This is a genomic window from Nostoc commune NIES-4072 (assembly GCF_003113895.1).
In the GTDB taxonomy this organism is placed as follows: Bacteria; Cyanobacteriota; Cyanobacteriia; order Cyanobacteriales; family Nostocaceae; genus Nostoc; species Nostoc commune.
Genome location: NZ_BDUD01000001.1, coordinates 3,861,155 through 3,976,497, shown reverse-complemented (window position 1 = coordinate 3,976,497; position 115,343 = coordinate 3,861,155). Strand labels below are relative to the sequence as shown.

Sequence of the window (115,343 nt, the reverse complement as noted above, 5' to 3'; positions counted from 1 at the left end):
TATTTTTTTTAAATTATTAGGAAATTAAAGAATGGATCGTCGTACTTTTTTAATTTATGCAAGTTTTGGGTCAGTAGTAAGTACACTAAATGCACTACTTACCAATACATCATCAGGAGTAGGGCAAGAAAGCAAAAGAAATAATAAGATTTTACTTAGCCAGACACTACCAAATCGCTTTGTGAATGTTTATTCATTTGGAAAACTTGTAAGTGGTAATAATCAACAAGATTACATCATTGCAGCTAACACAAAAATAATTCAAAAAGCCATTGATACGGTTGGTCGGCAAGGTGGAGGAACTATCTATATTCCGAAGGGCTATTACCAAATAGCACCAGCAAATTTAACAGTTAATTATCCATCTTCAATTGTCATAAATTATGACAATATTACCCTAGCTGGTGATGGGATTGGCAAAACTATTATTGAAAGTAGAGGTTCTTGGTCTGTTATTAAAGGGCAAGTTGTGAGAGGGCATGGAATTATGGTTCAGGGAACCAATAATTCTAGTCAGCCTCGGAAAAATGTTACAATTAAAAATCTCGAACTACACGGTGGTCTGACTGGATTTACTGGCGATCGCGGATGGCCAGCTAACCCAAAAACTGGGGATGGGTGGGATATTTCCCACAAGGGTATAGTCTTAGATTTTGATAAATATTTGGATAATATTACTATTGATTCTGTTTACGTACATGATTTCAGGGGAGAAGTAATTTATGGAGGAGGTTCAGGAATTGGAAAAGTTACTATATCAAATACAAAAATAGCAAATTCTAATGGCTCAATGCTCAGTCTTGATGCAAATCTAACTGTCACTAAGTGTGAATTTTCTCAAACTGCAAATGCTTGGGTCGAAAATGCACCCGTGTCACCCAACAAATATTATTATTTTGAGCAATGTAAATTCCAAGATTCTATCGCATCTGGTTTAGTTGTAGCTCAAGGTAACTTTTACCCTGGTCGGAAAATAACAATTACTAACTGTAGTTTTTATAACTCTCCCTCTGGTATTTGTCCTTTTGGGGGCGCAAGTGACTTCGTAATCACAAAAAACAAATTTTTTGATGTTAACAATGTTTTATTCACTAGTGGCGTCAATAGAAATATTCAATTTAATCAAAATGAAATATATGGACAAACACAGCCAGTAAGTATGGCTCACATTTTTGGTGAATTATCTAACGTAGTAATCAAAGACAATTTCCATAAGGCAGCAACTAATGTTACAAAAGTTAGTTGTATATTATATTATGATAATTTGAAAAATATAGTAATAGAAAACAATTTTTTTGAAAATTGTCGTACACCTGAGCAGTTGGGTGATCTTACTAATGAGCGTCCTTTATTCAGAAATAATCAATACATTAACGTAGAAAGACGTGATACTCAAGGATCTTGTGTTTTATCGTGGGAACAAGAAACACCGTATATGGTTACTCCCAAATGTGAAGAAGTAGTGTTACATAATATGACTAGCACTACAATTACAACAATGAGCATGAATATTAGTCGTTATGTTGACGGACAAGAAGTATTAGTGATAGGTGGAACTATCAAGAGGAAAGTCAAACTACCTCAAAACTCTGCTACTATTGAATGCCAAAGCGATAGATTTATCAGTGCAAAAGGTGAGAAAGTAAGGCTGAAATTTAACAAATATAACCAGAAGTGGTATGAAGTATTGTAACTTACTAATAAGTATAAAGATAAAATATGTTTTTGCTCTTTGTTAATATGTATTTATCCTAATAAAACAGTAGTTTGGGCATAATAATGACGTTGAATATCACTTTATTAAGTCATATTTAGGCTTTGTCTTAGCGGGTGAAATTTCTAAAAAATGGTGAAATAATAATGATATTGGCAAAGTAACTATTACCACTAATAACAATAGTAATAAAAATGTGCTAAATGTATTAAATCTTGAATGAGATAAGACCGAGCTAATGTAAGGAATAAAAATCTGATGCAATAAGTAAACGGGATAGCTGACTCTTCCTAAAACTAATATAGGATACCAGCGTTTGCTGTAACTGATATATGTTTCTTTAATAACTAAGCTCCATATCATCAAACCAATTAAGCAGCCTAAAACAGGCTCGTAAACTAAATTGACTGAGGAACCTAATCGTAACCAAATCAAGATAAGCAAACAATATAGTGAGATAGAATTAAGCGGGAAGTGAGTTTTTTGAACTACTTGTTGAGCAACCCAGGCTCCCATACACCACTCAAACCAGCGTTGAGGAGAATTGAACCACAATACAGATCCTAATTCGTAGCCTATTGGCTCAAAACTAAGATATTGACTGATTAGACGACTAATTAATGTGAATAAGATTACGGCTAATAAGGCTCGACTGATACCCCAAACTTTAGCTAACTTATAAAAAATAGGGTAGAGCAGATATAGTTGTACTAATGTTCCCACAAACCATAACGCAGGAATAACGCCAAAAAATGTTTTCGGGTTGAGGGTGTGGAGAAATAATAAGTGAGCAATGAGATCCCAAATTTGAGGTAAATAGGCAAATATGTTCTGTTGACGAATTAAACCCCAAATACTGTTAATAATTATAGAAAGAAGAATTGCTCCTAAGTAGGCGGGATAGAGTCGTCGCACTCGACGGATAAGAAACTTATTCCATATAGGTTGAAACTTTGGGTCGCCAATTTGTTGTTTTGCTTGGGAATAATGAATGCCAAAACCACTCAAAACAAAAAATATACTTACGCCTAATGTTCCTCCATATCTGAGCCAGTTAATCCAGAGGATTGATGAATCAGTCAAATTGCTCTCAGACTTAACATCTGGCAGTACGTGGAAAATAATAACAGCTAAAACTGATATTCCTTTAATAATATCAAGAGTCCAAAAGCGGGATGTCTGAGGAACATCAGTTTTGAGATTAGGATTCATATTGTGCCAAGCATTTTACTAAGGTTGTAGCTCGTGCTTGCCAGGTTTGCTTAACTGCAAATTTTAATTGTTGAGTGCTTTTATAATATGCGTCTTGAGTTGCGATCAAACTTAGTTGTTGCCTAATTATAGTAATTGCCTCTTCTGGTGAATGAAACACATTAATCCACTCTGGATAAAGCTTGCACTCTGGAATGTCTGTACTGAGCATAGGACGACCACTGGCAATACCATCCATCACTTTTGTCGGACAAGCCGCCTGATTAAAGGGATGGGTAATATCATAAGGCATCCAGTTTATTGCAAATGACCAGTAATACTGAGCAACTTGTTCTTGAGGGATTTCATTAATATGACGAACATTGGGTAGTGATAGTACGGCTTGACGATTTGCCCTCCAACCCTTTTCATTCACATCCCCAGCAAATCCATCTAAACCGCCGATAAAAATAAATGTAACTTCTGGGCAAGTTTTAGCCACCTGTAGCACTAGCTGCCAATCTACCCGTTCAATCAAATTGCCTATATAACCAACTGTCATTGGTTCAGGTAATTTATCTGGCTCAGGGTTTAAGTAAGATTCCACTACTCCTAAAGGAAAGTGATGAATGGATTCGGCCCGATGAGGATATCGTTGTCGTAAAGCTTCGACTTGGAATTGAGCAATACAGAGGATAATTTTTGCTCTGTTAACTAATTCCGCTTCTTGGTGCAAAATTTGCTCTTTACGCGAGGGTTGATAATAGATATATTCGTCAAGGTTGTAATAAATTAACCTTTCTGATGAAATTTGGCGTACCCACGGTGCTGAAAATGGGTACGGTACAATGACCCAGGGTGTGGTTCCAGATTCTTTCTCTAAACTACGACACCAGTGTTTGACTTTCGCGTTCAGGTAGGGCCGGAATACAGTCCCCAAACTGCCAGCATAGCCTGGAGGAAGTAATTGCATTGTTCGCTGTAAATAGAGAGGTGTATTTGAACTTGGCCATTTTGGTTTTAGACGACGGTAATTGAGCCAATCATAGGAACGAATGGTATGGGTTGGAAAATCTCTAGCAAGGGATTCTGCTAAGGCATATACCCAAGGAGTATTGGCAACAAGGAATAGAAAGCTAAGATTAGTCATGCTGTAAATTAAGCAATTAAAAGCCCCGAAAGTCACGAAAAAAATAACCAAGCTGAGGCGATCGCCCCACAACATCTCTGATTATTGAACGTAGAGGGCTTGGGAGGAGTTGAAAACGACGAACTGGAGATTGATAATTAGTGGGTTGCTGACCCTCATTACTCCTGCTAATGGCTGGAAGTGAAGAGATGTGTTGTATAAGAGACTCGTAATGCTTCCACATGACGGTTGCATCAAAATTTGATCTTGCTTGCTCAATCACATTATTTGCGAAAGCCTCATACTCTTCACAGGCTCGAAGAACTTGCTTTGCCAGAATCTCGATATTTCCTAATGGTGCAAAAAGAGCGGTTCTATTAGCTGAAACTATCTCCTTGGTACCTGTCTCAATATCCCAAGCAACCGGAATACACCCCATGCTCATTGCTTCAATTGTTGCCATACCAAATGGTTCAACACGACTGACCATCAATAAAACTTTGGAAGATGCCGCTATCCTAAAAATTACATCACGTTGAACCTGACCATAAATACAAATTTGTTCAGAATTAGGTAGTTGCTTAATCTTGGTTTTAAAACTAGGAGATATGTAACCAAACCAGTGTAATTTACCTATAAATCCATGATTTGAAAGTTTTTTCCACAACTTAATTCCATCAAATGCACCTTTTACAGGCTTATCACCTCCTAAAAAGATAATGTCATCTTTTCGGAATGTAGGTTGTTGAAGTTCAGGAAATATACAGCCGTTTAAAATAACAGAAAGTTTTTTGGAATTTTTTAGATAGTGTCTAAATTGACGAGCTACAGTTTCGGAAACAGCAACAATTGCATCCAAATTATCTTCTTCTTTAACTGATACTTTCCAGTATCGAGAAGCGGTATCATGAACAACATAGACACACTTGACTGTAGAAGGTAGATAAGGAATTACAGCATCTGACTGTTCACAGGCGTTCAAAAACAGCACATCTTGAGGGTGATTAGATAACCACTTAATTAACTCTACAGGAGTTTCTTCTGCTGCCCCTTCTAGCCCCAACGAAGCAACACGGAAAGGAAAATTATTGGCTAACAGCCTCGCTGTAGGTTGAAGTACAAGTAGTAATGTGGTTTCGTAACCAGCTTTTGCAGCTTGCTCGCAGCACGATATAGCTACTGAAGCCACTCCACCACCGCGGTTATCAGGAATAAGCCAGCATATTTTCATATCAGGTTTTAGGAAGTATTATTTACGAAGTATTATTTACGAAGTATCACTATGTCATGTCCTGCTGTAATCTGCTTCCATACTGTTGAATGAGATATACATTCATAACCTCGGCTTTGATAGAAAAGAATAGCTTCATGCGAGTCAATACTAGCTACTGCATCAGAATCTCCACCACTCCATAGCTCTCCATGATAGGGAATGAGTTTTTTCCAACTCAAAGGATTATTTCTAGAACAATTAACTCGTCGCCATAAACGCCAAGGTATTTTGGTGAAAAACTTATATAGTTTTGAGGTTAATACAGACAGGAGAAATTTGACCAATTTTTGTCGGAAATTGAGATCGCTATAAGGTAGAACAGGAATCAACTCAGTATTATAGCTAGTACAGTGCCAGGCTGGTTTCAAAACTAGTAAGCCACCAGATTTTAATATTCGTTCCATTTCTGAAAAAGCTAAATCAACATTTGGAACGTGTTCAAGAGTATTAAAACTAAAAATACATTCAACAGAAGAATCAGCCATTGGAATTAGTCTGGCATCTGCACATATCCGATTAAAGGACTCGAACCCGTCGGCGAAAAGTGACTCTAAAGAATATTCTAGACCAATAAATTTGGGGGAAATATCAGCGAATAGACCGACCCCACATCCAATTTCTAGGCATGGCCCTTGGATATTAAACTGTCGCACAAACTGCACCATGAATTCTCTTTCATGTTGAAGATAGTTACTGGCAAGTTCTAAAGTACGACTGCGGTTAGCATACATTTGCTCAAACCAAGTATCAGAAGATTCAAGAGATTCAGATTTGAGGATTGGAATACCTTGTACTCGTCGATACTGATAATTACAAATATCACAAGTTAATTTATCGTCACTCAGCTTTAAAGTACCTTTGCATACTTTATTTTCTGGGGACTTCTGAACACAATGTAGAATATCTACAAAAAATGCTGTTTTCATTTATATTAGGTTAGTTAATAAGAATATTCCTGCTAAAAGTTTTCAATCAATTACAGAAGTCCAAGTTTGATGAGCAGATTGCATATCAAAGCCAGAAAAGTATCTAGCACGAATTTTTTCACCATCTATAGAACTATTTGCTATTTTCTCTAGAGCAATGGCAAGTGCTTGATTCAATTCTTCTGGATTATCAGGTGAAACCAGTGAACCAACTTCTGGATATCCCTCATATAAGTCAGGAATTCCCCCTACTCTTGCTGCTACACAAAAGCGTCCGGCTTGCATCAATTCTAATAGTGTAAAGCAGGGGCCACCTTCAAACCTGGAAGGATACACAAATAAATGGCAATTTGCCATGATATCAGGCAAGTCTTGGCGATGATCATAAGCACCGTGAAAAATAACTTGCTGCTTAATACCCAGTTCCAGTGCTAATGCTTCCAGTTTCGGCTGATCCGGCCCGCGTCCGTAGAGGTGTAGTTCTACTAGCTTTCCATTTTTAACTAACGTTGCGATCGCCTTTAGTAGAGTATCAAGATTCTTTTGTTTTATTTCTAATCTTCCCAAAAATCCTATTTTCCAAGGTGGACTTGACGATAAAGGAACTATTTGTGGAAACAGTAATAAATTGTGATATGGCACGACATGAACTTTACCTGTGTAACCATATACCTGTTTAAATTGATCAACAGTACATCTGGATACAGAAATAACAGCATCTGTTTCAGCTACAGCCTGACAGAATTTTTGTCCGTAGGGTGGAAGTGGAGGGATAAACTCTGGAGCAAACATCCAACTAGCAGCAATTCTCGCACCGCACTGATGAACCAGACGTACTATAGTTAAATATAATTCTGGCATAGGTTGGCGTACACAAAATACCCAGTCTCCAGGCTTTAACTGAGTACTGAGCCAAGCCAACATCAGGCGTTGTCTCACTAACCAGCGATCGCCCCATACTCTAGGTTGACGGTAAATATTGATACCTTTATTGACTAACTCATCGACTAAGGGGCAAGATTCTAACTCAGCTACTACCACACGAAAGGGAATTTTTTCTTGGTGTAGATGAGTTGCCAAAGCGTGCAAATAAGTTTCTATTCCACCAGCACGATACAATACATCGGAGTAAAGGAAAATCATCAGTTTTCTATCCTCGTAACGAGGTTGTTTCCCAAACATCTACCTGATTAGGATTAACCTTTGGTTGAGTCGCTTTCAAATAAAGCTGTTTTTGTTCTCCAGCCCAGGCGGGGGAGTAAATAGCTAAATCTGAACCAATAATGTGAGCAATGGGTAAGCGCTCAGAGAGTTCTTTCAAATACTCTGGGACACCATTTTTACCATCAAAGTAACCCCAGTTGGCATAATCATGCCATAGGAAAAAGCCGTTAGGTGAAAGCAATGGCAAAAGTAGTTCAGTATCATGCTTTACGCTTGCATAGGAGTGATCTGCATCGAGAAAGATGAAATCATAAGACCCAGGTAAATCTTGCTGAAAAATTTCCTCGTTAGTTTTGCCAACTCTTCTTTCAATCATGAAGGAGTAAGGTGTATTTCTGTAAGCTTCACCATGATCTGGATATTGGTCTACAGTAATAATTTTGGCATCTGAGGCAATATGTTGGGCTAAATATAGAGCTGTATAGCCTCTAAAACTACCTACTTCCATTAGTCTTTTAGGTTGACTGCAAACTATTACCTTTAGTAAAGAGGCGACATCTGCTAAAGGAGTAGACCAAGCTCCACGAGGAAATTGATGGAACGTGACAGGTTGAGACTCAAAGTTGTCAAATAGTTCTGAAAGCAAAATATTAGGTAAAGTCAGCCTCTTTTTTAGAAAGTGGCAAAGTGCCAAGTCCGCAAAAGGCCGATAGTAGAAAAAATTCTTTACAGGATTCATAATGGTGTTTATATGACAGTACAAGGAATGCAGAAATTCTCTAAGTTCAAGAGGCTTTAGGTAAAATTTGCAGAGATTTTAAGTAAGAAAACAGATAAGCCCAAAAAAACCGATAGTTCCAAATGTGTGGTAATAAAGAAAAAGACTGTTGTATAAATTCGGTTAAAGGAATCTTATGACTGTAGTGACTACTTAGTTGATCTAGAACTAGATGAAATTGAAATCTGCTTCTAGACGAACGCCAGCCTTTAGGCATAATTGCTGGATGCTGATTAGCAAATTTATCAAAAACTTGAGCAATTTCAGACTTGAAAGCAATCTGCTGACTAACTGTTTTAGAGTCTGAATGCAATCTAAATTTAGCTAGCGTATTATCTATAAGCTTGACTTTAAAATTTGGCAATAGAGCTAATCTTAAATACAACTCATAGTCCATCGTATACTTTAATGAAACATCAAGTCCGCCAACTAGATGGCAGGCAGAACATGACATATATGTAACTGGTTGCGGGTTTCCCCATTTTTCCCAGACACAAATTAAATCAGATATTTTTTGAAACCGTTCGATATGCAAATATGTAAGCGATGGATTTGAATTATCAAATATATTTAACTTTCCACTATAAACTGTTGATAAGGGTTCTTGTAAATTTGCTTTAGCAATTGCCTGTAAGGCATTCACCTCTAACAAATCATCTGAATTAAGCCAGTTCCAAATCACACCAGTACAACGCTCAAAACCCTTTTGAATAGCATCTGTTTGCCCCCGATCTGGCTCACTAACCCAATAGGAAATCCACTGTTCATATTTACGAATTATATCAATTGTGTTATCTACACTGCCTCCATCGATAATAATGTATTCTAGATTGGGATATCCTTGCAGAAGAACTGAACGTATTGTTTCCTCAATAAATTGCCCTTGGTTATAACTAGGTGTCACAATACTAATACGTGGCCATTCACAACCGTTTAGCATTATCTTTGACAATGGTTCTGTCTGTTCTGTCCAAGGCCAGCCTGTTTTGCTTTCCGGTGGTGAGGGTAAATCTTTTAATGTCAAAGTAGTATTAATATTCATCGGAAGGCATTTTGATGTGAAAGCTATACGGATAAAGTGCTTGCAGTTCTCTTTGATGGCTCGTCAGTTCTGACTAATGCGATCGCAAATATTCACTTGAGGAGCGTAGGCGTAGCCCATCGAAAGCATCGCCCTAATTCCAACATTTCTGTGACAAAACCTGTTGGTATAATTCAATGTATCGTTGTGCTTGCAGTTCCAAGGAATATTCCTTGAGGACAATCGTTCGACAATTTTCACTCATGCGATCGCGTAATTCTTTATCCTCTAATAATTTGACAATACCACTGCAAAAATCTAACGCATCTTCAGGTTCAGCCAAATAACCTGTAATACCAGGTCTTACCAAGTCAGGAACACCACCAATTTTAAAAGAAACCATTGGTGTACCACAAGCCATGCTCTCTTGTAAAACTAAAGGTAGGTTATCAGTACGAGTAGGAAAAACAAATAAATCCGCAGCAGAAAAGGCAATAGATTTTAAGCGATCGCTGCTAATATAACCTAAGTTTAGAGTTTGTATTCCCAAGGTTTTTGTGATTGTTTCGCCACCTTCTCCTAATGTCAGCAGTACTGTCTCAGCTTTGAGATACTCAGGTAGATGGTGTAACGCTTTCAGCAACAGATCGCTACCCTTACGAGAGTCTTGCAAACTTTGCGCCCCAAATAAGAGAACTCTTTTGTTAATTGGAATACCTAGTAAGGAACGACACTGCTCGCTATCAAGAGGTTGATAAGCTTCTGTATCAATTCCATAAGGAATATGCTGAATTGGAAAGCGATTAAGCATACTCTGTTTGGCTTGTTCTGTTAGCCACTTGCTAGGAGTGACGATAGCCAGATGAGAGCGGCTATAAACCCAGTTTTTTAGTTTCCACTCCAGACTAGTACTATCCCTGTTGATAGTTGGATAGGTATCCAGATAAGGACATTTACCACAACCAATTTTCCAGCGTTCACAGTCATAACTATAACTACAATGACCAGTAAAGCTCCACATATCATGAAGCGTAAATACAGCAGGTTTACTTTTCATTAATGAGGGAATTGCTAAGTAGTTAAAGTAATTATTATGAAGGTTGTGAAAGTTAAGGATATCCGCCTCTTTATAGAAGTGATGCTTGGGAATATCAAAGCTACTAAACAGGTTAATATAGTTAAATCCTAAACGCACGGTGAAGCGATACAGTTGATTTTCAAGACGGTATCCACGAGAAATAGCCGCTACGCGATCGCTATCTGTTTTAACAACTCCCACCAACAATCGGGAATTTATACCTTTAGCTAGCAAACCTTCATGTAGGCGATAACCTGCTATAGCTGCTCCACCTTCAATATCTGAATAATTGATCTGTAGAACATTCATGATTATTGTTACTTAGTTCCTATTGATTATTTTTGTAGTAGAGTTCAAGCCTGGAAAGTTAGCTTTCTTTTAATTGAAGACAAGCGCCGACGGATTTTTACAAACGGTTTATCCTGCTCTCGCATTTCTTGACCTCCAAAAATTTGGTCAAAGCTGTGCATATCTGCCTCTTTATGTCTGACTATAAATGGAGGATGCTTGATTTCCCAGATATCATTTATTGGTAATTTAGATCGTGGATCGTCATTTACTGTATGGGCAGCATCTAAACGATTAAAGCCAAGATTAGAAATCAAGTTTTTGTTTGGTTCAATGACTAATCCCCCTTGCGACCAACAAGCATACGTCCATTGATAATCCCATGTATCTATTATTTGTGGGTCATCATACATTTGATCGAATATGCTTGTCCAATATTTTTGCTCATATAAATTTTCAAAAATGAGTTTAACTAAGCCTTGTTTTTTAAACTCGGGCCAAGTTTTCATTCTGTAATCATAATGTTGCCATGCTCTTCGCCAAGAAGCCCAGCCCCACCCATGCATATATTTTGAAAAGTAGTAGCTATATTCGGTTCTATCCTGATTAACAGAATTATCACCATTAATATGCATTATTCTTTCATCATGTCGATAACGCTCCAGCATTGCTTCACAAAAACTAAAAAAAGATGGTACTGGTAATGTATCGTCCTCTAAAAATATTGCTTCTTCCACTTGAGAAAAAACCCAATCAAATCCAGTAGCTTCCCGACGACCACATCCTAAGTTTACATCAGAAAAATCAGTTATAAGATCGCATTTCCAATCTATTTTATTAATAATTGACCTAGCCTGCTGACACTTTTCTTCTTCTTCAGGAAAGCGTGGCCCATCAGCTATGACAAATAGCTTCTGAGGTTTAGCTTGGGCAATAGCTGCAAATACTTGTTCGGTTAAATCGGGTCGGTTAAATATGAGGAAGCCTACAGGAGTTGATAGTGACATAATTTAGTTGTTAATTAATCTCAGCTTTTAGTCTTTAATCTAAAAAGTTTAAATTTTTAGATATTATTTTTTTATATGTGTAGTTAATTAGAAAATTCACTTTATTCAACGAGTACGTGTATTATGACAAACATTTAGCAATAAACTATTTAGCATTGGCAATGATTGTTTTTTATTTTAATCATCAAAATCCAAAATAAAATTTTTCTTCTGGCTAGATATAAAGGAAGTTTAGCTCTCAATGAGCGTGTTAACTGGCTTTAAAATTTGACGTACTGTCTTTTTCAGAAAAAGTTTAACAGCAAGCTTTATGATTGTGAAAGAGTGGCTACATTTAAGCGCTTCTTGAATTTGATTAGTGACAGTTTCTACGTCACCAATAGAAAGCATTTGTTGTGCAGTATTCAGAGCGCAAAGTGCAGAATGCTCTCTATTTTGATTTAATAGCTTGTTTACAATAGCATGAGATAGATAATTAGGAAGGTAAGATTGAACAATCTCAATTCCTTTACGTACATCTTGCATATTTTCACCAGTACGTATACTGTGTCCACTATTGGAAGCTGAACGTAATCGATATGCTGCTAGTGGTTCAACTTCATACCACACTGCATATTGAGTAGCTATTCTTACCCACATTTCCCAATCTTCATAATAAAACTTGAAACGAGAATCAAATCCTCCTAAACTTTCGTATACTTCACGTCGTACTACAATTGAAGGTGTTTGGATGTATTGTTTGACAATAATATCCTCTAACCAATTATTCAATAGTCCACTTTTAGGCTGCAATAATTCAGAGATAAATTGCCAATGACTCTGTTCATTTATAAAAATATGACGACAGAAGGCAGCACCTACTTCTGGTTTGTCATTAAATGCCTGCTGCATTTTGACGTAGAACCATTGTCGCACGCAATCATCGCCGTGTAGTATATGGATCAATTTTCCACGTGATCGCTGCAAACAAGTATTAAAATTTTTTGTATGACCTACATTTTGAGGCTGTCGATAAAAACTAACCCGATTGCCTGCTAGTTCTCTAACAACAGCTTCAGGATCATCTTTAGTAGAGTGATCATCAACTACCTCTATCTGCATGACATCTGCCCCTGGATCTTGCGCTAATACACTACTCAGGGTTTCACGCAGATAATTTGCACAGTTATATGTGGGAATCATAACTGACCACAAAGGTTGTAGAGTATTTTTTGGCACCGATGAAATACTAGCTCTATACTGGTGTTGCTTACTCATGACTAGTTTTTAGGCATAACGTGGGTATAAAACACTGCAAATTCAGCAATAGCACGTAGTCTATTTAACTGTTTTATGTATTTTAATGCACTATTATTTTTGGATATAGACATCAGAATTTTCATGAAATTTTTTTTCAAATGAGGTAAAAGCTATCACAGAACACAACACCCATCTCTGAATTCTGCTTGAAAGATTGTCGGGGCTTACCAGAGAAACAGAAAGTATTTGATTATTTGTCAGCTTCGTTTTTAAAAATAAAATTACGCATTTGCTTGCCGATCGCTTCAAATGAAAAAGCTTGTTCTGCTCTGTGGCGACCCCGTTTTCCTAATTCATGTCCAAGAGATGTATCATCTAAAATCCGACCTAATGCAGCAGCTAAAGCAGTGGCATCTTCACATGGTACTATTATTCCGCCTGAAGCTTCACCTTCGTTAAAAATATCCCGTATGCCATTAACATCAGTTGCGACTACAGGTAATTTGCAAGTCATCGCCTCAATAGGTGCCACAGGAAAGCCCTCATATCGAGATGAGAGAACATAAACATCTGCCGCCGAGATATATTGCCAAAGCAGAGTGCGATCGCGAATATATTCATTTACCCACAAAATATTTGTTATTTGCATAGAGGCTATACATTGATCTAATTCCTGTACATCACTACCTGAACCTACTAAAAGCAAACATAATTCTTGATTCGGAAGCTCACTACAAATTTGTTTCCAGGCCTCCAGTAAAATATCTAAGCCTTTGTGGATAATGTCTATACGACCATGAGAGATAGCTACACGAGCATGATCTGAAATACCTAACATTTTTCGTGCTTGCTTTCGATCCATAGGATGCCATGTTGTTACATCCATTGGATTAAAGATTTGCATTAACTTCTGGGATGGTAACTGATAGCGATCACTTACGCGTTGTATTTCTGTTTTTGATCCGATGATCAATCCTGTACTTGCTCTTAATGTAAATGGACGTATTGGACGTTCAAAACGACTACGCTGACTACAACCTCCTTGGAAACTTGCAAAAACAGGCATCTGCATTAATTTTCCAAACAGAACGCAAACATCGAAGCTAGGGTTTTCATAATCTTGAAATAATATAGCATCAACACCTTGTTGCTTTAGTTCACTAGCAAGTAATACTAACGGCAAAACTAGGTAAGAATCTAGACTTTTAATTACTCCTTTCTTTGCTACTCCCATCCTATAAGTACTGTAGCGAAAAGCACGGTGAAGTATTGAATCTGGTAATATACATACGGTCGCACCCGTGGGTTCATGGCGAAAACGCCATGTTTCAGAAACGTGAGATGAAATAAATATTAATACTACCTGAACGCCTACAAGTTGCAGAGCTTCGATATAGTTAAACATCCAACCGCCCGTTAGCTCTGTACGAAAGATGTCAAAAGAAACCCCAACTGTATCAAAAAAGTCTTCAAATAGCCCATCACAAGGCATCAGAGCGATTGTTAATTGTGAATGAGTACTTTTCAAAGTCTGACTTTCATCACTACTAGGGCTAGTTAATAATATGTTCATAAATTTTAATTTTTTGCCCTAGCTCATAATAGTTTTTATTTTTTTCAAAAATGTTTGTCTTTTATAATTATTTATATCTAACGAAATGGTCATTGATTTGAGCATATCAATTTTTATGGAGAAAATTTCTGGATGCACAATAGATAGTAAAGAAAAATCTGTAACTTCATATGGCTTGAGTATTTCCTGTAGGAATGGTTGTTTTTCATAGTAACTTTGCTTGATAAACAATAATAGGTTTTGTCTGTACCAAGCAGCTACTTTTTCGTTATTCCACACTTTTTTTCTAAGGTAATCAAAAACTATATAACCTTTGCTACTAAATTCTTTCGACCAGTATTCTGGCCATTGTTCATTAATATGGTTCTCACCACCTTGACCAGGTATAGCCGCAGAAAATACAATTACATCACTAAGAGATGTTAAATAATCAATAAATAAGCTAGCACATTGAATTGGTAAATGTTCTGCTACTTCTAAAGATATAGCTATATCAAACTTATTTTCTAATTTCCCAGGATTTTCTAAATCGCAAGAAATAAAATTAGATTTAGGAATTACCAAAATGTTTTCATCTACATAGCTACCATCAATACCTAATATATCTTTTACACCATTGTCATGGAATACCTTTAACCAAGTACCGTCTCCACAACCAATATCAACTATACTTCTACAAAGTATGATATCTAAAATTAAAGGAACAATTACTTCAGCAGATTCAAGAGAATAGGATTTAATTGCATCATAAAATTCTTTTTTATAAAAATCATTTTTAAGATTATGGGATTTACTCATATATATTATCTCCAACTTTTTCTAGATTATTTTAATAATTAATAGTGCAAATATTCCAAACAGGATCAAGAAAAATAACTCCCATATTAGCAAACGGAGTACGACCAGTTCCATAAACGTCTGTCTCCTCAATACGAAAGCTTAAATAACCTGTTAAAGTATCAACATCAGTAGAACCATCGCCTAACCAAACATCTACATAATAATTTCCTTGTAGCAAGCAACTTTCTTTTAGAATACATTGCATTGTTGCAGCAGTACCTGCTGTCTCATCAGTCTCAAATCCTGTCATCCTAGTGTTGACTCCCCCAACCGTTCCAAAGGTTGCATGATTTATCACAACACCCATTACAGGAGCCTTGAGTTTAGTCAAAACATACGTATTGAAGGTCATTTCAATAATTAACCCTGCTCCTAAAGGAAAAGTTGTCTGTTCGTGACCATTCAAATCTAAAATTCGTGCAGAAGTAATTAAAGGTTTCGCCCAAGAAGGGCGGAAGGCTTGTAAATTAATTTTAACTTCCTGCTGATGTTGATTACCAGTGTCTAAATATCGCCTAATAGCGGATTCAGTTTTTCCATAAAAAGCTAACTCACCACTTTGCAGAATTATGCAAGAAGAACACAAATTACTAATCGTAGCCATTTGATGACTGACGAAAATCACTGTCCTTCCTTCAGATGCAACATTTTGCATTTTACCCAGGCATTTTTTCTGAAACAGAGCATCTCCAACTGCTAATACTTCATCTACAATCAAAATTTCTGGTTCTAAATGCGCCGCCACTGCAAACGCTAACCGCACGTACATCCCCGATGAATACCGCTTAACGGGCGTATCTAAAAATTTTTCTACCTCTGCAAAGGCTACAATTTCATCAAACTTACGCTTAATATCTACTTTGCTCAACCCTAGAATTGCACCATTAAGGTAGATATTTTCTCTACCTGTTAACTCTGGATGAAATCCCGTACCCACCTCCAACAAACTAGCAACCCTCCCCTTAATTTTGATGCTTCCTTTGGTGGGTTCAGTAATCCGGCTAAGAATTTTCAAAAGCGTAGATTTACCTGCACCATTTCGCCCAATAATCCCAACTCTGTCACCCTGCTTAATCTCAAATGAAACATCTTTTAACGCCCAAAACTCTTCTTGGGAATTTTGGATGTGGGATTTTCTATTTAGGAACGGTTTAAGTAAACCTTTAGCACCATTGGCAATTACATCGCGTAGTACAGTGTAGCCTTCTTGCTGCTGATGCCCAATAATGTATTTTTTGCCTAGATTATCAACTGTAATAAAACTTTCAGACATTGGCTTTTTATTTTGTCACTATGGTGTTGTTATATTCTATTTTTAATGCAAGAAAGTTTGAGCAATCGCCTTTTTAAATTTAGCTTTAGCTCATCCCTTTAAATTACATCTGCAAATGTCCGTTCTGTCTTGCGAAAATACCAAATACCACTGAACAATAATAAAAACACTACTGTAAAAGATAGTAAAAAACCCGGCAAAGATAACTTTGAATCGCCTCCCAAAATTGCCCATCGGAAGCCATCAATCACTCCTACTATTGGGTTTAAAGAGTATAGCAATTGCCATTTTGCTGGAACAACGCTACTGCTAAATCCCACAGGCGAGATATAGAGACCGAACTGCACAATAAACGGCACAATATAACGGAAGTCACGATATTTGACATTTAAAGAAGCAAACCACAACCCCGCCCCCAATGAAGCAGCGCAGGCAATAGCAATAAACACTGGTAGTGTCAAAATTCGCCAACTGGGGACAAAGTTATACCAAGCCATCAGCCCTAGTAAAATCATCCCCGAAACCAGGAAATCTACAAAGCTGACTACTACTGCGCTTGTGGGTACAATCAAGCGAGGAAAATATACCTTTGAGATTAAATTGGCATTGCCAATCAAACTATTACTGCACTCAGAAAGTGAATTTGCAAAGAATTGCCAAGGTAACATTGCTGAGAACACCAGAATCGGATAAGGCGCACCTTGTGAAGGCAACTTTGCCAATTGTCCAAATACAACTGTAAAAACCACCATCGTCAAAAACGGACGAATCAGTGCCCAAGCAATACCAATCGCTGTTTGCTTATACCGCACCAGAATATCACGCCAAGCAAGAAAATAAAATAATTCTCTATATTTCCATAAGTCTTTCCAGTACTGCTTTTCAGTACGACCTGCTTCAATGATTAGTTCTTGTTTATTCATTATTAAATTTATTTTCAAGCTGCGTGACTATTTTAGTTACAACTAAAAATGTGGCTTTAAGCATTTGTATTTTGGCGCAAAAGATAAAGGTTTTCCTTACTCCAAAGTAGCCATTTTCTATAAGAATATGTTTTTTCTACTTTATATCCAATTTGAGGTACTAAAGAAATAGTATATTTGTAATTATTACCACCCCAAAGGCAAGTGAAGTCAGCCCAGTTGCCACTGCTGTCTCTTGGACTTTTTTGATATTTAGGGTTGCATTTTTCCAGCCTGTTCCCGAAATACCAGCCGTTAAATTCAAACCCACCGTTGATTTGATTGGGAGATACTTGAAATTCTTGCATTAAATCATGGACGGCTTGCCACCTAACCCGATTCCACGAAAGATAGTCATGAGTTGCACTAATAGTAAACCCTCCATACAACAAAAGCATAATTAAGGATGTAGATACTGCCCAAGAAGCAATCCTCTTTTTACTACCGTTTTTCGTTGTAATTGAGACAAGCATCATTAACAAGGGTAATAAAAAAATGAGATAGCGATCAAACCAATAGATTTTTTTTAACACTCCAATTGGTAAGAAATACATAAAAATAGTAAAAAGAGTTAATACGAGCAACCACTTTTTCTCTACCTCTATATTTTGTTTCTGATTAACTAGCTTAAAAAAAGCAATTGAAAAATACTGAAATAATAAAGCAGAACCAATCAAGCCTACTATTGTAATATTTTTCCAAATTATATTAATAATAGTTATAGAAATAGGTTTTAATAAAAATGCTTCTTCATAAACTAAACCAAAAGGATTTATGACATTACCTACTAAAGGCATTTGCTTCTTTGCAGCTAAACAATATACTATTCCTGCTGCCACTATTATAAAAATAGTAAATAAGCTAATCCTTTTTTTAGTAAAAGATAATTTGTGGTATTGAATAGGAAACTTAACTATCAATAAAGGGAACAAAAATAATCCTAAATATATTGAAAATATAAGTAGGTTTTCAGAGTATATCGAAATTATCTCCAGAAAACCACTTGAAAAAGATTTTAGTAATTGTTTAGCCTGAAAATTATATAGGATAGGTATGCGTTCAGTAAGCTGTAACCATTTAGAGTAAGATAGATACAAAGCTATACCTACTAAAGTTGGAAAAAAAGCCTTAACAATGTTTCGGCTATTTAAACCTTTTTTTAGCAAGTATGCAAAACCAAATGCTGGAAGAATTATTAGATTAGACTGGCGATTAAGGATAGATACAAAAGCAACTACTATACCAATTAAAATTTCAAAGTGAGAATTTCGTTTAAGACCTCGTATTAAAAAATACAAAGCTAAAATAGCAAATGTAAAAGAAGGCACATCACTCATGAATGAGTTAGAAAGTACAAAATATAAAGGATTAAGTGCGACTATAAGCGCTCCAACCAGAGAATATTTAGGGCTAGAATTAGCCTCTCTCAATAAATCATAAGTTGTAATGACACCAATTAATCCTAAAGTCAAAGTTGAAAATCGAAGTGCAGTGAATGAGAAGCCAAAAGGTAGACAAAAAAGCGCTCCCCAAAACACCTGGGGTAAAAGATTTGTAGCAGTCCAGTCTGAAAGTTGAAAATTTCCTGTTTCTAATAATGTTTTGACGCTCCACCCATAAGCCCAATCATCATTTAAGGGAAAATTTCCTAGAGGATTTACCAGAATTACTGTGGCACTCCATATAAAAATTATTACTAAAATATTCTTTAGATCGAGGATTGAAAGTTTGAACTTTTTGCTACTTAAATTATTAGTAATACTCATAGCTGAGATGCCTTATTATCGATAATAAACAACTGTTTTTTAAACCATTGAGGCAGAGTTAAAATTAAAGTATAAATAAAGTAAAACAATATAACCCAATTCATAATCTGATCAACATAAAATAATAATCCTGCGACTGCTTTTATTTTTATCCAAACTGTTAATATTATTGCAAGTATTGAAAACATAGACAAAAAACGTAGACAACTTTCTTTTTTCATCCAAGATAAAATCTGAGGAAGAGTGAAGATTAAAAAAATTAAGCGATAAGCCCAACTATTAGTTATTAAAAAACTACCAATATAAATACTAGCTCCTAATCTAAAAGCATCTATAAAATTTATGTTAATGTTTTCATTTATTTGATAATTGAGTTTATACAATATGTATATTAAACACGATACAAAGATCACAATAGCTAGCAACAATATTATTTTTTGAGAAAAAGAATCAGGCAAGACTCTATAAATAGACTGTTTATTTATACCTAGAGTTTTTATTATGGCTTTAATATGATTAAATAAAGAACTAAGCAAAATTTTGGAACCATAAGACCAATAATTTACTTGTGGTGTTGCTAAATAAACTTGTTTAAAATTATTAAATTCTGCAATTAAATAGGAAACAAAGACTCCAGTTAAAAATGTGGTAATAATAAAAAACTTTCTTCTGCTTTCTCTCAAAATTAAAGACAAGGCAAAAATTGGGTATATTTTTAATATTGCTGCAAATAATAATAATAAATAAGAAGTAAGCCGCCAAATGATTTGGCTACTGTTTATCAATAAAAGAGAAATAGACAAAATGATAAAGATAATTAGATCGTTATTTGCTCGTTCGATCCCTAACATTACTGCTGGAGAACACAATACAAGGCTATAAATTAGTCCCTCTGCAAAATTTAGATTCTTAATACTTATCAAAACCATAACTAAAAATATTATTATGATTGATGTTCCGAGTAATATAGTATGGCTACTACTTAACCCTAAATTAGTAAGCGATAACCATATTCGGGGATAGTTAAATTCTGCAAAATAAGGCCAAGGATTACAGGGATTTTCCTTATAAATGTTGTAGCCTAGACGATGGCATTCAATCCCTGATGTAATTACCCATAAATCACCAAAAGGATAGGGTCTAGCTGGAACCCCTAGTAAATTCCAAAAATCATAGTAGTTTGTAAATAAAGTCGAAGAATATATCATCAAGAAATATATTGACAAACATGTTATAACTATAATCCGTCCATCAAAACTACTTGTTTTCTTTATTTGATATATTATGTAATTATATATACCTAAAATAAATTTCATATATATTTTATTATAAAGTCACGAATTAAACTAATTTAAATATTGCTATTTTTTAGTAAGATAAATTTTATCTTTTTAGAAGGCAAAATAAGCTAAATTGAGTTTGATTCAAAATTGCAATTATTAAATATTATAATTAAACTCTATAATTTATAGAAAGCAGAATAATATAGGCGATAATAATTATCTGCTCTCTACATTTTATAAGGTAATTATAAACATGATTGATGAAGCAATCATTTTTTAAAACCTAATATGTTTTTCAACCAAAGGTTGAGTATAACTTGCCAATACCCTCCACCAACTTTTATTAAACGGAATGAAGATACTCCCATGTCTGGAGTACGATTAATCCAAGAAATGGGAACTTCTTTAATTGAATAACCCATTGATAGGGGTATTAAACCTGTTTCAGCATTAATAGCAAAGCCTGGTTGTGTAAATTCCATTTTCTCAACTGCTTCTCGCCGCATGATTTTAAGGTTGTTTGTTAAATCGCGGATATTGCGAAGAAACAAAATTCTAACTAAAAAATGAAAGCCACGATTAACAAATATTTTTTGAAATGGGTAATTTAGCAGAACGCTATGACGAGAAAAACGGCTACCTACTACAACATCATATCCCTGAGCTGCTGCATCAAATAAATCACGTATTTCTGGCAAAACATGTTGAAAATCACAATCCATTGTTAAAATATAGCGACCTGTAGCTACTTTATAGCCATCTTGAAGCGCTCTGCCTACACCATTAGGTGGTGTACGAAATACGGGTTTAATAATTTGATCCTCATTAGCCAGCTTTTTAATTACTTCACGGGTATTGTCCCGACTGTTATCATCAACCGGAATAATTTCATGAAGATAGTCGCCAAATAATACTTTTAACCCGGTAATGAGCGGCCCAATATTCATTTCCTCATTATGACAAGGAATAACCACAGAGACAGCTTTTTTTAACTGCTCATGCTCACATAAGGAGATTTGAGGGCGCTCAACTATACGAGGAGGCTTTTGTGCATGAATCAGAATGTTTCCAGCTAAAGTTTTAATACCTGAGAGGTTTTCTAAGAGAATTGAGAGGTTACGCAGTAGCCATATTAGTTGTCGTGTCAATGGTGCGTAGACAAAATCGTTGTAAATCGCAAATACTCTAATAAAACCAATTTCAGAAATTAATTCGTAGAGTTCAGGACGGCTTAATAATCGTCTAGGATCATTGTTGCCAAAAAATTGGGAAATAAAACGACGGAATTTCAGAACTACATTCCAGGGATTACTTTCATAAAAAATTACCTGACCGCCGGGTTTAAGCAGTTCATAAACGTTTTGTAGAAGCCAGGGACAATTACGCTGATCTAAAATATCCATTGCAACTATAAAATCGAAGCGTTTTCCTTGTAATTCGCCTGGAATAGAGTAAGCATTGATGAATTCAACAGATTGAGATAAGTTATCTGGTCTAGCAATGTCAGTGAAAGTTACAGCAGTGATTGGGTTTTCTTCACGAGAAACTTTTAATAGTTCTTTAGTAAAGAGGCATTGACCACAACCAATTTCTAAGATAGTTTGCTCTGGTAGTAAATGTACCATGTGACGGAATGATTGCGCTCGCCAGAGAAGCCTATCTTGATAAATTGGATCACGTTTTAACCAATACTGATCTCGATACTGTTCACGTATGCTAAGAATTTTTGCAGATTGGCTATGCTTTTCGGTAATTAAAAGGCTTTTACTCATGATATTTTTTGATGGTTTATTGAAACAAGAGCTATTTTAGTAATCCGCTCTTATATTTGTAGTTTTAATTAAAATACCAATTTCGCACTAAACATATAGTTAACAACAGAACCTATAATTATTCCAATTAACGTATTTAATGTGTAACTAATACCTAACCAATCTAATACGGGAAATAGAATTAAACTCCTAATTGCTATCACTAATCCACAAGAAACATGATACAAAGGAATTTGTTTTAAGCAAATATATCTAAAATTCCATTTACCTTCTGGCCAAACCCAGGTGCGATAAACAAAGAAACTAAATAGCAGAGATATTTCAATTGAGACAATATTTGCTATATTCCGATGTAAAGGTTGTTCAATTTTTAATACCTCAATAATAGTCATCATGAGTAAAACATTGAAGGCTGCGGTAATTATTCCGCAAATGAGGAACCTAATTATTCGGTTCCTCATAAGTTTTTTTAGCATTATTTTCAATTTCGTAGGAAATATTCAATACTTATCAAAATTTAACTTTCAAAGCCAACGATTTACATTCTGGGAAAAAATCTCTTTTAAAATATCTGGAACAGTATAAGTTAACTGCCATTCTGGATAGTGATTTTGAAATTTACTGACATCACTAACCCACCAAATATGGTCTCCAATTCGATTGGATTCAATATAACTCCAGTCTAGTTTTTTCTCTGTAATCGCTTCACAATGTTGAATAGCCTCTAACATTGAACAATTACTGTAACGGCTACCCCCAATGTTATATATTTCTGCAACTCGTGGGTTTTGATAAAAATGGTAGAACGCATTCACCAAATCATAGCTATGAATATTATCTCTAACTTGCTTTCCTTTATAGCCATATACTTGATACGCATGCCCAGCCATTGTACATTTCATCAGATAGGATAAGAAGCCATGCAACTTTGTTCCAGAGTGGCTTGGCCCTGTTAAACACCCACCCCGAAAACTTGCAGTTTTCATATCAAAATAGCGTCCGTATTCCTGCACTAATACATCTGCGGCTACTTTAGAAGTCCCAAATAATGAGTGTTTGGTGTTATCAATACTCATGTTTTCATCAATACCCTGGTTATAGGGGTGAGTTTCTTCAATTTCCCAGCGTAGTTCTTGTTCAATTAGTGGTAAGCGATTAGGTGTGTCTCCATAAACTTTATTAGTAGAGCAAAAAATGAAGACCGCATTTGGACATATTTGACGGGTATTCTCTAATAAAACTAAGGTGCCGTTGGCATTAACGGTAAAATCAGTGTAAGGCTCATTGGCAGCCCAATCATGAGAGGGCTGGGCAGCTGTATGAATAATTAGGCTAATATCTTTACTATAAGTCTGGAAAATTCTAGAGATAGCTTCATGATTGCGAATATCTACATTATGGTGAATATAACGATCGCCATATTTATGTATGAGGCGATCGCGATTCCATTCTGTAGAAGCATCTTGACCAAAAAATGCCTGACGCATATTGTTGTCAATACCGACAACAACAAAGCCTCGTTCACAGAAAAAACTTACAGCTTCAGAACCAATTAGTCCTGCTGAACCAGTTATTAAAACAATATTCATGAGTAAATGCTCTATTAATTTCAAAATTAAAAAATCAGATATTAGGTGTTTAAATCAACCTGAAATCTTAAAGAGATTAATGTATAAAAATTGCAAAGCCTATTTACAATTTCCAAATATATTTAAGACTAAGTGTACTGACCGACACAGTTAAAATATCTGATGCTGTTGTGAGTAAGCATCTTTGCTTGTCTGCGGGTAAACTCTCCAACGGAGGGATTACCGTGTGGATCTATTACTCCTGCGACTTGTTGCCAAAGCTCTGCTGGTGCAAGTGAAATTTGATATGTGCGATCGCCACCTTGCCGAACGTAATACCATTTTGTCTGTTGACACTCTTGACACCAAAAAGCTTCTAACCATTCCCCTTCTATAGGTACTGCGGTTTGGTTCGCTATTAACATCAATGCATTTCGTCGGCTCATCCCTCGTTGCTGTAATTGACCTGCTTTGTCAGCAAACATTTTATATTTTTGACTGACACTATCGATATAACAGCCATGAATGGGGCAATAAATAGCCCGTCGTTTGGAACGTTTCCGATTTCGATCACACCTTCTCTGCAATTTAACCTCCTGTATAGACAAAAACTATGAGCAAGGAAGGCTATATTGGAGGGACTGAGATCAATAAGACCATCGAAGTCCAACTCCTAAAAAATACAGCAAAAATATTCAATTAACTCCTACATGTCTACTTACTTCACATCACTTTGAGACATAATTTTTATCTCATTAGAGAATAATGCCTGCTGTAAAACATGCAAGTATTGTTGAGAGATAACCTTAGGCGTGAAGTGCGATCGCAAATACTGGCGACCTGCTTTGCCCATCTGCTCTCCTATCTGTCGATCTCGATTCAGAAAGCGAATAAATTGTGCTAAACCTTGCCCATCTCCATTGTCAAATGTTCCACCACAATTTGCTTCAGCCATCAGTTGTCTAAGATATGAAGTCTGGGAGCATATTACTGCTACTGGTCGCCCAGAGGCTAAAGCTGAATATAGTTTGCTGGGAACAACTAAACCCTCTGTAGCTGAATCTACACTTACTAGTGATAGATCGCAAGCTGTTAAGGAATAAGGTAGCACTTGCTTATCTTGATAAGGTAGAAACGTAAAATTGTTCAGCCCTAACCGCTCTACTTCCATGATTAATTCATCGCGTTTGGCACCAGCACCAATGCAAACAAATTGAATTGGCTCATCTTGCAGTTCTTTTGCAGCTTCCAGCATTGTGTTGATATCATGACAGCGACCCATATTGCCAGAATAAAGTACGGTAAATTTGTTAACTAAGTTGTACTTCCAAGCAAACCAGTTTTCTCGCTTGGCAATCGGTACGATCGCTTCTGGGTTAGCCCAACTGTGAATTATCGAAATTTTATCAGCTACTTCGGGGCAATGCGCTACTATCTTTTGTTTCATCGCTGGACTAAGTACTACAATCCCCTTAGAATTTAACCAAACCTGTTTGTTGATCCTACGCCACAAGCGGACTAGCCAATTACGCCTTGGAATTACCCCTAATGCGATCGCAATATCAGGGTATAAATCATATAGAACGCAGACATAGGGCAATCGGAATAAGATATAAGCCAGATATCCAATCACTGGTAAAAATGGCGGAGCTGTAGTTAGTAACAAGATATTGTTACGACGCCAAGCTTTGAGGAGATAGAGAGTAGCACGTAATGTATATAAAACACCATTAACAGCTTTCCCACGAATTCTTCCCGGCCAAAGTTGGGCAGTGCGCGATCGCTGAATTCGGATTTGGTCAGTGCATTCAACTGCTGGGGCCGTATGAGAGCTAAATGCATATCCTGGCTGACTTGTAAAGACTTCAATATCTACCCCTTGCTTCCCTAACTGTTTCACTAATTCTTCAATCAACTGCCCTGTTGCAGCATAATCTGGAGGAAAAAATTGGGTAACTACAGACAATTTAATTGATTTTTGAGCTTTTGCCGAAGATTGATTATTGGCATCTAATTGAGTAGAAATGGATTGCAAAAATTTTTGATTAATCCATTCATTAAGTCTCATAAGCTATGTCCTAAGTCTGTAATAAATAAAGTTTTTTTAAATACGTCACGAAAAATAAAGCGAACCATTCATTTTGAATATTAAATTAATTTAACCAACTTTAAACCCGTTGAAACTATAGCCAATCCCGCACTAATCCAAATTAACTGTAGTATGAAATTCATTTTTTCTCGAATCACAACTCTCTATTCAAATATACCAATTTAGTAAATATCCAAAGATTTACTTTATTGATAGTAAATTCATAATAAACTAAATTTAATATTACGCATATTACACTATGAATGTTCATTAAATTTAAGATTCGATTTTCACAATACCATGTTTCAACATTAAACGAAGTTGTTCATTAAAAATTTATATTCTCAAAATACATCTAAGTTAAATCTTTATAAACTAAATATTTTATCGGTTATTAAGTTCTCAAATATCAAGTTATTAGCTATCAAATTATTGCCATTTAGTAGCCGAATAACTAAGTAAGTGGATATAAATATTTGTCGATAAAAAGTTTATTTTATTGGCTATCAAGTTATTGAATAACTAAGTTAAGTGTAAGTGTGACTAAGTAAGTGGGCATAAATATTTATTTGTCGTTGGTATAAGACAGCAAATAGCAATGCTGAAGGTAAGTAGTGCCATTTTGTTTTCTCCCTACATCCCTTCAGCCAGCGCTGTAGATGGGTAACTGGCGTTAAGACGCTGAGAGCGATAATATAGCGTTAACATCAAAGCATTTAGTCATCAGCAATTGCACCAAGCCGAAGCGCAGAAGGGAAGAGGATTTTAGCGTACTTTATCAAATAAATATCTTATTTAGAATAGATTAATGCTTATATCAAAGCTACCTCACTAAAGCTTTTAATACCCTTTCTACTTAATCCTGATCAGTATATTACCGAATATTAAGCACATGATGGAGAACTCTTCTTCTCAATCCTCCAGTTCCAATCACAGTAATAATTCTGTGCCTCCATATCCTCAAAATCAACTTGTTCCGTGGACTGAGGAACAAAAAGACGACAGGAGCTTTCAAGAATTTCTAAGTGTTTTACAGCGACGAGCGCTAGTCATGACAGGTGTAACAATTGCTATGATGACAATTGTAGTGATTAACTTGGTGATCAACCGGAAGCCTCCAGAATATGAAGGCAGTTTTCAACTATTAGTGGAACCTGTAAATGATGACACCAAAGCTGTTGATGTCGTAAAAGACTCTAACTCACAGGTGTCTAGTTTAGATTATGAAAGTCAAATTCAGGTTCTTAAGAGTCCTGAAGTGATGAGAAGCACCCTTAAAAAGTTACAAGCTTCCTATCCAGGAATCAGCTATGATTCTCTTCTCGAATCTTTGAAGATTACTCGGTTAGGTGAGACAAAGATAATACAAGTCCGCTATGGAAGTAGTAATCAAAAGCAGACTCAATTTGTACTAGAGCAAATTGCTGAGAATTATTTGGACTACAGTCAAGTCAGGAGGCAAACTAAGTTACGCCAAGGGCTTAAGTTTGTTGAAAATCAACTAATATTTACACAAAACCGCGTAGATCAACTCCAAAAAGAGTTACAATTTTTCCGGCAAAAGTACAATTTTAACGATCCCGAAACCGAAGAAACACAAATTAGTTCACAAACCGTTGAATTATCTCAGAAAAGACAAGCAATTGATCTACAGTTAGCTCAAGCTCGTGCTAATTTGGCTATCCTACAAGGAAAAGATGGAGCAACGACAATGCTTAATAGTGCTCCATTATATCAACAGTTGATTACTCAAATACGCGAATTTGATGTTCAGATTGCTACAGAATCAACCCGTTTGCAGGACAGGAATCCAACCATCCAAACATTGAAAGAGAAACGAGCGAGTCTTTTACCTTTGTTACGTCAAGAGGCGCAGCGTTTATTGGGTGTAAAGTTTGCAGAAGTAACAACGCAACTTCAGACCTTAGAAGTACAAAGCCAAGAGCTGGCTAAAACAGAACGGGAACTTGCACAACGCCGCAACCAACTGCCAATTTTAAATCGACAGTACACTGACTTACAGCGCAAATTAAAAATTGCAAATGAGAGTTTAAATCGGTTTTTATCAACCCGCGAAAATATCCAAATTCAAAAATCCCAGACAGAGCTTGGTTGGCAATTACTTCAAGCACCGACTACGCCAAATACTCCTGTTTCTTCTTTTAATATCCAACGTAATTTTATCCTGGGATTAGTTGCAAGCGTACTCTCAGCAATTGGTATTGTCATATTGATTGATAAGTTAGACAATACTTACCATACTATTGAGGAACTGAAAACAAAACTCAAACAGCCAGTGTTAGGGAATATTCCTTTTGAAAAGCAAGTTAAAAATAACCAAAACCGCAGTTTTAATAAAAAGAGTCCCTTAGTAAATATACCCAACTATTTTTATCAAGGAATTGCTGAGTTGAGTGTTTTACCAGATCAAGAATATGGTGATTCTTCAACTAACTTTTTAGAAGCCCTACGGGTACTTTATACCAATATTCAACTACTCAATTCCGATCGCCCAATTCGCTCCATAGTTATTAGTTCAGCTATGAATGGTGATGGAAAGTCTACGGTTGCTCTTCATCTAGCTCAAATAGCCACAGCAATGGGGCAACGAGTCCTACTTGTAGATGCTGATTTTCGTAAACCCACAATTCACGATTTATCAGGTTTAAATAATCTATGGGGATTAAGTAATTTAATTTCTACAAACTTGCCAGTGCCAGAAGTAATACGACAACTACCTTCCATGAACCAATTATCTGTCATCACTGCTGGGCCAATACCACCAGATCCTACAAAGTTGCTCTCATCTCAAAAAATGAAGCAACTAATAGCAGATTTTCATAACAGCTTTGACTTAGTGATTTATGATGTCCCTTCCTTGGTAGGATTAGCCGATGCTAGCCTGATAGCACCCCATACTGATGGACTTTTAATAGTAGTTAGGATTAATAAAACAAATTCCTCAATGCTACAAGTAGCTTTAGATAACTTAAAAATTTCTCGATTGAATATATTAGGCATAGTTGGTAATGCTCAGAAAAGTACCAACAATAGTTTTCTTAGCAAGTAAATAGTCGCGTCAGCACGACGACTAGCTAACTATAAATCCTAAATCATTTATGAAAAATGAAAAATCACGATTGTTGATTTCATACTGCCCTACTCCTCCTGCATCCTAAAACTTCCAGCCTTTTTTTGTGCTTTTTTCAAATCGAACTCACGTAAAAACTAAATTGGCAGAGTAATAATAAACTTTGTTCCCTGACCAGAGGTTGACAAGCAGTTGATTTGTCCATTGTGTTTATCGACAATAATTTGGCGACTAATAGCTAATCCTAGCCCAGTTCCTTTACCCACAGGTTTAGTTGTAAAAGATGGCTCAAAAATTTTAGCTTGCACCTCGGTAGTCATACCAAGAGCATTATCTTCAATGCAAATTGTCACAGTTTTTTGCTGATGATCGACCGATGTAGTAATCGTAATGGTGTTATGGGAAGCGGCTATCTTCTCATCTGAGTACATTTGATGAAGACCATCAAATGCATCAATTGCATTGGCAATAATATTCATAAGCACTTGATTCAATTGTCCGGGATAGCAAATAATTGGAGGCAACTCACCATATTGTGTGAAAACCTCGATTTTAGGGCGGTCTACTTGGTCTTTTAGTCGGTGTTTTAATAACATTAAGGTGCTATTGATTCCTTCGTGAATTTGAAACTCTACCTTAGATGAAATATCAGATCGAGCAAAGGTTCTTAAAGAAAGGCTTATGTCTTTAAGACGACCAATTCCCTGGTGCATTGATAAGAGAACTTTTGGTAAATCTTCAGTGATATATTCTAAGTCAATTTCTTCAATAAGTTCTTCAATTTCCAAATCTGGGTGTGCTAGCTTTTGCTGTTGTAGATTCACCAAATGAAATAGATCCTTTACATATTCCTCAATATGAAAGCAATTTCCACTAATAAAACCAATTGGGTTATTAATCTCATGACCTATGCCTGCAACAAGTTGTCCAAGTGTGGACATTTTCTCACTCTGGATTAGTTGTAGTTGGGTTTGTTGTAATTGTTGTAGAGATTGGGATAATTCTGCGGTACGTTCTTGCACTCTTTCTTCTAAGGTACGGGTGAGATGGGAGATTTTCAGGTGTAATTTTAATCGAGCAATTACTTCTTCGTGTTGGAAGGGTTTGGTAATGTAGTCAACTGCACCAATTTCCAACCCTTTCACTTTGTCTGTGGCATCCGTCAAGGCAGTCATAAAAATGACCGGAATATTCTGAGTGATGGCATTGGCTTTCAGCCTGCGGCAAGTTTCAAATCCATCCAAACCTGGCATCATTACATCCAGGAGAATCAGATCGGGATGGGCATATTCTGTTTGTTCGATCGCTGACTCTCCATCGGTTGCCATGAGTGCTTTCCAACCACATCCCTGAATCGCTTCAGATAGAACCTTAAGATTATTTGGATTATCGTCCACCAACAGGATATGCATTGGTTGCAAAAAAGATTCGGTCATCATGGATGTGACTCCGTTGCTACAAATGATTTTAGGAACTTACGGATTTTTGCGGTTTGAAAGTTGGCAGTGAGTTTGCTCAACTCAGTTGTGAAGGCAGTTAACTGAGTGTCTTGCTTGATTAGCTCTTCTATAATTCCCTCGATCGCTGGAATATCTCCCATCATTGCTAAATGATAGAGTTGTTGCAAAATATCCTGAGATGGCAAAACCAATTTACTATTATCTATTTGCTCATTCTTGGGAGATAATTGCTGAGGTTTAGATTGAGTATAGATCCAGTCAAATTCTAGTAGCGATCGCTTTGCTACTGCCTCAAAGGCAGAATGCAGCGCATTAAATAGTTCATCAATTTGCAGGGGTTTAGGCAAGAATGCTGTAGCTCCTGCCTGTAAACTTTGTTGCCGATTTTCTTCAAATACGCTGGCACTAGAGACAATAATCGGAATAATCCGAGTTTGGGGATTCTGTTGTAACTGAAGCATTAGCTCAAAGCCATCCATATTGGGCATGGCTAAATCAAGCACAATCACATCTGGTTGATGTTCAGTTACCATCTGTAGCCCATGTTTGCCGTCGCTTGCTTCCAAGGTTCGACAGCCGATTTCTTGTAGCATACTGGTCAACATAGAACGGTGGTTGCGATCGTCATCGACAATCAAAATTTGAGGTGCAATACCTCGAATACCGACGATTTTCTGCTGGGATGAGGGGATGTTTACTGGCTGCCAGTCATGGGAAACTGGTACTATTACTGTCAAATCCAACCAAAATAGACTACCTTCACCTTGGCAACTCTGCACTTGAATTTGGCTGTCCATCAATGCTGCAATTCTTTGACTGATTGCTAATCCCAAGCCAGTACCTTCAGATTTCCGTCCAGCCTCACCTACTTGCTCAAAGGCTAAAAATATTTTCTCTAGTTGGTCTGGTGACATCCCAATACCTGTATCTTCAATTTGAAAGCGAATCTTAGTGATTGGGGATTGGGGATTGTCCTTGTCCCCAGTCTCCAGTACATCTACTTTGAATGTCACGCTCCCATTGTCTGTAAACTTGATAGCGTTGCCTAATAAGTTGATCAACACTTGTCGGAGCCGCTTTTCATCTACTTGAATAACAAGTGGGAGGCGATCGCCCATGAAAATGTTAAATGCAATTCCTTTCTGCTTGGCTCGAATACTGCAAATCTCGGTGACACCATGTAAGAAAGTGGGCAGATGTACATTAGTCGCAACTAATTCTAATTTACGAGCTTCAATTTTTGAAAGGTCGAGAATGTCATTGATTAGCATTAAAAGGTGTGTGCCACATTGGTAGATAATGCTGACTCCTTCTAGGTTTTTCTCTGTCATGTTTGGCGATACCTCAAGCACCTGAGCAAAACCAAGGATGCCATTAAGCGGTGTGCGTAGCTCATGGCTCATATTGGCCAGAAACTCGCTCTTTGCTTCGTTAGCAGCATCAGCAGCTTGCTTTGCTTCTAGCAGTTGATGAGTTCGTTCTTCAACTTTGAACTCTAAGGTTTTGGAATAATCTAATAGTTGACTATTAGCAATTTCTAGTTGCCGATTCGCTTCTTCTAACTTCTGCTGTTTATAGGCATTGGTTGTGGCAACTACGCTGCTGATGAAGGCAGCTAAGGCGGGTGTTATGGGAATCAGAACACCGTGCAAAAACATCCCGTAACCACCACCCATGAATGCGCCACTGATGCCTACGGTTGCCCAAAGAATTTTGCCGCCTGGAATCTGTCGCCGGGTACGGGCACTAGCTAAATACCAACTACCACCAGAACCGATAAAAGAGCATAAAAGAATCCAGAGCGACACAGCCATTCCAGAAATGCCATGCAGGTTTGCTTTCCCTGTTTTTGCTCCTTCTACTAGTTGATGGGCAATATTGGCATGGATAATAACACCTGGTGTAGGTTTTTGGGCAGAAACCAAGGAGGAACTGAAGGGTGTGCTAAAAAAGTCATTGGTACTGGCAGCAGTTGACCCAATAAATACCATGCGATCGCGCATCAGGTTTGCTGGAATTTTTCCTGCCAACACATCCCGCATCGTAACTGTGCGAAACGCCGCATCTGTTCCGTACCAGTTGAGCAAAATTTGATAGCCGCCGACATCAGCATCAGAATAACCTGCTTCTTGATTGTGTAATGGTAGGTAGATTTGATTACCTAAGCGAAACTTCTGCTGCTTTTCGTCAACGGATTCTAAAGTTATTTTTTCGGCTTCAAGGTACTTGAGGGCTACAAGAGTTCCCAGTCCTGCTTTAATTGTTCCCTCTTCCTTGGCATCTACTGCTGTAAGTAAGGCACGACGCACATGGCGATCGCCATCCAACACCAAATCTGCTAATCCGACTTGACCGAGTTTTTTCAATTCTGGTGGCGGATTGACATGCTCTCCGGTAATTTTCTCAACGCCTATTAAATTGGCACTGTTGCGGAAGACTTTTACAAGTTGATCGTATCCACTGCCTTCGGGTAAATCCCGATAGAGATCCAAACCGATGGCGCGGGGTTGTTGCGCCTGGATTTTTTCTAGTAATTGTGCTAGTGACCAGTCTGGAATTGGCCATTTACCAACTGATTGGATATCTTGTTCATCAACTGTGACAATTATAATTTTGTCAGCTATTGTATTTTGCGTAGACGCAAAGCGGCTTGCCGGAAGGCATCGCTGTCGTATCCATTCATCACGAAGTTTCCACTCAGGCAAATTAAAAAGTCCCAAAGACTGCCCAACAATAACTGTCAGAGCAACGCTGGGACTAATAATCAAAACACTGCGAGAGCGTTGGATGAAAGCTTGGAATTTACGCCACATAATTTCGCCAGAGGCTTAAATAATATTGATTAGTATTCGTCAGTTTTACTCCAGTAACACTTGTCTGAAATTGGGGATTGGGCATTGGGCATTGGGCATTGGGCATTGGGAAGAGGGGAAAACTCTTCTCCCTTGCTCCCTGCCCCCTGCCCCCTGCCTCCCCTGCTCCCACTGCCCAGTCCTTAATTCCCAGATGTTACAAAGGGAACTGTTGCAATATCCTTTAAGCTTACTGAGGAAAGAAGTTCCTCCCATTGCTTGAGAATAGCCGCATTTTTGGGTTGGGCGGTATGCAGCACAGCCATTGTTGCTACACAGTCATACCAGACCCCGTTTTTACCGAAAGCTGCTGCTTGCTTTAAAGCATCTTTCTGCTGCATCGCTGTTGCCAGTTCAGCAGTAGGCTGGATACGCTGAATCCAACCATCAACGTAAGGTGTACTTGGGCCAAGTGTTCCGTTCACTTTCAGTGCCAAAAACCACTGATAGTTTTTACCAACTGCTAAAGCGGGTGCATCAGCTGGTAATTTGACTGCGATCACCCCAGCTTTAAGAGCAACGGGAATGGTCATTTGATAATGTATATTGCCAGCTTCATCTTTGAGGCTGAACACAGCTTCTTCTGCATTAGAAGTAGGTAAGTATACCAAAATTGTAGGGCGTTCAGACACTGTTGTGCCATAAAAGCTTTGGGGCAGAAGTGCGATTAGCGCTGCGGGCCCTCCTACTGCTACAGTCGAAGGATTCAAGTAGTAAGTACCAACGCGGGAAGCGCCTCCAGATGCTTGGTTTGGAGCGCTATTACCTTTGGTTGGGGTAAACAGGTTGCCACGAGACGCTCCTCCTGTTGCTTGTCTAGGGGCGCTGTTACCTTTGGTTGGGGTAAACAGGTTGCCACGGGACGCTCCTCCTGTTGCTTGGCTTGGAGCGCCATTTTTGACAGGTGGGGTAAATGTTACAGCATAGGCACTAGCCCATGTACTGCTAGCTATCAGAGCAATGATGCTCAATGCACTAGTTAAATATCGACGTTTCATTGTGTTTGACCTCATTTCATTAAACAGTGATAGAAAATACATGAAATCACTGCGCTAAAAAGTTAGGGAATATTTCTAAACACTAGCCAGGGCAGGGAAGCTTACTAGCATTTATATACCAATGTAGGCTGAAGTTCCATAAAGTAGATGTTTTTTTTGTGTATATACAGCCAGGAATATTACGTAATTACAGCCAGTTTCCAACTAAAACAAAGGCAGACCAAAAGAACGGATCATGGAAATCAGTTTGGCGAATCAGGTTAATTTGTGCTTGCCGTAGTGCTTCAGCTTTGGTTATTCTGGGTAGCCGTAGTTGGTCATAGAAGCGAGTCATGAGCATTTGGGCTGCCTTATCTTTGACTGGCCAAAGTGTGGCAATGGTGGAACGCGCACCGGATTTAACAGCCAAGCCTGCTAGTCCAAGAACAGCGTGATTGTCTCCTGTTGCAGTATCGCAGGCACTCAATACTAATAATTCGATCGCTTTTGATGAATCACCACTACGATTTTTGAGAAGTTCGGATAGCTCCTTCACATTAAGTTCTCCATCCCACGTAAGTAAAAAGGTATTTTCGAGACGAGAGCTAAATTGCCCGTGGGTTGCTAGATGAATAACATTGGCCTTACTTGATTTGACATGAGCCGCCAGGGCAAGACTTGTAAATTTTTCGTTCAGTAACATCGAAGATGGCACCGTTTGGGAAATTTCCTTTACTTCTGATTCCACAGATGGCAAGGCACTAAAACCAGCACGAGATTGGCTAATACCACCGATAATCGCATCAATGTGGTTTGAAGAGAGCGATCGCGCCGCCATTAGTTGCAATCCTGGTGAGAGCGCCACAGCATACTTCTCAATTAGATATCGATTACCGTCATACAGGGCTGCCATTGGAATGTTCCGCAATCGACCATCCAAAACAAATACTAGTGTCTTAGTATCAATGAATGCTTGATCTACTTCTGCTTTTTGAATCAGCCAGTCATAAATCTGCTGGGACAATTGATCCCGAACTTTTGAGTCTGAAACTGGGTTGAGAGCAACTAGAAATTTATCTAAAGTTTGCTCAATTTCAGCTTGAGATTTTTGAGTGACATAATAACGCAGTGGTTGTCCAGCGTGAGCGAGAATTACTCCTAAGCGATCGCTTAAGATAATCGGATAAATAACTGTTGCTGTGGGGTCAACTTCGTCAATCTGCTGGGCTTTATCTAAACAAGCTTCGCGGAAAAAGTTATCAAGTTCGGCGATTTGGAGTGACTCAATCAATTCACGCGCTTGCATCAATGCGGCCTGGGTTGGTTGCTCATCGAGAAGTAAACCCACCAGTTCCCGATACACAGGCTCCACACTTTCGCGGAAAGAAAATTGGACATCGGGGTTAACAGCAACCATATCGCCTCGCAGTGCCTTTAATGACTTAACTGCTTCTGTATAGGCTGTAATTGCTTTGGAGCGATCGCCTTGTTGCTTATACAACTTTCCGACCTGCCATGCTGATTGAGCAATCAGATCGTCAGCTTGGAGTTGACGAGCAATATTGAGGGATTTCTCGGCTAATTCCTTTGCCTCAGACCACTGTTTTTTGCGACCATAGAGTTGTGCCCACTGATACAGTGCATAGGCTTGAGCGGTTGCATCCTGAATTTTTTGGGCAGACTTAACTGTGTCTGCCATGAGTTGTGCCAAATCTTTACTTGGTAAAACTTGATCGGGGTTTTCTAAGCGATTCAAGGTTGCTACAAAATTAATCGCTGCATTAAGGGAACTATGACTGGGTGCTAGTTCTGACAACTGTTGTCGTAATTGAGGCGCGAGGGGAATTGCATATTCTAGTTTGTTATAATCTACCAATAATTTGAAACGAGCTAAACGCGCTTGTAAAGCTTCATTCGGGTTCGTAGCTGCTGTTTGGGCATCTTCAAAATAATTTAATGCTGCTTCTGGATCGAGTAAGTCAGAGGCAACTTTCCCTAGACTCGAAAGAATAGAACTTAACTGAGTTTTAGCGACAATTTTGTTCGCTGTGGCTAAACTTTGTTCTAAAACTTGCTGGCTTTTATTATCACCGATCGCCTGCAAAGCTAAACCTAGCGATCGCAACCCACTAACTTTGATTTCCGAATCTGGCATTGCTGCTAAGTTTTGCGTTAACACCTCCAATTGTTGTTTCGAGCGGCGATAAAATCCTAAAGTTTGTAAAGCTTGTGCCTGGTTAATTTGACTGCCTATGCTGCCCATTTTATCGCCTGCTTGCTCATAATATTTTTGAGCTTGTTGCCAAGTTTCTAAGGCGGCTTCAGTTTTGTCTGTATGTAGTTGTAAATTTCCTTGAGTATTCAGTATTTGCGCCCAGATAATCGTATCGGCAGACGGTCTAACCGTTTGCAAAATTTTTATACTTTCTTCGATAGATTGTTTAGCTACTTCCCATTGGTTTAGTTCTTGTTGTGCCAATGAGAGGTAACTTAAACTTAGAGCTTCGTTGGTGCGATCGCCTTGATTATGATACTGTTGTGCTGCCGTTTGCCAAACCTTGATAGCTTCTGCAAAACTTCCCAATTGGTAAAAGTTTCGTCCTTGTTCTAGGCTGTTAACAGGTTGGGCAGAAGCGAGAACAGAGGTTGTTATTGGTGAAGATGCTTTTACAGGTGTAATGGTAAATGCTAAACACAAACTTAAAATGCTCAGGCTGGCATATAGCCAACGAGTTTGTTTAATTCGGAAAGCCATAAATAATTATTTATTATTGAGCAGTTAGTTTGAAAATTAGTCACAGCACAAGTGTTTAGAAAATGACTATATGTATAATGCCCAACTTATAATGCCAGCTATCAGTTGAGGGAGGATTCACATACAATATAAGTAGTGGTATGAAAACAACATTGCACCACAAGTGGTATATAAAATCCTCTCACCCAGCAACAATGTATTTAGCATGGCTGTTCCCAAAGAAGATAATTCTTAATGACAGCAGCATGACACTTGCCAATATGTGATTAACCAAATCTAACCAAAGAGAAATTACTTTCATAAACTAGTTTCTATTTATGGTGCAAACTTAGTATTCCCTCAATGGCATCGATTTTAAAAGGTAGAAAGCTGATTGCAATCTGTTTAAAACGGTGAATAGCTGAGTGAGAAGTATAGCCCATTCTCTTGGAGCGATCGCTTTTCACCGTCTACCGATATCAGGGGAATGCCCCAATCCAGCCTAGCTGAGAATTTATCGCTCTGTTGCCATAGCAGTCCTAGCCCAGTACCTACCAACGTACTAGATGATGGATTGTCGCCCTTGCTATTCCAGCCTTTGCCCACGTCAATAAATGGTGTCAGTTGTAGCACTCCTCCAAGCTTAGAAGCACGCACAATCGGCAATCGAAATTCAGCCGAAAACAACATACCATTGTCTGTTAGTAATGCATCCTGGCGATAACCCCGGACACTTAGCTGTCCACCAAGACCAAATTGCTCTAAAGGTACGAGGGAATCTGCTGCTAGTTGTAAATCACCTCTAACTAATAACAGAGTGTCTGGTGCGAATTGCCGCACCCACTGCGCCTGTCCTCGCCAAGCAAAAAAGCGGCTATCTGGGGCATCTTTATTGACATTGGCATCGAACCAATCTACCCCGATGCTAAATTGCGATCGCGCTGCAAAAACTTGTTTATTGCTGCGTTGGGTATACTCTTGGATAAAACGTAGGGCGGAAATCTTAGTTTTTCCGTTGGTATCTGCACCGGGCGATAAAGGAAACCCACCAATATTATCAAGACCTAACTCTGTTTGGCTTTCTTGGCGTGAGAAGGATAGCCCCACTGCTAATTCCTGAGTTGACTTTTGCACTAATGGTTGCCGATAACCGAATTCGTAAGACCTACTGTTTGACTGAATATCAAGGACGCTGAATGGTTTTTCAATTACGCGGTTCCACCCTTGGTTAAAACCAAAGGATACAGTGCCATTGCGAGCATTAATTGGCAGTGTATAATTCAGATTGATTGTATTACTGCCATCGGTATTGGCGTATCCTACACTGAGAGTATCACCAAAGCCCAGTAGATTGGCTTCTTGCAGATTCACACCCCGGCGAAAACTGCCAACACTAGGCGATCGCCCATTATCTAAAGTTGTTGTCAGCGAAAAAGTATCGGCTTCTTTAACCTCGACTTGCAATATATTGGTTCCGGGACGTACACCCATCTGCAACTCAGCTGATAGGTTTTGAATGCGCGGATCAAGGCGAAGCAGTTGCAGTTTTTCTATTAAGTGCGGTACATTCAGGGGTTGACCAGCACCGAGCCGGATGCGATCGCGAATATATTGACTACGCAATCGCCGATTGCCAACGATTTTAATTTCTTGCAAACTGCCTTCGACTACCTGAATTTTAATGACTCCAGCTTCTAATGTCTGCGGTGTAATTAGAGCGCCAGTAGTTACATAGCCGTTATCAGTGTAAAGCTTGCTAATGGCATCTTTGACTTGCAACAATTCTGCAAACGATACTTCCCGTCCCACAAAGGGAGCCGTAATCGCGGCAAAATCTTTTGGTTGAAAAACTGTACTGCCAACAACTTCAATGCGATCAACTCGGAATTTGGCATTAGAATCATCCTCTCCTATAGTTGGCTGATCGGGTAGTTGTGGCGAAGGAAGTAATTGATTCTGATCTGATGGCTGTGGTAGTATATCCGGAGGTAAGGGAATAACAGGGCTATCTTCTATCCGGCCAGGCGGTAACCTTTGAGGATTAGAAGTTTGGGCGTAGGCGCAGCCCTTTGTAGACATCATCCGATCATAGTTGCACAATACTGCTGCTACAACAAAGCCGAATGTTAAAGGTTTTAGTGTTGCTATGCGAAGTTTACGAATCAGTTGCTGTTTTTGCGTATACTTAATTATTGATTCTTTCTTCATATTTAAATATATACGCATAAACACTTAGCCACTTTTTAAGACATTTCACTATTAATAATTCCCTTACCTAATTAGATAATTTATGTTGCATGACTAGTTATCTAATTAAGCCCCGATACTTGAATGTAACGGGTGTTATATCATTTCATATAAATATTCGCTGTATTTTTTACAACTGCCGTCAGGAGAAATACTGGTTTTTTCCAGAAGTAACCCCAATACCGTCCCGCAGAGTAACCCAACATTTAATTTTGTCTAAGTCCCGCGATGGAATACTGGTCAGAAAACTTTTTATGAATTTCTGCGAAAAACTTGAACTTGAGTTTGATAACTAGATAATAAGCTTTAATAATCTAGGTATTAAACATCAAGTTATGGATTCGGGTATTAGAAATTTAAACAGTCAGAGGCATCTCTAGACTACTTCTGCAAGTATTTCATCAGGAGATTTTCTATGACAAATGTCCACACGGTAAGCAATCTAAACCTACAACTCCAACATCTCGTTGCTCAAGCTTGTTCGCATCCAGCAAAAAGTTTGATGCGGCGGCAAAAACTTAGTGAGATAGTTAGAGTTGTAATGAAATCGGGCAAACTCTGGAAAGAGAACACACCTTACTATAATGATGCTTTGCAACAAACTTGGTTATATTTTTGCCGGAACCCAGAGCAGTATAACCCGGAGAGTTGTAGTGTGATCACCTGGCTCGACAATTGTCTCAAGTGGCGACTGCAAGATTTTCGCTCTAGAGAAGCCCAAATTCAAGCTAAGACTATTCCCCTATTTAGCTTGGAAATTGAAAATACAACCGGAGTAATCGAAAACTTGCCAGCAGCAGCTGATATTCCACCAATTTTGGAAGAGACTTACCAATGGGCTTTTACAGATCCAGACAATGACTTAGTTAGCACCCATGTTAAAGGACGCCCTGAGGTAACTTGCCAAATATTAATCCTGCGACGCCTACCTCCAGAAACTCCCTGGAAAAACATTGCAGAGGAATTCAATTTACCTCTATCAACTGCGCCCAACTTCTATAAACGTGAATGCTTACCTCGCTTACGGAATTTTGCTCTTAGGCAAGGGTATCACGAAATTTGGAATTAAGGCAGAGATATCTAAAGTAGAAGGTTATCTATAAAATGGAAGGAAACTTATGATTCATAGCACTAAAAACTTAGTAGAAAAATCTATTCCGGTAGCTATTACCCAAGCAGCACTAAAGATAGCAGGCTTTTTTGCTGATGAACAGGTAACACCAGAAAAGAAAAAGCAGGTATATCTTAATACATTGGCTGTATGTGCGGTAAATGATTACATGGAAATGATGAACATTGCCACAGACCCAAAGGCTAGCGATAGTTGGAATTCTGCCATGCGCTATTATGCAGATGTAGCAGACCTCAAGTTGAGTGGATTGGGTTACTTAGAATGCCGCCCTGCAAGCCCTGGTAATCTCTGCTATATTCCACCAGAAGTCCCGGATGATAGAATCGGCGTAGTTGTAGTTGAGCTAGACATAGAACATCAACAAGCAACTTTAATCGGGTTTACTAAAACAGTAAAAGCTGGTGAACTTTTATTTAATGAGTTACAGACTATTGAGGATTTACTTGCATATATTGACTCACTTGAAAGCAAGACCACGGAAGTCAAGTTGAGTTACTGGTTACAAAATGTAATTGATGCAGGTTGGCAGCCGATAGAAAAAATTTTAGCATCAAAAACACCACAATTAGCTTTTCGTTATCGAAACGGAGTGACGCGGGGTAAGCTGATTGACATGGGGATAGAACTTCCGGGGCGATCGCTGGCATTAGTTGTTACACTCACGCCAAAAGATTCTATAGAAATCCAACTGAAATTGCAGGTGCATCCATCCAATCAGCAAGACTACTTACCTAACAATCTTATCATTAAAGTGTTAGATGAGAAAGGTACTAATGTTATGGAAGCACAGGCTAGAAGTGGCAGTACTCATGTAACACTAGAGTTTAATGCTCAAAGAGGAGAACGTTTTAGCGTTAACTTAGAATTGGGAAATACTAATATTATTGAAAATTTTGTTGTTTAAACACATACATTGGTTGATTCCTACCCATGCAGAAGTTGGTTGTGTTGAAGCTAGATGGTGATTTGAGCCAGGGAGTAAAAGTCACACTCGAAATTGGGGCAGAAGGCGATCGCGCCAGTATAGAAGTTCAAGGCTATCTGACCCCAAACCCAGAGATTATTGCAGATTATGAGCTTTGGCGAATAACCTATCGCAGTTTATCAAATTTTCGCCTTACACCTGTGAACATTCATGTCGGAAGTTCTCTTAGTGAGCATCTTAAAAAATGCCGCGAGTTAAACGAAAAGTTAGGTCAGCAAATGAATAGTTGGCTCAACTGTAACTCGTTTCGCCTACTTAAAGAGAAATTACTCAAACAGCTAACATTAGATGATACAGTTCGCGTACTAATCAAAACGAGTGACATTTGGCTACGTCGTCTCCCGTGGAATTTATGGGATTTGTTTGAGGATTACTCTCAAGCAGAAGTTGCCTTAAGCGCACCAGAGTATGAATATCTGGCAAAATCAAAGACAAGTATTATTAGAGGGAAGGTAAAAATCTTAGCAATTCTGGGTAATAGTGAAGGAATCTTAATTGATAAAGATCGAGAGCTATTGGAGATGTTACCAGATGCAGAAACAACTTTTCTGGTAGAACCACAGCGCAGCCAGTTAAATGAACAAATTTGGGAACAAGACTGGGACATTTTATTTTTTGCAGGTCATAGTGAGAGCCTTGAGGATGGTAAGAGTGGCAATATTTATATTAATAAAACAGATTGCTTGACAATTGATGAACTAAAGTATGGTCTTTTAAAAGCTGTCAGCAAAGGGTTGCAGTTAGCGATTTTTAATTCTTGTGATGGACTAGGACTAGCACATCAATTAGAAGACTTGCACATACCACAAATTATCGTTATGCGGGAGGCAGTGCAAGACTTAGTAGCACAAGAATTTTTAAAGAATTTCCTCAAAAAATTTTCCAGTGGTGAGTCTATGTACTTAGCAGTACGAGAATCAAGGGAAAAATTACATGGTATTGAAGATAAATATCCTTGTGCGGTTTCCTTACCTGTAATTTGTCAGAATCCAGCAGCAGTGCCACCGACTTGGAAAGATTTTCTGAGAAATCCCCAAACAGAAATTAGCAAGCCTCAAGTAAATAAATATAGAACTAAAGCGCAGTTACGGTGGCGTAGAATTAAAGTAATACTGTTATCAAGTTTAGTTATTACTGGTTTGGTAATGGGAGTGCGATCGCTTGGGTTATTGCAAGCATCAGAATTAAAAGCTTTCGACCACATGATGGGATTACGGCCAGAGGAAAAACCAGATTCGCGTTTTCTAATTGTCACTATTGATGAAGCGGATATCCAGTATCAAAACCGCATGAATATGAATATGCGATGGTCACTCTCAGACCAAGCACTTGCACAATTATTAAAAAAACTAGATCAGTATCAACCAAACACTATTGGCTTAGACATCTATCGTGATTTCCCTGTAGACTCTAATAGTGCAGATTTAGCAACTAGACTACAACAAGATAAACGCCTTTTTACCGTATGCAAAGTTTCTGCGGCTTCTGACGGTGCGCCAGAAGGCACTCCTCCACCGCCAGAAGTTCCAGAAGAACGCCAAAGCTTTAGTGATTTTGTTGCAGATGATAATGATATAGCTCGCCGTCAGCTTTTGCATTTAACACCTCCTTTAACATCTCCCTGTGCAGCAGAATATGCTTTTAGTCTCCAGATTGCGCTTCATTATTTAGAGGCTAAAGGTATTAAGTCATATATCAACTCACAAAATCACTTGCAGATAGGCAATGTCGTATTTAAGCAATTAAAATCTCATACTAGCGGCTACCAAAGAATCGATGCCTTGGGTTATCAAGTACTAGCAAATTACCGTTCGCTTTCTTCTCCTCAAAACATTGCTCAACAAGTATCCCTCAGAGATGTTCTTAACAATAAAATTAATTCAGAATTAGTCGAGTTATTAAAGGGGCGGATTATTTTGATTGGTGTTACTGCTCCAACAACTACTGATTACTGGCAAACTCCTTATAGTGCTAAAGCAGGGTCAAATCAAAAGCTGATACCAGGGGTATTTGTTCAAGCTCACATGAGCAGCCAGATCCTTAGTGCTGTTTTAGATCATCGACCTCTGCTTTGGTGGTGGCCGACTTGGGTTGAAGCACTCTGGGTATGGGCATGGTCATTATTAGGAGGAATTTTAGCATGGTATATTCGGCATCCTATACGCCTGGGAGCAGCTGGGATAATAATGCTATTTTCATTATTTACTATATGTTTTGGGATTTTTACTCAAGCAGGGTGGATACCACTTATCCCACCAGCATTGGCATTAATATCTACACAAGTAGCAGTTGTGTCTAGGGATATTCGTAATCAATAACTTTTGCAAGAAACTTTTTATATATTTACATTGATAATGTTATTATATTCAGTATTAACACGCTAAAAAGCTCAAAATAACACTATGTAAAATTGCAAACATTGTAAACAAATATATAATTTGTGATTTTTAATCTAGTTATATTAATACAAAGAATATTTACAATTCTTTGCTTCACTCAAAATTATATATTTGAGTGGAAATTACATCAAGCATTTTATAGGTTATATCCACCTACTAGTGGATCAAGTTTAAATTGATGGATAAGCAAGTTCCTCGTAAGGACTTTAGTCCTGATGTTAAACCTACACTTTGTGCTTACTACAAACCCTCAAAACTAACTTAGACATTGTACTACCTCTGATCAAGATGAACACCTCAGTATCAAGAAAGCTGAAAATAATATCAATAAGTAAGCATTATTGATATTATTTTAGGCTTAATTATTTATTGTAAGGCGTTTATCTAAGTGTGATAAATGTATCTTTTTGCTAGTCAAGTGCTTAAGTATCGCTTTAATCATTGGGAAACCAACCAAACGATAAACTTTTTTTATTCATTTAACCACAAATCATTTATTTTGTCAACACTAATTTAGATAAACTTACTTTCCGCAATCTTATATCTTTCTAGTGTAGTTAAGATTAGTAAATTACTGCAATGTCTTTCATAATCACGGTAAACGCATCTCAAGAATAAAACCCCTTTATGGGCATTTCATGGTTTCGGCTAGTTTAAATCAATATCCCTACATATTAAGGGTATCCAAAATTATGTGTGTTTGTCCTGCTTTCATAGCTGTTTATTTTCTATTCCTGACGTTTATATTACTTTTGTCAAAGGAGTATATTGTTGATGAAACTTACTTGCATTATGACATTAGTACTTTTTGGATTGGTAAGTTACCCCATAAGAGTTTTGGCACAGGTAGATCAATTATTTAACCAATCCCTTGCTAATACATCTAGCCAATCTAAACGTCCAAAATTTCCAGATAACGGCGCACCTACTGGACGTCGTAAAGGAGGTACAAGCCGTGATGGTTGTACTCCGTTGAACACGCCAATTACTGCTTTAGTTCCTGGTGAAGAAATTGCAGATGAATCAAAATCTTTTTTGACATTCACAATTTCTGAATATCCAACTTTTTGGGTTTTTGTACCGGAACTACCAAAAAATGCGGTTCTTGGAGAATTTCTACTTCAAGATGAAAATGACAAAAACATCTACAAGACATCTTTATCATTACCACAAAGGGCTAGTATTGTTGGTATTAAGTTACCACATAATTCACAATCTGGTTTAAAAATAAACCAAAAGTATCAGTGGTATTTTAAAGTTTTCTGCGGCAATTCCCAGCAAATACCAGACTATTTTTATGTGAAAGCATGGATACAGCGTGTGCCGTTAAATTCTGATCTTGAAAGTCAATTGAAAAGGACGCAATCAAGAAAGTATACTACTTATGCTCTTAACCAAATTTGGCAAGATGCTTTAACTAACTTAGCTACTCTGCGTCGTTCTGATCCAAACTCAAACCTTTTTACAGAGGATTGGACGCTTTTGTTAAAAGATGTTGGTTTGGCAGAATTTGCAACAGCACCGATTGTAGAACTTGAGAGTGACGAAAAAGCCATCACTCAATCAAATTAGTATAATAAATATGGCTAAATTGCCAGTATTATTGCGTATGCTACAATCCTATTTAAGATTCTTGAAATTTTTCTTGCTGCTAGTAGGAACAGCCATACTGTGCATTTTTAGTTCACCTACTTTAGCAACTTTTTCTCACATCAGCCTAAATATTCCACAAACTAAGATTCAAAACTCACCTGTCTTAGATAAAAGCTTTGTAGAACAGGGTAAAGCTTTGTATGAGGCAGGTTTATTTACTGAAGCACTTCAAGTTTTGGAACAAGCTGCTATTGGCTTCCATAACACAGGAGACAAACTCAACCAAGCTATAGTCTTAAGCAATCTTGCCTTGATTTATCAACAGCTTGGCAAACAGACACAAGCAGAACTTGCAATTAGCCAAAGTCTCAATCTCTTAAAAAATTTAGATAGCTCAAAAGAGCGTGCTGCAATTATAGCGCAATCTTTAGATGTACAAGGAAAATTACAATTAGCGCAAGGACAAACTGAAATTGCGTTGTCCACTTGGCAAAAAGCTGCTGATATATATGAGCAAATAGGCGATAAGGCGACACTAACTCGTAATCGGATTAACTCTGCTCAAGCTATGCAAGCTTTAGGGCTTTATCGCCAAGCACAAAAAACTTTAACTGAAGTTCAACAAAACCTTACTACTCTTCCAGATTCATCGCTCAAAGTTGCTGGACTAGATAGCCTTGGCAATGTCCTACGAGTTATTGGTGATTTTAATGAATCACGAAAAGTTTTAAAGCAAAGTTTAACTCTAGCAACAGCTCTAAATTCTTCAATAGCTATAGGTGATAGCTTCCTCAGTTTAGGTAATACAGCTTTTGCCGAAGCAAAAACTCAACATGAGGTAGGGAATACAGACCTTGCTCAACAAGAAGTTCAAGCTGCTTTAAACTTTTATCAGCAAGCGGCTAGAAATACACTAGGTACTACACGTATTCAAGCACAGCTAAATCAACTTAACCTACTTTTAGAATTTTTCTCTAAAAAAGAAGCCGCAAATACGTTTAAACAAGCTTTATCCTTGTCTGAGCAAATTTTGGCTGAAATTAATAAATTAGTTCCTAGCCGAAACTCAATATACGCTCGGATTCAATTCGCCTCTATTTTAATGGATTTAACACAGAAAACCGATGCACCTATTTTATCAAATTTAAATATTGCCCAACTCTTGTCTACCGCAATACAGGAGGCCCAAAGCCTAAAAGACCAGCAAGCTCAATCTTATGCTCTTGGAACTTTGGGTCGTCTGTATGAAAAGAATAAGCAGTTAGGTGATGCTCTAGAACTAACAACAAAAGCTTTATTTATTGCTCAAAGTATTGATGCATCAGACATTCTCTATCAGTGGCAATGGCAGCAAGGACGTTTACTCAAGCAACAAGGAAATCTCAATGCTGCACTCAAGGCTTATGATACAGCTTATAAAACTTTAGAATCTCTTCGCGGTGATTTAGTTGCTACTAATTTAGATGTTCAGTTTTCTTTCCGAGAAAGTGTAGAACCTATCTATCGAGAGTTAGTTGAATTACAGTTGTTAACAGAGAATACTCAAGGGAATCAACAGAGTAGTCAATATAATCTTAAACAGGCACGTAAAGTCATTGAGTCACTTCAGGTTGCAGAACTGAATAACTTTTTTCGTTCACCTTGTTTAGAACCAGTTGTAGAGATTGACAAAGTGGTGGAGCAGGATAAAAAGGCAGCAGTTATTTATTCAGTTATTTTGCCCGATCGCTTCGATGTTATCCTTACCTTGCCTAATCAACAATTACAGCACTATACCACTAAGATACCTCAAGAAAAGGTAGAGAGTACTGTTACTTCATTACGTAAATCTTTAACAGATGTCGCAGGTACTTATGAAGTGAAAGAACAGTCCCAAAAAATATATGACTGGTTAATTAGACCAGCCGAAACTGAATTAGTTAAAAGTGGCATCACTACTTTAGTTTTTGTATTGGATGGAGAATTAAGAAATATTCCGATGGGGGTTCTTTACGACCCGCAGCAAAATAAATATCTCATAGAGAAATATGCGATCGCTTTAACTCCTGGTTTACAATTGTTTAATCCTAAACCCTTGCAAAAAGTACAGTTAAATGCTTTAACTGCCGGAGTGGGAGAAGCGCGTTCTATAGGAGGTCAGAAATTTTCGGCACTAAAAAATGTAGCACGGGAACTCAAAGAAATTCAAACTGAGGTTCCTAGAAGTGAAGAGCTGTTAAATCAGCAATTTGTCGATAGCAACTTGCAAAAACAATTGCTTGCAACTCCATTTTCTATAATTCATTTAGCAACTCACGGTGAGTTTAGTTCAGATCCCGAAAAAACTTTTCTTCTCACCTGGAATAAATTACTGAAAGTTAAGGAATTTGATAGTTTATTACGAGTTAGCGATAGAAATAGGTCTGGTAAGATCGAGTTACTTGTCTTGAGTGCTTGCAAAACTGCTCTTGGCGATCAGCGAGCTGCTTTAGGATTAGCTGGCATAGCTGTACGAGCAGGCGCACGCAGTACACTAGCAAGTTTATGGTCAGTGGATGACCAATGGACTGCTAAACTTATGAGTGAGTTTTATCGAAACCTAAATACTGGGATCAGCAAAGCCCAAGCACTCCAGCGTGCTCAATTAAGTGTATTTGCTAAACAAAAAAGCCCTTATTTCTGGGCACCTTATGTTCTAGTAGGAAATTGGCTTTGATAAACACAATTAACCCTATTTACTTCTGAGCTTGATAATCACTGCAAGCTACATCCTTGTGCCACGAACTACGACTCTCGGCAGGTACATTAGCTGTAAGTACCACCTCTCCCTTTGCATTTACCACCCATCCATTTGCTTCTACAATCCGTTCTGGTGTGGTAATAACTGGATTAGTAGTAACAGGTGGATTGCTGCTATCACTGCTAGGTTTGAGCGCCACCCAACCGACTTCTACAGTGCCATTCGGGAGAACATCTTTAGTGGGATTAGGAGGTAAGCCGCCTCTTCCGGTGATAGTAAAGCTGCTTTGGGCATAACCTGGGCGATCGCAGACTTGTGCTACTTCAGTTTCTACAGCTATTGCGGGTAGCTCAACTAAGCCACTATTGGGGTCAATACCAGGTGTATTAAGTTCTACTGAACCGTTGAATTGAGGACTTGCCCCTGTAGCAGTGATGTCGCTTTCTGGTGTTGGTGTATTCCGACGCTCAATCCCAAAGATTCCTTGAGCGCTGATTTCAACTTTTCCACCACGAAAGTCAACAGAATTGGCGCTAATATCACTATTTTCTTCAGGAACAGCAACGATAAAGCCATTTGGTGCATCAAGATCAATGTTGCCGCCAGGAATACCAAGACCTTTGGCATTTGTGGTGATAGAACTTTGATTGCGTAGTAAGAATAAAGGCGATCGCGCAAAGATATTTCCGCCGCCTCCTGTAGTGTCAGCAGTGATTTTGGCAGCGTTGTTGAGATATATCGAGTTAGCGTTAAGTTTTAAATCACCCGCAGGCCCTGAGCCTGTACTACTTACAGTTATTTTCCCTCCATCTTGAACTGCCAAGTTTCCTGTTGTCAGTGTCAAGTCACCGCCTGCTCCTTGTCCTGTCGTCTCAGCCGAAATCACTGAGCCTTTACCAGTAATATTAATAGATTCAGGAGCATTGATACTCAGGGTTCCTCCCTCACCACTACCAGAGCTAGCAGCCGATACCGTTGATCCTCCGGTAACATTTACAGCTAAGGTTTGCCCATTGTCATTGGGTTGGATTGTCAAGTTCCCGCCTGGTGCAGTTCCTGTCGTCCCAGCTTCTAAACTGCTACCGTTTGTCAAGTCCAATTGTGCAGCTTTTACGGTCAGATTACCACCATTAGCTGCGGGGTTAGTAGAATTAGTAGCGGCTGAAACGCGCATTCCATTGGTGATGGTGAGTTTTTCAGTGTTAAGAAGCACATCTCCGGCTCGTCCACTAGCAGCACCTTCCGATGTCGCCGCCAAGATACCATTACCATTGAGGCTAATTGACTCAGGGGCAATAAGTGTGAGGTTTCCTCCGTTACCACTACCAGAGGTAGATGCTGATATCTGCGCTTGATCAGAGAAATTAACCCTTAAGGTTTGTGCGTTCAAAGGTTGAAGCGTCAGTTTTCCAGCTGCGCCAGTGCTGCTTGTCTGAGCAAAAACACCACTAGTGGAACCAGATAACTGTATTTCTGGAATATTTAGTGTGATGTCACCTGCTTGTCCACTACCAAAGGTAGATGTACGCAGTTGCCCATTATTCAAAACACTTAAGGTATTAGCGCTAAGAGCAATATCACCTGCATCTCCCTGCCCAGATGTACTGGCTGTTAGTGCAGCACCATCAGTGATAGTTACAGAGTTAGTGTTAACTGTTATATCGCCACCCTTTCCAGTTGAGCCTTCACCGACAGCAGTTGTCAACAGGCTTCGACCTTCAATGTCGCTGGGTTTAGGGCTTTCTAGCGAAGTTCCACTCAGTTCTATAGAAGAGGCGCGAACATTTAACTCACCCGCATTTCCGCCATTAATTGTAGAAACCGATGCTTGCGCTCCACCCTGAATTAATAACCGTCCAGTGTCAATAGTCAAGTTTCCAGCATCTCCTGTACTTGCAGTCCCAGAAATTACACCGCTCGGAAATGGACGATTTTCTACTAAGTCAGAAACGAAAGTTCCACCAAATCCAATAAAATCTTGTATTTGAGAGGCGGATAACCCTTGTTTTGAAGTGCCAACAAGTTCTACTGAATCAGTGGCGTTAATGAGCAAGTCGCCTCCCCGTCCAGAGCTAGAAGTACCAGCCGAGATAATTCCTCCATTGCTGACCATCAGCTTCTTAGTATTAATAACCAATTTGCTTGCATTTCCAGGCCCCTGTGTTCCAGAAGCCAAAACGCTAGGAATATTATCTAATGAGGTGCCACTAAGTTCTACTGAATCAGTGGCGTTAATCAGCAATTCGCCTCCTGTTACAGCTAATTCCCCTCCTGGTTTCTTGTTACCAGTACCAGTTATCACCCATGCACCATCCCGGACAATTAAGCGTCTAGTATCAATAGTTAAGTTGCCCCCAGATCCCCGACCGTCAGTATCATTACGCAATGCACTAGGAAGCTTCTTGGTGATACTGAACAGAGATAATGGAGAATCATTTGCTGAAGTACCAATGAGTTCTACCAAATCTGCCTTCACGGTTAAATCTCCTCCCTTTCCTCTGGTTGCTGTAGCTGCCGATACAACTGCCCCATTCGAGACAGTTAAGCGCCCAGTATTAATAGTTAAATTTCCAGCATTTCCATCTCCAAGAGAAAAACTAGGAACCTGGGTAATATTACTGGGATAAAGGGAAGCGGAAAATAACCCAATAGGAACAAGAAAATTATCAGAAGAGCCGGAGATATTTCCAGGAATATTAATAGCAACCGTGGCATTTGATGAGGGATTGCCAGTTAATTCTACTGAGTCAGAAGCGTTCACAATCAAATCCCCAGCATCACCACCAGAAAAAGTCGCAGTCCCTATTACTCCATCTTCAACAATCAACTTCCCTGTATCCACGAGCAAGTCTCCACCATTTCCGGAACCAAAAACGACATTGTACATCCAGCTATTATTGAGTTCTATGTCATTTGCTTTCACAGTCAAATTTCCAGTACTTCCTGTGGTATTACTACCAACTGATACCCCTGCCCCATTAGAGACAAGTAATCGCCCAGTTTCAATGGTCAGGTTTCCGGCATTTCCACCTGCAATAGGTAGTAAAGGAGTTATAAAAGGAGAAACATTAGGAAGATTCTGGGCATCAAGGGAAGCGGAAAACAAGCCAATAGGAACAGGAACAGAAACAGGAATATTTACAGTAAAAAAGCCTAAAAAATTAAAAGGAACATCTAAGTCAATGTCAATTGTACCGTTTGATGAGGAACTGCCAGTTAGTTCTATTGAGTCAGAGGCTTTTACAACAAGATCCCCAGCTTTCCCACTAGAAATAGTAGCAGTTGCTAGTACTCCATCTTGAATAATTAATTTACCTGTATCCACAAGTAAAGAACCACCATTTCCAGAACCAAAAACGGCGTTGTAGATAGAACTATTTTCGATTCTCAGTGTTCCTTTGGCGCTGAGGGTGACATCTCCAGCTTGGGCGTCATCGGCTCCTGCAAGTGGGCTAATACCCGCACGTAGGCTACTATTTCCTAAAACGTCTATATTCTGGGCATTGATGGCAATACTACCGCCACCACTAGAAGCAACATTAATTTCAGCGCCATTGGTAAGCGACACATTTGCTCGTGCTATATTCTCTGGAAATTTTAACCTAAAATTGTCGCTATTGGTATTAAGAACAACTGTCCCTTCTCCGGCTAAACCTCCTAACTCCACTCGTCCACCAGAAGCATTGAATGAGCCACCATCCACGTTGACATCGCCTCCAACTGCCAGCAAACTACGATTATTATTAACACTTAAAGCTGAGTTGTTTTGAATTGGCGCAGCAGCAATTTGATTGAATAAAAGAGCCGAAGGATTGACTACGAGTAGTTCAGGATTATTCGGAGTAGAAGCACTAAAAAAACCTTGATTGTCAAACCTAATTGCATTAGCTGTAGTTGCTACAAAAGAACCACCTATATCCAGTGAAGCGTTGCGTCCAAAAATAATCCCGTTGGGATTGATCAGAAACAGGTTAGCTATACCATTAGCTTGTATTAACCCTTCAATGTTAGACCTTGAACTACCTGTTACTCTGCTAATAATGTTCTGAATGTCAGTACCGTTGTTGAAGAAAGCAGTATTCCCAGCAGGGACAGAGAATTCCTTAAAGCTGTGGAATAAGTTAGTCCCTGCTTGTGTGCCACCAGTGATGTTGAAGGTGTTACCGTCTGATGATACGTTGGAATTAATCGGTAGAGTGGTATCCGGGGTTATTTGAGCGATCGCACATTTTCCAGACAAAGCGCTGACACTCATCGCAATACCCAGCACTCTACCCCAATAACCTAAATGCCAACTAGCAGACATTACAAGCCTCCACAGGTATTACCAACACTAATGTTTAGTTAAGCACGTATCAAGTTAATCGATGTCTATTACTTAACAATAAGATATAGCTGAACCATGCTGTTTAGGGCTGTTAAGGTTTGAGTAAGCAGTCTCTGGATGAAAAATTGTTTTATTCCCCAATTGTTAGCCGTACTTCATTGGGTTTCTTTAGTAATACTATCGCACAGATGGCGATCGCTCTCTTCTACCTGTTGGCTATTAAGAAGATAATCTTTAGCCGAATTGCAAGCACTTACCATCAAGCTATCTAAAAGCTCATCCATATTTAAATGGTTGATATCCCATAGGATAACCTTATTGTCTGCGCTACCAGACGCGAGAGTGTAGCCATCGGGGCTAAAAGCTATAGTTTTAACCCCAGCCTCATGTCCTATCAGAGTTCTGAGTAGATTACCATGCAAATCCCGGAGTTTGAAGCTATCGGCGTCGCAGATCAAACTTAGTTTTTTGAAAATACTTTAGTTTCGGAGTTAGTGTGTGAAAAAATTTATAAGTATGCAACTAAAAATTATAAGACGATCGCAACCATGTAAATTTAGTTATTTAGTCAATGACAGACTTCAATACAACATTTGTCTTTTAACAAGAGCATGGCCAGATTGAACATCAAACCAGTGAATATCCTCAGGGGGCAATGCTAGTGTAATATCTTCGCCACTCCAATTTTGGTCTGTTGGCAACAAAGCCCGTACCGTAATCGCTCCGGTTTGTGAATCTTCAATCTTGACACTAACCAAATAGTGCATACCCAAGTTTTCCACTAAAAACACTTTCCCTTGGATAGTCTGGGTATCACCTGGTTGAGCAATGCGAACATCTTCTGGGCGGATTCCCAAAACAATCTGCGGTGGTACTGTTGGGATATCGGGGAGAAGTATTTGGAAGTTACCTGCGATCGCATATTGTCCCCTACAAGGTAAAGTCAGCAAATTCATTTGTGGACTACCAACAAATCCAGCCACAAATAGATTAGCGGGATGGTTATAGATGCGGTCAGGTGGATCAAGTTGCTGAACATAGCCATCGTTGAGCAATGCAACTTTTGTAGAGAGTGTCATCGCTTCGGTTTGGTCGTGGGTAACGTAGACAACTGGCACTTTTTGTGCTGCAAAAATTTGCTTGATATCGGCTCGGACTCTTTCGCGCAGTAGTGCATCCAGGTTACTTAAAGGTTCATCTAGCAGGTACACATCAGCATTACGCACCAAAGCACGACCGACAGCAACCCTCTGGCGTTGACCTCCAGACATTTGGCCAGGCTTGCGGTTCATTAACTCTGCTAATCCTAAAACTTCTGCCACTTCTGCGACTCGCTGTTTAATTTCTGTAGGTGGTACTTTTTTCAGCTTGAGTCCAGAAGCGAGGTTTTCGTACACCGTCATGTGGGGATAGAGTGCATAGCTTTGAAATACCATTGCAATGTTGCGATCGGCTGCTCGCTTATAAGTGACATCCACCTCCCCAATCTTAATTTGACCACGAGTCGGTTCTTCAAGACCCGCAATCATGCGTAGGACGGTAGATTTGCCACAGCCAGAAGGGCCAAGTAAAGTGAGAAATTCATGGTTATCTACAGTCAAACTAATGTCTTTAACAGGGACAACTTTAGGATTATAGGTTTTGTTTAAGTTTGTGAGTTCGAGTTTAGCCATTTGTCATTTGTCATTTGTCATTGGTCATTTGTCATTTGTCAGAAATTATTATTCTCCCCTCTGCTCCCCTGCTCCCCTGCTTCCCCTGCTCCCCTGCTCCCCTGCTTCCCCTGCTCCCCTGCTTCCCCTGCTCCCCTGCTTCCCCTTATCCTTTGACAGCACCAGCAGTAAGACCTTGGACAATCCGGCGCTGGAAAAACAAAACTAGTAAAATCAGAGGTAACGTTCCCACAACAGTTGCAGCAGCGATCGGCCCATAAGGAATTTCATATATTGTCGCACCACCCAACTGAGCAGCAGCAACGGGAATTGTCTTCAACTCTTCACGGGTCATAAATGTGAGAGCGAAAATAAACTCGTTCCAAGCAAAAATAAAGGTGAGGATTCCAGTAGTCACCAAGGCGGGAAGGGTCATCGGCAGTACAATTTGCCATAGTAACTGAAAGGTGTTGTAGCCATCGACCCTAGCAGAATCTTCCAAATCTTTTGGCAATTGTTGAAAAAAGCTTCTCAGTACTAAAATTGTTAGCGGCAAATTGATGGCAGTGTAGGGTATAATCAGCGCCAGATAATTGTTACCCAATCTCAGCGCTTGGATAATTTCTAACAGTCCTAAGAACAATAGAATTCCAGGAAATAAGGTAACAATTAGAACGCTGGCGAGGATAGCTCGTTCACCCCAAGGGCGTAACCGTGCCAGTGCATAAGCCGCAGGTGCGCCGATCGCTAAAGATACAGCTGTGGAAGTAATCGATACAAAGGCACTGTTGAAGATGTAGCGCCAAAATGGGCGACGAGTGAATAACTCAATGTAGTGATTGAAAGTAAATCGTGTGGGAAAATAAACAGTAGGAACGGCGGCAATATCCTCATTTACTTTAAACGAGGTCAGTAATTGCCATAAAGCTGGGGATAAGCTGAATAGCACTACTAATACAACTATTATGGGCAGCAAGATTTTTTTCAGAGAAAACTTGCTTTCCCCTTTTGGTTTTGGAGTCGTTGGAACTGCTTGGGGAGTTACACTCATGGGTTAAATGGCTCCTGATGTTTTGGCACGGTATCTGTTAAGCAAGAAACTAGCGATCGCCACCGCAGCAATTAATATTAAAAATGTCACTACTACCAGGGCTGCTCCATAACCAAAATCCAAGTAGCGCATCACCGTAGAATAAATATACAATGACACCACTTCCGTAGCGCCACCAGGGCCACCCCCAGTCATCACAGCAATCAAGTCGAAAATCCCAAAAGCTTGAGCAAACCGAAATAGCACTGCAATTAAGATTTGTGGCAGCAGCAGTGGCAGGGTAATATTGCGGAAGCTTTGCCAAGCAGTTGCCCCATCAACCGAGTAAGCTTCATAGAGGTCTTGTGATATCGATTGCAACCCAGCTAACAACAGAATGCTGATAAAGGGCGTAGTTTTCCAAACATCTGCAAAAACCACTGCTATCATTGCCAGCACCGGATCTCCTAACCAGTTAATCCCAGTCCCAATCAGCCCCAACCGCCGCAGAATATCGTTCACAACCCCAAACTGATCGTTAAAAATCCAAGCCCACGCCAGACCAATCAGAGAAGTAGGCAAAGCCCAAGGGATAATGGCGATCGTACGCACTATGCCCCGTCCAAAAAACGCCTGGTTCAGAACTAGCGCAACCCCCAGTCCTAGCAGTAGTTCTGAGATTACTGATGCTGTTGTGAATACCGTTGTCGCCCACAAACTCTGCCAAAAACGACCATCCCCCGCCATCCGCACATAATTTTCCAAACCAGAGAATACAGGTTGTAGCTCTGTTCCCAAATTTCTAGTAAATACGCTTAACCAAAATGCTCGTAAAATTGGGTAGGCAAATACAAACAACAGCAGCAGCAATGCGGGTGTTAGTAATATCCATGCTGTCTGTTGTTCTCGACTTCTGAGTGTATTTAAATTTGTCATTTGTCATTCGTCATTTGTCATTTGTCATTTGTCATAAGGCATTGAGAATTGGGCATTGGGGATTTTGAACCCTGTTAATGAGCCTTTGAACTCCATTAATGAGTCTTTGAGATGGATTAATGAGCCTTTGAGGTGGATTAATGAGCCTTTGAACTCCATTAATGAGCCTTTGAGGTGGATTAATGAGCCTTTGAGGTGGATTAATGAGTCTTTGAACTCCATTAATGAGCCTTTGAGGTGGATTAATGAGTCTTTGAACTCCATTAATGAGCCTTTGAGGTGGATTAATGAGCCTTTGAACTCCATTAATGAGTCTTTAATACTCGTAAACAAGCATAAAAATTTACCTTGTCCCCTTGTCCCCTTGTCTCCCCTGCCCCCTGCCCCCTGCTCCCTGCCCCCCAGCCCCCAGCAATCGACGCGTTTCAGCCGCCGCAGCTTGCATTGCTCGTTCCGAATTCATCCGACCAGATAACGCGGCGCTTAGATAACGCTGCAAAATATCTGATGTTTGAGCATATTGAGCGATCGGCGGACGTAAAACTGCATTGTCCACGACCTCCAATAATTGCGGATAGTGCGGGTATTTAGCAACAATCTCTGGGTCTGTAAACAAATCCCGGCGACTTGGCACATAGCCTGCGCTGAAAATAAATCGGCGCTGTGCTTCTCTACTGGTAAAATACTGAATTGCTTTCCAAGCCTCTTCGGGATGTTTAGAGGTTTTAGAAATCCCTAAACCCCAGCCCCCAAGACAAGCTGCTCCCGTTTGCCCAGGAGCATGAACCATCGGTTTAATCGCTATTTTGCCTCGGATTGGCGAATTTTCTGCCTGGGCTAAAGGCCACGCATAAGGCCAACTGCGTAAAAACGCTACTTGACCACTTTGAAACAAGCGCCGGGTATCTTCTTCCTGGTAGGTCGTCACTCCAGGAGGAGAAATGCCAACCCTTACGGTACTACGCAGAAACTCAATGGCTCTTAATGTTTCTGGTCGATCTAGTCCAACTTCGAGGGTATCGGGATTAACCCAGAAGCCACCAAAGCCATCGAGAACTTCTGCAAACATCGCCACAAGTCCTTCATATTGCCGACCCTGCCAAACATAGCCCCACTTCACTTGGTTTTTCTTCTGCAACACTTGAGAAATTCGGATCAAATCATCAAATGTTTCTGGCGGTTGCAATCCTGCTTGTTTGATTAAGTCTTCCCGGTAGTAGAGCATTCCCACGTCGGAACGTACTGGAATGCGGTACAGCTTGTCTTGGTAACGTCCCCCTTCTACATCTTGGGATGAAAATGCTCCCAGATCCTGTTTAGAAATGCGATCGTCTAGCGGTAACAACCATCCAGCAGCAGCAAACTTGGATGTCCAGATCACATCCATATTGATCAGGTCATAAGGGGATTCACCTAAGATAAAAGATGAAGTATAGAGGTCTTCGAGCAAATTTGTGGCATTCGGCCCTTCAACTAGGTTAATGCGAATACCTGGGTTCTCAGCCTCGAAGTCTTTAATCAAACCCTGTCTCCAAGGTTCGGCATCAGGGGCAGTCATTAACAGATTTAGGGTAACTGGTTGCTGTGAGAGTGCTACCCAACTGAACAATATGATGCTTAACAGAGTTGCTAGGAAAATCCCTATATGTAAATAACTCTGTTTTTGGATAAATTTTTGTAACTTGTTTATTGGCTTTCGGTGCAACATTATAAATGTAGCGATCGCTAATGGTAATTATTCAGAAATAAAAGCATAAATTATCTGAAAAAAGATTGTTTTATATTATAGTGTACTCCTTTGGGGATCTTGCTACGCGAAGGCAATGACATATTAAATTTTATTATTTCATCGAATAATAAAACTGGGATACACCCAGTCATTGCGTTTGCCTCTAGCGTTCCCAATAAAGCTTTCTCTACGAGAGGCAACGCCTTTCAATACTGCTCGGTTAAGGATTTTTAATTCGGAATTTGGTTTGGGGTAAAGGTTAAAGGTTTTTTCTTTCCCCTTTCGCCTTTCCCTTTTCCCCAAAACCCGACAAGTATTGCAACGCCTTTGGCATAGCTTCGATTAACGCGCTAGGTCTGGTAACAGAAACGGAATGTATTCTTTTGGAGAACCCGCAGGGTAGCAATCGCCATACGGATATTGCGATTGCTTTGCTTCACTACGTTACATACCCTGCGCGAACACCAAGGGCGAACCAATGACAAATTATATTTTAGACATTTGGGATGTCCCCGTTTATTGTTGCCTTCAGTAAAGGCTTTTTTCTTTGTCATGTCTTAACAAGCATATTTTGTGGGCATCATAATTCCAAGCCAAATACATCAGCTTGCGACCATAAAACTCTTTGGCAGCAAGTTTTATCATTTACAACTATGTATCGACCTATGGCAGATAATTTTAGACGTTATTTCTTTGTTTCTCGATATAGTTTGTACACTGAGTTGATTTTAGGATGCCTACAAATTGAATTGGGAATAATCTGTAGCGTAGGTATTTGGACATTATCAGAAGCTAAGTTACAAGCTGCCCAAGCACATCAGACTTGGAAATCACCTTCAGAATTGACAGAGCGACTCACCAAATTCAGAAGGCAAGAGGAAAGTACGCTTAAAATGCCTCCCTATCGATTAAAGCCACCTATTTTGATGGCGGCCCCCGAAAACTTCAATCCTGATTTGCAATTACCGCCAGTGCTACCTAAGCCACCGCAGAATTCTAGCCCATTACCGCCAGCGCTACCCGAACCACCGCAGAATTCTAGCCCACCAACAACTTCCACCGAACCAAGAAAGCCAGATGCAGTTTTGGAAAGTATTTATACGGACTATCGCTATGACACAGACAATTTTGGTCAAACCAACTTATTCTTTGAACCAAAGATTCAGTTTCGATTGAATAATGGCAATAAAATATTTATCAAGACAGGTTTTAACTTCTTTGAACAACGCGGTGTTGAATCAGTTACTAATTTTCCCTTGCAAGTTGGATGGCAGGGAAAAATTGGGCAAGTGACTCTGCAAACAGCAGCCGGAGTTGATGTGTTCAATCGTTTACCTACAGCTATCAATCTCAATGCTAAGGTGGAAGTTCCCATTTCACGGCCGCGAGTTTCGTCATCCGGTCAGTTGCTATCGGCAGTAATGCTATCAGGTAATTTAGAACAAGGGCCTTATAAATCTAATGCGCGAACTTTAGACAATCAAATTACTGCTTGGCGATTTGGGCCTGATTTATACTGGCAGATTGATCGAAACACTAGCTTGTTTTCATCATTACGTTTGGGCAGTTACAACGATGGTAATGCTGAGGTGCAATCTTTTAGTAGGTTAGAGCGCAAGTTTGGACAGTTTTCTCTAGCAGCTAACTTATTTAATTGGAGTTTTAATCGCAATTTAGAACGCACAAGTGGCTATTTTTCTCCACTAGATTTCCTAGTTTACAACGCTGAGGTGGCTTGGGAAGGAGATATTTCTAATTTCTTACGCTGTCGCCTCGCTGCCAACTTAGGACAGCAGCGACTCCAAGGAGAATTTGACAACGCCTATACCTATCAAACGCGCTGTACAGTAAAGCTTTCACCAAATATAGAGACAGACCTTGGCTATAGCTTTAGCAATGTCCGAAATCAAGATACAGGGGGAAGCGCCTACGGTGGTAATTCTTTAACAGGGCAGTTGCGGGTCAAATTTTAGAAGGCAGGGGGTAGGAGGCAGGAGGTAAACCCTATAAATAATTTCAAATCTAAAATCTAAAATCTAAAATCTAAAATCCAAATGGTATAAGCCTTAAGAATGAAAGCACCATTACCTGATAACGAAACACAGCGAATCGAATCTCTTTTGGAGTATAAAATTCTCGATACTCGTTCGGAAGCTGCCTTTGACGACCTTACCCGTTTAGCCTCCTATATTTGTGGAACTCCCATTGCCTTAATCAGTTTAATTGATAGCGATCGCCAGTGGTTTAAATCAAAAGTTGGTCTGGATGCGCTACAAACACCCCGAAATGTGGCATTCTGCGCCCATGCTATTATGCAACCAGAGATTTTTGTTGTACCTGATGCAACAGTTGACGAAAGGTTTGCGACAAACCCGCTAGTTACCTCTGACCCTAATGTTCGTTTTTATGCTGGTATACCACTGACTAACCCTGAAGGATATGCACTAGGAACACTTTGCGTAATTGACCGTGTACCAAGAAACCTCTCTTCAGAACAAGTTGAAGCATTACGAATTTTAGGTCGTCAGGTAATCAAACAACTAGAAATGCGGCGCACTTTAGCAAGTTTAGTATTGGCGAGTGATACACGCAAACAGGTACAAAAGATACGCAAACAATTTTTTAAAAGAGTAGCTGGGGGGTTTGGGTTAGCATCAGCAATTTTAGTTTTGATTGGGGTGATTTCTTATCAAAGCACACGTATATTAATTAATACTAATAATCACGTACAAAAAACCCAAGAGAAAATTAATAAACTAGAAGAATTACTGTCCGAGATGAAGGATGCTGAGACCGGACAACGCGGTTATATCATCACTGGACAAGAAATTTATCTGGAACCTTATCAAGCAGTAATTACAAACATCAATCCAAAAATTGCAGAACTGAAGGATTTAATTTCAGATGAACCTAGCCAACAAAAACAGTTTGCAAACCTTGAATCTCTGATAGCTAGAAAACTTGCCATACTCAAGCAGACTATATACCTGCGTCAAAATCAGGGATTCGAGGCAGCATTGCAGTTAATCCAGACAAATCAGGGAAAAAATCTTATGGATGAGATTCGCAAGGTTATCCATGAGATAGAAAATCAGGATAAAGGGTTGCTAAAACAGCAGTCACAAGCTGCAAAAGTCAGTGCTAAAAACACGCTTTTGACACTTGCCTTCGCTATTTTTTTAAGTTTTCTCGTTCTGGCTATAGTCTACTATTTCATTTTTCGTGAGGTAAAAGAGCGTAAATTGACAGAGGAGGCACTAAACACCGAACGTAACTTTATCTCAGCAGTCCTTGATACAGCCAGCGCTTTGGTAATAGTTCTTGACAGACAAGGGCAAATCGTTCGCTTCAATCAAGCTTGTGAACAAACAACTGGTTACTCATTTGATGAGGTGAAAGGAAGGCATTTCTGGAACCTATTTTTACTTCCTGAAGAGATAGAGCCAGTTAAAGCAGTTTTTAAGGAATTGCGAGCTGGTGAAGGCCCTAACAAATACGAAAACTATTGGGTAACTAAGGATGGCAGTCGGCGGCTGATTGCTTGGGCTAACACTACCTTGCAAGACTATGGGGGCGACGTTGAATACATTGTTGGGACAGGTATCGATATTAGTGATGCCTATGAGGAACTTCGTTTACGTAAACGAACTGAACAACATTTGAAAGCAGAGTATGCTACAACCCGCGTCTTAGCAGAGTCAACTACAATCAACGAAACCATGCCCAAAATCCTGCAAGGAATCTGCGAAAGTTTGGGATGGAATTTAAGCGAATTTTGGATAGTAGATCGGCAAGCAAATCTACTGTCATTGGTAAATTCATGGTATAAAATATCCTACAAGATGCAAGAATTTGACATTTTAAGTCGGCAGACTACATTTGCACCAGGAGTAGAGCTGCCTGGTCGTGTCTGGGCTAGTGCTGAACCTGTTTGGATTCCTGATGTCGTTGAAGACGAGTATTTTCTGCGCTCTCAAATTGCTGCCCAAGCAGAACTGCATGGAGCTTTCGGTTTTCCGATCCGTAGTGGTAAAAAAATTATCGGTGTCATTACCTGTTTTAGCCATGAAATCCAGCAAGCTGACCCAGATTTGGCAACGGTCATGAATTCTATTGGTGAGCAAGTAGGGCAGTTTATTGAGCGCAAGCAGGCAGAAGAAGAACTTCAACGCCAAAACTTGCGATCGCAACTATTTACTGAAATCACCCTCAAAATTCGTCAATCTTTGCAAATCAAAGAAATTCTCCAAATCACTGTTACGGAGGTACAAAAAATCCTCCATAGCGATCGAGTTTTGATTTATCAACCTTTGGCAGATGAATCTGGAGCCACCATTGTTGAAGCAGTAGTTTCTGGCTGGCTGGCAATCAAAGACAAAGAGCTAGTCGATGCTTACTTTCAAGCGGAATATACGCAGCAGTACTATCTACAGCAGTATCGTCAAAAACGGAATCTGGTGCTTGCTGACTTGGATATAACTGAAGTCCAAAAAAGTCAGATGGAATTACTACAACAATTTGGGGTAAAGTCCAATTTGGTCATACCCATTCTGGTCAAAGAAGAACTCTGCGGTTTGCTGATTGTCCATCAATGCGGCAGTTACCGCCAATGGTCTAGCTTTGAAACTCATCTTTTAAGACAAATAGCCGATCAAGTAGGTATTGCCTTAGCCCAAGCTCAAATGTTAAACGCAGAAACTCAACAGCGAAGAGAACTCGAAATTGCGCGTCATCAAGCTGAATTAGCTTCTAAAACCAAAAGTGCCTTTTTGGCGAACATGAGCCATGAAATCCGAACTCCGATGAATGCTGTGTTGGGCATGACAGGCTTAATGTTAGAAACTCCTTTAAATTCAGAGCAACGCGATTTTCTGGAAACAATTCGGATTAGTGGAGACGCCCTCTTAAGCCTAATCAACGAAATTTTGGATCTATCCAAACTTGAGGCTGGGGAAATGGCTTTAGAAACTCTAGATTTTGACCTATCTACCTGTGTAGAAGAGGTGTTAGAATTATTGGCTCCTCCAGCCCATAATAAGGGATTAGAAATTGCCGCGTTAATTTATCCCAATGTCCCCACCCATCTGCAAGGCGATGCTGGCCGCCTGCGGCAAATTCTCATGAACCTGATTAGCAATGCGATCAAGTTCACTAGTAATGGAGAGGTAGTACTACGAGCAGAATTGCGTTCGCAAAACTCTACTACAGCCACCATCTATTTTTCCATCACAGATACTGGTCTTGGTATTACCTCTGAAGACCAATGCAAACTATTTACACCATTTACCCAAGTAGATGCTTCTACCACCCGCAAATATGGCGGCACAGGTTTGGGATTAGCCATTTGCAAGCAACTGGTGAGCTTAATGGAAGGAGAAATTGGTGTAGAAAGTCGCTTGGGCAAAGGATCTAAGTTTTGGTTTGAAGTAACTTTTGCCAAGCAACTTCACCCTATTTCATCAGCAAGTGAACCGGGACTTCTGACTAATCGGCGCTTGTTAGTAGTGGATGATAATACTACTAATCGCAAAATCATCTACCATCAAGCTACTCGTTGGGGGATGATTGTAGATCAAGCTGCTTCGGCTGCGAGTGCCCTCAAAGCTATTCAGGAGGCTGCCAAGCAGAAAATTCAATATGACGTTGCTGTGATTGATATGCAGATGCCAGAAATAGATGGCATGACTTTAGGAGAACAAATTAAGGCAAATTCAGCGATCGCTAATTTACCTTTGATTATGCTTACCTCTACTAATCAACGTAATGAAATCCAACGGGCACTAGAAATAGGATTTGCAGCTTATTTGGTCAAACCTGTTAAGTCATCCCGACTCCTCGATCCCATCATGACTATTTTAGGAACGCAAATGGAAGAAAAGGAGTCAGAATTCAACAGTCAGGAGTTAAAAGTTAAAAATTACAAAAACAAGAGCAACTATTATTCTCCTGACCCTAACTTCCTCAAACTTAGAATTCTTTTAGCTGAAGATAATCTGGTAAATCAGAAAGTTGCCTTGAAACAACTCCAAAGCCTGGGTTATAGCGCTGATGTCGCTGGTAATGGCAAAGAAGCCTTGCAGCTATTAAAAACAATTCCCTACGATTTAATTCTGATGGATTGCCAAATGCCAGTTCTCGACGGTTTAGAAACCACAAAAGAAATTCATCGTTGGCCAGAAAGCAGCTTTGTCAGTGGCCGTCGTCCTGTAGTAATTGCGATGACAGCTAATGCCATGAAAGAAGATCAACAAATGTGTCTAGATGCCGGAATGGACGACTATCTAAGTAAGCCAGTAATCAAAGAAAAATTGGCTGCGGCGCTAGAGCGTTGGGGAGGTGCGATATTAAAGGCAAAAGAAACAGCTGCCACAGAGCAGGCAGTTTCTACAACAGACGTAGATTCAGTTAACCTCCCTATTGATTGGGAACGCTTGCATCAACTCTCAGAAAACAACCTAGAATTTGAATTGGAACTACTAAAAATATTTGTTGAAGATATTCAACCTCGTCTAGAGGTGATTAAAATAGCGATCGCAGATCATGACTTTGAGCAACTAGCGCTCCAAACCCATCAAATTAAGGGTGCTAGCGCCAATATGGGAGTTACAACCATGTATCTGGCCGCAGAAAAGCTAGAACAACTAGCGATAAATCAAGAGCGTCGAGGTACTACTAACTTAATCTCAGAGTTAGAAGAGTTTGTTAAACGCATCCAAGAGTTTTTGCTCTGTTAGGACTTACGCACACTCTACGAATTCTCGGCGCTCTTGGCGTCTTGGCGGTTCGAGAAATTAAGCTTTTTAGCAATTTTTGCGTAAGTCCTATCTGTGAAGAGAGTAACATCAAAATCTGAAAAATTAATTTATTAATTTACTAAAAAATTAACGAACTTTGGGGGTTTAAGTCCCCAGCAAGATAGGCAGCACGTTTTGTGTCGGGGTCTAAATCCCCGTCACAAAACGTAATTGCGTTAGCGCAGCGTTAGCGAGGAACGAGCGTCATTGCGTTAGCGGAGCGGGGCGTTAGCCCATTGCGAATTGCGAATTGGTTTAACACTGACTATTTTTATAAATTAGTAACAAAAAGCACCTGTTTTTATTGATTATCACTTATTACCTCTATTACAGATAGAAGTTGTGAATAATTGGGAATAATAACTTTGATGGACTAAAAGTTCGGTTAGGTGAGTTAGCTGCATCATAAGCTAAGAAGTTTTAGCTTAAATGTCCGTTGCTATACATCACCAATTATCCCCAATTTATTCTCAAAAAGTGAGGTTATCCTGATGAATCAGATGAGTAAAGACGATGTACGAGAACGGCTTGGCAATATCGATCAGATCCGCGATATTATTCTTGGAACACAGCTAAGAGAGTACGAAAATCGATTTAACAAGCTGGAATCAGATATATCTCTGCTGCAACAACAGATGCGATCGCATGTCGATCAACTAAAGTCAAATTTTTCGGCTGAACTAAAAGCGGGGTTTGAGGCGCTAGATAAAAAGCTCAAGTCACTCAACCTAGCAACTCAAGAAGAAACTCTTGACTTACGGCAACAGGTTGATAGACTCAATAAAAAGTTCTCTAGTAGCGTTCAGTCGCTTGATGAGACGTTAGATAGCCAAACTACCTCGATTAGAGATGAAATTTTTCAGACTAAAGTCCAATTACAAGATGATGTTACGGCATTACGGGATCTGATTTTAGAAGAAATAGATCGACGCTTTTCGCAGTTGACAGACACTAAGGTTTCTAAAGACGATATGGCTGAAACTTTGTTTGCTTTGGGAATGCATCTGAAAGAAACCGAATTCATTCCTAAATTGCGAGAAGCAGCCGATGAACGCAGCGACGACTATACTGCTGTACCGCTTCTAGAAACTACAAAGTTATCAAAAGTATTTACTCACTCCAACAGTACGGCAGAATTACATTCCTGATTAAGCCAGAAGCCAAGGAGGCAGGGGGCAGGGGGGAAAAGGATTGAGCCTTGTTTACATTTATTGTGCCGACTTACTTAATAACTCCTAACTCAGCACGAACGCGAGAAGTCGGAGCGACGGCTACCCTGCGGGAACGCCAAAGGCGAACGGTGACTCAGGACTTTTAAATCACAGTTGATAATGAGACTTACTGATATGACTCAGGTGGACAATTTGATTTCTCAATCTGTTGAGTTGAAACCAGAAATATCTGTACAAATTGACAATTTGATGCATCTATTAATTGAACTCAAGATTATCGAATCACCTGAGCAATCTTTTCCTTTATTACTATCAGAAACTGAGAATAGCAATGAGCCTGTTGTAGAAGAAATTAAATTGCAGCAACTTGCTCCAGTGACATTAGAAGTATGTGAAGCTTATTTAGAATCGGATTTTAATGTTATTCAAGATATATCTAATTACTCAAAAAATAATCAACAAAAAAGAGAAGATGCTATTGAAATATTTACGAAGTTTGAGGAAAATTTAGACAACTCAGACGATGCGTTGCAAAAATTACGGGAGATATTGGTCGGATATGAATTAGCAGAAATAAACAACATTACAGCTAAAATTGAACAAAAATTAGCAAAAATAGAGAATCAAATTTATGACCCTAAAGAGCTAATAAATCTACTGTTACCGTGGATTTCTGAAATTTTAAAGCTGACCATCGCGGAGTCTAAAGAGGAAATTGTACAGATAATTGCTCCTATTATTGATCAGACTATCCGCAGTCGTACTGAACAGGATAAAATTAGCATGGGTGACGCGATCGCACCTGTTATTCCTCTGGCTATTTCCCAGCAGATTATTATAGCTCCAGAAGAAGTTTCAGATGCGATCGCTCCTGCAATGGGACGAGCCATAAAAAAGCAAATTGAAATTGAGCAGAATATTGTAGTGGATGCACTCTACCCAATTATTGGTAGTACCATAGCAAAATATATGGCAGAGACAATCCGTGCCATTAACCGACAAGTTGAAGAAACCCTTAGCGTTGAAGGCATCAAACGTAAAATTCGTGCCAAGTTACAGGGAGTTTCGGAAGCAGAATTAATTCTTAAAGAAGCTCTACCATTTACAATTCAAGCCATTTTCTTGATTCATAAAGCATCTGGTTTAGTTATCTCAGATATTCAGCACTCTGACGTAGAGCAGCTAGAGGCTGAAATGATTGCAGGAATGCTGACAGCAATTCGCAGCTTTGCCAATGATTGCATCAATCAATCTGGAACCATGACAGAATTAGATGCAATTGAATATGGCACATCCAAAATAATTTTAGAAGGTGCAGGATACTGTTATTTAGCGATTGTTGTACGAGGAGAGCCAAGCAAAAGCTTTATTTGGAAAATGCGGCAAGTCTTCAGCACAATAGTTAAAAAACATGGTGATTTAATTGAAAATTTTGACGGAGTTCCGGATTTAATTCCTATTGAAGTTCATACACTTTTAGAAAAACTAAAAGATACAAATATTCAGGATAAAAAGAAAACAAAAGTATTACCGTTGCTAGTATTAAGCTTAACAGTTATCAGCACCATTCTCATTCCTTGGGGCATTTGGCAATACCGTAGTGGAGTTATACATTCCATTGAAAATCAAACTTCGTTAGCTCTAACTTCTGTTCCAGAACTAGCCGTATATCGCCTCACTGTACAAGTAGAACACAATAAATTAAAATTAACCGGACGATTACCTAATCAACTTCTTCGCCAGAAAGCAGAGCAAATTGTCAAAATAACCTCTCCTAATTGGTTGGTTGACAATCAAATTATATTAGTAGAAGTACCAGCAGATCCTGTATTAGCTGCTGCTGAAGTCAAACGAGCCACAGCAGTTTTAAATCAGACTGACAATATAACAATTTCCGCTCAATACATCGCTGGTAAAGTAGCTGTTGAAGGAACTGTCAACCGAATTGCAGATGCTCAGATTATTGCTAATACATTTGAACAAATTCCAGGCGTAAAATCTGTGTCTAGCGCGGTGCGAGTACAACCCCCACAGATTGAAGTTAGATTTTACTTTCAACCTGACTCAGCGAGTTTAATGAAAGCAGATTTAGCGTACAAGGTTCAACAGGTCAAGTCTTTCCTCAATCAGCACCCAAATAAGCATTTAAAAATCATTGGTTATAGTTATGACCGTACTGGCGTGAAAAAATCTCACCAATTGGCACTGATGCGAGCAAAAGCTGTACAACAAGCACTGATTAAATTAGGTATTGAGCCATCTCGCCTACAGGTCATTAGTAGGACTAATTTACCACCAGGAATTGATGTAACTCACCCCATCTGGTTAAGCCGTTGTGTAGTTATAGAAGCGATAAATAAGCAATTTTAAGTTTATAGCAGCTATGATTTACATAAAATATTCCCTACTTTACCTCAACTATGTCTACAATTTCTAAAAAAATATGCTTATTTGGTGATTTTGGTGTTGGTAAAACTAGCCTAATTCGCCGATTTGTTGAGTCTCAATTTAGTGACGAATATCTTTCAACTGTAGGAGTAAAAATCTCTCGTAAATTGGTTAGTTTTTCAAAACAAGACCTGCTTAGTGTACAAGACTTACAGCTGATAATTTGGGATATAGAAGGCAGTAATAAGTTTAAGACAGTTGCTAAAAATTATTTTCAAGGTTCTAAAGGTGCTGTGATAGTTGGTGATGTGACACAAGCAGAAACGCTGCATCATATTCAGGAGCATATTCAAACTTTTTTAGCTGTTAATCCTAAAAGCTATATTGTTGTTGCACTGAACAAATCAGATATGATTGCAGCCGAATACTTAGAAAATATTCGTCAAATGTATCAATTCACCAATCAAACTAATATATTAGATACATACATAACTTCAGCTAAAACTGGGAATAATGTTAATAAAATATTTCAATCTTTAGCCACTCATTTAATTTAATTAAAATGAATTCATTTTTGAACAATTTATTATCTGTATGTGGAATTGAATATTTGATAATTGATGAAAGCTTCAAGATTCTAGAGATGTCTTTAGGACTTAATCATTTTGGCAATATTCTTAATGAATTTAAGCCAGGTCAAGATGTTCGGGTTGTATTTCCCGAATTAGAGGGACTTGAAGATGTCTTTGATGCAATTCGGCAGGGAAAGCAAGAGAAATTTGAATTAAAAGGAATTATGCGATCGCAAGATACGGTTTCTCCTTTCTATATTGATATTTGTATTACTAATAATATTCCAGAAGACCATTCTAGCAATAGACTAATCATTGTTATCGAAGATGCAACAGAACGGATGGTTCTTGAGCAATCTTTGTTTCAAGGTGCAAATGAAGCAAATCTTTTGCTACGTAACTTAAAGGCTTCCAAACAATATATTGATCAAATTGTGACATCAATGGCGGATGCGTTGTTAGTGACAACGCTATCAGGCGAGATAAAAAAAATAAATTATGCAGCACAAATTTTATTACAGTATAACGAAATAGAACTTATCGGTCAACCTATCACAAAGTTTATTAAAGAAGTTAATAAGTATCCACTGATAATTGCAGATATTGAAAGTACTCATGTATCCCAAAATCAAGACATAAATCCTTTAGTACAAGAGTTAGAAACTGTTTGCTATACCAAAAGTGGTAAAACCATTCCTGTAGCTTTTTCATCCTCAATAGTGAAGACAGAAATTGAGCATTTTCAAGGTTATGTTTACATCTTGCGAGACATGACTGAACGAAAGCAGGCAGAACTTGCTAAACAGGAATTCTTAGCAATGATTAGCCATGAGGTTAGGACTCCAATTTCCTCGGTAATTGGTATGGCTAACTTGTTGCTATATACTGAATTGACTGATGAACAGAAAGATTTTGTTGAAATTATTTATAATAGTGGAGATTCATTATTAAAAATAATTAACGATTTCCTTGATTTCTCCAAAATACAATCAGGCAACTTGGAACTAGAAAAAGAACCTTTTGTTTTGCAAAATTGCATTCATGAGGCTCTTTATATGCTTGGGCCTACAGCCAAAGAAAAAGGTTTAAAACTCACATTTTTAGATAGTCCTAAACTTTCTACTACGATTGTAGGGGATATCACCAGACTGCGCCAAGTATTGATTAATTTAATCAATAATGCTATTAAATTTACCGAAACTGGAAGCATAGAAGTTTCAGTTATAACCCGCAAGAATAGCGATATTAATCATTCTTCTGCTGCAAATACTGATCAAATTCAGTTTAGTGTTAAAGATACAGGCATCGGAATTCCACGCGATCGCATGGAGCGTTTATTTAAAGCCTTCAGTCAAGTTGACTCCTCCATTACTCGACAGTATGGCGGTACTGGGTTAGGTCTTGCCATTTGCAAGCAACTGTGCGAGTTAATGGGCGGCAGAATTTGGGTTGAAAGTGAGCTTAGTGTAGGTAGTACATTTTACTTTACGATCGCTGCTTCTGTTATTTCCGAGGAGTCAGGAGTCGAGAGTCAGGAGTTATTTTTATTGTCGCCGCCAAAAAGCATCCCGGTGTCTTTTTCTTTGCCTCCTGACTCTCATAAATTAAGAATTCTCTTAACTGAGGATAATCAAGTGAATCAGAAAATAGCCTTGAAGCAACTCCAAAGCCTGGGTTATAGTGCTGATGTCGCTGGTAATGGCAAAGAAGCCTTGCAGCTATTAAAAACAATTCCCTATGATTTGATTCTAATGGATTACCAAATGCCAGTTCTTGACGGTTTAGAAACCACAAGAGAAATTTATCGTTGGCCAGAAAGCAGCTTTGTCAGTGGCCGTCGTCCTGTAGTAATTGCGATGACAGCTAATGCCATGAAAGAAGATCAACAAATGTGTCTAGATGCCGGAATGGACGACTATCTAAGTAAGCCAGTAATCAAAGAAAAATTGGCTGCGGCGCTAGAGCGTTGGGGAGGTGCGATATTAAAGGCAAAAGAAACAGCTGCCACAGAGCAGGCAGTTTCTACAACAGACGTAGATTCAGTTAACCTCCCTATTGATTGGGAACGCTTGCATCAACTCTCAGAAAACAACCTAGAATTTGAATTGGAACTACTAAAAATATTTGTTGAAGATATTCAACCTCGTCTAGAGGTGATTAAAATAGCGATCGCAGATCATGACTTTGAGCAACTAGCGCTCCAAACCCATCAAATTAAGGGTGCTAGCGCCAATATAGGAGTTACAACCATGTATCTGGCAGCAGAAAAGCTAGAACAACTAGCGATAAATCAAGAGCGTCGAGGTGCTACTAACTTAATCTCAGAGTTAGAAGAGTTTGTTAAACGCATCCAAGAGTTTTTAATTAAGACTCTTAATTCCTAACTTCTATCTCCTGACTCCTGCTGTAACTTTAATAATATTTACTAATAAATAAACAGTAACGACGATCTACTGTTGGCTCATAACTCAACTTGTCGGCAATGGCCGACATGATTTTTAAACCACGGCCACGCTCTTGCTCATTTTCCTCAAATTCAGATGTTTGTTGCAGTTGCTGCTCTAAGTCAAAGGGTTCACCTTGAGACCAAATGCGAATTTCTATGTATTCATCTAATCGCACAGCTTCTATTTCAATAGGAGTTTCGATAGGTAAATTTCTGTGAGCATGTTCAACAATGTTAGTAAAGCCTTCCATCATCAGAGTTTGACATTGCCACCAAACTGTTTTATCGAGAATAGGTGGTTGATTCATCTGCTCGAACCAAGACAAAACTTGAGGTGACGCTGTAAGGTCTGTGTTGACTTTAAGATAAATTTTATTTTTCATTTCTTAACCAATAAAATATTATGAGATAATCATATTCGGTAATGAATTTATTTAATTTGAGTATTTTCACTATACATTTAAAACTAAATTTAATATAAGTTTAATGAAAGCAATTAATTACCTTTTATTTTACTTAGCCAAATTTAATTTATGTTTAAAATTCTGGTTATTGATGATGATCCTATAGTGCGAACAGTACTGAAAAAAACACTCCAAAATCAGGGTTATGATATTAGTGTCGCCAAAAATGGCGAGGAAGGAATTACACAAGCACAATTACTACGTCCTGCTCTGATTATCTGTGACTGGATGATGTCTCAATTAGATGGGTTAGAAGTATGCCGTCGAATTAGAGCAGATCCAGAATTAGCAACTACTTTTTTTATTCTATTGACTGCTAGGGGAGCAGCTCGAGGAGAGGAAGAAGATAGAGTTAAGGGACTTGATGCTGGAGCAGACGAGTTTGTTTCTAAACCAATAGAAATGAATGAATTGAAAGCACGGGTAAGAGCAGGGCTAAGATTACACCAGTTAAATCAGGATTTACAAAGTAAAAAAGAAGTTTTGGAGACACTAAATCAAGATTTACAAACCCAAAAGCAAATTTTGGAAGCAGAATTAGCTGAGGCTGCTGATTATGTGCGATCACTTTTACCCTCACCCCTTGTAGGAGCAGTAACTACAGAAAATTTGTTTATTCCTTCAGCACAGCTTGGGGGAGATTGCTTTGACCATTATTGGCTCGACGAGGATAATTTGGCAATTTATTTGTTAGATGTATCAGGTCATGGGGTGGGTTCAGCCCTCCTATCTGTATCTGTGCAGAATGTTTTGCGATCGCAATCTCTACCGAACACTAACTTTTGTCAACCCAGTGAAGTTCTAAAAGCGCTCAATCACGCCTTCCAAATGACGAAGCACGGTGATAAATACTTCACAATTTGGTATGGAGTTTATCACCGCCTTAAACGTCAACTCATTTATGCTAACGCCGGACATCCACCAGCTTTATTGTTATCTAATACCTCTACAACAAGTATCCAAGTTAAACAGCTAAGTTCTTTAGATTTACCAATTGGCTTTTTACCTGATGTCCAATTTGAGGATGCTGTTTTTGATATTGAAGAAAACAGCACTTTATATATTTTTAGTGATGGTGCTTATGAAATTAATCAGTCAGACGGCAAAATTTGGGGTATAGATGCTTTCATTGACTTACTAACGAAATATAGCCTGAAAGATACCTGTAACTTAAATCAATTATTAGCAAACATTCTCACCTTAAATACTCAAGATAATCTTGATGATGATTTATCTTTGGTAAAAGTTAACTTTGGCTAGTATAGTCAAATGTGCATATTCAAATTTTGTATTGTCTATCTGATTACTGTGCTGCTAATACTTGGCGATTGAATTCCTCTTGGTCAGCAAAGCTTTGAAAAATTCTATCCATTTTAGTCAGTTCAAACAACATCCTGACTTGATCGTTGATAGAACAGACAAAAAATTTACCATTAGCATTACGCACCATTTGCATTGCTGAGACTAAAGCACCTAAACCAGAGCTATCGATAAATTTTACTTCTTTCATATCAAGTAACAAAATATCAACTCCATTTGCTATGATGCCGCTAATTTCACGACGCAGTTCGTTACCTCTAATTCCATCTAAAATTCCAGATAATTCTAGAACTGTTACACTCAAATTCATGGTTTTTTCCTATTATTTTGATCGAGAATATGTATTTACATTTTGGCATTGACCTAAGCAAACTGCAATAGAGAAAGTAATAATTTTGGATTTTATATGCAGTTAGCTGTGTTTGATTGCTTGGTAGCTATTATTTGCGATCGCAGTAAAAAAGCTACCATTTACACATTGACGGGAAATTTCAAAAGCTTCAAAATAACCATCTTTTTGACCTAACTCTCGTGCCCAAAAACGAGATAAAACTAATATGGCATCAAGTTGCATAAATGCTTTGTTTAGCTCTGATTCGTAACAACCGATAGCTGCAACTTTTTCCTCAATTACAGAGGTGATATCCACAAAAAAGTTAGGTTCAAAACCACGCAAAAAAACAGGTGGTGCTGAATACCATAAAGATATGTTTTTGCGTGTAGCAACATTAGAAACGGCAATTCCACACACTTCATGATCTCTATGTCCATATTTTTCAGGTTGTGGTGCATGAGTAATAATCAGATCCGGTTGCCAACGCCTAATAGCTTCTTCAGTAACTTTAATCACTACTTGTGTAGAGAAATTGCACTCCTCAAATGCATGAAACTCGTAAGTTGCACCGATGATTTTACCAGCTGCATCTGCTTCTTGATGACGTGTACCCTTAATAGATGAACTAGAAAGACCGCCATCAGTTAGAATTAAGCAACGAACATTCCATCCTGCCTTTGACATCAGACTGAGAGTGCCAGCAGCAGGTAGAACTTCATCATCAGCGTGAGCATAAATTGTTAACACAGTTCGCTGACCAAATTTGTTTAAGTCTGAATAAGTGTTCATAGCTGTTTTATTTCTAAATTGAATTTACAACTCAGGAGTTATGAGCTATTTATTATTTACCTCCTCTTCTCCTGCTTTCTTTAGTAGTACAGACATTATGCTTGTTTTGAAGGTTGCCAAACAGATGCGCGGATAATAGCCCACAAAAGTAACAAGTTATAGATAGCCCATACACTATTGAGTAAATGAACCAAAGGATCATTTAAATGACCAATTGCAAAGCGATAAAGACTCCACAATATTCCTAAAATAGTGAGGGCAAAGACAAGCAATTGTGGCCAAACGAGCCGAAGATAAATCCCGGATTGACGTTGCTTAGGCGTTACTTGGAAATTGAGTTTTTGTCCTGTGAATACACTCCATACGGCTTGGATCAATAAGGGAAATAAAGCGATCGCATATTGTTCAGAACGCCAAACTTCTCTAGCTGGAATGCCCCAAGTAGCTGCTAGAAAAGTGAGACGGTTGATAATAAAAGCTGGGAAAAAGTGTATGGCAAAGTCAGATCCATAGGTTTTGACTGGAACAATGTCCGTAAAAAAATAGATAATTGGACAAGAGATAAAAACCAGAGTTGCAAAACCAGAGAAATAACTATACATTGTCTGAAAATATTGCAACCTCTGCCAAAACATTAGTCCTGATTTTGTCAGTGGATTTTCTCTTACTAGTACTTGAATAGTTCCTTGTGCCCAGCGTAACCTCTGTTTAAGAGTAGAACTCAAATCATCTGGCGCTAAACCTTCTGCCAAAAGTTCGTTGTGATAAATAGATTTCCAGCCAGCACTGTGCAGACGCATGGCTGTATTCATATCTTCGGTAATGCTATTACTCGATACCCCACCAACTAAATCAAATTCATCTAGACGTTTTTCATCTTTGGCAAATTCATCAGCAAAATTTTGCAGTCCTACACTAACTAATGCTTCACGCCTCAATATCGCATTTGTGCCCGTATAGAAAGCAGAATTCATGCCATCCTTACCTTGTTGAAGTGGGCCATAAAATAAATTTGCTCGATGTCCAAAAGGATCGCCTGGAGGAATATTGTAAAAATCTTGGCGGGTCTGTACAAACGCAATTTGATTCTGGTCGTATTTTCCTGTTGAAAGATTATAGGTGTAGAAATAAGGCAAAACTCGCTTAAGAAAATTTGGCTTGGGAATGTGGTCGGCATCTAGAGTAACAATAAAATTTCCTGCCGTTTCTCCAGAAAAAATTGCGTAATTAATATTGCCTGCTTTAGCATGATGCGCTACACCAGGCGGCTTGGGACGAGCAATGTAGCGAAACCGGGAGAGTTCCACCAGTTCCAGTTCTTTTTTGTGAATAGCTGTTTCTAAGGCTTTTCGTTCGGTGGTTAAGCGATCGCTTATACTTTGATGCTGTGGAGGTAACCAAAGAATAAACTGTCGTAGACTTTGGACAAATTCGCCAGCAAATTGATTAACCACCGATTCTGATGATTGCAGCCATTGTTCAGCAGCTTGAGTATTAGGTGTGAGATTTTCCAGTTGCTTCAGACGCTGCAACAAGCTAGTGTGTTCTGCATCAATTCGATTCGCTTCTCGTTGTAGTTGTGCTGACTGCAAATCCTCGATACACAATCTTTCTGTCATAGCTCGTATATCAGCCGAGTTACCGTCATCCAGTACATAAACGCATAACTTGGTTGGCGGATAATCCATTGCTAGAGCAGCTTTAGCAGTTTCTTCTACAATTTCCGACGGCTCGTTGTAGCAGGTGATAAATACATCCACTGTTGGCCAGTCGGCTCTGGGTATAGGTGGGATCATCTGGTCGAGAGACTTAACCTGTCGCACTAAAGGACGCCACAACCCAATTACAAACATTACGCCGCCAAAATAGCTATAAATTTCTGCTATCAGCAAAGGAATCGAGATCCAGAGCGCATCGAAATTGATGGAATGGGTAACACGCCATTGCAAATACCAGATCCCAAAAATTAAATTTATTTCTGCCAGATAGCGAAACAATAGCGTTCTTTTTTTGAGTGATGAACGACTGTTACCGGAAAAGTTTGAGGAATTATCACTAAGAGAAACTGAAGTCATGTTAGTACCAGTAATTAAAACAATTAGAAATTGATCATTGAAAATTAAAAATTAATTGCTTTAAGTTTTAATTTTTAATTTCCGAAAGGTCAAGCACTAGTGGATGTCTGCCTCTAGCTTGGTAAAGCAGACTTTCTAAAACGATCGCATTTGTATTAATGTCAACTGAAGCATTAACACCTAGTTGCGAGTTTTCATAGCGACCTGAAAGATAGCCACGATTTTTATCGGATAAATTTTGAGCAAAGTCTCGCAGTTTTTTCGTGTAAGGCTCATCTGGCATGAGCGCAAACCAAGAGAATGCTGCTTTTGTGCTGATAAACCGCAATTGGGGATAGGCTTTTCCTGTGGTGTTTACGGCTTGCCAAGGTTGACCATTGGAGTAGACACTGTAATACAAAAAGTAAGGAGGGCGATCTAAGGAATCTTCATTTACAGCAGTTAAAATTCCAGTGCGTTTAAACCGTTGCTGTTGCACTTTAAAAAGATTTTGCACTTGAGATTTAACAGCATCATTCCAACCCATTTCTAAACCCCAGAGTAAATAAGGGTCATTCGTCAGGTAGTTAGTAGCTCCAGAGTTTTTGAAATTACGCTCGTCGATTTGCAGTTTAATTCCATCTATTTCAACTGTTTTTACCGGTGGATTGGAAAGAGCATTTGAAGCTTGAATATTCCACAGCTTTAAACTGTGAGCAGCGTATTGCTCGTAGCCTAATCGCCCTTCTTGCACTTCGAGAAGTTTGCCTGCTCTGGGGATAGCACCATTTAACCAACCATTTTTGACAAGTTTTGATGTATGCCAACGAGCAACAATGCGATTAATACGTGAAGCGAAGCTGTCGCCTTTAGGCGAATCGCTATATTGTGGATAATGCGATCGCATAACATGCAATGCTAATAAAAATCGCGCCATATCCAAAGCTGACCAACCACTTGTACCCTTGGGATCGGGGGTGTCATTGAGTCGGCGCATTTCGGCAGTACGGGTGCTATAAGCTTTGTTGGGTAAACCAGTTGCAGGTAGGGGCAGTTTTTCTAACGTCTCTAGCAATGTGTTCATCCGCTTTTGGAAGACATCTTGCGGCAATAACCCTAACTGGTAAGCCGCATGAATTCCTAGTAAGGCGCTACCTTGATCCCACCAAGTTGTCCACGGTATGTTGTCTACCGAATTTACTAAACCTGTTTGAGGATTCCAGTTACGCTCAAAATATTTCCAAGCCCGCCCCGCAGCAATTTTATCCGCTTCTTGAGTCAATCGTGGGAAAGAAGTTGTAGGCGTTGGAGTAGCAAGTTTTTCTGGCGTAGCGGTTGGTTTTGGTTTTAGTGGTAGTGGTGTGACTATGGGAGTAATCGGTTCTGGAACGGTTGGTGAAGTTGGTGTTTGGACATCAGGATTAAAGTTATTCGGGGCAGCAATAATCATAGATGGCGTAGGAGAACATTGCCACATCGCCGGACTTGGACAAAGCAGGGGTTGTTGATTTGCCGTTGCGTACAAAACTGATTGCAAAATCATGCTTTTGATGCCGCTTGTTGCCATTTATATTTTCTTTGCCAACTCAGCAGGCGATAAATAGCCGAAAGCCGGATTATTTACCGCGTCTTTATAACCAGCAGATTTGCCGCTATTGCTGTTAATTGCCCAATCACATTCCTTATTAATATTGAAATAAAGAATAGCTCTTACACCCATCCCAGCTAGCTGAGTGTAAGAGTCTCGTAACCATTGGTCTTTGGCAGTGTTGGGCAAACCATTTTGCGTATTACTCGTACTAGCTGTTTGAGCGATGAAAATCGGCTTACTGCCAGCCATAACCTTCATCCGCTTGATATATGGTTCAAAAACTTCTTTTGGGCTACTCCAGTGCTTCCAAGAGGAATTACTACAATATCCCCAGTTGTATGAACTAAAGGCAACCACATCTACCGACTTGTCGCCAGGATAGTAGTTTTCAAAGCGATGTTCGTTGTTTTCACTCCAACCATTAGGCGCAAATACCCAACGGATTGCCTGTGAAGATACACCAGCTTCTTTAAATATTTTTTGGATACGTTGATAAGCTAACTTGAAGTTTTGGGGGTCTTTGCTGTATGCTTCTCCGGGAATGTTCATCTCTTGCAACGGAGCGATAAACGCAATACGACCGTCGCCTTGTTTTGCCCAGTCAGAGTATGCTTTTGCCACTTTTTGCAGAGAACTATCTACGTCTCCTTTAGCAATCTGCGCTGCTGAACAAGTGGATTTGAGATTAATAAAGGCTGTGTATCCGTTTTGCTTAAGTTGTTCTAGAGAAACTGGGATATTGTAGGCAGGATTCGAGTCTTCGATATCAAAGAAAAATCCAGCAATAGAATGGCGCTTACCAACCCATTGATCGACTTGACGCAGTTGGCTGTCAATTGTACTTTTATTTCCGATGTAATCTGGGGTGTATAGTCCCAGTAGTACAGGAGGATTGGAAGTTGTTTGGTTTAATTTACGGTTTTCGAGTTGCTTCGAGGCATCAGCGATCGCCATTAAATTTTTACTCGCAAAGATGCTTCCTAGTAAAATTAGCATCATCAGCGCCAGTCGTACCTTGTTCATAGATTTGAAGGAATAACCAGGGATTTTGAATCAAGATGTCAGTTACTGTGCAAGCTACTAACTGCATTATGTACAAGTATTCCCAAATACAACTGATTATTAACAAACACAACTTTGTAATTACAGTGAGTTGTATTTCAATCAAGATGTAATCAGATTTCGCAAAATAGGCGTTAAAAAGCAGAGTCAAAAAGTTGTCTGACTTTCAATACGGTTCGGTTAAGGCAAGAGACGCGATAAATCGCCGTCTCTACAAAGGACTGATTATTGTAAAGACGGCGATTTATCGCGTCTTTGGATCTAGGGCGTGTCATCAAAAAACCTTATCCGAACCGTATTGGTCTGACTTTTAACTCTGCCGATTAGCTTACTTTAGGTATGGGAAGACGTTATTACTTTGTAACTTTTGTATCCGTTACTAACTTAGTATTTTCACTACCTGAAACCCAGTAACTTCCAGAACTATCAGAAATTAACTTAGCTCGTTGTTTCGCAGTGTTGGGTAAACCTCGCCCAGAATCTCCCTTTGTAATTTCTTGCCACCAAGGAGATTTCATGCTGGTAGCCGGACGAATTAGGGGTTGTCGATTCATCACTTTGTACAGCAAGGATTGCAAAATCATACTGTTGGTGCTGCTGGTGAAACCAACTGCTGTTTTACCTGTGGCTTCATAGAAACCTTCATAAAATCCGGCTAATGGATTGTATAAGTCAGTTGTTCCTTGCAGTAACTCTTGACTGTACTTGTTTTCTGGAAGCAGGGCATGATAGGCAAAAGCGACTGCTGTACTTACCAATCGCCCTTTTGGTACAGTTTGTCCGTCATCTCCCAAAGCCACCCAAGACTCACCATGTCCAGTAATTGTGCTGTGGACAGTGTAAGGTTTACGATCAATTAGGGTAGTGGCTGAGGCTGTAAGAGTTCCAGTGCGATGGTAACGTTCAGCTTGCGCCTGAAAAATTGGTTCAAAAAGCGATCGCATTTGTGGATCTAGTCCAAACTCCAGTGCATAGAGTAAGAATGGATTGCTAACTGTGTATTGGTTAACTTTCGATTTAGTATCTGTGCGACGACGTTGAATTGGAACTTTCACTCCCTCTATTGAGGTAGTTTGATATTCACCCCCAACAGCAGAACCATCAACATTAAATCCCCATAATTGAAAAGCACGAGCTGCGTATTCTTCATAACCTAAGCGGGTTTCAGGATTGACGCGGGTAAGCGATCGCCCATCTTCTTCTTTGGTGGTTGTAGCACTGGAAAGAATACCCTCACGTACCACACGCAAGTATGACCAATCCAGCACAATTTTATCTACAGCAGCCGTGTATTCTGGATGACAGGTTTTTAAGTTATAAAGCGCTGCCAGCATTCTACCTAAATCTAAAGCTGACCAGCCGTTGCCTTCTGGAACTGGATTTCCACCATAATCTACTGATTGCAGCGTTCGCGTATTATAACCCCGACTCGGCAATTCTCCAGCAAATAACGGTAACTTTGTCAAGGCTGCTAAAAGATGTCGGGTGCGCTGGTCAAATTCTTTAGGGGTAATTATATCGAGCGATCGCGCTGCATGGAGAGCTGCGAGATAATCTCCTAAGCCCCAGAGAGTTGCACCTTTGAAATCACTGCGATCGTCTATCAGCCCACTCTTGGAGTGATAATTAGCTTGAAAGTACCGCCAAGCCGCCTCTGCATAACGCCGTTCAATTACTGACAGTGGTCGATCTAGTTTGAGGTTAGATGATTTGGGACTATCCACTGGTGGAATAGGTGCAACAGCCACTTCTGTAGGTTTAGAAGTCTCCGCAGGGGTTGGGGTAGGAGTTGTAATAGAATTGGGTTGATTTGCGGTAGGAGTCGTAACAGGAGAATTTGGTTGATTTGAGGGTGTTGTAGGAGAAGCTTCTTCACTGGGCTTGCCAGTAGACACACTCACAGAACCAGAAGCAATTAAAGGGAGGTTTCCCTTAGCTTTGTAGTATAAAATCTCCAAAATTAGCCCATTAGTATTACCTGTCAAAGCTTTATTGGGTTGTTTTGATTCTTCATAGATACCAGCATAGTAACCACTATCATCAGGACTGCGGAGATCCTTGACAGCATCAAAAACTTTTTGAGCATAAGGATTATCTGGAAACAGATAGCGCCAACCAAAAGCAGCTTTGGTGCTGATGCTGCGAAACTGGGGATAAGGTTGATTAGCATCGGTGATTGTTGCCCAGTTTGCACCGTTAGCGTAGACAGTGTTGTAGAGAAAATAAGGCGCTTGATCGATATTATCTTCTGTGACAGCAGTCAACTGCCCCGTGGTGTCATAACGCCGTTTTTGCACATCTAAAACCCTGGCAGCAAAATCAGCTAACTCACCTTGCAAGCCAAACTCAATTCCATCAAGGATATAAGATTCACTAACAACGTAATTATTAGCGTTGGTGCTTTGAAAGTCACGGGTATCAACGGGAATTTGAACACCGTTAATTTCAACTAACTTGAACGGCTCAAAAGCAATAGCTTTTGGTGCAGAGAAACCCCAAAGTTGATAACCCCTAGCGCCATATTCTTCGTAGCCGAGCCGTCCTTCTTGCACTAATAACGTTGTGTTGTCTGGGAGAACAGCAGCTCCAAAAAGTTGTCCATCTTTGAGCGATCGCGCTACCTGCCACTTTGCTACAATTCCTTTTAGCCAGTCATTATATTGAGGGTGACAGGTGCGGATAACATCAAACGCAGCCAGGATTCGCCCGACATCCAAAGCAGACCAACCAATACCTCGCTCCAGTGGATTATTGCCATAATCAACCATTTGTGCGTTGGCTGCGTTATAGACTTTATTGGGCAAAGTATCTTCAAATAACTTTAAGCTGTTGAGAGTTGTCAAAAACTTGTTGAGGCGTGAATCAAAATCTGCTTGGTCAGTAAGATTCAACCAGCGTGCAGCATTCAACGCCATCAGGTAATTCCCCATATCCCAGAGTGTACCAGAAGGATAACCGCCAGTAGAATTAGTAAATCCCGTTGCTGGCTGATAATTTTTGACAAAATATTGCCAAGCAGCACGAGCATAAGTTTGTTCTTCAGGGGTGAGCGGGGCTGTAATATTCCCACAGCTACTGGAATTTTGGGATAAAACTGGTGTCGGGATGTAAAACAACAATTGCAGAAATGTCCCAATTAGGAATAATGCAATCCATCTCAACAGCTTTTGTTGACGGGGTTTGTATATCATAATGCAAAGAAGGAGTTAGGAGCGTCATAGGTGACAAATTTCTTGTTCCCGTCAGTATAATCACGCGCTAACCAATGAAATTCTTGCGCCGCTTTGAGCCGATATTCCGGTGAACGGATATTCTTGAGCAGTACTGCGAAGTAGGTGACGAGTGCAAACACAAAATTTTCCGGATTTAAGAAAATTGCAAACTCAGTCTAACCAAAGAAATAAAAAATTGACAAAAAAATGCTTATGGTGTTATTTTATTCACGTATTCAGACTCTAAAACCCTCAACAATCTCTAAAGAGCGAATCCAAATACACTCAACTGATGCGATCGCTCTGTTGTAATATCCCTTTTGTGTCACTCTCCGAAAAATTTTGCCATTTCTGAATTCTAGAGCTTTTGTATACGAAGCGATCGCTCTGCCCGCCGCAGGCATCTCAAGATTTTTTCTGGCGTTGCCCAATTGCGGTATGAATCCAGATGTAGAGACGTTGCAATGCAACGCCGGATTTTGATATTATGCAGAATCGTTTTCATACATGAAATCAGCAACGCCTTTTTTCTAATAACAAATACAACAACCAAGTTTTTGTAATAGGATAGTCTGTATTGATTGACTGATAAAGCTTCTAGAGATTTCCTTCTCCGATAGTGACAGAAGCTGTTTACGGACGCGATCGCTTCCGTTATGGATGGAAAAAACAAGTAAAATCCTCTTTCCTTCTGCCTTCTGCCTTGTTTCTTGAAAGAGGGATATCAAAAGACACAACTAAATAGTCATAAAAGTGGAAGGTTGAGCCGAAAGTATACTTGCAGTGACATTATCCAACTTCGCCAACACTTGATTGTCAGAACTATCCATAATGAAGGCAATACTTCCTTGTTGCTGTATCAACAATTGACCGAACTTAAGACCACCTGACAACGCAAGCTTATCCTTACCTATTTCAAAGTCAGTAATAGAGTCCGTGCCCTCACCTAAAGCCAATACAAAGGTATCAGCGCCATAACCCCCTGTAAGTATATCTTTGCCTGCGCCCCCATAAAGCCAGTCATTGCCTGTGTCCCCTAATAGTTGGTCATCACCGACACCACCAAATAGCGTATCGTTTCCGTCGCCTCCGAAAAGTTGGTCATTTCCTAGATTACCTACGATAGTATCTTGACCCCCCAACCCATAAATCTTGCTGGCTGGGGCATTGCCTTTTAGGTACTCAGAGCTATCAGTGCCATTAAGAAGAGAAATTTTGTTAGTAATAGCAGTCTTATTGGTCGCGGCTTCGTATGCACCAGCATCAATCAATACACTGCCGTTGCCATCGCCATCTAGGGGAGTATTCTTAGTGATGCTATTGAAGGCATTGGAACCAGCATCTATCGCAGGACTTCCAGGTTTGAGCCTAAAGTCATGATTCGCTGCATTAACAAACAACGGGTCTTTGTTTAAAATATTTCCTGATCCTGTGCCTTTAAGAACTCCCTTGTAAGCAAGGTTATTGTCAAATGAAACATTAGTAGAATTAACAACAGAATTGGCAGGCTCTCCGTTCTTTGCATACATAATGTTGTTAGATGCGTGAACATTTTTAGAGCTGTTAATAAAAATTTCTGCGGTTAGAATTTTTTGTGAGTTTTGGTAAACTGTATTATTGACAATATCTACAGGATTTTTGCTTTTAAAAATCTGAATACCTGCGCCACCATTGTTATAGATTAGGTTGTTGGCAATTAAGGCTTTGCCCGCATAAGATTCAGTGCCGATATAGCTTCTATCAAGCATTATCCCATGACCTTCCTGTATTTTTCCCGTTGCATCACTAGGTACTAACTGCTTGTTATCAAAGGAAGTATTGCCACGAATAATTACTTTGTAATCTGTAACATTCTCATCAGAATTCCAGAGGTTCAACATTGTAATCCCTTGGACTCCAAAGGGAGAATACCAACCATTTCCAGAAACAACATTGTTTTCTACTGTAATGTAGTCTACTTTGGTTGTTCCAATCCCACCTCCTGGAAACTTAGAAATATTGTTATTACTAATTGTGATGTGATGTGAATGCTTATCTTTGTCGCCATCAATATATGTAACGTTAATACCACTTCCAGATGTTGCTGGGTTACTCAAATTATTTTTTTGCTGGAGCGCATATTTTAATGTAATTTCATCTCGCGCTCCCACCATTGTCAACCCTTCAATTACTACGTAAGAAGAGCCTGTAATTGAGACAGCATTCCAATTGTTTTTGTGTGCTTCTAGAACAGGTGTGTGTCCAGGATAAGCAGTAAATGTAATCGGTGCATTAGCGGTACCATGCTTATCTGAAATACTCAGGATATTAGGGTAAATGTTTGTGTAAGTACCATTCATGACATAGACGGTATCACCTGCGGCTACCAAGTCTCCAGCTTTTTGGAGGGTGCGAAATGCAGATCCTTCCTTCAAGCCATCATTTTTATCATTGCCTGTTCCAGAAACGTAGTATGTTTTGCCAGCCATGAGATTAACTCCGAATACTTGTAAGGTGAATTGGTAGTATGTTCTCAGCAATAAACTATGTTGCTAAGTAGTTGTTTGAATGGATGATTTATCTAGTCTCTTTAAGACAGTCGCAGTTGTGCGATGACGTAGGCGATCGCAATTTGGAATCGCGTCGTTTGTAGAAACACTTTTGTAAAACTGAAAATTTTTATCCTATTAACCTTTGATGGTTAAAGTAGGGATGTCAATACCGTCAATCGTTAGTCTTTTATTGAAAGCGATCAGACAATTTGCACGCAGACAAGGCAGCGCAAAGCCGGAGATTTTTCCTGTCTTCTCTGCGCTTGTTGAGCGGTCAAAGTTGAATTGGTTGAAACTTTAGTAGGTTTACCCCTTAACTTAAGGGAACTAATGTAACAACTTAGTCGAACCTGTTGTAAGCTGTGTAACTGAGTCTGGTGAACTCCTGTATTAAAACTAACCTTTACATAAAAGACATAAATCAGTAAATATTCTTAATTTAGTTATTTTTTTTACAACAAATGCAAAAATTTTAAGGTTTTTTCTTTCCCCTTCCCCTTTTCCCCAAAACCCGACAAGTATTGCCACCCGTCATAATTATCCAGATCCACACAACGAATAAACTCGAAATACTGCTGGTATCTTTTTTCAAGGCAAGTACTTTAACAATATTTGCTTTTTTGAATAACGTAAGACTTTATGAGAATGTCCCAGCCAAACTTCTATTGCAGATATCAGACGTAATGCCTCTAGTGAAGTTATACCGTAGTATTCAAAGGGAAGATAAAGAGCCTCAAGTCAATACCCTTTGCCAACTAATTCACAATGCATCCCTCAAAAGAGAGAGATAGGAGCCTAAACCCTGTTATAAAATAGACATATAAGGATTCGGGGGGCCATTTAACTGGTCATAAACGCCTATAGAAACTATTTTTGGAAATCTTCAAGGTCTGAAATCCAGCCAACTGAAGCAATTACAGAGGCTGTATCACCAGCGTATACCGGGCGATCGCATCACCACGTCCGAGTTTTCCCAGCGTCTGGCAGCAATTAGCACAGAAGTCAATCAGCCTGTGTGCGCCTACATCAACCGTCGCGGACAAGTGATTCGCGTCGGGGTAGGTACACCGCGTCAAACACAAATACCACCCCTAGAATTGCCTCGTTACGGTGCAGAACGACTCAGTGGTATTCGTTGTATCGCCACCCATCTCAAGGCAGAACCGCCTAGTGAAGCGGCGCTCACAGCGATGGCACTGCAACGCTTAGATGCCCTAGTTGTACTAAATATTACCGGAACCGGATTCACACGGCGGGGAGGCGGCGCAACTGGGTATGTGAAAGAAGCTTATCTAGCTCATCTGACACCCCAAGACTCTCGCACCCTGATTCCTAGCTCTGCTGCTGTCAAAGTAGAAGAAAGCCAATTCGGCTTCGCTCACTCTAAACAAATCCAATCCCCAAGTTGGAATATATCGCCACCTCTCGGCTTGGATGATCTGGCAGAACAGGATTTAGTAGACTTGGTAGAAAATCTGGAAGCGGAATTCCAACGCGAATTTGTCGCCCAGGAAGTAGATTCTGACAACGATCGCGTGCTAATTGTAGGGCTGATGACCAGTGAGATAACCCCTCTACAATTCCAAGACACCCTAATGGAATTGGCGCGTTTAGTTGATACAGCAGGGGGGAATGTATTACAGACAATACAACAAAAGCGATCGCGCATTCATCCCCAAACAGTAGTTGGCGAAGGTAAAGTGCAAGAGATTGCCCTAACAGCCCAAACACTAGGAGTTAATCTTGTCGTCTTTAACCGCGATCTCTCACCCTCCCAAGTCCGCAACTTAGAAATGCAAATTGGTATCCGGGTGGTTGACCGCACCGAAGTAATTTTGGATATCTTTGCCCAACGCGCTCAGTCCCGTGCTGGTAAGTTGCAAGTAGAACTAGCACAGTTAGAATACATGCAACCGCGATTGGCTGGTAGAGGTCGCGCCATGTCCCGATTGGGTGGTGGTATTGGAACTCGTGGCCCTGGTGAAACCAAACTGGAAACTGAACGCCGTGCCATTGGGCAGCGCATTTCTCGACTACAAAAAGAAGTAGACCAATTGCAAGCGCATCGTTCACGGTTACGACAGCGACGACAGCATGAAGAAGTTCCCTCAGTGGCTTTGGTTGGATATACTAACGCTGGCAAGTCCACTTTGCTGAATGCTCTCACAAATGCAGAAGTTTATACAGCCGACCAGCTATTTGCCACTCTCGATCCTACTACCCGCCGCTTGGTAATTCCTCATGGCGAAGCTAATAAACCTCAAGAAATTCTGATTACAGATACAGTAGGGTTCATACACGAACTGCCTGCATCATTAATGGATGCCTTCCGCGCCACCTTGGAGGAAGTCACAGAAGCCGATGCCCTACTCCATTTGGTGGATTTGTCTCACCCCGCTTGGTTGCGTCACATTCGCTCAGTCAGAGAAATCTTGGCACAAATGCCAATAACTCCTGGCCCGGCGCTGGTTGTTTTTAACAAGATTGATCAAGCTAATAGTGAGACACTAGCTTTAGCTAGAGAAGAATTTCCCCTAGCGGTATTTATTTCTGCGAGTCAGCGCCTGGGATTAGAGACGTTACGCCAGCGTCTTGCCAAGCTGATTGAATATGCTGTTGACTGTAGTTAAAACTTGAGTTGCAAATTCAGTGTCAACATCTTAATATTAGTGTCCTAAATTTTTAACTCTGGGGAAGGTGATTTCGCCTTCCCTTCTTCGTTTAATCTAAAATCTCGTGGTATGTATGGAAAACCATCAGCTTTTATCCAGAAGCGACTTACCAATCTTCCACACAAATTGATTGATTAAATATGGAAAAATAAAAGCTTAATTAAGCAAGCTGATTATGCATACCTTAAGCTTAAAAATATTTTAAGTGTAAATACTTAAAATACTCAAATATACTGTTAAAAAATTATTGCTTATTTCCTACTTAAAGTTTTAGTTAACTTTAATCTATAAGGTAGACAATGAATAGTTTCTTATGCCAATTTATACATGAGTAATTATTACTAAAAAGTTCTCTTAAGACATTTTAAATGCCTTAAATAGAAAGCAAAGGAGTTTCAAGCGAGTGTCTCAACTATATTCCAAGAAGATAGTAGGTTATGCAACTTACTGTATATCAACATTAGCTGTGGTTATGTCGCAGATGCCAAGAGCAGATGCAGCCTCCATGACTTTCTCAGCCACAGGTACTAACCCAATATCAGGTGGAAGCAGTACAGCCCTTTCGGCAAAAGCTGTCTTTGATGATTCAATAGCAGGCAAGTTGACACTGACCCTTACTAATACAGGCCCAGGTGCATCAGCCCCTTCAGATGTTCTAACAGGAATTTTCTGGGATTATGCTGGATCTTCCTTAACAAACTTAACCTTGTCTTCAGCCAAAGCTCCAACCGTAATCAAGAATAATCTAACTACCGGAACTAATGTCGATCTTACCAAGGTTGGAGGAAATACAGTTGAATGGGGTTTTGCAAAGACTACCGCTAGTACAGGGCTGGGTGGTGCTAATGGCGTAGCTAACCCAGTAACTCAGCACTACGGTATTGGTACAGCAGGTTTTGGGATATCGCCTGGTTTCGGTCTTTCGGGTGGACAGCAATTCAATTACGGTATTATTACTGGTTACGATAGTCCAAATCCAGCAGTAAGTGGAGGGACTTTTGTGAAGGACTCTGCCACATTCGTTTTCTCAGGACTACCTACTGGCTTTGATTTAACAAAGATTCAGAATATTCGTTTTCAGTATGGTACTGGTTTAGATGAGCCTAGTACTTATTATATTGCTCCACCACCTCCACCTAAAAGAGTACCTGAGTCTAGTGCAACAGTTGCTCTTGGTTTATTTGCTCTAGGTGCGCTGAGAGTTGCCAAGAAAAAGCCTCTAGTCTCAGCTTAAATGAGAACTTGAGTACTAACTGATAACTGAGTTACGCTTTATAAGCAATTCTCACAATTTAGATAATAGCCACCCTGTTTTTTAACAAAATTGGTATAAACATAATATCTTAGTCAAGAGTCCAGACTTTATCTCTTGACTAATTTTTTTATGTAAACCAAGTTAGCGCCTTATAAGGGTAAAGACAAACCAAGATCAGGTGTCTAGTAATCTGTCAATAAATAATTGATGGATAGATTTCCTGTAGAGACGGCGATTTATCGCGTCTCTCTAACCGTCAAAATGGATTTGACAGACCACTAGAGTCAGTGGCAAAGTTCTAAAATTAAAAAGTATTAAATCAAGTTGAGGACTTTATGGCTGCAAAAGTAGAAATTTACACTTGGAAAACTTGCCCATTTTGCATTCGTGCCAAAAGTTTGCTAAAGAACAAGGGAGTTGAATTTATTGAATACAGCATTGATGGAGATGAGACAGCCAGAAATAAAATGGCTCAAAGAGCAAATGGACGGCGCTCTGTACCGCAAATTTTTATCAATGATGATCACATAGGTGGTTGTGATGATATCCACGCTTTAGACAGTCAAGGCAAGCTAGATGAACTACTAACTTCTAGCAACGTGTAGGTTGAGAAAATATTGCTAGAAGCTAGCGACAAGCCGCTACACACGGCAGTCGCCGCACCTCTGGATAGCTACGTGCTGCCTTGTTACAGGCTTTTTTCTCAAAAAAACGATATCTGTCTACAAGACTTTATCCACCAGGTTCCACTCAGCAGTACATATATACGTCAATTGCTGAGAGCATCAAGAGATAATAATTGAATAACCATTTAATTTCTTGGTGATTGAGGTATAAAGGGTGAAACTGGCTTTTATCATTGATCCCATCCATTTGCTTGACCCGTGTCATGATACCAGTGTTGCCCTAATTGAAGCAGCGCAAATCCTGGGACACGAAGTTTGGGTGACTCAGGCAAATCTGCTGAGTGTGGTGGAGAGCAAAGCTTGGGCTGTCCTACAGCGAGTCGAACTTGTGCCAGTGCAGTTGCTGGAGGGACGTTGGGTAGCGGTGAATCCTTGGTATAAGTTGAGTGATTCTTGCTTAACTTCTTTAGAGACAATGGACGCCGTATTTATGCGGACAGATCCACCTGTCAATGATTCCTACCTCTATGCCACGTACATTCTGGATTACATTGACCAAAATAAAACCCTAGTGATTAACAGTCCTAGCGGTATCCGAGGGGCAAATGAAAAAATGTACGCCCTCCAGTTTACTAAAGCGATTCCAGAAACCATTGTCAGTGCTGATAAGCAGTTTATCCGGCAATTTGTCGAAGCCAAGGGAGCAGCAGTTCTCAAACCACTGGGTAACAAAGCTGGGGAAGGAATTTTGTTTTTGCAATCAGGCGATCGCAATTTTAACTCTATTGTCGAACTCAGTACCTTCCAAGGTCGAGTGCCTGTAATGGTGCAAACCTATTTACCGGAGGCAAAAGCAGGAGATAAGCGAATTATCCTACTCAATGGCGAACCAATTGGTGCGCTCAATCGCCTCTCTAGCGGAACTGATTTTCGCAATAATATGGCTACTGGTGGCACAGTTGCTCAAACCGAAATTACCCCAAGGGAGTATGAAATTTGTACTCAAGTAGCCGAACGGTTACGCCAAGACGGCTTAATTTTTGTAGGTATTGATGTTATTGGTGGCTACTTAACTGAAGTTAATGTCACTAGTCCTACTGGAATTCGTGAGATTGATCGCCTAGATGGTACTCACCTTGGCCATCAGATTATTCAATGGCTTGAACAGACAATAAAAAGCAAAAAATAATTTACATTTATTTTTTGCTTCGAGTTTTAAGGGTTTGTAGTAAGTACGCTTTGTGCTTACTACATCAGTTTATTTTTTCCAAAAGCATAGCTGGACATGTGAGCCAGCCGACTCCTGCCCAAGTTAATTTTATTTCTATAAAGTAGCGTTAACGAGTTTTTACCAATTAGCAAGATTGGGGATGGCAACAGATTGCTTACCCCTGCTCTTAGTAAAACCCTGGAACTAGCAGATTTTATACAGCACTCAGCCTAACCTGAGAGTGCTAATTTAATCTAAAACCTCAAATCCAAAATCTTTTAATTCCGTGGTGTACGTCGGTTTCTCAGAAAATCAGGTATATCTAATCCTGGTTTTTCTTTCGGTTCTGGAATTGGAGTTGGAGTTGGAGTTGAACTTGGAGTTGAGGTTGGCGGATTAACAGGTGGTTGCTGTGTTGTTGGTCGTTTCGAGGTATTAGGTGCTACTCGAACGTTAGCCACGCTTTGTTGTACCGCAGCTTGCACTTCACCTGTAAACCCGGTGGCAATTACAGTAATTCTTACCTCACCTTGGAGTCTGTCATCAATTACAGCCCCAAAAATAATATTGGCGTTGGGATCAACTACTTCATAAATTGCTTCTGCGGCTGCATTCACTTCATGCAAAGTGAGATCAGTACCACCAGTAATATTAAAGACAACCCCTCTAGCACCTTCAATAGAACATTCTAATAATGGTGAAGAAATAGCTGCGATCGCAGCTTCTCTAGCTCTAGATTTTCCAGAGCTAACGCCAATTCCCATCAATGCCGATCCCGCATCTGCCATCACAGCTCGGACATCAGCAAAGTCAACGTTTACCAAACCGGGGATCGTGATGATATCAGAAATACCTTGCACCCCTTGACGCAGTACATCATCTGCATAACGAAAAGCTTCTTGCACAGGTGTTTGTTCGGGGATCACTTCCAGTAGTTTGTTGTTGGGGATAATGATCAGTGTATCTACCCTACTTTTTAGCCCTTCAATACCTTGTTCCGCTTGGCTGGTACGGCGGCGTCCCTCAAACACAAATGGACGTGTGACTACACCAACAGTGAGAGCGCCCATTTCCTTTGCTACTTCTGCCACTATCGGCGCTGCACCTGTCCCAGTACCACCCCCCATACCAGCAGTGATAAATACTAGGTCTGCACCCTCTAAAGCTGTAGCAATTTCGTCTCGTGATTCCTCTGCTGCCTTTTGACCAATAGCAGGATTACCACCTGCTCCTAAACCCCGTGTTAGCTTCTGTCCAATTTGTAATCTACTGGGAGCGCCAGCTAAGGTAAGAGCTTGGGCATCAGTGTTAATTGACCAAAACTCTACCCCAGAGACATCAGATTCAATCATGCGGTTAACGGCATTGCCACCGCCACCACCGACACCAATCACTTTGATGTTGGCAACCCGACCAGGAACAATCTCGCCAATTCGGCTATTTTCCGTAGAAATCTTCTTATTATCGTGATTTTGTCCGAAGTTCAACCCAGAGTTATTAAAGGGATTGGTCGAGTTAACTGCCAGAGAGAACCCCGGCTGTCCCGTAGATTGGGAATTTTTATAGTTAAGTCCTTGGTTATTATCAAGTGTCATTGGATTTGTCAAAGGGTAGATAAACGACTTTTTCAGGTGTTATTCACCTAAGAGTCAACTTTAGTTTGAAAGTGCCACAATACTAGGGCACTGTTCTTTATGGTTTTCACACTGCCAAGCCTAACAGAATTGGCAGTGTGAAAATTTGCTATGGGATGAGCCTTCAAGGCAAGCGATCGCACAGCCAATTCTAGAGAAGTATACCTACATTTATCTAAAAGTGATCTGTATAACTTCAACCATACATTAATCGTTTCATTATTCTCAGCAGAGGGCAGAACTTGTAAAGACACACTACAGCGCATCTTATCTACCTCAATAATATTATTAATAGATTTCACCATTGGGGATAACTACAACTTTAGACACAAAATTTACCTTATACTTACTTATCCCTCAGGTTGAAGTAAGCAATAATTTACTTTGTCAGACTATACCTGATTAATTTGTTGTTTGGGGGTCTTAAGGGAGACTTTGTTTGAGCAATAGTCTATCTTACGAGAACCCTTACTAGTGTGGTCAACAAATCAAGATTTTTCCAGAGGTTTCGTAACCCCATAGAAATTACAGCACAGAATAGTCTAAACTAATTGCCCAGAAGCAATGCTTACGCAACTTTGGGCGGCATTTTCCTTTACAGATTGAAACTTCGGTAAACTGTCTTTGGAAATAGAAGGCGTTTTGCCCGCCATAGCCCACCATTAGATTGTTGAACATCTTGCACCCTACTATTAGGTGTTAGGGGTCATAATTGAAAGTGTTTTACTCGTAATAGAGATTTTAGGATTTATCTTCTCATTTTAATTAGAAGTTAATGCCGATTTTCGTGAGGTTTGCTCGAAAACTGAAAATAATAAATTTATTTATCAGCATAAAGCTTCTTAATTTACTAGGAGCTATCAATACATTAAACACTCTAGTACTGCAAGGCGGAAGTCAAAAATCACGCATTCAAAAGAATTGTATTCTAGGCTTTTGCGCCATTTGAAATGCTATGTTTATTCACGCGGTGCTGTACTAGATGTTTTTAGGAGTTTTGGAAGTTATTTTTTGTTCTTTTTGGTTCATCTGTACTAATGGAAATTCGGGATTTTTCAGATCAATATACTCTATTTGGCCGGAATTTAGTTTTGCTGCTAAATGACGCATTTGGGCGAGTACTTTAATTTGTTCAGACAGTTGGGGGCCCGGAACGCCGAGATGCACATTTCCTAGTTCTGTTTTCAAAATTAAATTCGCTGGATTTTGGCAATCAATTTCCATTACCTTTATGGGACTTTGGCTTACAGCTTGATGAAGTTGAGGCCAATAGAGACAGTATTGTTTGGGCAATCCAATTACTCTGAGATTGGGTAATTTCTTAGTAGGATTCAGTGATGTGTATTTTTCTAAAGGCATCCAGGCCCCGCTTGCATCTAGTAAGCCGATTGTGACTTTTTTGTTGCCAGTGCCTTGATTTTGCCCACTTGGTGTTTGAGTCACGGCTACAGGAACTCGTTCTTGGATTTCGATGTTTAATCCAGGAGGAAACAAGCGGCGTCTAACGATCGCTTCGGCAATAGTTGGTTGTTTCTTCAAAGAGTTAGCGATCGCTGCCGGTTCAATCCGCCACAAAGATTGGGGGTAAGATAGCACCAACAGTGATTGAGTTGTCTCATCTGACAGGGACTGATTGCCTGATTTGATCGCTACTTGTTTAGGACTTTTTAGTACCCACACTGGTTGAATTGCCACCCACAGCAATCCAACCGCCAAACCGGTAATGGCAAAAGTTCGCCAAATAGCTTGAATAATTTTCATCTGCCTCTGCCGACGTAATTTCTTACGACGCTGGGCTAGATCGGTGCGGGAAACTGATATTATGCCAGCCATTCAAACCCCTTTCTACTTACAATCTAAATTCCTTGACGCCCTTGTATCATTATTAATCTCAGTAAACACTGCCAGCATCTATTAGCCGCTCTCCTCAAGACTTTTTTTATTTTTAGTAACACTTTACAGTAACTACATAACGAACGTGGCGCTAGTCATCCTTCCGATTAAAGTTTCCGGTGTCCATTCTTAACTTACTGTTGTCTTTTCGACAAGGGATCGTCAAACATCTTGTCTCTAAAGATTACAAAAGGTTAATTTATATATTTCTAATTTTGCACCTTGACAAAGAAAACATGAAATGATACGCAAATATCATTAAATCTCTGTATAGATTGCTATAATTCATACCAGTCTTTATCATTAGCAATCCAAACTGGGAACTATATGATGTAGTAGCTTTTTTTACTGATTAACTCAGCTATAAAGGTTTGTGTTAGGTCAAATAAAAGCTACAGATTATCAAAAACTCAATAGCAGGTGTAAAAAGGACAGATATGCTTAAGGTTACTAGGGTCAACTAAATCTCCACCGTACTACTGACAGCGATCTGTAACAAGTGCTGTTTTTTGCAAGATACTACCAACTTGCGAAGTAATCGTGTGCCTACATCTAAGCTAGAGATTTTTGGTATAAAAAATACAATTTAACTGCATCTACACACACATCTATACACACATCAACATACACCTCTAGATACATGAAAACGACATTAAATTTGTCACGTTTTTATAAAGCATGTAATCCAAGCTATACGCTTAATATAAGTAACGTGTTAGATCGCCAGTATTACATAGATTTTGCTGATGTTCGTGGTTGCAAGATTGTGGAAGAATTGCAGCGGACTATCATTCGGATTTCTCCTGATGAGCCAACCTGTCAGTTATTTACGGGCCATATTGGCTGCGGGAAGTCAACGGAATTGCAGCGCCTCAAGACAGAACTAGAATTAGCAGGATTTCATGTAGTTTATTTTGAGTCCAGTCAAGACTTAGATATGGCGGATATTGATATCAGCGATATTTTGCTGAGTGTAGCCCGTCAAGTTAGTGCCAGTTTAGAAGGCATTAACGTCAAACTCAAACCTGGTTACTTTACCAATTTATTTAAAGAAGTAGGCGATTTTTTGCAAAGCCCCATAGAGCTTTCTGGACAAGCAGAGTTATCGTTGGGTATTGCCAAAATTACCGCTAAAACCAAAGATAGTACCCAGACGCGGAATCAACTAAGGCAATATCTGGAGCCACGTACCAATAGTATTTTGCAAGCGATCAACGAAGAAATTCTCGAAAAGGCTGTTGAACAGCTAAAACTACGGGGTCAAAAAGGATTAGTAGTAATTGTAGATAATTTGGATCGAGTGGATATGCGTCCCTTAGCATCGGGGCGATCGCAACCAGAATATCTCTTTATCGACCGAGGCGAACAGCTACGCCGACTCAAATGCCACCTAGTTTATACAATTCCTCTAACGTTAATTTTCTCCAATGAGTATGAGACATTGAAAAATCGTTTGGGGGGAGGGATTGCGCCAAAAGTACTACCTATGGTATTGGTGCGCCAAAGAGATGGCAGTGACTATGAACCAGGGATGTCACTAGTCCGCCAATTAGTTTTAGCAAGAGCTTTTCCAGAAGTTCCTTTGAATGAAAGGCTTTTATTAATTACAGAATTATTTGATCACTCCCAAACTTTGGATCGGATATGTCGCGTTAGTGGTGGTCATATTCGTAATTTATTAGGTTTACTTTATAGCTGCCTACAACGAGAAGATCCACCCTTTTCTAGGGACTGCTTAGAAGCCGTGATTAAAGACTACCGCGACGATTTGCTATTAGCTATTGATGAATCCCAGTGGGAATTATTGTTTGAAGTAGTGCAGCAGCAGAGAGTTAAAGGTGAGTCTGATTACCAAAGCTTACTAAGAAGCATGTATCTGTTTGAATATCGTGATCCTCTGGGGCGATGGTTTGGCATCAGTCCAGCCTTAGCAGAAACAGAAAAAGTTTTAGCTTGGCAACAAAAAAAGTAACCGTGCTGCGTGAGTCATTAGTCGTTAGTCCTTTGTCATTTGCCATTGGACTAATAACTAATGCTCAATTTCCCATTCCCCATTCCCCATGTTCAATAACCCATGACTAGTGATAAGCAGCTACACATCTACACAAAAGAAAATCAGCATACATTGCAAAGACTGATTAGAGCGATCGCACTTTCCGAAGGACAATTTGCCCTAATTTTAGTTCGGTGTAACTATGGGCAATTACGTGAGCAAATGTTAGAAAATATTCGCTCTATTAGCAAAGACATCTATATCAGAAAAATCGTTCTGAATCCATCAACTACTTCCTTACACAACACAATAGTCTCAGAACTATCTTTAGATAATCCTGCTGTCCTTACAGATTCTTTGCCATCAGCTGTGATGGTTTTTGGTATTGAGTCAACTATAGACATAGAAAACTTACTTACAGGCATTAACCAAGCGCGAGATATCTATGCTGCGACTTTTCCTTTTCCAGTGGTGTTGTGGCTACAAGATGATGTGGCATCATTACTTTCAAGATTAGCACCTGATTTTAAAAGCTGGGCTGCAACCACGATTAAATTTGAAATGGCAAAGGTAGATTTGATTGCTTTGATCGACCAAGAAGCAGAATCTCTAGTTGCCAAAGTTTTAGAAGCAGGTGCCGAAACATTTTTATCTAACGCCTCCCTAGATTTAGATCCTAAGTCTCAACACCGCCACGAAATAGAATCAGCCCGTAATGATTTGCTGCGCCTGTACAACCTTCAATTAACTCCAGGATTAGAAGCTAGTTTAGAATTTGTTTTAGGGCGAGATAAATACGCCAACGATCAAATTAATGGTGCTTTAGCCAATTATCAAAGAAGCCTAGCATTGTGGCAGCAAGAAACCAGGAGAGTAGCAGAGTGGGAAAGTAATTCTTCTTTACCCGTCTCATCTTTACTCAAGCAAGCAATAGTAATATTCCATCTGGGGCTGTGTTATCACCGAATGGCAGACTTACATCAAAATAGTAATAGTAGCTATTGCGAACATGCTCTATTGTGGTTTAAACAATGCCTAGAAATATTGGAGGAAGTACAAAGAGAAGACTTAGTTGCTAAATTTATTTTGCCCGCTTGTGAAATGCTGCAACGTTTACAAGCCTGGGATGACTTAAAAGAATTAGCTCAAAAGTCATTACATCTACATAAAACCTATGGAAGCGCTGCACAAGTTGCTCAAGATTATGGCTTTTTGGCAAATGTGGCAGCTTCTGAGTCGAATTGGATACTGGCTCATGAATTAGCAAATACAGCACTTTCTATCTCCGAAGAAATAACACAAGCTTCTCTGCAAGACGCTTTGCGAAGACGACGACAAGAAAGTTGGTATCTTCTCTTGCTAGCTCGTACACAGAGGCATCTCGGTGAACCAGAGGAGGCTATCAATAATCTGGAATGGGCGAGGGTAGTTTGTGAGCTACAACATCAGCCATCTCTTTATTTAGAGATTTTAGAGGAACTGCGATCGCTTTACTTTTTTGAGCGTCATGACTATACAGAAGCCTTTAAGCTCAAGCAAGAAAAGATTCAAATAGAACATCAGTATGGCTTTCGTGCCTTCATTGGGGCAAGCCAATTGCAGCCGCAACACTCTAAAATTAACCCAGCATTGGAACCTCAAAAAATACCGTTTATTCCTGAGGGAGTTGCCCAAGAAATATCTGCTTCTGGACGGCAGCAAGATGTCAATCGTTTGATTGAAAGAATTACTCGTGCAGACTACAAGCTCACAGTAATTTATGGCCCATCCGGTGTAGGTAAAAGTTCAACTCTCAAAGCTGGTTTAGTCCCAGCACTCAAAGGTAAAGTTATCGGTGAACGTATTCCTATACCTATTGTTTTGTCTGTTTACACTGATTGGCTCACAGTCTTGATAAGCAGTTTAAATCAAGTGCTGGCATCCACAGGAATATCAGTTAATCTTGACTCTACACCCACTATACTCCTAGAAAAAATTCGGTTAGCAACCGAGCGTAACTATACAATAATTATCATCTTAGACCAGTTTGAAGAATTTTTCTTTATTAGTAATCTTCCCACTGAAAGAATAGAGTTTTACCAATTTTTTAGTGAATGTTTAAATATTTCTTATGTCAAAATTATTCTGTCATTAAGAGAAGATTATTTACATCATTTATTAGAATTTGAACGGTTCAGCCAAAAAAATAGCATTGGTTTATATGATTTAGGCGTAATTAATAAAAATATTCTCGATAAGGATATTCGCTATTATCTAGGAAAATTCTCTAGCGAGGATGCTAAAGCCATAATTCATAGTCTTATTCAGCGTTCCCATTCTGAATTAAGTGATGAATTAATTAACCGATTAGTCCAAGATTTAACAACAGAACTAGACGAAGTACATCCAATTGAATTACAAATAGTTGGCGCTCAACTACAAATAGAAAACATTACCACACTCGGACAATATAAACTTTGCGGCGGCTCGGCGAAATTGGTAGAACGCTGGCTTGGGGAGGTTATTAAAGATTGTGGTCAGGAGAATGAAGAGTTAACTTGGAAACTATTATTTGAGTTAACTGATGAAAAAGGCACGCGACCGTTAAAAACTAAAACTGATTTAGCGGCTGCATTAGTTAATAATAATGATCTAGATACAATATCAAGCTTTGACACAGTTGGGGAACTGATTTTAGAGATATTGGTGGGTTCAGGTTTGGTGTTGCGAGTTAGAGAAGAGTTAGGCGATCGCTACCAGCTAGTTCACGATTATTTAGTTGAACCAATTCGCCAAAAGAACAATTATGGTATGCTCGCGGAATTAGAAAAAATCAAACTTGAAAAAACTCAAGCTGAAGTCGCCCAACAACTTAGTCAAAAGCAACTCAATTTGGTATTGCAACGGCGACTGCGGGAAGCACGAATAGCAGGCGCAGTGCTGGCAATCATGAGCGGAACAATAGCAACATTATGGTGGCAAGCCGACTTGCAAAAAAGAGCAGCAGTCCGCCAAACTCTACGAGCTGAACGCAGTGAAAGCAACTTGAACATTAGTGCGATCGCTGCTACTAGTGAAGCTTTATTTGCCTCTAATAAAGAATTTGATGCTCTATTAGAAAGTTTGCGGGCTTGGAGAGGACTTAAACAGGCAGATGTCGTGCAGCCAGATACCCGAATGCGGGTAGTGACAGCCTTGCAACAGGCAGTTTATGGAGTAACAGAGGTTAACCGCCTGGAAGGGCACACTGATGTTGTCTGGGGACTAGCTTTCAGTCCAGATGGTCAGTTACTAGCATCAGGTAGCCTAGATAAAACTGTGAAACTTTGGCGTCCTGACGGAACCTTACTCCAAACCCTTGAAGGTCACACTAGTGCTGTTAACTGTGTAAGTTTTAGCCCTGATGGTCAAACCCTAGCCTCCGCCAGCCTTGACAAAACAGTGCAAATCTGGCACAAAAACTCTGTTACAGGTGGATTTGACACCAAGCCATATAAAACCTTGAAAGGACATGGAGATGGGGTTTATAGCGTTAATTTTAGTCCTGATGGTGAATTGTTAGCTACTGGTAGTAAGGATAAAACCGTAAAACTCTGGCGCAAAGACGGAAGCTTAGTAAAAATACTGGTAGGACATCAAGGGCCAGTTAACTGGGTAAACTTCAGCCCTGATGGTCAATTGATCGTCTCATCCAGCGACGACAAGACATTGAAAATCTGGCGACGCGATGGTAGCCTTGTTACAACTTTGCAGGGACATCAGAAAGCTGTGACTGTAGCTGTTTTCAGTCCAGATGGTAAATTGTTGGCGTCAACAGGTCTAGATAAGACAGTGAAACTTTGGCGGCGAGAAAGTAACAGCACTAAAGACGGTTTTGACTTTCGTCTTTATAAAACTTTACGGCAGCATCGTAAGGCTGTGTGGAGTTTGAGTTTTAGTTCCGATAGTCAAAAGTTAGCTTCCGCAGGTCTAGACAAAACCATAAACCTCTGGAGTACCAATGGTACTTTACTCAAAACCTTCAAAGGACACAGCTATTATGTTGTCAGTTTAGCTTTTAGTCCAAATAACAAATTGCTGGCTTCAGGAAGTTACGACAAAAGCGTGAAACTATGGAGTTTAGATGCCCCAACACCGTCTATTCTTCAAGGGCATCGCAAGCGAGTTTTAAGCGTTGCTTGGAGTCCCGACGGTCAGATGCTAGCTTCTGGTAGTAGCGATCGCACTGTCAAACTTTGGCAACGATACACCAGTAGTGGCGAGGTCAAAACCCGACTTTATAAAACTTTAGTGGGGCATACAAATCAAGTTACTAGTGTCAGTTTTGACCCCAAAGGTGAAATGCTGGCCTCAGGAAGTTTTGACAAAACAGTTAAAATTTGGCGGCTTGACGGTACTTTAATCATGACTCTCTACGGGCATAGTGATAGTGTGATGAGCGTGAATTTTAGTCCTGATGGTCAGTTTTTGGCATCAGCTAGCAAAGATAAAACAGTGAAACTTTGGAACCGTGAGGGCAAGTTGCTCAAAACCTTAGTGGGGCATCAGGATTCGGTAAATAGCGTCAACTTTAGCCATGATAGTCAGCTTTTAGCCTCTGCCAGTGATGACCAAACTGTTAAACTTTGGCAACGAGATGGTACGTTGTTAAAAACTTTCTCGCCCCATGACAGCTGGGTGACAGGTGTCAGCTTTAGTCCCACTGACGAGTTACTGGCTTCTGCTAGTTGGGATAACACTGTGAAACTGTGGCGACGGGATGGGACGTTGTTAAAAACCTTATTAAAGGGGTACAGTGATAGCGTCAATGCCGTTACTTTCAGCCCCAATGGTGAATTCCTCGCCGCCGCCAGTTGGGACAGTACAGTGAAACTCTGGAGCCGTGATGGCAAATTAATTAAAAGTCTCAATGGGCATCGTGCTGGGGTATTTAGTGTCAGTTTTAGCCCAGATGGTCAAACACTAGCATCAGCCAGTGATGACAACACGATAATCTTGTGGAATTTAAATCTTGACGACCTACTTGTTCATGGTTGCGGCTGGGTGGGCGATTACCTCAAACACAACCCCAATCTAGAGGAGCGCGATCGCCTTCTTTGTAATGGTATAACCAGTAAAAACCCTCTTTAATTACGAATTAGCTTGAAGCCTCAATGAGCAACCGCTCTTGGTTTAGCGGTTGATGAGGCGATCTAAGTTGTTAATTCAGAGCTAGAACTTACGCATTGACAGAAAAGCCAAAATAACAGGTAGAGTTTTCAAGGCTGATAGCTAGATTTTTCAATGAGATTTTAGCGATGCCTGCGGCGGGCTACGCCTACGCACTCAATCAAAGGTGATTGATAAAAGCCCGAAACAACGTATTTAGGTTGATGCACAAGATAGTTATTTTGTACAGTGCGTAAGTCCTAAAAGCTAGAAATTTATTTTAAGATCATCAGCCGCATGAGCGATCGCTCTCCAAAACTTCATGATTATTTTCTGCGGGAGCCTCTTGTGGCAAATTTGCTAAAAAGGCTTGCAGTCTCATGCGCTCAATATAAGGCCAGCCTCCCTCAGACTCAATATCTTTCAGTAGTGAGTAGAGTTGCCGACGGTTAACAGGCAAACTCTCTTGAAAAACCCCGTCTCGAATCTCTCGGTGTAAATGCTCCAATTGCCTAAGCATCGCCAAAAGAGCTACACTATCGCCTTGACAATCTTGAACTGCATCATACACCACAGTTGCGATCGCTTGCAGTTTACAGGATAATTCCCCTGATTCAAGATTTTTATTATTGTTCATGCCATCCTTTCCGTATAAATGAGGTCAACTCAAATTTACCGGAGATTTTTAATTTTCCCTAGTTTGCCAATAGTTCCTCTAGAAAATGAACCTTCTGTAGGCTTTTAGAATCTCCCTTTCCCCCTGCCTCTTCATTGACTCAGGGGTGAATATAACTAGATTTGTATCTTTATCAAAAGCAATTGCGATCGCTCGTAAAAGAGCGTAGTAACCTTTACCATAGCCTCCACGGCAGCTAAATGCGATCGGGATGAGACTTTCTTGAATTTTGAGTACTTTGATTTTGAGTTAAAAAAAATCGTATGATCTGGCTGATTTACCCATCAAACAATGGGCTGTATGTAGTGGCGTCACATACATGATACAAAAAGACTTGGGCGACGCCGCTTTTGCTATATGCAAAAGCAAAGTGCGAAGCAGCAACACGTTTAAGTACGTTTAGCAGAGAAAAGTTTGAGTGGCGACTGCCAACCTATACGCCCGGACACTTGTTTCAACTCAAGAATCAGAGCAATGCAATGTCCGATAAAGGATGGCTTCTCGTCAAATATCAAAGCTTCGATGCAGTTTTACAACTTAGATATTAATTTTTGAGATTGAGGTTGACCATGAGGTATCGCGCTTTAATTGTTGCATTCTTGGCTTTGTGCCTGGGGCTAATAACTGCTTGTAGTGATGCTCCTGCTGTTAGTAGTGGTAGAGATGTCCTCACTTACGATCAAATTCGCGGCACTGGCTTGGCTAACAAATGCCCCCAACTAGCAGAAACAAGCCGTGGCTCCATTCCCATTGATTCTAGCCAGTCATACACCATCAAAGAACTTTGCTTAGAACCAACTAGCTTCTTCATCAAAGAAGAACCTGCTAATAAACGCCAACAAGCAGAATTTGTTGCTGGCAAATTGTTGACCAGATATACTTCCACCATTGACCAGGTGCAAGGCAACCTAAAAATTAACCCAGATAATAGCCTCACCTTTGTGGAAACTGATGGTCTTGACTTCCAAGCCATCACTGTGCAACTTCCCGGTGGTGAGCGAGTACCTTTCCTCTTCACCATCAAAAACTTGGTTGCTCAAAGCCAACCTAATTTGAGCAGCATTAACACCTCTACGGACTTTGAAGGCACTTTCAAAGTTCCTTCCTACCGTGGTGCTGCTTTCCTAGATCCAAAGGGTCGTGGTGTCGTTAGTGGCTACGATAATGCCGTGGCTCTCCCCGCCCAAGCGGATGATGAAGAACTTACCCGCACTAACGTCAAGCGTGCTGAAAATCTTAATGGCAAGATTTCATTGCAAATCGCTAAAATCGATAGCTCTAGTGGTGAAATTGCTGGTACTTTCGAGAGCGAACAGCCATCTGATACTGATTTAGGTGCTGGCGAACCTAAAGAAGTTAGGATTCGCGGTCTATTTTTTGCACGGGTTGAACCGGCTCGTAGCTAAACTCTCTAGAGTTAGGTAACTGACTGGCATTCAGAACTACAATTCTGTAAGCATCAGGGTTCATAACAAAAGTTAACTTTTTTGCCACCATTTTCAGGGCTGTTTCATTCCTATAAAAGCATTACAGCAACGAAAAGAGACAAAGGTTCAAGGGGAGACAAGAGAAAAATTCTTCCTTCCCTTGTTGCTCGCTTTTCAAGAAGCTTTTAAAGAATGAAACAGCCTGCCTTTTTTTAGGCGTTTTTCACAAAGAGGAGGAAACTTTAAATACAACAAAGGGCGAGATGCCTTTTGTTGTATCTTTTTGCGTAAATTTACGTATTATTTTTGGCAAATTATTAGTAATTTTTAATTAGTGGATGAATTTTGGTTTAATAAACACGTAATTTTACTGTAAATAAAACTTTTGCTTATCCAATAAAATTGCGGCTACTGTTGTTTTGTTTATAGAAATTAGCTTCAGCATTAATTAATTAAAGTTAAGTACAATCTCGGTTTTATATTTGGTAACTAATTTTATATTTTATTTCTATGTAGTCCTAAAAACAGCTACAGATCATACCAATTTTGCTTATTTAAACTTTGCTCGATTGTCAAGCAAGTCTGTGGAATTTTCTTTAGAAAAACGTTGTTATCTACCAGAGAATTTTCTGAGGCATATAGCACGACATTAGCTTTGATATCGTGCGATCGCCACCGGAAAGGGCGGGTACGCCATCGCAGCTGAGTTTAAAAGTGAGGAATTAATTGTTGATTTACTTAATAAACATGGTGCTATGCCTACCACAACAACCAATGAACTGAAACATGAAATTTGGCAGTTGTTGCGAGAATATCAGCAATCTCCGTCAGGAAATATTCGCAATAAGCTGGTAAAACTCAATATTGGACTTGTGAGAAAAGAAGCTCACTACTGGACGAATCAATGTCATGAAACCTACGATGATTTGCTTCAGGTTGGGTCTTTGGGTTTAATCAGGGCGATTGAAAAATTTGAAGTTTCCAAGGGACATGCCTTTAGTTCTTATGCTCTTCCCTATATTCGGGGTGAAATTCAACACTATCTCCGAGATAAAGGTGTCACCGTGCGAATTCCTCGCAAGTGGTTAGCACTGCAACAGCAAGCAATAGGAGTGTCACGTTCTTGGCGTGAAAAGCATAATCGCCAACCAACAGACTCAGAATTAGCAACAGCACTGGAAATTTCTCCAAACGAATGGCAAGAAATTAAATTAGCATGGATAAATCGCGCTCCCTTGAGTCTTGATGTGCCAATCCAAGATGGAGAAGAAGGCTCTACCTGTTTGGGAGAATTAGTTCCAGATCCTAACTATCGCAGCTTTCAACTAGTACAAGAAGACCAACTTCGCTTGCAACAAGCATTGGTTCAGCTAGAACAACGCACCCGCGATGTGTTGGAATGTGTGTTTTTACAGGATTTAACACAAAAACAAGTTGCAGAACATCTGGGAATTAGTGTGGTAACAGTTTCCCGTAGAGTTAAGAAAGGTCTGGATTTGATGAAACAGCTTATGGGTGTGGCAGAAGATTGATTGCATAAACACCAAGCCGCAGTTATGCTGAGTACACAGTGCTAAAAATAACCCTCAAAATTTAAAAAGTTAAGTTATAAAGGGAACATACTTTGCCTTTGATACAAATTTTAGGCATGTTAATTTCAACTTTCTAGTTTTTCAATGGCTTTTGAGAACAGCTCATGGGCAGAAATTTAAAAATTACAATTACAGCTATTTTAACTTTGGCGATCGCTGGATGTGCTTCTGAAGAGACACCACAAGCCATCAATCCTACGCCAGTTCCTAAAATAGCAGCAAAGTCGCCATCAACGACTCAATCCTTTAAGAATCCAGTGATACCTGCCAAAGAGGTTTCGCAATTTACTCCTGCATCTGCTAACTTGATTCAATCTACTAATGCTACAGAGCGGGCACGGTTTGTTCAGGTATCAAAAGACCGAGCTGATCCGTTTGCACAACTTTTCGGGCAGACTCCCGGAATGCCTAAAACAGTTGGAAGACCTGTTCCCATGTTGCCTAAGCTACCTACTGCATCCCTAAAAGTCCGAAAACTTCCAACACCCAACATAGCTTTAAATCAGAAAAAAAATAAGATTGCTTCTGTACCAAAAAAAGTCAATCCTAGTTCGATTTCAGTTTTACCTAAGGTTTTGCCTCAAGTTGTCCCCAACCCAGCTTTAATATCTGTATTGCCACCGCCAGCACAACCTGAGTTAGCAAAGGCAGTTGTTGTGACTGGTGTAGTTCTAATTAGTAAGGAACCACAGGCAATTATCAAAGTACCAGATGAACCGACGAGTCGCTATGTGCAGGCGGGACAGCGATTAGCAAATGGCGTACTGGTTAAACGTATTGAAATGAATCAGGGCTACAATCCCATCGTGATTCTGGAACAATATGGTATTGAAGTTGCCAAAATGGTAGGAGAAGGGGCTGTCAATTCAACGCCGTCTGCTGCATCTGCTAGCGGCAATCCTGTTTCAGTGACAACGCCCCCCTCAAATCCTTTTAATGTTGGAGCTTCATAACGATGGGGACTAAGGAAAAAATTGAATTTGCTGGTTTGCCTTTAACTGTCTATAGAGAGATAGCAGCTCATTTACATCAAGTCGAAGGGGTAGAAGTGGATTTAATTCCCCAGTCATCCCAAGAGTTTGATTACAATCAAAGTCAAATTGGTGGCTTGTGCATATCGTGGACAGCAAACTCTGGTTCAGAAAGTCGGCAACGAGTTAATCAAATTTTGGCTTACTATCAAAATCGTTATATGAATTCTATTTGATTTGTAAAAATTGAAATTTTAGATTCCCGATTTCTCCAAGAAATCGGGAATTTTGTTGTTCACAAATGACTAAGTAGAGCTAGCCCTTTCAAAGTGGGTAAAAATTTTGCTCGATCAACCCTAACCTCTTAATGTATTCTCTGTGTTTAATAAGGTTAAATAAAATGCTTTTGAACCGCCCCAGACGCAAAAAAGCCAGTACGTCCTTGCGGTTCCCTGATTTGTACCCATACGGGGATCTTGCTACGCTCTTAGCGTTAAGGCAGAGTAGCAACTGGCGCGGCGCAGAGAAAAAAGAGACTTTACCAGTCACCTTGAAAGGGCTAGTCTTTACTACGAACTTGTTCACCCTCGTAACTAATGTGACAGACTACTAATAAAAAAGAGCCTTCATTCGCAATAAACTTGATTTGCGGATATTTTTGCATTTATCACATCTGTTATAGTCTAAACAGTTCAATTGAGGAAAGCCCAACTTGATGGCAGCCTTGGAAGATGTAAAAATTGCAGCGTTGATTCGGGAAGCTCGGCAGCTACTGCAACTGTCTCAAGTTGAGTTTGCTAGCAAAATCGGTGTGTCATTTCAGAGTGTTAATCGATGGGAAAATGGACGAAATAGACCAATTCCTCTAGCGCTCAAACAGATTGAAAAATTGTTACATGAAATGGGAGAACCAGGTGAAAACCTATTAACCAAATACTTTAGCGATCAGGACTAGCAGCAATGGCATCTGAAGGAGAAGGTCTAGCTGTTAACAGTGTTTTTATTGAAGGTGGCGAAATAGTCAGCCTGATGCGATCGCTCGATTGGTCACAGACTGCTTTAGGTTATGTGGCTGATTGGCCCCAGAGTTTACGGAGTGCCATTAGCATCTTGCTGGCTTCTAAAGCTCAGATTTGCCTCTTCTGGGGTTCGGAATTAATCACGATTTATAATGATGCTTATCGCCCTGCCCTTGCCTCAAAACATCCTTGGGCGCTCGGTCGCCCTGCTCATGAAGCGTGGAGCGAAGTCTGGAATGTTGTAGAACCTTTACTCAAGGGAGTTGTTGCCACAGGAATTGCATTTTGGGCACAAGATCATTTATTTTTCCTGAATCGACACGGTTACATTGAGGAAACTTACTTCGATGTCTCCTACGACCCCGTGCGAGATGAAAGCGGGAAAGTTGGCGGAGTCTTTTGCATTGTTAGTGAAACAACAGGACGAGTGCTGGGCGATCGCCGTTTACAAACTCTGAGCTTACTAAGTAGAGAAACGGCTCAAGCAAAGACTACAGAAGCGGCTTGTCTGTCTGCAATTCAAGCCTTAGCAACTAATTCTCATGATATCCCGTTTGCCATGCTGTATCAGGTAGAGGCAGATGGCAGAAGTGCAAAGCTGGTTGGAACTACTCCAATGGAGGAAACAGGAACAATTCTATCGAGAGTAAATTTAACTCAACACAGCGATGCATGGAAAATCGCACAAGTTTATCATACCGGGGAAGCAGCAATCGTCGATGATTTGACAACTCAGTTTGGAGCTTTGCCCACAGGAGCTTGGGACAAACCCCCCTCTGCTGCTTGGGTCGTGCCGCTCATCGCAGGTGGACAAAAACAAATCGTTGGATTGCTGGTATTGGGTATTAATCCTTACCAAGCTTTTGAGGGGGAGTACCGGAAGTTCTTCGATTTGCTAGTAGGCAACATGACGATCGCGATCGCTAATGCGCGTGCTTATGAAGAAGAACGCAAGCGGTTGGAAGCACTAGCAGAACTGGATCGAGCCAAAACGACCTTCTTCAACAACATCAGCCACGAATTTCGCACTCCCCTAACGCTGATGCTGTCGCCACTGAAAGAGATGTTAACCGAATTAGACGGAATTCTTCCAACCAAAGCCCAAGAAAAATTGGAGATGGTGCAGCGCAATGGCACACGGCTGCTCAAGCTAGTCAATACGCTGTTAGATTTCTCGCGCATTGAAGCCGGGCGCACCATAGCTAGTTATGAGCCAATTGATTTAGCCACTTATACCGCAGAACTAGCAAGTATTTTCCGGTCTGCTGCTGATTCGGCGGGATTGCAATTAATTGTGGATTGTCCTCCCCTAGCAGAACCCGTTTATGTAGACCGCGAAATGTGGGAGAAAGAGGAGCGCTATCGAACGCTGTTTGAGTCTATTGACGAAGGATTCTGCGTGATCGAAATGCTGTTTGATGAAAACGACACGCCGAACGATTACCGCTTTTTAGAAATCAATCCGTCCTTTGAGAAACAAGCGGGACTCAAAGACGTACAAGGCAAAAGAATACGTGATCTAGTTCCGAATCATGACAAGCATTGGTTTGAAATTTACGGCAAAGTCGCCATAACGGGCGAACCCGTTCGCTTTGAGAATCGCGCTGTTGCCCTACAACGTTGGTTCGACGTTTATGCATTCCGCATTGGGCAACCACAGCAGCGACAAGTCGCCGTCCTTTTCAAGGATATCAGCGATGCCTATCAGCAAGCTACGCAACGCCAACTTGCCGAAGCCGCCCTGCGAGAAAGTGAAGAGTTAAAGCAACGAATTTTGGACAGCAGTCATGATTGTATCAAAGTTTTAACGTTAGATGGGCGGGTACTCTACTTGAATAAAGGGGGGCTGCATCTTCTAGAAATTGATGAGCCTGCGTCCTTTCTTAACGCCGAGTGGATTGATTTATGGCAAGGCGAAGACCGAGAAAAGGCCGCTGCGGCGATCGCCGCAGCCAAAATAGGTAATGTTGGTCAATTTCAAGGCTATTGCCCCACTGCAAAGGGTAAGGCGAAGTGGTGGGATGTGATTGTTACTTCCGTCCGAAATGCATCAGGAATTATTGCACAACTCTTAGTCGTCTCACGCGATATTACAAAGCAAAAGCAAGCGGAAGCTGAACGCGAACAACTTTTTTTGCGTGAGCAAGCTGCGCGTGAACAAGCTCAGACAGCGAATCGAATTAAAGATGAGTTTTTAGCAGTGCTATCACATGAATTGCGATCGCCCCTCAATCCTATTCTGGGTTGGTCTAGGTTGCTTCGCAATGGAACATTAAATGCCGCAAAAACGGCTATTGCTTTGGAAACAATCGAGCGCAATGCCAAACTCCAGGCCCAATTAATTGAAGATTTGTTAGATATCTCTCGCATCTTGTCTGGCAAACTCAATTTGGAAATGGCTCCTGTTAACTTAGCATCGACGATTGAAGCGGCTATTGAAACCGTGCGTTTAGCAGCAGAAGCGAAGTCAATTGAAATTCAGAGAATATTTGACCCAAATATTGGGCAGATTTTAGGAGATTCTGCTCGTTTACAACAAGTATTTTGGAATTTGCTTACTAACGCTGTAAAATTTAGTTTCGCTGGTGGACGGGTCGAAATTCGGTTAGAGTGCCGAGACTCGCAGGCTCAAATTACTGTTAGCGACACGGGTAAAGGTATTAATCCAGACTTTTTACCCTACGTGTTTGAATCTTTTCGTCAGGCAGATGCGACAACAACTAGGAAGTTTGGCGGATTAGGGTTAGGGCTGGCGATCGTCCGTCATCTAGTTGAACTGCATGGAGGTACTGTTCAAGTAGACAGTGCTGGAGAAGGACAGGGAGCCATCTTTAATGTCAGGTTTCCTTTGATGAAAGCACAAAGTTATAGCCAGAAAGTACAAGAGGACTCCTCATTATTAACTTTTAACACCTCACCTCTGACAGGAATACGGTTACTAATTGTTGATGATGATGAAGATATCCGTGATTTTTTGGGCTTTGTTCTTGAGCAGGCGGGAGCAGAGGTTTGTATTGTGACATCGGCAATAGAAGCACTACAAGCCGTAGAGCAATCACCACCAGATATTTTATTGAGTGACATTGGAATGCCAGAGATGGATGGCTATATGCTAATTCGACAAATTCGAGCCATGCTACCCGAACAAGGTGGGAAAATTTTGGCTTTAGCCCTCTCGGCTTATGCTGGAGAAGTTAATCGCCAACAAGCTCTAGCCGCCGGATTTCAGCAGCATGTTGCCAAGCCAATAGACCCAGACAGATTAATTGCAGTCATTCTAGATATAATCGCCAAGAGAAATTAAATTTCAAGATAAGTGTGTAAAAGCTTCTGCGACTTCCCGCAGGATAGCTCAACTTGCGACCATCAATTCGTTATTTTAAATTTTTAATTGGAGCAAAATAACTATGACTGCTGCTGTCTGTCTAGAAAATGTCTACAAGTTTTACAATAATGTACCTGTAGTCAATGACCTGTCATTCCAAATTGAAGCGGGGGAAATATTTGCTCTACTCGGCCCGAACGGTGCGGGTAAATCAACCACAATTCGGATGCTGACTACACTAACGAAACCTTCCCAAGGACGGATAGAAGTAGGTGGATATGATGTGATGAGCCAAGCAATGTTGGCAAAACAAAGTATTGGCGTAGTCTTGCAGCAAGTAAGTGTAGATAACGATTTAAGCGTTTGGGAAAATATGGAACTGCATGGGAGGCTACATCACATTAGTAACCCACAAAGACAAAAACTAATTAATCAATGGTTAGAGTATGTTGAGTTAGCAGAAAAACGTAATGATTTGGTAAAAACCCTATCTGGGGGTATGAAACGACGATTGCAAATTGCCAGAGCTTTATTGCATCAACCGCAAATTCTGTTTTTGGATGAACCAACGGTAGGACTAGACCCCCAAACTAGGCGACGGCTTTGGGAAATTATTCGAGATTTGAATAAGCAGGGAATGACAATGCTACTAACGACCCATTATATGGATGAGGTCGAATTTTTGTGCGATGCTTTTGGTTCTACCAAGCCAGGACGCATCGGTATTATGGATAGCGGTAAGCTGATTTCTTTAGGAACTTTACAACAGCTGCGCTCTGCTCACGGTGAAGGTTTGGTAATGAAACAATTAGGTATATCTGAAGTGGGAAGTGATGGTGCTCGTAGTTGGGAATATCTGTTTTTCCCATCTTTGGAAGCAGCAAATATCTACTTGAATGAACAGCCTGATAAAACTGGAATGATGGTGCGTCCCTCTAATCTGGAAGATATTTTTGTGGAATTAACGGGACGCCAGTTAGATTAAACTCATCCTCCTAACTGTCGCAGCATGGCTTCTACCCTGTTGACGCCATCTGAGTCATTGCGCCGCTTGTACAAGTCACGGGCTTTCTGAAGCAAGCTGTTTGCTTGTTTGGTTTGTCGGCGCTGTTTATACATCGAACCCATTAACTCATAAGTTTGGGCGTTGTTCTTATCTAATTCGATTGCTTGTTGGTATGCCCAGCTAGCAGCATTATAGTCTCCCATGCGAGATTGGGTCACAGCCAATCCTAAATAGGCGTTAACGTTGTTACGGTTCAGTTGTATGGCCCGACGGTAGCCTTCTTTTGCCCCACGCGTGTCGCCCAAATTCGCTTTGATGTAACCCACTGCGTAATAAAAATCACTATTGTTAGGATTGATGGCGATCGCCCGACGATAAGCTGTTAATGCTGCTTGGTAATTTCCCTGTTGTGCGTATAAATAGCCAATACCTGAATGAATTTTAGCGTTTTTGGCATCTAGCCTAGCTGCTTGCTGATAAACTGCGATCGCACCACCATAATCGCCCGTATCCACTAACCTCCGTCCTTCTTCTAGTAGTTGCTTTAACTCTGGGTTTTTGCCTTGCGCCACTAATACCTGAGCTTGAGCCACTGAAGGTATAGTCAAGGAAAAACATCCTAATAACACCACACTCAGCACAATTGATGTTGGCTTGTACACAGTAAATTTCCTGAAATTTTAGAGGACTTTTTTCTTGTACATTAAAACAAAAATATAGACTTTTGAAAACTGTATTTCTTCGTATTGATTAAGATGTTAATAATTCATTGGCTCTTTCCTTTACATTAGCCCTACATTACAGAGTTTTTACTGAATGATGAAGTGTAAGATATCAAGTTTAGATGAAGTTACTTACATATAAATCACTAGGCTGGCAAAATAACACTTATTTTGTCAGTAGTTATACGTGTCACTGAGAAAAACCCAACAGGCGTTTAGCCTAATTTTAAAAAGCGAACCACCAATTTCAGAAAATTTAACATTTATCCTTGTTTGTTATTTTATTTAATAATTTGCTGGTTCTGTATCCAATTATTCTTTAGAAAACTGCCACCAGGCGTTTATATCCTTTTTTGGACATTACACGGTAAGATCAATTTAACAAGCTAAATATTTTTCAAAATGTTAGTTTTTAGTCGGCAAGTGAGAGCGTAAATGCGATCGCAATCTAAAATTATGTGAGAGCATGTTTATCAAGTTTGTATCAATACAAACTAGTTTTGTATGTGAATTCTAATAATAAATATCAACCTATATACAATTTGGAAGGCTAATTTATGATTATAACTACCACTGATGTAATTCAAGGAGCCGTTATTGAGTCATATTTAGGCATTGTGACAGCAGAAGTAGTCTACGGTAGTAATTTCTTGCGGGATTTTCTGGCAGGTATTCGAGATATTATTGGTGGACGCACTGGTAGCTATGAGCGTCTATTTGAGCAGGGTCAACGCAAGGCATTAGAAGAATTAGAACAACGAGCACAACGTTTAGGAGCAAATGCTGTAATTGGGATTGAAATTGATACTGGCACAATCAATATTGACCAGTCAGGAGTTCTTTTACTGATTACTGCCACAGGTACTGCTGTAAAGATGCGTTAATTTTTGATTATCCTCACTTTGACAATGGTTACAAAGTTTTGTCTTAAGTCTAACTGCATACACAATTAAAGCTGGTTTTTTATAAAACTTAATAATTAATTGTGTTTTAATTTCAAATTTATTTTCTAAAAAGTTATTTACTAAACTGTATTAAAAAATGTTAAAAAAATTTATTTTTCTCACTAAAGATATACCTATTAACTCTTTCTATTGATAGATATAAAATAAGATGATTTAGTTATTTAATTTTAAGCATAAACATGAATATACCTGAGATAAGCTTTGCTGAAACAGCACTGGAGAACATAAGTTATGTCATACGTAAATCGCACAGGGAACGACGTTATTCCTACTGACCCTGTGGTATCAGGTCGAGTAAGTGAATATCATGATCTTGTTCGCTGGGGGCCGATTATTTCTGGTTTGTTGGTTGCTTTAGCTACTCAATTAATTTTGAGCGCTATAATTGGTGCTTTTGCGGCAGGTACAGTTGAAGGTTCAGGTGCACCCAGAACAATTGCCCCTAACGCTGCGGGTAATGCGGGGCTTTGGTCAACTATCGCTTTACTAATTTCTCTATTTACTGGTGGTTGGGTGACAGCCCGTGCTTGTGGGCCGATGAACCGCAATACAGCTCTTCTTAACGGCGCAATTCTTTGGGCAACGACTTTAGCAGTTAGCTCATGGCTGTTAGCAAATGGAGTATCTGGTGCTTTTGGTGTTGCTGCTTCTAACGCTGGGGAAGTGATAAATCAGGTACAACAGCAAGGTGGTATTAATGTACCACAAGCAAACATAACTGCCCAACAAGCTCGTGATGCAGCAGCTAATTTACGTTCGGGATTGTGGTGGTTTGTGTTTGGTTCTTTGTTAGGTTTAATAGCCTCAATGATTGGAGCCGCAACTGGAGCTCGTAGTCCTCGAGCTAACAATTACAATGCTTAAATAATTGTTTGACAGATTCAATCTAATGAATTTCTAAAGCACTTTTTAAAAGGTGCTTTCTGTTTTTTAGTTTTTTATTGAAAAAATTTTCCTACTATATTTATCTTTTAATCACCACTTTAGATATGCAGCTTCAATGCCCTGTTCACGTCGGATTTTGCCATCTTTTTCAAACCAAGCAATTACTTGCTGTGTTGTCAAATCTTCAATAGCAACGCTGTATTCTTGAGCGATATGTTTCAAAACCTTCAGTGATGAAATTGTCAATCTTGTTAAAAACTTTTCTGGGGAAGACAACAAAGCCGCGTCTACTTTTGCTGACTCTTCCAGGGTTAAAAATTGTGTTGATGGTTGCTGTGGTGGTAAATCCATAAATGAAATGCTATCTCAAATTTAGTTGGGCATTGGGCATTGGGCATTGGGCATTGGGTATTAGAAAATGACTAATGACGAATTTGCACCAAATAGCCACAACGGTGTTCGCCATCAATAATCCAGTGGGTGCGTTCTACGGTACAATCGGGTAAGACGGCTGCAAACATTTCTAATTCGTGACCACAGATGCTGGGGAAAGACTCGGCAACGTTGGAAATGGCGCAGTTATGCTCCATTAAGATAAAGCGATCGCTCTCAAAGGAGTCATTTACATCAACAGCGTGATACTCTGCCATGAAGCCTTCCGCTTTTCTCAACTCTACTAAGTTGGCTACACGTTCTCGCAGTGAACCGTTACCGACGCGATCGCGATATTCTTTGGCTTTACGCTGCCACTGTTTCTCTAAAATCGATTTAAATTGGTCGTGTCCTACCGTTTCGGCTAAGGTGTCTAGCAGCGAAACCGCAAAATTTCCGTGGCCATCACCAAAGCGATCGCTCATTGTTCGATGCAAGCGATCGCGTCCTTGACGACTCAGTTGATAAAGATGCTGCGGACGCCCCATCCCCGCCGCCTGCACTGATGTAGAATACAAAACTAGCTCCTCCGTCTCCAAATCTTTGAGATGGCGACGAATAGCTTGGGGGGTAACGTCTAAAACTTCAGCTAGCTCCAAAGCCGTTGCTTTTTCGTGTTTGTGCAGATATTCTAGGATATCTTGCTTGGTTGAGGACTGGTGGGTAGTCGCCATCTTCATGTGGTGCGAGACGTTCAGCGAACGCCCCAAAAATTAATTTCTGTGAAAATTTGACCGTACCGATTTTGGATTTTGAGTCGCACCTTTGGTGCGCTTACAGCGCAACTTGGATTTTGGATTAAAAAAGTTTTCTAGTATATGCCCCGCTACGCTATCGTCAATCTAAAATCCTTGAGCCAAGCACCCTTGTGGTCTCTTTCAATCCCAAATTGCAAATCTAAAATCCAAAATTGTTTGACTTTGACAACATTGTTGTTGTTAATTTAGCGTAAAATGAAGATAGATTAAACAACATAGCTGTTGTTTTACTCTCCACCACTATTCTAGCAGCCGTGTAACCATTCCGTAACGGTAGATGGGAATCGGCTAAAGAAACCCCGTCTCCCATCCTTATAGAGAGATTCAAGTTCCGAACACGAGAGATTATTACTGATGAGTGCCACTGTCAAAACCTTAGTCAACCAACCCTACAAGTACGGCTTTGTCACCGACATTGAGGCCGACACTATTCCGCGTGGACTAGACGAGGACGTTATCCGCTTGATCTCCTCTAAGAAGAACGAGCCGCAGTTCATGCTGGACTTTCGCCTCAGAGCTTATCGCCAGTGGCAAAAAATGACGGAACCAACTTGGCCGAATGTCAAGTATCCGCCAATAAATTATCAGGATATCATTTATTACTCAGCGCCAAAACGTAAGAAAGAAAA

At 39.9% G+C, this 115,343-nt stretch carries 79 protein-coding genes and 2 pseudogenes (1 of these 81 cut by a window edge); 31 read left to right on the top strand and 50 right to left on the bottom strand.

Going from position 1 to position 115,343, the window contains the following annotated elements; all coding sequences use genetic code 11:
• Positions 1-31 precede the first annotated feature (31 nt).
• Positions 32-1,693 carry a right-handed parallel beta-helix repeat-containing protein gene (locus CDC33_RS17635; protein ID WP_109009583.1) on the top strand — a complete coding sequence of 554 codons (1,662 nt, stop codon included), beginning with the start codon at positions 32-34 and terminating at the stop codon, positions 1,691-1,693.
• Between the two features lie 99 nt (positions 1,694-1,792).
• On the opposite strand, the gene CDC33_RS17630 is transcribed toward CDC33_RS17635, so the two are convergent.
• The 21 genes from CDC33_RS17630 to CDC33_RS17530 form a co-directional block, all read right to left on the bottom strand.
• On the bottom strand, positions 1,793-2,926 hold the full coding sequence (locus CDC33_RS17630) for an acyltransferase family protein (RefSeq protein WP_109009582.1): 1,134 nt from the start codon (positions 2,924-2,926) through the stop codon (positions 1,793-1,795).
• Positions 2,916-4,055, bottom strand: a complete 1,140-nt coding sequence (locus CDC33_RS17625; RefSeq protein WP_109009581.1) for a glycosyltransferase family protein — start codon at positions 4,053-4,055, stop codon at positions 2,916-2,918. Before CDC33_RS17625 ends, CDC33_RS17630 begins: the two co-directional genes overlap by 11 nt.
• A gap of 16 nt (positions 4,056-4,071) precedes the next feature.
• Positions 4,072-5,265: a glycosyltransferase family 4 protein gene (locus tag CDC33_RS17620; protein WP_109009580.1), complete on the bottom strand. Its 1,194-nt coding sequence runs from the start codon at positions 5,263-5,265 to the stop codon at positions 4,072-4,074.
• Between the two features lie 32 nt (positions 5,266-5,297).
• Entirely contained in the window at positions 5,298-6,233 is a 936-nt protein-coding gene (locus tag CDC33_RS17615; protein WP_109009579.1) for a methyltransferase domain-containing protein, read from the bottom strand.
• 42 nt (positions 6,234-6,275) lie between these two features.
• Complete coding sequence (locus CDC33_RS17610; protein WP_181374053.1) at positions 6,276-7,376, bottom strand: glycosyltransferase; 1,101 nt, start codon at positions 7,374-7,376, stop codon at positions 6,276-6,278.
• 7 nt (positions 7,377-7,383) lie between these two features.
• Positions 7,384-8,043 carry a class I SAM-dependent methyltransferase gene (locus CDC33_RS17605; RefSeq protein ID WP_181374052.1) on the bottom strand — a complete coding sequence of 220 codons (660 nt, stop codon included), beginning with the start codon at positions 8,041-8,043 and terminating at the stop codon, positions 7,384-7,386.
• A 139-nt stretch (positions 8,044-8,182) separates the two neighbouring features.
• Complete coding sequence (locus CDC33_RS17600) at positions 8,183-9,217, bottom strand: glycosyltransferase family 2 protein (protein ID WP_109009576.1); 1,035 nt, start codon at positions 9,215-9,217, stop codon at positions 8,183-8,185.
• A 133-nt stretch (positions 9,218-9,350) separates the two neighbouring features.
• Positions 9,351-10,583 (bottom strand): glycosyltransferase family 4 protein, encoded by a 1,233-nt coding sequence (locus CDC33_RS17595; RefSeq protein ID WP_109009575.1) that lies wholly within the window; start codon positions 10,581-10,583, stop codon positions 9,351-9,353.
• A gap of 44 nt (positions 10,584-10,627) precedes the next feature.
• Positions 10,628-11,569 carry a glycosyltransferase family protein gene (locus tag CDC33_RS17590; protein ID WP_109009574.1) on the bottom strand — a complete coding sequence of 314 codons (942 nt, stop codon included), beginning with the start codon at positions 11,567-11,569 and terminating at the stop codon, positions 10,628-10,630.
• Positions 11,570-11,800: 231 nt separating this feature from the next.
• Positions 11,801-12,826, bottom strand: coding sequence for a glycosyltransferase family 2 protein (locus tag CDC33_RS17585; protein WP_109009573.1), 1,026 nt, complete (start codon positions 12,824-12,826; stop codon positions 11,801-11,803).
• A gap of 232 nt (positions 12,827-13,058) precedes the next feature.
• On the bottom strand, positions 13,059-14,381 hold the full coding sequence (locus CDC33_RS17580; RefSeq protein WP_181374051.1) for a glycosyltransferase family 4 protein: 1,323 nt from the start codon (positions 14,379-14,381) through the stop codon (positions 13,059-13,061).
• 18 nt (positions 14,382-14,399) lie between these two features.
• Positions 14,400-15,179, bottom strand: a complete 780-nt coding sequence (locus tag CDC33_RS17575; RefSeq protein WP_109009572.1) for a methyltransferase domain-containing protein — start codon at positions 15,177-15,179, stop codon at positions 14,400-14,402.
• A gap of 31 nt (positions 15,180-15,210) precedes the next feature.
• A complete protein-coding gene (locus CDC33_RS17570) occupies positions 15,211-16,494 on the bottom strand; it encodes an ABC transporter ATP-binding protein (RefSeq protein WP_109009571.1) in 1,284 nt (427 codons plus the stop codon).
• 98 nt (positions 16,495-16,592) lie between these two features.
• On the bottom strand, positions 16,593-17,417 hold the full coding sequence (locus CDC33_RS17565) for an ABC transporter permease (RefSeq protein ID WP_109009570.1): 825 nt from the start codon (positions 17,415-17,417) through the stop codon (positions 16,593-16,595).
• 56 nt (positions 17,418-17,473) lie between these two features.
• The gene (locus CDC33_RS17560; protein WP_109009569.1) at positions 17,474-19,222 is read right to left on the bottom strand and encodes a glycosyltransferase family 39 protein; all 1,749 of its coding nucleotides are present in this window, start codon (positions 19,220-19,222) and stop codon (positions 17,474-17,476) included.
• Entirely contained in the window at positions 19,219-20,538 is a 1,320-nt protein-coding gene (locus tag CDC33_RS17555; protein WP_146195833.1) for a hypothetical protein, read from the bottom strand. The genes CDC33_RS17560 and CDC33_RS17555 overlap by 4 nt, the downstream gene beginning before the upstream one ends.
• Before the next feature lie 236 nt (positions 20,539-20,774).
• Positions 20,775-22,277: a glycosyltransferase gene (locus CDC33_RS17550; RefSeq protein ID WP_109009567.1), complete on the bottom strand. Its 1,503-nt coding sequence runs from the start codon at positions 22,275-22,277 to the stop codon at positions 20,775-20,777.
• 68 nt (positions 22,278-22,345) lie between these two features.
• A complete protein-coding gene (locus CDC33_RS41685; protein ID WP_219930042.1) occupies positions 22,346-22,738 on the bottom strand; it encodes a GtrA family protein in 393 nt (130 codons plus the stop codon).
• Positions 22,739-22,801: 63 nt separating this feature from the next.
• Entirely contained in the window at positions 22,802-23,866 is a 1,065-nt protein-coding gene (locus tag CDC33_RS17540) for an NAD-dependent epimerase/dehydratase family protein (RefSeq protein WP_109009565.1), read from the bottom strand.
• A gap of 128 nt (positions 23,867-23,994) precedes the next feature.
• Positions 23,995-24,432 (bottom strand): hypothetical protein, encoded by a 438-nt coding sequence (locus tag CDC33_RS17535; protein WP_109009564.1) that lies wholly within the window; start codon positions 24,430-24,432, stop codon positions 23,995-23,997.
• Positions 24,433-24,563: 131 nt separating this feature from the next.
• A complete protein-coding gene (locus tag CDC33_RS17530) occupies positions 24,564-25,913 on the bottom strand; it encodes a glycosyltransferase family 4 protein (protein ID WP_109009563.1) in 1,350 nt (449 codons plus the stop codon).
• 916 nt (positions 25,914-26,829) lie between these two features.
• Here CDC33_RS17530 and CDC33_RS17525 point away from each other — a divergent pair.
• Entirely contained in the window at positions 26,830-29,004 is a 2,175-nt protein-coding gene (locus tag CDC33_RS17525) for a GumC family protein (protein ID WP_109009562.1), read from the top strand.
• A gap of 158 nt (positions 29,005-29,162) precedes the next feature.
• Here the strand turns inward: CDC33_RS17525 and CDC33_RS17520 are convergent, their stop codons facing one another.
• The 6 genes from CDC33_RS17520 to CDC33_RS17500 form a co-directional block, all read right to left on the bottom strand.
• A complete protein-coding gene (locus CDC33_RS17520; protein WP_109009561.1) occupies positions 29,163-30,464 on the bottom strand; it encodes a hybrid sensor histidine kinase/response regulator in 1,302 nt (433 codons plus the stop codon).
• Positions 30,461-33,298, bottom strand: coding sequence for a CHASE2 domain-containing protein (locus tag CDC33_RS17515; RefSeq protein ID WP_109009560.1), 2,838 nt, complete (start codon positions 33,296-33,298; stop codon positions 30,461-30,463). The genes CDC33_RS17520 and CDC33_RS17515 overlap by 4 nt, the downstream gene beginning before the upstream one ends.
• Positions 33,288-33,470, bottom strand: a complete 183-nt coding sequence (locus CDC33_RS37855) for a hypothetical protein (protein WP_146195832.1) — start codon at positions 33,468-33,470, stop codon at positions 33,288-33,290. Before CDC33_RS37855 ends, CDC33_RS17515 begins: the two co-directional genes overlap by 11 nt.
• Positions 33,471-33,480: 10 nt before the next feature.
• Positions 33,481-34,335 carry a DUF928 domain-containing protein gene (locus CDC33_RS17510; protein WP_109009559.1) on the bottom strand — a complete coding sequence of 285 codons (855 nt, stop codon included), beginning with the start codon at positions 34,333-34,335 and terminating at the stop codon, positions 33,481-33,483.
• A gap of 187 nt (positions 34,336-34,522) precedes the next feature.
• Positions 34,523-37,069, bottom strand: coding sequence for a CHAT domain-containing protein (locus tag CDC33_RS17505; RefSeq protein WP_109009558.1), 2,547 nt, complete (start codon positions 37,067-37,069; stop codon positions 34,523-34,525).
• Positions 37,070-37,453: 384 nt separating this feature from the next.
• Positions 37,454-39,274, bottom strand: a complete 1,821-nt coding sequence (locus tag CDC33_RS17500; RefSeq protein ID WP_109009557.1) for a ShlB/FhaC/HecB family hemolysin secretion/activation protein — start codon at positions 39,272-39,274, stop codon at positions 37,454-37,456.
• Positions 39,275-39,710: 436 nt separating this feature from the next.
• On the opposite strand from CDC33_RS17500, the gene CDC33_RS17495 reads away from it, so the two are divergent.
• The 5 genes from CDC33_RS17495 (at position 39,711) to CDC33_RS17475 (ending at position 48,099) form a co-directional block, all read left to right on the top strand.
• Positions 39,711-40,364, top strand: coding sequence for a hypothetical protein (locus CDC33_RS17495; RefSeq protein WP_109009556.1), 654 nt, complete (start codon positions 39,711-39,713; stop codon positions 40,362-40,364).
• 49 nt (positions 40,365-40,413) lie between these two features.
• Positions 40,414-41,331, top strand: a complete 918-nt coding sequence (locus tag CDC33_RS17490; RefSeq protein ID WP_109009555.1) for a DUF1822 family protein — start codon at positions 40,414-40,416, stop codon at positions 41,329-41,331.
• Positions 41,332-41,372: 41 nt separating this feature from the next.
• Positions 41,373-43,730, top strand: a complete 2,358-nt coding sequence (locus CDC33_RS17485; protein ID WP_244919258.1) for a CHASE2 domain-containing protein — start codon at positions 41,373-41,375, stop codon at positions 43,728-43,730.
• A gap of 855 nt (positions 43,731-44,585) precedes the next feature.
• Positions 44,586-45,383, top strand: a complete 798-nt coding sequence (locus tag CDC33_RS17480) for a DUF928 domain-containing protein (RefSeq protein ID WP_109009553.1) — start codon at positions 44,586-44,588, stop codon at positions 45,381-45,383.
• 37 nt (positions 45,384-45,420) lie between these two features.
• Positions 45,421-48,099, top strand: coding sequence for a CHAT domain-containing protein (locus tag CDC33_RS17475; protein ID WP_244919257.1), 2,679 nt, complete (start codon positions 45,421-45,423; stop codon positions 48,097-48,099).
• 19 nt (positions 48,100-48,118) lie between these two features.
• On the opposite strand, the gene CDC33_RS17470 is transcribed toward CDC33_RS17475, so the two are convergent.
• The 6 genes from CDC33_RS17470 to CDC33_RS17440 all read right to left on the bottom strand — a co-directional run bounded on the left by CDC33_RS17470 (position 48,119) and on the right by CDC33_RS17440 (position 57,776).
• A complete protein-coding gene (locus tag CDC33_RS17470) occupies positions 48,119-52,429 on the bottom strand; it encodes a two-partner secretion domain-containing protein (RefSeq protein ID WP_109009551.1) in 4,311 nt (1,436 codons plus the stop codon).
• A gap of 176 nt (positions 52,430-52,605) precedes the next feature.
• Positions 52,606-52,908, bottom strand: a complete 303-nt coding sequence (locus CDC33_RS17465; protein WP_181374050.1) for a WD40 repeat domain-containing protein — start codon at positions 52,906-52,908, stop codon at positions 52,606-52,608.
• Between the two features lie 123 nt (positions 52,909-53,031).
• The gene (locus tag CDC33_RS17460; RefSeq protein ID WP_109009549.1) at positions 53,032-54,123 is read right to left on the bottom strand and encodes an ABC transporter ATP-binding protein; all 1,092 of its coding nucleotides are present in this window, start codon (positions 54,121-54,123) and stop codon (positions 53,032-53,034) included.
• A 145-nt stretch (positions 54,124-54,268) separates the two neighbouring features.
• Complete coding sequence (locus tag CDC33_RS17455; protein WP_109009548.1) at positions 54,269-55,153, bottom strand: carbohydrate ABC transporter permease; 885 nt, start codon at positions 55,151-55,153, stop codon at positions 54,269-54,271.
• 3 nt (positions 55,154-55,156) lie between these two features.
• A complete protein-coding gene (locus tag CDC33_RS17450) occupies positions 55,157-56,068 on the bottom strand; it encodes a carbohydrate ABC transporter permease (RefSeq protein WP_109009547.1) in 912 nt (303 codons plus the stop codon).
• 343 nt (positions 56,069-56,411) lie between these two features.
• On the bottom strand, positions 56,412-57,776 hold the full coding sequence (locus CDC33_RS17440) for an ABC transporter substrate-binding protein (RefSeq protein ID WP_109009545.1): 1,365 nt from the start codon (positions 57,774-57,776) through the stop codon (positions 56,412-56,414).
• Between the two features lie 686 nt (positions 57,777-58,462).
• Between CDC33_RS17440 and CDC33_RS17435 the strand changes: the two genes are divergently transcribed.
• From CDC33_RS17435 to CDC33_RS41960, 7 genes and pseudogenes are all read left to right on the top strand, one after another.
• Positions 58,463-59,770 (top strand): hypothetical protein, encoded by a 1,308-nt coding sequence (locus tag CDC33_RS17435; protein WP_109009544.1) that lies wholly within the window; start codon positions 58,463-58,465, stop codon positions 59,768-59,770.
• Between the two features lie 99 nt (positions 59,771-59,869).
• Positions 59,870-64,531: a response regulator gene (locus CDC33_RS17430; protein WP_109009543.1), complete on the top strand. Its 4,662-nt coding sequence runs from the start codon at positions 59,870-59,872 to the stop codon at positions 64,529-64,531.
• 560 nt (positions 64,532-65,091) lie between these two features.
• Positions 65,092-65,739, top strand: coding sequence for a hypothetical protein (locus CDC33_RS17425; protein ID WP_244919256.1), 648 nt, complete (start codon positions 65,092-65,094; stop codon positions 65,737-65,739).
• 198 nt (positions 65,740-65,937) lie between these two features.
• Positions 65,938-68,133 carry an OmpA family protein gene (locus CDC33_RS17420; protein WP_109009541.1) on the top strand — a complete coding sequence of 732 codons (2,196 nt, stop codon included), beginning with the start codon at positions 65,938-65,940 and terminating at the stop codon, positions 68,131-68,133.
• A 50-nt stretch (positions 68,134-68,183) separates the two neighbouring features.
• Positions 68,184-68,708, top strand: coding sequence for a Rab family GTPase (locus CDC33_RS17415; RefSeq protein WP_109009540.1), 525 nt, complete (start codon positions 68,184-68,186; stop codon positions 68,706-68,708).
• A 5-nt stretch (positions 68,709-68,713) separates the two neighbouring features.
• A pseudogene (locus CDC33_RS41965) lies at positions 68,714-69,658 on the top strand (PAS domain-containing protein); the annotation flags it as partial.
• A gap of 198 nt (positions 69,659-69,856) precedes the next feature.
• A pseudogene (locus tag CDC33_RS41960) lies at positions 69,857-71,107 on the top strand (ATP-binding protein); the annotation flags it as partial.
• 28 nt (positions 71,108-71,135) lie between these two features.
• On the opposite strand, the gene CDC33_RS17405 reads toward CDC33_RS41960, so the two are convergent.
• Positions 71,136-71,552 (bottom strand): ATP-binding protein, encoded by a 417-nt coding sequence (locus tag CDC33_RS17405; protein WP_109009538.1) that lies wholly within the window; start codon positions 71,550-71,552, stop codon positions 71,136-71,138.
• 150 nt (positions 71,553-71,702) lie between these two features.
• On the opposite strand from CDC33_RS17405, the gene CDC33_RS17400 reads away from it, so the two are divergent.
• Positions 71,703-72,893 (top strand): SpoIIE family protein phosphatase, encoded by a 1,191-nt coding sequence (locus CDC33_RS17400; protein WP_109009537.1) that lies wholly within the window; start codon positions 71,703-71,705, stop codon positions 72,891-72,893.
• A 43-nt stretch (positions 72,894-72,936) separates the two neighbouring features.
• Here CDC33_RS17400 and CDC33_RS17395 read toward each other — a convergent pair whose 3' ends face one another.
• From CDC33_RS17395 to CDC33_RS17365, 9 genes are all read right to left on the bottom strand, one after another.
• The gene (locus CDC33_RS17395; protein WP_109009536.1) at positions 72,937-73,263 is read right to left on the bottom strand and encodes an STAS domain-containing protein; all 327 of its coding nucleotides are present in this window, start codon (positions 73,261-73,263) and stop codon (positions 72,937-72,939) included.
• A 102-nt stretch (positions 73,264-73,365) separates the two neighbouring features.
• Positions 73,366-74,076: a PIG-L deacetylase family protein gene (locus CDC33_RS17390; RefSeq protein WP_109009535.1), complete on the bottom strand. Its 711-nt coding sequence runs from the start codon at positions 74,074-74,076 to the stop codon at positions 73,366-73,368.
• Positions 74,077-74,171: 95 nt separating this feature from the next.
• A complete protein-coding gene (locus CDC33_RS17385; RefSeq protein ID WP_109009534.1) occupies positions 74,172-76,151 on the bottom strand; it encodes a glycosyltransferase in 1,980 nt (659 codons plus the stop codon).
• A 67-nt stretch (positions 76,152-76,218) separates the two neighbouring features.
• Complete coding sequence (locus CDC33_RS17380) at positions 76,219-77,697, bottom strand: DUF3131 domain-containing protein (protein WP_109009533.1); 1,479 nt, start codon at positions 77,695-77,697, stop codon at positions 76,219-76,221.
• A complete protein-coding gene (locus CDC33_RS17375; RefSeq protein ID WP_244919255.1) occupies positions 77,698-78,744 on the bottom strand; it encodes a glycoside hydrolase family 26 protein in 1,047 nt (348 codons plus the stop codon).
• 392 nt (positions 78,745-79,136) lie between these two features.
• On the bottom strand, positions 79,137-81,974 hold the full coding sequence (locus tag CDC33_RS17370) for a DUF3131 domain-containing protein (protein ID WP_109009532.1): 2,838 nt from the start codon (positions 81,972-81,974) through the stop codon (positions 79,137-79,139).
• Positions 81,971-82,135, bottom strand: coding sequence for a hypothetical protein (locus CDC33_RS38850; protein WP_181374048.1), 165 nt, complete (start codon positions 82,133-82,135; stop codon positions 81,971-81,973). Before CDC33_RS38850 ends, CDC33_RS17370 begins: the two co-directional genes overlap by 4 nt.
• A 96-nt stretch (positions 82,136-82,231) precedes the next feature.
• On the bottom strand, positions 82,232-82,399 hold the full coding sequence (locus tag CDC33_RS38845; protein WP_181374047.1) for a hypothetical protein: 168 nt from the start codon (positions 82,397-82,399) through the stop codon (positions 82,232-82,234).
• A gap of 333 nt (positions 82,400-82,732) precedes the next feature.
• Positions 82,733-84,463, bottom strand: a complete 1,731-nt coding sequence (locus CDC33_RS17365; protein WP_109009531.1) for a calcium-binding protein — start codon at positions 84,461-84,463, stop codon at positions 82,733-82,735.
• Between the two features lie 923 nt (positions 84,464-85,386).
• Between CDC33_RS17365 and hflX the strand changes: the two genes are divergently transcribed.
• The 4 genes from hflX to gshB all read left to right on the top strand — a co-directional run bounded on the left by hflX (position 85,387) and on the right by gshB (position 90,268).
• A complete protein-coding gene (gene hflX, locus CDC33_RS17355) occupies positions 85,387-87,156 on the top strand; it encodes a GTPase HflX (protein ID WP_109009530.1) in 1,770 nt (589 codons plus the stop codon).
• A gap of 445 nt (positions 87,157-87,601) precedes the next feature.
• Entirely contained in the window at positions 87,602-88,432 is an 831-nt protein-coding gene (locus CDC33_RS17350) for an XDD4 family exosortase-dependent surface protein (protein ID WP_109009529.1), read from the top strand.
• A gap of 356 nt (positions 88,433-88,788) precedes the next feature.
• Positions 88,789-89,058, top strand: a complete 270-nt coding sequence (grxC, locus tag CDC33_RS17345) for a glutaredoxin 3 (RefSeq protein ID WP_109009528.1) — start codon at positions 88,789-88,791, stop codon at positions 89,056-89,058.
• Positions 89,059-89,293: 235 nt separating this feature from the next.
• Positions 89,294-90,268 (top strand): glutathione synthase, encoded by a 975-nt coding sequence (gene gshB, locus CDC33_RS17340; protein ID WP_109009527.1) that lies wholly within the window; start codon positions 89,294-89,296, stop codon positions 90,266-90,268.
• Positions 90,269-90,567: 299 nt separating this feature from the next.
• Here the strand turns inward: gshB and ftsZ are convergent, their stop codons facing one another.
• The 3 genes from ftsZ to CDC33_RS17325 all read right to left on the bottom strand — a co-directional run bounded on the left by ftsZ (position 90,568) and on the right by CDC33_RS17325 (position 93,756).
• A complete protein-coding gene (gene ftsZ, locus CDC33_RS17335; RefSeq protein ID WP_109009526.1) occupies positions 90,568-91,884 on the bottom strand; it encodes a cell division protein FtsZ in 1,317 nt (438 codons plus the stop codon).
• 47 nt (positions 91,885-91,931) lie between these two features.
• Positions 91,932-92,228 carry a hypothetical protein gene (locus CDC33_RS17330; RefSeq protein ID WP_109009525.1) on the bottom strand — a complete coding sequence of 99 codons (297 nt, stop codon included), beginning with the start codon at positions 92,226-92,228 and terminating at the stop codon, positions 91,932-91,934.
• A gap of 673 nt (positions 92,229-92,901) precedes the next feature.
• Entirely contained in the window at positions 92,902-93,756 is an 855-nt protein-coding gene (locus tag CDC33_RS17325) for a cell division protein FtsQ/DivIB (protein WP_109009524.1), read from the bottom strand.
• A 700-nt stretch (positions 93,757-94,456) separates the two neighbouring features.
• On the opposite strand from CDC33_RS17325, the gene CDC33_RS17320 reads away from it, so the two are divergent.
• Both CDC33_RS17320 and CDC33_RS17315 read left to right on the top strand, forming a co-directional pair.
• The gene (locus CDC33_RS17320) at positions 94,457-95,788 is read left to right on the top strand and encodes a P-loop NTPase fold protein (protein ID WP_109009523.1); all 1,332 of its coding nucleotides are present in this window, start codon (positions 94,457-94,459) and stop codon (positions 95,786-95,788) included.
• Positions 95,789-95,890: 102 nt separating this feature from the next.
• The gene (locus CDC33_RS17315; RefSeq protein ID WP_109009522.1) at positions 95,891-100,918 is read left to right on the top strand and encodes a WD40 domain-containing protein; all 5,028 of its coding nucleotides are present in this window, start codon (positions 95,891-95,893) and stop codon (positions 100,916-100,918) included.
• 307 nt (positions 100,919-101,225) lie between these two features.
• Here the strand turns inward: CDC33_RS17315 and CDC33_RS17310 are convergent, their stop codons facing one another.
• Entirely contained in the window at positions 101,226-101,573 is a 348-nt protein-coding gene (locus tag CDC33_RS17310) for a hypothetical protein (protein WP_109009521.1), read from the bottom strand.
• A 608-nt stretch (positions 101,574-102,181) separates the two neighbouring features.
• Here CDC33_RS17310 and CDC33_RS17305 point away from each other — a divergent pair.
• From CDC33_RS17305 to CDC33_RS17275, 7 genes are all read left to right on the top strand, one after another.
• Complete coding sequence (locus tag CDC33_RS17305) at positions 102,182-103,018, top strand: photosystem II manganese-stabilizing polypeptide (protein WP_109009520.1); 837 nt, start codon at positions 102,182-102,184, stop codon at positions 103,016-103,018.
• Positions 103,019-103,794: 776 nt separating this feature from the next.
• Positions 103,795-104,571 carry an RNA polymerase sigma factor SigF gene (locus CDC33_RS17300; protein ID WP_109009519.1) on the top strand — a complete coding sequence of 259 codons (777 nt, stop codon included), beginning with the start codon at positions 103,795-103,797 and terminating at the stop codon, positions 104,569-104,571.
• A 164-nt stretch (positions 104,572-104,735) separates the two neighbouring features.
• Positions 104,736-105,584, top strand: coding sequence for a hypothetical protein (locus CDC33_RS17295; RefSeq protein WP_109009518.1), 849 nt, complete (start codon positions 104,736-104,738; stop codon positions 105,582-105,584).
• 2 nt (positions 105,585-105,586) lie between these two features.
• A complete protein-coding gene (locus CDC33_RS17290; RefSeq protein WP_109009517.1) occupies positions 105,587-105,838 on the top strand; it encodes a hypothetical protein in 252 nt (83 codons plus the stop codon).
• Positions 105,839-106,317: 479 nt separating this feature from the next.
• Positions 106,318-106,557 (top strand): helix-turn-helix domain-containing protein, encoded by a 240-nt coding sequence (locus CDC33_RS17285; protein WP_109009516.1) that lies wholly within the window; start codon positions 106,318-106,320, stop codon positions 106,555-106,557.
• A gap of 5 nt (positions 106,558-106,562) precedes the next feature.
• A complete protein-coding gene (locus CDC33_RS17280) occupies positions 106,563-109,925 on the top strand; it encodes a histidine kinase dimerization/phospho-acceptor domain-containing protein (RefSeq protein ID WP_109009515.1) in 3,363 nt (1,120 codons plus the stop codon).
• 103 nt (positions 109,926-110,028) lie between these two features.
• Entirely contained in the window at positions 110,029-110,931 is a 903-nt protein-coding gene (locus CDC33_RS17275; protein WP_109009514.1) for an ABC transporter ATP-binding protein, read from the top strand.
• A 2-nt stretch (positions 110,932-110,933) separates the two neighbouring features.
• Here CDC33_RS17275 and CDC33_RS17270 read toward each other — a convergent pair whose 3' ends face one another.
• The gene (locus CDC33_RS17270) at positions 110,934-111,614 is read right to left on the bottom strand and encodes a tetratricopeptide repeat protein (protein ID WP_109009513.1); all 681 of its coding nucleotides are present in this window, start codon (positions 111,612-111,614) and stop codon (positions 110,934-110,936) included.
• A gap of 617 nt (positions 111,615-112,231) precedes the next feature.
• Here CDC33_RS17270 and CDC33_RS17265 point away from each other — a divergent pair.
• Together CDC33_RS17265 and CDC33_RS17260 are read left to right on the top strand one after the other, a co-directional pair.
• A complete protein-coding gene (locus CDC33_RS17265) occupies positions 112,232-112,558 on the top strand; it encodes a YbjQ family protein (protein ID WP_109009512.1) in 327 nt (108 codons plus the stop codon).
• A gap of 312 nt (positions 112,559-112,870) precedes the next feature.
• Positions 112,871-113,503, top strand: a complete 633-nt coding sequence (locus CDC33_RS17260; protein ID WP_109009511.1) for a hypothetical protein — start codon at positions 112,871-112,873, stop codon at positions 113,501-113,503.
• A 111-nt stretch (positions 113,504-113,614) separates the two neighbouring features.
• On the opposite strand, the gene CDC33_RS17255 is transcribed toward CDC33_RS17260, so the two are convergent.
• Together CDC33_RS17255 and sufR are read right to left on the bottom strand one after the other, a co-directional pair.
• Complete coding sequence (locus CDC33_RS17255) at positions 113,615-113,875, bottom strand: NDH complex assembly factor CRR9 (RefSeq protein ID WP_109009510.1); 261 nt, start codon at positions 113,873-113,875, stop codon at positions 113,615-113,617.
• A 71-nt stretch (positions 113,876-113,946) separates the two neighbouring features.
• On the bottom strand, positions 113,947-114,630 hold the full coding sequence (sufR, locus tag CDC33_RS17250) for an iron-sulfur cluster biosynthesis transcriptional regulator SufR (protein WP_181374046.1): 684 nt from the start codon (positions 114,628-114,630) through the stop codon (positions 113,947-113,949).
• A gap of 438 nt (positions 114,631-115,068) precedes the next feature.
• Here sufR and sufB point away from each other — a divergent pair, with 438 nt between their 5' ends.
• Positions 115,069-115,343: the start of a Fe-S cluster assembly protein SufB gene (sufB, locus tag CDC33_RS17245; RefSeq protein ID WP_109009508.1), read on the top strand. Its footprint extends 1,165 nt past the window's final position; 275 of the gene's 1,440 nt are visible here — the first part of the coding sequence; its start codon is at positions 115,069-115,071; its stop codon lies off the right edge, out of view.

Bases quoted from the DNA above. Each gene is read 5' to 3' on its own strand.
- CDC33_RS17505 (WP_109009558.1), bottom strand. From the start codon at position 37,069: ATGGCTTTCCGAATTAAACAAACTCGTTGGCTATATGCCAGCCTGAGC.
- CDC33_RS17325 (WP_109009524.1), bottom strand. From the start codon at position 93,756: ATGGCTGGCATAATATCAGTTTCCCGCACCGATCTAGCCCAGCGTCGT.
- CDC33_RS17480 (WP_109009553.1), top strand. From the start codon at position 44,586: ATGAAACTTACTTGCATTATGACATTAGTACTTTTTGGATTGGTAAGT.
- CDC33_RS17315 (WP_109009522.1), top strand. From the start codon at position 95,891: ATGACTAGTGATAAGCAGCTACACATCTACACAAAAGAAAATCAGCAT.
- CDC33_RS17630 (WP_109009582.1), bottom strand. From the start codon at position 2,926: ATGAATCCTAATCTCAAAACTGATGTTCCTCAGACATCCCGCTTTTGG.
- CDC33_RS17455 (WP_109009548.1), bottom strand. From the start codon at position 55,153: ATGAGTGTAACTCCCCAAGCAGTTCCAACGACTCCAAAACCAAAAGGG.
- CDC33_RS17260 (WP_109009511.1), top strand. From the start codon at position 112,871: ATGTCATACGTAAATCGCACAGGGAACGACGTTATTCCTACTGACCCT.
- CDC33_RS17540 (WP_109009565.1), bottom strand. From the start codon at position 23,866: ATGAATATTGTTTTAATAACTGGTTCAGCAGGACTAATTGGTTCTGAA.
- CDC33_RS17575 (WP_109009572.1), bottom strand. From the start codon at position 15,179: ATGAGTAAATCCCATAATCTTAAAAATGATTTTTATAAAAAAGAATTT.
- CDC33_RS17470 (WP_109009551.1), bottom strand. From the start codon at position 52,429: ATGTCTGCTAGTTGGCATTTAGGTTATTGGGGTAGAGTGCTGGGTATT.
- CDC33_RS17285 (WP_109009516.1), top strand. From the start codon at position 106,318: ATGGCAGCCTTGGAAGATGTAAAAATTGCAGCGTTGATTCGGGAAGCT.
- CDC33_RS17255 (WP_109009510.1), bottom strand. From the start codon at position 113,875: ATGGATTTACCACCACAGCAACCATCAACACAATTTTTAACCCTGGAA.
- CDC33_RS17550 (WP_109009567.1), bottom strand. From the start codon at position 22,277: ATGAGTAAAAGCCTTTTAATTACCGAAAAGCATAGCCAATCTGCAAAA.
- CDC33_RS17490 (WP_109009555.1), top strand. From the start codon at position 40,414: ATGATTCATAGCACTAAAAACTTAGTAGAAAAATCTATTCCGGTAGCT.
- CDC33_RS17570 (WP_109009571.1), bottom strand. From the start codon at position 16,494: ATGTCTGAAAGTTTTATTACAGTTGATAATCTAGGCAAAAAATACATT.
- CDC33_RS17380 (WP_109009533.1), bottom strand. From the start codon at position 77,697: ATGGCAACAAGCGGCATCAAAAGCATGATTTTGCAATCAGTTTTGTAC.
- CDC33_RS17375 (WP_244919255.1), bottom strand. From the start codon at position 78,744: ATGAACAAGGTACGACTGGCGCTGATGATGCTAATTTTACTAGGAAGC.
- CDC33_RS17365 (WP_109009531.1), bottom strand. From the start codon at position 84,463: ATGGCTGGCAAAACATACTACGTTTCTGGAACAGGCAATGATAAAAAT.
- CDC33_RS17450 (WP_109009547.1), bottom strand. From the start codon at position 56,068: ATGACAAATTTAAATACACTCAGAAGTCGAGAACAACAGACAGCATGG.
- CDC33_RS17435 (WP_109009544.1), top strand. From the start codon at position 58,463: ATGGCAGATAATTTTAGACGTTATTTCTTTGTTTCTCGATATAGTTTG.
- CDC33_RS17625 (WP_109009581.1), bottom strand. From the start codon at position 4,055: ATGACTAATCTTAGCTTTCTATTCCTTGTTGCCAATACTCCTTGGGTA.
- CDC33_RS17500 (WP_109009557.1), bottom strand. From the start codon at position 39,274: ATGCGTATATATTTAAATATGAAGAAAGAATCAATAATTAAGTATACG.
- CDC33_RS17510 (WP_109009559.1), bottom strand. From the start codon at position 34,335: ATGAAACGTCGATATTTAACTAGTGCATTGAGCATCATTGCTCTGATA.
- CDC33_RS17475 (WP_244919257.1), top strand. From the start codon at position 45,421: ATGCTACAATCCTATTTAAGATTCTTGAAATTTTTCTTGCTGCTAGTA.
- CDC33_RS17420 (WP_109009541.1), top strand. From the start codon at position 65,938: ATGACTCAGGTGGACAATTTGATTTCTCAATCTGTTGAGTTGAAACCA.
- CDC33_RS17460 (WP_109009549.1), bottom strand. From the start codon at position 54,123: ATGGCTAAACTCGAACTCACAAACTTAAACAAAACCTATAATCCTAAA.
- CDC33_RS17390 (WP_109009535.1), bottom strand. From the start codon at position 74,076: ATGAACACTTATTCAGACTTAAACAAATTTGGTCAGCGAACTGTGTTA.
- CDC33_RS17400 (WP_109009537.1), top strand. From the start codon at position 71,703: ATGTTTAAAATTCTGGTTATTGATGATGATCCTATAGTGCGAACAGTA.
- CDC33_RS17580 (WP_181374051.1), bottom strand. From the start codon at position 14,381: ATGAACATATTATTAACTAGCCCTAGTAGTGATGAAAGTCAGACTTTG.
- CDC33_RS17585 (WP_109009573.1), bottom strand. From the start codon at position 12,826: ATGAGTAAGCAACACCAGTATAGAGCTAGTATTTCATCGGTGCCAAAA.
- CDC33_RS17620 (WP_109009580.1), bottom strand. From the start codon at position 5,265: ATGAAAATATGCTGGCTTATTCCTGATAACCGCGGTGGTGGAGTGGCT.
- CDC33_RS17590 (WP_109009574.1), bottom strand. From the start codon at position 11,569: ATGTCACTATCAACTCCTGTAGGCTTCCTCATATTTAACCGACCCGAT.
- CDC33_RS17280 (WP_109009515.1), top strand. From the start codon at position 106,563: ATGGCATCTGAAGGAGAAGGTCTAGCTGTTAACAGTGTTTTTATTGAA.
- CDC33_RS17530 (WP_109009563.1), bottom strand. From the start codon at position 25,913: ATGAGACTTAATGAATGGATTAATCAAAAATTTTTGCAATCCATTTCT.
- CDC33_RS17600 (WP_109009576.1), bottom strand. From the start codon at position 9,217: ATGAATATTAATACTACTTTGACATTAAAAGATTTACCCTCACCACCG.
- CDC33_RS17520 (WP_109009561.1), bottom strand. From the start codon at position 30,464: ATGATGACCGAATCTTTTTTGCAACCAATGCATATCCTGTTGGTGGAC.
- CDC33_RS17290 (WP_109009517.1), top strand. From the start codon at position 105,587: ATGGGGACTAAGGAAAAAATTGAATTTGCTGGTTTGCCTTTAACTGTC.
- CDC33_RS17320 (WP_109009523.1), top strand. From the start codon at position 94,457: ATGAAAACGACATTAAATTTGTCACGTTTTTATAAAGCATGTAATCCA.
- CDC33_RS17275 (WP_109009514.1), top strand. From the start codon at position 110,029: ATGACTGCTGCTGTCTGTCTAGAAAATGTCTACAAGTTTTACAATAAT.
- CDC33_RS17395 (WP_109009536.1), bottom strand. From the start codon at position 73,263: ATGAATTTGAGTGTAACAGTTCTAGAATTATCTGGAATTTTAGATGGA.
- CDC33_RS17555 (WP_146195833.1), bottom strand. From the start codon at position 20,538: ATGAAATTTATTTTAGGTATATATAATTACATAATATATCAAATAAAG.
- CDC33_RS17430 (WP_109009543.1), top strand. From the start codon at position 59,870: ATGAAAGCACCATTACCTGATAACGAAACACAGCGAATCGAATCTCTT.
- CDC33_RS17330 (WP_109009525.1), bottom strand. From the start codon at position 92,228: ATGGTGAAATCTATTAATAATATTATTGAGGTAGATAAGATGCGCTGT.
- CDC33_RS17615 (WP_109009579.1), bottom strand. From the start codon at position 6,233: ATGAAAACAGCATTTTTTGTAGATATTCTACATTGTGTTCAGAAGTCC.
- CDC33_RS17425 (WP_244919256.1), top strand. From the start codon at position 65,092: ATGAGTAAAGACGATGTACGAGAACGGCTTGGCAATATCGATCAGATC.
- CDC33_RS17610 (WP_181374053.1), bottom strand. From the start codon at position 7,376: ATGATTTTCCTTTACTCCGATGTATTGTATCGTGCTGGTGGAATAGAA.
- CDC33_RS17560 (WP_109009569.1), bottom strand. From the start codon at position 19,222: ATGAGTATTACTAATAATTTAAGTAGCAAAAAGTTCAAACTTTCAATC.
- CDC33_RS17525 (WP_109009562.1), top strand. From the start codon at position 26,830: ATGGAGAACTCTTCTTCTCAATCCTCCAGTTCCAATCACAGTAATAAT.
- CDC33_RS17265 (WP_109009512.1), top strand. From the start codon at position 112,232: ATGATTATAACTACCACTGATGTAATTCAAGGAGCCGTTATTGAGTCA.
- CDC33_RS17635 (WP_109009583.1), top strand. From the start codon at position 32: ATGGATCGTCGTACTTTTTTAATTTATGCAAGTTTTGGGTCAGTAGTA.
- CDC33_RS17300 (WP_109009519.1), top strand. From the start codon at position 103,795: ATGCCTACCACAACAACCAATGAACTGAAACATGAAATTTGGCAGTTG.
- CDC33_RS41685 (WP_219930042.1), bottom strand. From the start codon at position 22,738: ATGAGGAACCGAATAATTAGGTTCCTCATTTGCGGAATAATTACCGCA.
- CDC33_RS17370 (WP_109009532.1), bottom strand. From the start codon at position 81,974: ATGATATACAAACCCCGTCAACAAAAGCTGTTGAGATGGATTGCATTA.
- CDC33_RS17595 (WP_109009575.1), bottom strand. From the start codon at position 10,583: ATGAATGTTCTACAGATCAATTATTCAGATATTGAAGGTGGAGCAGCT.
- CDC33_RS17495 (WP_109009556.1), top strand. From the start codon at position 39,711: ATGACAAATGTCCACACGGTAAGCAATCTAAACCTACAACTCCAACAT.
- CDC33_RS17385 (WP_109009534.1), bottom strand. From the start codon at position 76,151: ATGACTTCAGTTTCTCTTAGTGATAATTCCTCAAACTTTTCCGGTAAC.
- CDC33_RS38845 (WP_181374047.1), bottom strand. From the start codon at position 82,399: ATGCCTGCGGCGGGCAGAGCGATCGCTTCGTATACAAAAGCTCTAGAA.
- CDC33_RS17565 (WP_109009570.1), bottom strand. From the start codon at position 17,417: ATGAATAAACAAGAACTAATCATTGAAGCAGGTCGTACTGAAAAGCAG.
- CDC33_RS17405 (WP_109009538.1), bottom strand. From the start codon at position 71,552: ATGAAAAATAAAATTTATCTTAAAGTCAACACAGACCTTACAGCGTCA.
- CDC33_RS17295 (WP_109009518.1), top strand. From the start codon at position 104,736: ATGGGCAGAAATTTAAAAATTACAATTACAGCTATTTTAACTTTGGCG.
- CDC33_RS17415 (WP_109009540.1), top strand. From the start codon at position 68,184: ATGTCTACAATTTCTAAAAAAATATGCTTATTTGGTGATTTTGGTGTT.
- ftsZ (WP_109009526.1), bottom strand. From the start codon at position 91,884: ATGACACTTGATAATAACCAAGGACTTAACTATAAAAATTCCCAATCT.
- CDC33_RS17310 (WP_109009521.1), bottom strand. From the start codon at position 101,573: ATGAACAATAATAAAAATCTTGAATCAGGGGAATTATCCTGTAAACTG.
- CDC33_RS17305 (WP_109009520.1), top strand. From the start codon at position 102,182: ATGAGGTATCGCGCTTTAATTGTTGCATTCTTGGCTTTGTGCCTGGGG.
- CDC33_RS17440 (WP_109009545.1), bottom strand. From the start codon at position 57,776: ATGTTGCACCGAAAGCCAATAAACAAGTTACAAAAATTTATCCAAAAA.
- sufR (WP_181374046.1), bottom strand. From the start codon at position 114,630: ATGGCGACTACCCACCAGTCCTCAACCAAGCAAGATATCCTAGAATAT.
- grxC (WP_109009528.1), top strand. From the start codon at position 88,789: ATGGCTGCAAAAGTAGAAATTTACACTTGGAAAACTTGCCCATTTTGC.
- CDC33_RS17515 (WP_109009560.1), bottom strand. From the start codon at position 33,298: ATGTGGCGTAAATTCCAAGCTTTCATCCAACGCTCTCGCAGTGTTTTG.